The following is a 112,348-nucleotide window of genomic DNA, read 5'->3' on the forward strand; positions in this document are numbered from 1 at the left end:
CGACCTGCCGTTCGTGCCGTGACCACCCGCCCGTACGTGCTGCTCAGCTGCGCGATGTCGATCGACGGCTACATCGACGACGCCAGCGCCGAGCGGCTGCTGCTGTCGAACGACGACGACCTGGACCGGGTCGACGCCACCCGGGCCGGGTGCGACGCGATCCTGGTGGGCGCGGCCACCGTGCGTCGCGACGACCCCCGCCTGCTGGTGCGCAGCGAGCACCGGCGGGCCGAGCGGGCGGCGCGCGGGTTGCCGCCGTCGCCGGTGAAGGTGACAGTCACCGGCAGCGGCGACCTCGATCCGGGGGCGCGGTTCTTCACCACCGGCGACGGGCTCAAGCTGGTGTACTGCCCGAGCGGCGTGGTGGACAAGGCACGCGAGCAGGTGGGCGCGGTGTCGACGGTGGTCGACGCGGGGGATCCGGCCACCCCGGAGGCGGTGGTGGCCGACCTGGCCGGGCGCGGGGTGACGCGCCTGATGGTGGAGGGCGGCGGGTCGATGCACCGCCAGTTCCTGACCGCCGGCCTGGCGGACGAGTTGCACCTGGTGGTGGCGCCGTTCTTCGTGGGGGACGGGCGGGCGCCGCGGTTCGTCGGGGACGGCCGCTTCCCGTGGCACCCGGGGCGCCGGGCCCGGGTGGTCGAGGTGCGCCAGATCGGCGACGTGGTCCTCACCCGCTACGCGCTGTCCGACCGCTGCCCGGCCTGACCGCCCGTCTGATCCGGTCCGCCCTTGTGCAAGCTCACGGTCGTGATTAGTTTGTTGACCATCCATACGAACTAATCCGCTGCGCTTCCCTTCCCGAAGGGGGACCGATGACCGCGCACCACCCCGACCCGGGCTCATCCCGCCGCCGCTTCCTCGGCATGGTCGGCCTCGGCGTGGCCGCCACCGCCACCGGCCCGCTGCTCGCCGGCTGCTCGGAGAAGCCGTCCGGCTCCGGCGCCGCCCAGGACCTCGACGCCGTCTCCGGCCTGCTGCCCACCCGCAAGGACCTGCCCGGGGCCGTCAAGCCCGACATCGTGGGCACCCGCCCGGTGCCCGACGGCTACACCAGCTACCCGGCGAACCTCGTCGACGCCATCACCGACAAGCCCGGCACCAGCGGTAAGCAGGTCACCGCGATGACCCCCGCCTGGGGCCCGGCACCGCCCGGGGTGGCGCAGAGCGCCTACCTCCAGGCGGTCAACGCCGAGCTGGGCACCCCGGTCAACTTCACCATCCAGGACGGCGCCACGTACGCCGACAAGCTCAACGCCATGCTCGGCGCGCGGGACGTGCCCGACCTGTTGTGCGTGCCGGGGTGGGAGGTGGAGAAGATCCCGCGCTTCGCCGAGGCGATCAAGGTGCTCTTCGAGGACCTGACCGACCACCTGAAGGGCGACGCCGCCGCCACGTACCCGATGCTGGCGAGCTTTCCCACCGGGGCCTGGCGGCGCGCGGTCTGGAACGAGCGGATCATGTCCGTGCCCAACCCCACGGACGGGCCGTTCCCCTGGGCGCTGTTCACCCGCAAGGACCTGCTCGACGCGCGCGGCCTGGCCGTGCCGGCGAACCTGGACGACCTGCTCGCCGTGGCCAAGCAGGTCACCGACCCGGCGCGCAAGGTGTGGGCGTTCAACGACGTCTTCGCCATGATCCAGATGTTCCACCGGGTGCCGGGCCACAAGGGCGGATGGCGGGTCAAGTCTGACGGCACCCCCGAGTTCAAGTACGAGACCCCAGAGTTCCGCCGCGCGCTCGAGGTGATGGCCAAGATCTACGCCGACGGCCTGGTCCACCCGGACATCGTGGCCAGCAGGGGCGCGGACGCCAAGCAACTGTTCGCCAAGAGCGGCGCGATCGTGTTCCACCAGGACGGCGTCGGCTTCTGGCAGGGCGCCCAGGCCGAGCACCAGAAGACCAACCCCAAGCTGAACATCCAGCCGGTGCCGATCTTCTCCGCCACCGGCGGCGACCCGCTGGTCTGGGGCGACGACGAGCCGATCTCCTACACGTTCGTCAAGAAGGGGCTCGGCAAGGACCGGGTCCAGGAACTGCTGCGGATCATCAACTGGTGCTCCGCGCCGCTCGGCAGCCAGGAGGCGCAGCTCCGGGACTTCGGCGTCGCGGGCAAGCACCACACCCCGTCGCCGAACGGCCCGGTGAAGACCGACCTGGCGTTCAAGGAGATCGCCAACCAGTACTTCTTCATCAGCGGCCGCAACCCCACCATCGGGCCGTTCCCGGACACCCCGCGCTTCGTGCCGGACGTGCTCGCGTACTCCAACGAGATGGTGAAGCACATGGAACCCAACCCCTGGGCGGGAGTGAAGCTGGAGATGCCGGCCGCGTACAAGGCCAACCAGGTGCCCACCGAGGACAAGTTCACCGACGTGCTGCGGGGTCGCCGTCCGATCGCCGACGTGGACGGCATCGTCGCGGAGTGGAAGGCGAACGGCGGCGAGGAGGCCCGCAAGCTGCTCGCCGACTCGCTGCCCAAGGAGGGCCGGTGAACGAGCCGGCCGTCCTGGCCGGGTCCGAGCGGACCCGGCCGGACGCGCCGGCCCCACCGGGCCGCCCGCCCCGCCGCCGCCCGTCCCGTCGCCGGGTGCCGCTGCGCACCCGGCTGCGCCGGGACTGGCAACTGCTCGCCATGGTGGCGCCCGGCTTCCTCATCCTGCTGATCTTCAGCTACCTGCCGATCGCCGGTAACGTGATCGCCTTCCAGGACTACAACCCCTACCTGGGCGACAACCCGTGGCAGGCGTTCCTGCACAGCGACTGGATCGGCTTCGGGCAGTTCCAGCTCCTGTTCGACGACCCGGCGTTCTGGGACGCGTTCCGCAACACGCTGGCGATCACCGCGTTCCAGCTCGTGTTCTTCTTCCCGCTGCCGATCCTGCTGGCGATCGCGCTGCACAACCTGCTGTCCAGCCGGCTGCGGGGACTGATCCAGACCATCGTCTACCTGCCGCACTTCTTCAGCTGGGTGCTGGTGGTGACGTTCTTCGTGGCGATGCTCGGCGGTGCCGGGCTGCTCGCGCAGAGCATGCGTGAGGCCGGGATGCAGCCGTGGAACGTGATGACCAACCCGGACACGTTCATCGTCCTGGTCACCGTCGAGGCGGTGTGGAAGGACATCGGCTGGGGCACGATCGTCTTCCTGGCCGCGCTGTCCACCATCGACCAGAACCTCTACGAGGCCGCCGCCGCGGACGGCGCCGGCCGGTGGCGGCGGCTGTGGCACATCACGCTGCCCGGCCTGCGGCCGGTGATCGTGCTGCTGCTCATCCTGCGCCTGGGCGACGCGCTCTCGGTCGGCTTCGAGCAGTTCCTGCTGCAACGCGACGCCGTCGGCCGGCAGGCCGCCGAGGTGCTCGACACCTTCGTCTACCACTTCTCCATCGCCACCGGGAACTACGGCTACGGCGCGGCGGCCGGACTGTTCAAGGCCGTCATCGGGCTGGTTCTCATCCTGGCCGCGAACCGGGTGGCGCACATGCTCGGCGAACGAGGGATCTACTCGAAGTCATGACCACGCTCATCCGCCGGGCCGCCGGCGACCGATCCCGCCGGGCGGTGTGGCAGGAACCGCCCACCCCGCTCGGGCAGGGGCTCAAGGCCGTCCTGCTCACCGTGCTGGTGGCGGGCGTGCTGTTCCCGCTCTGGGTGATCCTGGTGACCAGCCTCTCCTCCCGGGAGACCATCGCGCGGGCCGGCGGCCTGGTGGTCGTACCCCGGGGCGTCGACACCTCGGCGTACGAGACCATCTTCGCCGGTGGCGCGGTCACCCGGGCGCTGTGGATCAGCACGCTGGTGACCGTCTTCGGCACCGCCATCGCGTTGACGGTCACCGTGCTCGCCGCGTACGGGCTGTCCCGGCCGGGCTCGCTGGGGCACCGCTGGCTGCTCGCGTACTTCCTGATCCCGTTCCTGGTCTACCCGCCGCTGGTGCCGCGCTACCTGGTGGTCACCGGGCTGGGCCTGAAGGACACCATCTGGGCGCTGGTCCTGCCGCCGGCGATCAGCGTGTTCAATCTGGTCGTGGTGCGCGGGTTCTTCCAGGGCATCCCGTCGGAGCTGCTGGACAGCGCCCGCATCGACGGCGCGAGCGACTTCCGTACGCTCGCGCGCATCGTGCTGCCGCTGTCCCGCGCGGTGATCGCCGTGGTCGGCCTGTTCTACACGGTCAGCTACTGGAACGTCTGGTTCGACGCGCTGCTGTTCATCGACCGCAACGACATGTACCCGATCCAGCGGGTGCTGCAGAGCTACCTGCTGGCCGGGCAGGCCCCGCACACCTCCGGCGCGAGCAGCGGGGTGACCATGCCGCCGACCGAGGCGGTCAAGATGGCGGTGGTGGTGCTGACCGTCGCGCCGATCGTCGCCGTCTATCCGTTCATCCAGCGGCACTTCGTCAAGGGCGTGCTGATCGGCGCGGTGAAGGGCTGACGCGGCGCTTCACCGCGCCGGGCGCGTCAGAGCACCTGGGACAGGAAACGCCGCAGCCGGGGATGCTCCGGCGCCTCGAACACCGCCTCCGGCGGCCCGGCCTCCAGCACCACGCCCGCGTCCATGAACGCCACGGTGTCGGCGACGCTGCGCGCGAAGCCCATCTCGTGCGTCACCACGACCATGGTCATCCCGGCGGCGGCCAGGTCCGCCATCACCGCGAGCACGCCCTTTACCAGCTCCGGGTCCAGCGCGCTGGTCGCCTCGTCGAACAGCATCACCTGCGGGCGCAGCGCGAGCGCCCGCGCGATGGCGACGCGCTGCTGCTGGCCGCCGGAGAGCTGCGCCGGCCGCGCGTCCGCCTTTCCGGCCAGGCCGACCAGGTCGAGCTGGGCGCGGGCGAGCGACACCGCCTCGTCCTCGCTCAGCTTCTTGAGCTTGCGCAACGCCAGCGTGATGTTGCGCAGCACGCTCAGGTGCGGGAACAGGTTGAACTGCTGGAACACCATGCCGATGCGCTGGCGCAGCGCGTCCGGGTCGTCGCGCAGCACGCTGCGCCCGTCCAGCAGCACGTCACCCCGGTCCGGCTCGATCAGCCGGTTGATGGTGCGCAGCAGTGTCGACTTGCCGGAGCCGGACGGGCCGATCACGCAGGCCGCCCGGCCCCGGGCCACGTCCAGGTCCGCGCCGCGCAGCACCCGGTGCGCGCCGAAGGCCAGGTGCACGTCGCGGACGGCCAGGCTGACCGAGGTCGTGGTGGTCATCGCGGGTCCTTTCCGGACGGGGTCAGGCCGGCCGGCTCGTCGTCCGGCTCGGGCTCGGGCGGCGCGGCCGGGCGGCCCTGCCGCAGGCGCCGGTCCAGCCAGTTGACCGCGTGGGTCAGCGGCACGGTCAGCAGCAGGTAGAACAACCCGGCCAGCAGCAGCGCGGACTGGTTGCCGGTGTTCGCCGCGTAGTCCTGCCCGATCCGGAACAACTCCCGCTGGCTGGCCAGCAGGCCGAGGAAGTAGACCAGGCTGGAGTCCTTGATCAGCGAGATGAGCTGGTTGACCCAGGCGGGCAGGACCCGGCGTACGCCCTGCGGGATGATCACCAGGCGCATCGCCTCACCCCAGGAGAAGCCCAGCGCCCGTGCGCCCTCCAACTGGGCGGCCTCCACGCTCAGGATGCCGGCTCGGAAGATCTCGCCGAGGTAGGCCGAGGCGATCAGCGACAGCGCCAGCACGCCCAGCGGATAGGGGTTCGGCCCCCACACCCGCATGCCCAGCGGCGCCAGGCCCACGCCGATGAGCAGGATGGTCGCCGCGGCCGGCAGGCCGCGGAACACGTCGGTGTAGACCCGCGCCGGCCACCGCAACCATCGGGTACGCGAGATGCCAGCGACGGCCAGCAGCATGCCCAGCACCGAACCGAGCAGGGCGGCGGAGACCGCCAGGGTCAGCGTGTTGGGCAGCCCGACGGTGAGCATCTCGGGCAACGCCTCGCGCATCGAGTCCCAGTCGAAGAACGTCTCCCAGAGGGTGCTCAGTGGATCCATGTCCGCTCCGTCCGCCCTGCTCGTGCTCGGTTACCGGGTCAGGAGGCGGCCGTCGGCGACGGCACCGCCACCGACCCGCTGCCCGGCCTGAAGTCGGCCGGGACCGGGCGCCCCGGGTAGTACTCGGCCTGCAGGCGGCTCCACGTGCCGTCGGCGATGACCTCGTCCAGGCCCTTGTTCAGCGCCTCGCGCAGCTTGTCGTCGCCCTTTGCCACCGCGTACGCGGTCGGGGTGGGGCTGAGCTGCTTCGCCGCGATCCTGATCTTGCCGTTGCTGTCGGCGGCGGACTTGTCGCCGATCTCGGCCGGAGCGATCCAGGCGTCCGCGGTGCCGGCCTTGAGCTGGTTGATCGCGCTGTTGTAGTCCGGCACCCGCACCGGGTCGAGGTTCTGCCTGGTGGCGTAGTCGTCCTGCACCGTGCCCTGGACCACCACCACGCGCTTGCCGGCGAGCTGGTCGAAGCCGGTGATCGGGGAGCCGGCCGGCACGTCCAGGCCGAAGTAGCCGAAGTCGTAGCCGTTGCCGAAGTCGACCGTCTTCTTCCGCGCCTCGGTGATCGTGATCGAGGAGCTGCCCACGTCGAACTTGCCGCTGTTGACCTGGGCGAGCAGGGCGGAGAAGTCGGTGCCGACGAACTCCACCTTCAGGCCGATCTTGTCGGCCACGGCGCGCAGCAGTTCGTTGTCGAAGCCGGTGAACTCGCCGTCCTTGAGGAAGACGTTCGGCGGGGCGTCGGTGAGCGTGCCGGCGCGGATCACGCCGGGCTGCAGCAGGCCGTACGGGTTGTCGGCCGCGTCGGTGTCGTCGCCGCCGCAGGCGGTGAGCGCGGTGACGGCGAGCAGAGCCGCCGCGCCGACGGCGGCGGCACGGGTCAGGACGGTACGGAAACGCACGATGTCTCTCCAGAGTGGACGGACGCGCGGCGCGCGTCGACGCCGGCCCGCCGGACGGACGGCCGGGCCGGAGAAGGGTGGATCGGGGAAAGAAGGGGTGGCGTCAGCTCAGCGCGCGCTGCTACAGCCGTCGCTGCACACCCGCATCAGGTCGACGTGGCGGCGCTTGACCAGCGCGAAGCGGGCCGGGCATGCGGCGACGTCGCCGGAGGGGGTGGAGGGTGGTGCGGACATCGGTCTCCCTGGTCTGGTGCTGACCTGGGTGCCAGGCCACGCTTGCACCGGCGGCTGCCGGTGCCTGGTCTTCACCCGGGGCACCCCACCGCGGAGGAGGGTTGCCGGCCAGCGAGCCGGGGCTTGACGCTGGCGCTCATGACCTGCCCAGAAGGCTAGCAGCACCACACTGGCGGCCGTCCAGCCGTTATGACCACCCTCACGCGCGGCGCCTCACCGCCGGGCCGGGACGACCGGCGCGTCCCGGCCGGTGCCGTGCCGCGACGGGCTGCGCTGCTCGTGGTAGTCCTGTTCCACGTTGACGGTCCAGACGTCGTGCTCCGCGCCGTGCGCGATGTTCTCCGCGGTCAGCATCGCGGTGAGCATCGAGTGGTCGGCGTTGTTGTACCGGTGCATGCCGTTGCGGCCCACCGGGTGCACGTTCGGCACGTTGGCGGCCAGCCAGTCCCGGATCACGTCGACGTTGCGCTGGTACCGCTCGTCGTAGACCGGGTACGCCTTCGGCATCCGGACCACGTAGCCGACCTCCACACAGCCGGCTTTGACCAGGCCGAGCCGTTCCAGCTCGCCGGTGGCGAAGGCGATCAGCTCGGCGTCCGGCGTCCGCCACATCTCGTCGCCCTCGAACACGAAGTACTCCAGCCCCAGGCAGGTCCGGCTGTCCTTGACCAGGTACGGCGACCATGAGCCGAAGTTCTGGATCCGGCCCACCCGGGCCGCCGGGTCGTGCACGTAGATCCAGTTGTCCGGGAACGAGAACTCCTCCGGCACCACGAGCGCCACGGTCAGGAAGTCCCGGTACCGCAGGTCGTCGGCGGCGGCCCGCACCTCGGGCGGCGCCTCCGGGCGCATCGCCCGCACCAGCGCCGAGATCGGCATCGAGGAGATCACGTGCGCGGCCGGCTCGGTGCGCTCCCCGCCCGCGTCGGCGACCGTCACGGCGGTGGCCCGCCGCGCGGCCGGATCCCGGTGCACCTCGGTCACCCAGGCGCCGGTGCGTACCGTGCCGCCCCGCCTGGCGACCTCCTCGGCGCAGCGTTCCCACATCATCCCCGGGCCGTGCTTCGGGTACTGGAACTCCTCGATCAGGCTGGTCACGTCCGTGCGGTTGCGCCGGGGCAGCAGCGCGTTGCGCATCGCCGTGGCCAGCGACAGGTTCTTGATCCGCTGGGCGGCCCAGTCGGCCTGCAACTGGTCCGCCGGCATCCCCCAGACCTTCTCCGTGTAGGTCTTGAAGAAGATCGAGTAGAGCCGCCAGCCGAACCGCGCCGACACCCACCCCTCGAAGTGCGACTGGTCCTTCGGCGGGCGCAGCCGGGCCCGGCCGTACGAGCCGAGGCAGCGCACCGCCTCCAGCAGGCCGAGGTTGCGCAGCGCGTTGCCGGCGCTGAGCGGATAGTCGAACAGCGCGCCCCGGTAGTAGATCCGGCTCATCCGCGGCCGGAGCAGGAAGTCCTCGTCCGGCAGGATCTCGTGCCAGAAGTCCTCGACCCGGGACACCTTGGTGAAGAAGCGGTGCCCGCCGATGTCGAAGCGCCACCCGTCGCGCTCCACCGTCCGGCTGATCCCGCCCACCACGTCGTCGGCCTCGTAGACCCGGACCGGCTCGCCGTGCCGCAGCAGCTCGTATGCGGCGGTGAGCCCTGCCGGCCCCGCCCCGATGATCGCGGTCCCGTCACCGCCTCCCATGCCGTCCGCGCCCCCCCGCCGCCAGCCTGCCGATGCGGCAGCGCGCATACCCGCCCCGCCGCGGTCCTCACCTGCCCGGCCCCACCGATCTGCCGCTCGTCCCACCCCTCAACAGCCCGTCCCGCCCTGTCGATCATGAAGTTGACGGTGCGGGGCGTCCGATTTGTCGCCGCCAACCTCATGATCGACGGCGCAGGGGGGAGCCGGGGCGGGTGGTGCCGGTCGGGGCAGACGGGTGTGGGCGGGGCCGGACGGGGAATGCGGGCCGGGTTTCCGGCCGGGCGTTCGGCCGGGGTCGATCGGTGGGAGGACGATGGCGGACGAGCGGCGGGCCGACGCCGACGGCGCGGCCGAGCGTGGCGAGGCGGCTGAGCCCGCGCCCGACCGCACAGCCGAGCACGGCACTGCGGTCGAGCACGGCATGGTCGGGCCCGACCGTGCCGCCGGCCTCGGCGGCGGGGCGCGCTCCGGCCGTACCGGGTGGTCGCGCGGGGCGTCGGTCGTCCGCCGGGTGCCCGAGCCGTGGGGGTTCGTGGCCGCCGTCTTCGTCGGGTCGAAGCTCGTGCTCAGCCTGGTCGGCGTACTGGTGCTCGCCGCGTGGGACGGGGTGCCGGGCACGCCGCCGGCCGACGAGACCGGCATGTGGGAGCAGCAGCGCGCGATCTCGTCGCACCGCTGGTTCTCGCTCTGGTTCGCCTGGGACTCGTTCCTCTACGACCACCTGGCCCGGTTGCCGCTGAACCGGCCGTGGACCGACTTCGGCTTCCCGCTGCTCTACCCGTTCCTGGCCCGGCCGCTCGCGCCGCTGCTCGGCGGGCACACCGCCTGGGCGCTGCTGCTGGTCAGCAACGTGGCGCTGGTGTTCCAGCTCTACTACGCGTACCGGCTGGGGGGCCGGCTGGTCGGCGGCGCGGAACCGGGCGACGGCCGGCGAGCGGTCCGGTACCTGCTGCTCCTGCCGACGGCCTTCCTGTTCCAGGCGGCGCTCACCGAGTCGCTGTTCGTCTGCCTCGCGCTGGCCGCCTTCTGGTACGCCGAGCGAGGCCGCTCGCTGCTCGTCGGAGTGATCGGCTACTTCCTGGCGATGAGCCGCTCGGTCGGCTTCCTCGTGATGGTGCCGCTGGCGCTGGTGCTGCTGCGCGAGCACGGGTGGCGGGCCGGGCCCCGCCGGTGGCCGCGCCTGGTGCGGCAGGGCTGGCCGTTGCTGCTGGTCCCGGCGGGCTGGCTGACGTTCATGGCGTTCTGCCGCTGGCAGGGCGGCGACTGGTTCGCCTACCAGCACGCCCAGGAGACCGGCTGGGGGATCCGGCTGCAGAACCCGATCACGACGGCCACGTCCGCGCTGACCGGCGACAACTCGGCCGACGCCCTGCGGGTCTGGATCGCGGTGGCGATGGTGGCGGTGGCGGTCGTCGGGCTGCGCCGCCGGGCCGACTGGCCGTACCTGGTCTACACGCTCGTCGTGGTGCTGGTGCCGCTGTCGATGGGGCCGCCGGTCTACAAGAGTCTGCTGCGCTACCTGCTCGCCGTCTTCCCCGTCGCGTTCGTGCTGGCCCGCTGGACGCGGCGGCCCGGCCTCGACGGCTGGCTCACCGCCGCGCTGGCGCTGTTGCAAGGCGCGTTGTTCGCGGTCTGGCTCACCTACTGGACCCACCTGATCATCTGACCGCCGCCTGCGTGGCCGTGGGCGCAGTCCTGCGGGACGGCCGGGCGAACCGCAGAATGGGCGGATGAGCGACCGGCGGGTGACACTCGACGACCTCGGCGCCTGGCTGATCAAGGGCAACGCGGACGCGGTGGACCTGGCGGCCCGCTTCGCCGCCGACCCGCACGTCACCGGCTGGTGCGTCCGCCCCGGCTACCGGGTGCGCCTGATGCGCGCCGGCCAGCCGGTGGTGTTCTGGGCCAGCGGCAGCCGGGGCCGGGCGCCGTACGGCGTCTGGGGCGTCGGCCGGATCGCCGCCCCGCCGGAGCCGGGTGCGCCGGGCGAGGCGTGGACCGCGCCGCTGGACCTGACGATCCTGGACGAGCCGCTGCGGGTACGCCGCGACCTGCTGCGCGCCGATCCGCGGCTGGCCGGCGCGGAGGTGCTCCGGCAGCCGCAGGCGGCGAACCCGTCGTACCTGACCGTGGCCCAGTTCGACGCGCTGCGCGGCTACCTGCCCGACGGGGCGCGTGGTCCGAGATTCGTCGGACAGGTCGGCGCACGGGCGGCCGTGGACCCCCGTGCTCCTGCTGGCGCACCGGCGAGCCGGCGAGGCCGGCTGAGTTGCTGATCTCGATCCGGGGATCCGGACGGTTTCGGCTTCCTGGTCGCCGCGGACGCGGAAGACTTTGCCAACGGAGGTGTCAGTCATGGCCGGTTCTTCCCGCGTCGCCCGTAGCGCGCCCGCGTCCCCGGTACGCCGGGCCGCCCAGGTGGTCGGCATCGTCTTCCTGGTGGTGGGCGTGCTGGGGTTCATCCCCGGCATCACCACGAACTACGACACGATGATGTTCGCCGGGCACGAGTCCCGGGCGAAGCTGCTGGGCCTGTTCCAGGTGTCGGTCCTGCACAACATCGTGCACCTGCTCTTCGGCGTCGCCGGGCTGGCGCTGTCCCGGACGGTCTCCGGCGCCCGGGCGTACCTGATCGGCGGCGGCGCCGTCTACCTGGTGCTCTGGCTCTACGGCCTGGTGATCGACCACGACAGCGGCGCCAACTTCGTGCCGCTCAACGGCGCCGACAACTGGCTGCACCTGTTCCTCGGAGTCGGCATGATCGCCCTCGGGGTGGCGCTCACCCGCCGCCCGGCGCGCCGCGCCTGACGGCCGGGCCGGCGCCTCGAAGTGCGACTGGTCCTTCGGCGGGCGCAGCCGGCCCGGCCGTACCAGCCCAGACAGTGCGCCGCCTCGACCAGGCGACTACCGCTGCCCTCTCATAGAATTTCGGGTTACCAGCCAGCTACACGGTGAGAAGTCGTTCGGCGTTGATGCGTCGGGTGGCTTCGCGCTCGGTGGCGTTGTTCCAACGAGTCGCTTGACGGGCCAGACGTATCGCCATGAGTCGAGTCATCGCGACCTTGATCGTGGTTTCTGAGTTGACGGTCAGCCGTTCGTAGTTGAAGCCCGTGACGTCGTCGGTGCGCTTGACGATCTCCACCAGGATGCCGAGTTGCTCTTTCGCCCAGGCCAGCAGGCTGGAGTCGATGCTGTTGGCATAGCCGCCGCCGGCCCACACAAGGGCGATGGTGGTAAACGCCTCGGCCAGCCGTGCGAGGATCCGCCGGCCTCCGGGGCGGTCGTTGACCGACGCGGAGGTGACCATCACGACCAGGATCAGCCCCATCGTGTCGACGATGAGGTGCCGTTTGTGGCCGGTGGTCTTCTTGCCCATGTCGAACGGCGAGACTCGCCGCCTTCGCTCGACTTGATCGACTGGGCGTCCAGCATGGTCGGCATCGTCCGGGCCATCCTCGTCCTGCGCCGCGTCGAGACCAGCCGCTACTCAGGATGAAAAGGGCTGGCGCGCCTTTTCCTGCCGGAGTCGTAACGTGCAGCACTTCGGGCCACCGCCGGCCTTGCGCAGCTCGGACAGGCCGACGTCGATGGTCTGGTAAACCCGCTCGCGCAGCTTGGCAGCGGGATCGGTGGCCTGGGCGACAAAACTGTGGCGGCAAGTTTATCAAGGTTTCGGAAGGCGGTCGCACCATCCGATTCAATTGACTAAGTCGCGCCTTCGGCGAAAGCCACATAGCCATCCGGAAGGGGTGCTTCGAGTAATCGTATCTTCACTCGCTGTCACCGTTGCGGAGGTGTCGAGAGGGTGCCGCCAGGCTTCTCCGCTGATTTATTTTCCGGTTAACCATTCTGTGACCATCGAATGGTGTGATGCAGTGGAATCGATCCCTACGATCGTCTACGACAATCTCGTCAACTGGAGGTGGGACATGAAGGGTCCGCTTGACCTGACCGCTCTGGACATCACTGAGGTGTCCTGGGCGGAGCAGGGCGGGGAGTCGAACAACCTGTACGCCGCCACCCCCACCGGCAGCGTCGAGGTCACCGATGGTGCGATCGACGGTCGGAGCTGTGGTTGCACCTGCGGCGGCTGCAGCTGCGCAGGGCGTCCCAGCCACACGTGGTGCTGCGTCAACTGTCATTGAGCCATTTTCATCCTGCGTAGCGGTCGGCTTCGACGCGGTGCAGGACGAGGATGGCCTGCACGATCGCGGTCGCTCGGCGTGGGCAGCAGCGCAGCTTGACCAGGATTTTCCAGGTCTTGAGGGTGGCGATCGCGCGTTCGCCGCGGGCGCGGATCTTCGCGTGCGCTCGGTTGACGGCCTTCTGCCGGCGTGACAGCTTCGGCCGGAAGCGGCGCCGCTTGAACGGGGTGCGCACGCTGCCGGGGGCGCCTTGATAGCCCTTGTCCGCGAAGGTCATCACGTCGGTGCTGGCCAGGGCGTCGATGATGCCGTGGGTGCGGGCGGCGGTCAGGTCGTGCGTCGAGGCGGGCAGCGCGGCCGAGGCCCAGACGAGACGCCCGGCCGCGTCGGCGATGACCTGCACGTTCACGCCGTGACGCTTGTGTTTTCCGGAGTAGTACGGCTTCTGGTTGGCGACCCGGTCGATCGGGATCAGGGTGCCGTCGAGGATTGCGTAGGCGAGCAGACGGATCCTGGTCATGGCCGTGGCCAGGTCGTCGGCGGTCGCGGCGAGCAGGTCGATGGCCTCGCGGACATAACGCCAGGCGGTCGTGACGCCGATGTCGAATCCGGCGGCCAGGCGGGTGTAGGTGTCGCCGTTGCGCAGGTGGGCCAGGGCGAGCAGGGCTTGCCGGCCGGGGTCGAGGCGTCGCCACCGAGACCGTTGCTGCTGGCGGCGGGTTCGGATGAGGGCGGCGAGGTGGTTCAGGCTGCGGGTGGACAACGGAATCGCGGCAGGGTAAGACAGCACAGCGAGGCTCCCGGTTGGGGCATCTGATCTTGGTCGATTGCTGTCTTACCGGGAGCCTCGTCCTACCTGGATACCGGCCTCCCACACCGCCCGTGACCTGCGCCGTCACGATGAAAATGGCTCACTGATCCGGTGACCGGCGTGTCCGGTGTCGGCAACTGCCGGCACCGGGCACGTGTCGGAGGCGGGATGTCGGCGTCGCCGGCCCCCGCCGTCACGAAACGACCAGTCACGGGAGGAAGTCGGATGGCGACAGGGGTGGACGACGTGATCGAGCTGAGTGTGGTCATACCCACGCACCAGGACGCTCACTGTCTGGAGTTGACGCTGCGCTCGTTGGCGCGGCAGACGCTGAGTCCCGAACGCTTCGAGGTCGTCGTGGTTCGTGACGGCGGCTCCCCAGCAGGGTACGAGGACCTCGCCACCGCTTTCCCCGGGATCAACCTGAACCTGGTGCACGCCACCGAGCAGCGGGGCCGGGCAGCCGCGCGCAACGAGGCGGTCCGACTCAGCCGGGCGCCGCTGCTGCTCTTCCTCGACGCCGACTCCTACACCTCACCACAGCTGTTGGAGCGCCACCTGGCCCACCACGCGATCCCGGGTCGCCCCCCCGTGCTGCTGGGTCGCCGCGACGAGCTGCACCTGGAACACATCGAGACCGTCCTTGACGGCAAAGATTTCCTCGACCTGCCCCGACTGCATATCGAGGGCGGTGGTGACCTGCGATTTCCCGGCGGCGAGCCGATGGGACAGGAATGGCTGCGGGTGGGCTGGCTGTTCAGTTACACCCACAACATCTCGCTTTCCCGGCGCCTTTTCGACCTGGCTGGTGGCTTCAATGAAGCTTTCGGACTGCGTTGGGGGCTGGAGGACATCGAACTGTTCTATCGGGTGCACAAGCAGCTCGGGGTCAACGAGCTGAATTTCGCCTTCGACGAGGAGGCGCGCGTTTTCCATCTGCCGCGTCACCGCCGGATCGAGCGCGACTGGGACGATTTCGCCGCGAACCGCGAACTCATCGTGGAGCAGGTGATCGAGTGGGAGTTCTTCGGCATGATGGAGGTGTACGGGTCAGTCGAGCGGATCCTGCGATACCGCGCCGCGATCACTGACTGCGTACGACAGTCCACCTGCCGGATCGGGCCGGCGGTGCAGCGGCTGGCCGATGCTCTTCCCGGTCCGCGGGTGCTCTGGGTGGGCACCGGCAGCGCGGAGGCCGGCCTACCGGCCGAGGCGATCACGTTCGACTACTCCGCTCCGCCCGGCCCGACCAACTACCACCTGATCGGCATGAACCCGCCGATCGCACCGGGCAGCCTCGACGCGGTGGTCAGCGTGGACTTCTGGCGGTACCTGCGGTGGAGCGACTTCTGCCACTTCGTCAACGTCGCCGGCCGGCTGGCCGCCGAGGTGCACCTGGTGCGCACCGACGATCCCGCGACGGCGTCCCTGCCGCCGGGAGTGGCTGCGCTCGACTACGTACGCCGGGCCTTCGAGACGGCCTTCACCATCGAACTCGCCCGCGTGGACGGGCTCGGTGACGTGCTCACCCTGCATCCCCTGCCGGCTGCCGACGGGTCGGCCCTCGTCGAACCGGCCGGACCGTGACGACCACGCCGCTGATTCAGGCTCGCGGCCTGACCAAGACCTTCCGGATGCCCGACAAACCCCCCGGCCTGGCCGGCTCGCTGCGGCATCTGGTCCGGCCGCGACACCACGAGCGCACCGCCGTCGACGGGGTGGACCTGGACATCGGTCCCGGCGAGGCGGTGGCGTACGTGGGACCCAACGGTGCCGGCAAGTCGACGACGGTGAAGCTGTTGACCGGCATCCTGCATCCGACCTCCGGGGAGGTGCAGGTGTGTGGGGTGGTCCCGCACCGGGACCGGCACGCCAACGCCCGCAACATCGGGGTGCTCTTCGGCCAGCGCAGCCAGCTCTGGTGGGACCTACAGGTGCGGGACTCCCTGGCGCTGCTGCGGGACATCCACCGGATTCCGCAGCGGCGGTACGCGCAGCGGCTGGCCGAGTTCGACGACCTCCTCGGGTTGGGCGAACTGCTGCCGGTGGTGGCGCGGCGGCTGTCGCTGGGGCAGCGGATGCGCGCCGATCTGGCCGCCGCGCTGCTGCACTCGCCCCGGGTGGTCTTCCTGGACGAGCCGACAATCGGACTGGACATCATCGCCCGCCAGACGGTCCGGGACTTCCTGCGGGCCCAGTGCCAGGCCGGCACGGCACTGCTGCTCACCACCCACGACATCGGCGACATCGAGCAGGTGTGCCGCCGCCTGGTCGTCCTCGACGAGGGGCGGGTCATCTTCGACGGTCCGATGGAGTCCGTCCGGCAGATGCTGGCCCGGGACCGGACGCTGCACCTCTGTCTGGACCGGGACTGGCCCGCTGGCCTCGACGTCGGATTGCCGGGCACCAGGGTCGCCGTCGGGGAGTCGCCCCGGCAGCTGTCGATCACGTTCGATCGGGACCGGCTCGGTGCCGGTGAGGTGGTCTCGGTGGTCTCGGCGGTGGTCGAGGTGGTCGACCTGCGCATCGACGAGCCGTCCCTGGAGGACGTGGTGCGTCGTGCGTACGCCGGCGAGCTGTCCCGGACGCCCAGCGCGCCCGGAGCGCCCGGACCGGTCGGAGTGGTCGGACCGCGATGATCGCCTATCTGAGCCTGAGCCGGATGGCCTGGTCCACGGTGCTCGCCTACCGTACCGAGTTCCTGCTGCAACTCGTCGGCAGCGCGGTCCAGGCGGTGGCGCTGTTCGCGGTGTGGCGGGCGCTGTTCGTCGGGGACACGGACGGCAGTCTGGCCGGGCTCTCCTGGGACCAGATGAAGGGATACCTGTTCGTCTCGTTCCTCACCGGAACCATCCTGTCCAGCTTCACCGACGGCCAGCTCGCACTGCGGGTGCTGGACGGCTCGGTGGCGTTGGACCTGGTCCGACCGATCGACTACCAGCTCGCCCGCTTCGCCGAGGCGATCGGTTACCTGCTCGGCGAGCTGATGGTCGTCGTGGTGATGGGCGGCGTCCTGCTGATGGTCTTCGGCGGCGCCCCGCTGCCCGACGCGCCGCAGGCCGCCCTGTTCCTGGTGAGCCTCGCCGCCGTCGTGCCGCTGAAGTTCGCCCTGGTGTACGCGGTCGGGCTGGCCTGCTTCTGGACGGGCAACTTCACCGGTCTCACCCTGTCCCGGATCGCCGTGACGAGCATCCTCTCCGGTGCGCTGGTGCCGATCGCCCTCTACCCGCAGTGGTTGCAGACGATCTGCGTGTTCTCTCCTTTTCCTGGCATCGTCTCCACTCCCGCACTGATCTTCCTCGGCGAGGTCCAGGGCGCCGAGGCGCTCTCCCTGGTCGGGCTGCAACTGCTGTGGATCGTGCTGCTCTGGCTGGCGACCCGGCTGTTGTGGCGGGCTGCCCTGCGCCGGCTGGTGGTGCACGGTGGATGATCGCTTCCGGGCACCGGGAACCCTGGGCCTCTACCGCCGACTGCTCGGCGCCCACCTGCGAGCTGTGCTCGAGTACCGCGCCGACGCACTGCTCACCATCGCCGCCGCGGTGCTCGGCCAACTCGCCGGGCTGGTGTTCGTCGTGACGATCTTCGCCCAGACCCCGGTGCTGATGGGTTGGACCAGGTGGGAGGTGCTCTGCGTCTCCGGGATGGTGATGCTCGCCGAGGGGGTCGGGTCGCTGTTCTGCGAGGGCGCCTGGCAACTGAGCGGCATGGTCAACATGGGTGCGCTGGACTACTTCCTGGTCCGCCCCTATCCGGTGGTGCTCCAGGTGACGGGTTCGGCGGTCGGCGTCAACGGACTGGGCAACGTGGTGATCGGGGTGTCGCTGCTCGGCCTCTCCGCCGGGCGGATCGAGGTGGCCTGGACGCCGTTCACCCTGCTCTGGGCGGGTGTGCTGTTGGTCAGCGGGGTGCTGGTCAAGACCGGAATCAGCCTCGCCACGAACGCCCTGGCCTTCTGGTTGCTCAGCCCGTCGAACTCGGTCGCGGTCAGCGTGCACATGCTCGGTGACCTGGCTCGTTATCCACTCACCGTGTACGGCCCGGGGATGCGATCGCTGTTGACCGTGATCCCGGTGGCCTTCGTCGGCTACTTCCCGGCCGCAGCTCTGCTGGGCAGGGGCGGGCCGGCCGCCGTCGGCGCGTTCAGCCCGCTTGTCGCGCTGGCCGCCGCCGGGGTCGCGTTGGCGCTGTTCAGTCTCGGGCTACGCCGCTACGAAAGCGCAGGCAACTGAGATGACCGGACAGTGGGCACCGCACCCCGACGGCGTTGTGGCGGGCTACCTTGCGGCGGTGGCGGTGCAGTCCCGGGACCTGCCGGCCAACTATCCGTCGCCGCGCGGCAAGCAGTACCCGGACAGCCGCCGGTGGCCGCTGCACTGGCCGGGACCGGGCGCTCCGCCGCTGGGTCGCACCGCCGTCGACCGGCTCAGCGCCCTGCTGCTCGGGTACGCGCCCCGTCGGCTGGAGTTGATCACCGATGCCGCCTTCGCCACGCTGACCGGACAACCCGCCACCGTCACCTCGTACATGCGACTGCTGCCGCTGTGGATCGCCACCCGGTGCGGGGTGCCCTCCGGAGGCGCGTTCTACCCGGCCGAACTGTACGTCGTATGGGGAGGCACGGCCGGGCTGCCGGCGGGGGTGTACCACCACGATCCGGTCCACCACGCGCTGGAACTGATCCGCCCCGGCGACCCGGCCACCGGCTTGGATCTCCTGCTCGGTGACACCGGCCCGCAGCCGCGCCACGCCGTGGTGGTGACCTGCCGGGTCTGGAAGAACGCCGGCAAGTACGGAGCCATCGGCTACGGATTGTCCATGATGGACAGCGGGGTGCTGCTGGGCCAGCTCGCCGGATCACCCTTGGCCAGCCGGGTCCGCCTGCTCCGCCACCCGGCGCCGGTGGACGCCCTGCTCGGGCTCGACGGCGAAATGGAGACCGCGGTGGCGGTCGTCGAGCTGCCGGCGGCTGACCTCGGCGACGCCACGCCACCCGACCTCGGTGACGTCGCCGGGTGCGGTGACGTCACCGCACCCGATCTGTCGGTGCCGGGTGCCGATCCGCTGCCGGCCGGCGTACTGCCGGCTCCGGTGGGCCTGGACGGCGACCGGCGCAACCGGCCTGGAGCCGCCGCCGCCGCCGTCGCCCTGCACCAGGCGATCCGCTCCGGCGCCGATTCCGTACCGCTCGCGGCACCGGAGTCGGGCTGGCCAGCGGTGCCCGGTCGCGAGCCGGCGGAGGGTGGACCCCCGCAGGTGGAGCTGCCGCCGCCGGCGGCGCCGTCCCGGGGGGCCACCGCCCGCCGGGCGTCGGCCACCGACCTCGCACCCGGCCTCACGGTCGGACAACTCGCCGCCATCTGCGCGTACGCGGGCGGCCATCGCCCCGATGGCGCACTGGCCGAGTTGACCGGACACCGGCACCATCCCGCCCTGTGGTGCCTGGTCACCCAGGTCGACGGGCTGGCCCCGGGCGGCTACCGGTACGACCGGGAACGGCACCGGTTGACGCCCGCCGCCCCGGCCACCAGCCCGACCGCGGTCGGCATGCTCAGCGGGGTGAACACCGCGATGAGCATGGCCGGTGCCAGCCTCTTCGTCGTGGCCGAGGGGCAGCCGCCGATCGACCGGCTCGACCCGCTCGCCCTGCGGGACCTGTACCTGCGCACCGGGGTGACCGCCCAACTCGCCGCGCTGGCCGCAGCGACAGTCGGAGCGGCCACCCGGCCGCTGGGCAGCTTCGACACGCAGGCGGCGACCGAGGCGCTGAGGTTACCGCCCGGCGCCGTCCCCCTGCTGCAACTGCTGCTCGGCAGACCGAAACCACGAGCCGGCGCGTTGGTCGTGACGCTCACGGAGGGAAGTGCGGATGCATGACAGCCAGGTCCCGGTACTCACCGGGACACCGGAACCGCCAGAGGTCCTGGCGATGCTCGCCGCGCAGGGGGTGGTGCTGCTCCGCGACGGCGGAAGGCGGCGGGACACCTTCGTGGCACTCGGCGACGCGCTGATGGAGCCCGTGGCGTACGCGGGCGGCTTCCAGCAGGAGCGAGACGTCATCGGCGGCGACCGCACCACCACCTCGGTCACCCGGGGCACCATGGGGATGCCGTTGCACCGCGAGGCCTCCTACGGGCCGGGCTCGCCCGATCTGCTCACCTTCTTCTGCGAGCGGCCGGCCGACGACGGCGGCCGGACCACGCTCTGCGACGGCGTGGCCCTGCTCGACGCGCTACCGGACGAGGTGCGCGTCGAGTTCGAGCAGATGGAGATCGTCTGGGAGAACACGCTGCCCGCCGAGGACTGGCAGCGCACCTTCGACACCGACGACCCGGAGACGGTCCGACTGGCGCTGAGCCAGTGGGAGCCCTACCTGCGGCCGTGGGAGTCGGTCGGCGTGCACACCGCCGGCACCGGGCTGGTCCTCGGCTTCGGCACCCGGTGTACGCCGCCGACCCGCTTCGGCGGCGTACCGGCGTTCTGCAACTCGCTGTTCGTCAGTCGACCGGACGAGGACGAATACCACGACCAGCGGTTGCGGGTGCGTACGGCGGCGGGCGCACCCCTGCCCGCGCGGCTGCTGTCGATCGCGGCGGAGGTGGCGCAGCGGTTGACGGTCGCGGTGCCCTGGCAGGCCGGCGACGTTCTGATCGTCGACAACTCCCGATACCTGCACGGTCGGCAGTCGTTCACCGACACCGGCCGGTCGGTGATGGTCCGGATGGGACACCTGCACCAGAAGGAGGAGGCATGAGGGCGAAGCTCCGCGACGACCTGCTCTACGTGGCGGTCGAGAACGGCGTCTACATGGAGACCGGTCGGGGCAGCACCGAGATCACCGGCGGTTCGGCGTACCAGTTGGTCGCGCAGCTCGCCCCGCATCTGGACGGCAGCCGTACGCTCGACGAGCTGACCGGCGGCCTGCCACCGGCCCAGCAGCGGCTGGTCGCCGACATGGTGGGCATGCTGGTCCGCCGCGGCTTCGCCCGTGATCTGGACGCCGAGTCGCCGCACGGCCTGCTCGACTGGGAACTGGACCGGTACCGGCAGGCGATCTCGTACGCCGAACACGTCGCCGACGCTCCGGTGCACCGCTTCGAGGCCTTCCGCAACGCCCGGGTGCTGCTCGTCGGTGCCGGGGCGCCCCTGCACAGCCTGGTGCAGACCCTGTTCGACCTGGGGCTGCGGGCTGCGACGGTGATGGAGACCGGTGAGGAGCCGGCCGACGACGAGGCGTACCAGCGGATCCTGGACCGCTGCCGGGACGGTGACCCGACGGTGACCCTGACCCGGGTGCCGGACGCCACGGCGGGACCCGAGGCGGCGTTGACTGCGGTGTTCGGTGGATTCGACGCGGTGCTGCACTGCACCGGCCGCGAGCTGGCGGGCCGCGCCGTGGCGGTGACCCGGGCGGCTCGGGCCGCCGGCATCCCCGCCCTGCACGCGGTACCGAACGGCGACTCCGTCTGGGTCGGGCCGAGCAGCGGCGATGTCGCCGCCGGTTGCTGGGAGTGTGGCGTACGCGCCGCCCACGGCACCGGCCCGGCCGGTGCCACGCTCGCCCTGCTGGACCGGCCGGAGCACCGGTCGGAGCAGCTGACCGCACCAATGGCCGCGCTGATCGGCGGGATCCTGGGCTTCGTCCACTTCCGCGCCGCGATTGGCGGACCGGGCGCCGCACCGAACATCATGACCCGCCTCGACCTGGATTCCGGTCAAACCAGCGGGCACCCGCTCGGGGCACACCCGCGCTGCGGCAGCTGCGCCGAACGGACCGCACCGACGCCGCTCGCCGAGCGGGTGGCCACGGTCGCCGGCCGGACGCCGATCGATCGGGACACCTTCGCCACCCGGGTGATGGCCGTGATCGACAGGCGGCTCGGACCGGTCATCGAGGTCGGCACCGGCGAGTATTCCCAACTCTCGGTGAGCTGCCTGACCGCGACTGTCGCCGACCTGACCGGCGCGGGCACCGGCCCCCGGGCCGTCACCGCGGTCGGCGACGACCGTCGGCAGGCACTCGTCCGAGCCACAGTCGCCGGGCTCGAACTGCTAGCGGCCGAGGCTGCCCCGCCTCCGACCGGGTCCGCCACGCCCTCGGCCGATTCCACGCCGTCGCCAACCGACACCTGGTGGGATCCGCTGACCGGAGCCGTGGTGGCGGTGCCCGGCGGGGCGACGTACCCGAAGGTGGTGGCGGGAGGGCTCAGCTGGGCGGAGGCCCAGGGCCGGGCCGCGCTGCGGCTGGCGTACGCCACCGCCGGTGAACCTCCGCTGCCCGCATCGGCCGATGCCGGCGGCGAGTGGAGCCGGGACACCTGGCCGACCGCGGTCCGGCACCTCGCCGACGACATGGCCGTCCTCGGTCACGAACTGCACGCCTGGCGGGACGTCTCCGACGTTCCGACAGTTTTCGTCGGCACCGGTGACCGCTGGCTGTCGCACGCCTGCGCCACCGACGCCGAGACCGCGCTGGAACTGGCCACCCAGACCGCCGCTGCCCTGCTCACCGACCGCGTCCCGACCGGCACCGACATCGGACCGGACGTCGGCACGGACTCCTGGGAGGGCGACCTGGAGACCCTGCTCAAGGGGTTCACCACCGGTGGGCGACGCCTGCTGCTGCGTCCCGTCGACGACCTGCCCGCGCTGCGGGCCGTGCTCCCGTTCATCGTCGAGGCGACCCTCACCGACGGCACCGGAGGAAACCGATGACAAGCACCATCGCGGCGGCCCTGCGTACCCTCGGTGAGGGAGGTGACCTGCACGCGGCGGTGACCGCACAGCTGGACCCGCAGCAGGCGCCGAACCTCGACCTCATCGTGCTCGATCAGCCGGAGACCGACCGGCTGCTCGCCGCCGCGACTGCGGCGCAACAGGCCGGGCGGGACTTCCTCCCCGTCTACCCGACCCCGCGTGGCATCCGGATCGGCCCGTACACCGTCGCCGGTACGCCCGGCTGCCACAGCTGTGTCCAGCGCAGGGAAGGCCGGGCCAGGATCGCCGGCACCTCCTGGCGGTCGGAGCTGTGGAAAGCCCTCTACGCCGACACTGTGCAGCCGCCCTCGCCTGTCCTCGCGCCCCCGGTACGGTCCGTGGTGGCCGCCCTGGTCGCCGACGAGGTGGCCCGTGCGAACGCCGGCACCGGACCTCGGTGCGCCGGCGCGGTGCTGGAGGTCGACACCGCGACTCTGGAGATCAGCCGGCACCGGTTCATCGCCGAGCCGGAGTGCGCCCTCTGCGGCGGCCTGCCCGACGACAGCCCGGCGGCGGGCAGCCTGACCCTGGTCTCCCGACCCAAGCGCCGCCCCGACGACTACCGGGCACGCAGCCTCACCGCCGAGTACGAACAACTGCTCGACCTGATGGTCGACAGCGAGACGGGCCTGATCTCGACGGTCACCGCCCACCACCACCATCCGATGATCCTCGTCGGGGCGCTCGGTGGACCCGTCTGCTGCAGCGAGCTGTCCGGGTACGGCCGGACCTTCAGTTACCCGGCCAGCGTGGCGGTCGCCATCGCCGAGGCGCTGGAACGCTTCGCCGGCACGCTGCCCCGGGCCCGGCGTACCTGCGTCACCGCCTCCTACCGGGAACTGGGGCCGGACCGGGCCGTCGACCCGGTGGCCCTCGGGCTGCCGCCCGCGCCGTCGACCCACCACGCCGTCCGGTACCACCCGGACCTGCCCGTCGAGTGGGTGTACGGTTACTCGTTCCGGCGCGGCGGTCCGGTGCTGGTGCCGGAGACCTTCGCCTACTACGGCGCCCACCAGACCACGTTCGGCGGGGAGAGCTCGAACGGCTGCGCCCTCGGCGGGACGATGGAGGAGGCCATCCTGCACGGCATCTTCGAGATCGCCGAGCGGGACGCCTTCCTGGCCACCTGGTACGCCCGGCTGCCGGTGCCCCGGATCGACCCGATGACGTCCGCCGACCCGATGACCCGACTGCTGGTGCAGTGGCTGGAGCGGACCACCGGCAGCCGGCTGCACGTCTTCGACATCACCATGCCGGAGCAGATCCCCTCGCTGTGGTTGATGCTCGTCGACGAGGAGGGCCGGCCGGGCCAGCCGAAGGCGTTCTGCGGGGCGGGCGCTCACCTCGACCCCGAGCGGGCGCTCTGGGCCGGACTGGTCGAGCTGGCCAGCGTCGCCGACGCGACCAAGGAGGAGGTGGCCGCCGACACCACGGCGCCGAGCATGGTCGCCGACCCGGAACTCGTCGTGCGGATGGAGGACCACATGCTGGTGGCCGCCTCGCCGGAGAGCTGGCACCGGTTCGACTTCCTCTACCAGCGGGACGAGATCCTGTCGATGGAGCAGGCGTTCCCGGTCGCCGACCGCCACCAACCCGCCGACGACCTGCTCGACGACCTGAACCGGGTGGTCGACCGCTACCTCGGCGAGGGCTACGACGTGGTGGTGGTGGACCAGACCGCCGTCGAGCAGGCAGCCGCCGACCTGACCGCCGTCCGGGTGATCGTGCCCGGCTTCCTGCCGATGGTGTTCGGATACCGCAACCGCCGGGCCGACCTGCCCCGGCTGCTCGATCTCCCGGTCCGCCTCGGCCACCGGGACACGCCGCTGGACCCGCAGGAGATCAACCCGTATCCGCACCCGTTCCCGTGATCTGGGTGTCCCTCTGGCTACGCTTGGCACCCGTGCCAGAGGGACACACGATTCATCGCCTGGCGGCCCGGCACGCCGAGCTGTTCGCCGGGGACAAGGTGCTCGCCACCAGCCCGCAGGGCCGGTTGGCCGAGGGAGCCGCGCTGCTCTCCGGCACCGTGTTGGAGCGCACCGAGGCGTACGGCAAGTGTCTGCTGCACCACTACGCCGGTGAGTTGATCCTGCACGTGCACCTCGGGCTGTGCGGCAAAGTTACCGACGGCGGCGGGCCGCCACCGGCGCCGGGTGGGGCAGATCCGGCTGCGGCTAACCACCGACCGGCACTGGCTCGACCTGCGCGGGCCGACCGCCTGCGAACTGCTCACCCCACCCGAGGCGGCAGCGGCTGGCCGGCGCGGAGGTGCTCCGGCAGCCGCAGGCGGCAAACTCGTCCTACCTGACCGTGGCCCAGTTCGAGGCGCTGCGGCGCTACCTGCCCCGCGACGGCGCTACCTGACCGGTCCGCCCGGCGAGCCTGCCCCGAACGACAGGCGGGCCGGTGCGCGTCCGCATGCCGGACCGCCGTGCGTTCGGCCGCCGAGGTGCCGGTCCCGGTGACGAGTCGCCGGTTCAGGCGGCCAGGGTGGCGGTGAGCCGGCGGGCCTCGGCGACCAGCCGGCTGCCGCCGCCCCGGGCCGCCACGTCGGCCAGTCCGGGCACCTCGATCCGGACGCCCGTCGTGGTCGCCGCCTCCGCCGCCAGCGCGAGCAGGTCCGGTGTGCCCCGGGGTGGCGTCGGCGCGGCCAGCAGCGGCGGTAACGCCGCCGCGAGCAGCCGCCAGACGCTCAGCCGGGCGCCCGCCGCCAGCGCGTCGCGCAGCGGCGTGACGGCCCGGGTGAGGATCACCTGCCCCTGCGCTCCGATCTCGCCCAGGTGCCCGCCGACCGCTGGCGCGTCCAGGTCACCGGCGGCGGCCAGGAGCAGCAGCGCGTCGAGCGCGGCGACCCGGTCCGCCTCGTGCCGGGCACACAGCCCGTACGCCATGGCCAGGTCCAGCGCCGGCCCGCCCGCGCCCGTGCACTCGGCAAGGGTCAGCAGGACCGGGCCTTCTCCGCCGAGATCCTCCTGTGCGGCCATGGCCAGCTCGGGGAGGACGTGGGCGGCGACCACGCCCCGGTGCCCGGGCAGGACGGCCGGCCACAGGTCGGCGGTGCCGTAGGTCCGGCTGCCGATCGCCGGGGGCGTCAGGGTGAGCAGGCCGAACCGGTCGTCCACGTCGGCCGACGGGGTGAGCGCGACCAGCCGGCGTCGTTCCGGCAACGAGTCGTAGCTCCAGTCGCGTCCGCGGGACCGTTCCCGCCGGCCCACCGTCACCACCTCCTGCGCCGGCACCGGCACGATCTCGCCGCGCAGCCAGGCCGCCAGTTCGATCCCGGCGGTCGTGCCGAGCGCCTCCGCGCGTGCCGCCAGCGGCTCGTCGACGACTGCCGGCAGGCGCAGGAACGCCTGCCCGCAGTCCCACTGCCAGTACGGCCGGTCGCCGAGTGCGGCCAGCCGCTCGTAGAGCACCGCCGGTTCGATCGCCCCGGTGGCCGAGGTGGGCGCGGACAACAGCCCGGGATCGTCGTGTCCGTCCATCCGCTGCCCGGCCTCGGCCAGGCGCAACCGGTAGAGCCACATCGGCGCGGGACGGCCGGACGTCGCCTGGTCGGACCGGGACGTCGCCAGCACCGACGCCCAGTAGTCCCGGCGACGGGTGGCGTCCCCGATCCCGGCGGCGGCCAGCAGTATCCCGTTCACCTGCGCCGCGGGCATGAACCGGGCCCAGCTCTGGTGGTACTCGGTGACGTGCGCCCGGTGCAGCACCGGGCGCAGCGCCGCACCGACCCGGTCGCGCTCGCGGGTGCCCAGCCGCACCAGGCCGTCCATGACCCGTTCGAGAACCCCTGTCGGCCACTGCCCGCGCAGCGCCGCCGCGACCTCCTCCACCAGCTCGTCCACGTCGTCGATCGGCGGTGGCGCGGCCGCTGCCGGCAGCGGCGGCGGCAGGTCGTCGCGGGCCTCGGCCACCGTGGTGACGGCGACCGGCCGGTGACCGTGGCGCTGCGCCAGCGTCAGCGCGCGTTCACGCAGGCCGGCGTCCGGGTGGTCGGCGGCCACGGCGAGCACCGCGCCGATCGCCGGAGCCTGACCCGGGTGCTGCCGGGCCAGCCGGTCGAGCCAGGACACCTGCGCCCGGACCAACGCCTTCTCCGGCCGGGCCAGCACCGTCCGGGCGGCCTCCCACAGCGCCTCCGGCTCGGCGGCGTCGCCGGCCTCCCGGAGCGTCCGCTGGGCGGTGCGGGCCACCGGCCCGGGACCGTCGGCGAGCAGCCGCAGATAGGCGTTCGACCGCACCGCCACCTCGTCCGGGGTCGGTGCGAGCAGGTCGTGCAGGACCAGGAACGGGCGCAGCGCGCCCGGCCGGTCACCGCGCAGCAGCCGGCCGAGGACGCCGTTGAGCAGGACCGCCCGATCGAGCCGGCCCTCCGCCGCCAGCGCCGCCAGCGCCCGGGGCAGCGCATTCGAGTCCGTGCCCGTGCCGTCGCCGTGGGCCAGTTCGGTACCCACGCCGTCCACCTCGAACAGGCGCGGCAGCAGCGCGTCCAGGAACGGGTCCGCGCGTAGCCGGTCCACGGTCGGCAGGCGCGTCCCGCGCGGGGCCGGCCAGCCCTGCGCGGCGGCCCAGCCACGCACGAAGTCGTCCCCGGTCGGCGGCGGCGCCTTCTCCGCCAGCAGGAGCCCGGCGACGAACCGCCAGCCCACGACCATCCGGTCCCGGGGGAGCCGGTCGGCCAGCTTGTACGCCACGTCGGCCAGCCAGGTCACCCCGCGTTCCCGGGCGACGTCGACCACCGGCGCGGCGTCGACGCCGCTCAGCCAGACCGAGCGGCGGCCGAGCAGCGCGGCCACCTTCGTCGGCGTGCTCAGCGTCCCCACCGCGGCCACCGCCAGCGTCGCCGCCTCGCCCTGCCACCACCAGGCGTCCCGCCTGCGGCGCACGTCGGCGACCAGTTCGTCGCCGAGCGCCCGCCGGGCCGGCTCGTCCAAGCCGGCCAGGGCGGACCGGACCTCCGACATCTTGCCGCTCACCACCGCCTCGACGAAGCCGGTCACGACAGCGCCTCCACCGGCGCCGCGACCATCGACACGGCCAGCGCGTGCCGGCACGGCCCTCGCTGCCCGCGGTGCCGCGCCCACCAGCGGCAGGTGCAGGAGTACGCGCCGTCCGGGTGGCGGCGTACCCGGTAGGTCTCGGCGTCGGTGCGTACCGTCGCGTCCTCGCCGTCGCGCTCGACGGCGCCGCGCTCGACCAGCGCCCGCGCCCCGAGCAGGCGTGGGTTGTCCCGCTCGGCGCGGCCCGCGTCGTAGGGCATCACCCGGTGGAAGTACGCCCCGTCCGCCACGTCGTACCCGACCCGCCCGGCGGTGCCCAGCTGGGCGAGCGCGGCACGCACCCGCTCGTCGGGCAGCGCGGCGGCGTCGGCCAGCGCGGCCACGTCGATCGTCGGATCCCAGTTGAGCAGCGCGCCGACCAGTTCCGCGTCGTCGACCACGTCGTCACCGGCGAGCGCCGCCAGGGCCGCGCCCTCACCGGAGAAACCGCGGTACGGCTCGGGGGAGAGGGTGAGCGACACCCGCAGCGCCCCGGTGTCCAGCTCCCACGTGCTCGGCACGGCGGGGGAGCCGGCCCGCACCGCCGGGCCGTACACCCGCAGCGTGCGCGCGTGCCGCAGCACGCCGCGCAGCGCCGCGAGCCGGCCCGCGCCGGCGAGGCAGACCGCGCCCGGCGCCGGGCGGGAGGTCAGCCGCAGCGTACGCCCGGCGGGCACCGCCCACAGCACGCTGCGGTCGTTCGCGGCGGGCAGCCGGCGCAGGAACGCCGCCGCCTCCGCCGCCGGGATCTCGGCGCGCGGTTCGAAGCCGGAGGTGAGCACGTGCACCTCGGCGAAGCCGCGCAGCCAGCGGCCGGGCAGCGGCACCTTCCGCTCGACCACGGAGCCGTCCATGGTGGAGACCGTCAGGTCGTCCGGGCCCACCGCCACGTGCAGCGGCTCGATGCCGCCCACCCGGGCCAGCGCCTCCCGCAGCTGCGGGTTCACGTCCACGTTCGTGGTGCCGTGGCCGCTGATCTCCCCGTCCAGCCCGGCCGGCAGCACGTCCATCCGCGCGTACACCCCGCAGCAGCCGGAGAACGACTCGAACCGCAGGCGGCCCCGGCTGCCGGTCACCACCGGATCCAGGCTGGCCGGGTTGACCGGCTGGTGGTAGCGGGTGCGGGCCACCTCGGCGACGGCGAGCAGCCCGGCCGCCGCAGCGGCCGGGGCGGTGAGGAACCCGGCGAAGAAGCGCGGGTTGGCCGCCGGGCCGCCGCAGGTCTGCAGATCGAGACCGGTGGCGCGCAGCGCGGACGGCTGGAGGTATCGGTACGTCTGAGCGGCGTTCACGGCGCAGACCGTAGAGGGACCGACCGACAAAAGCGCGACGGTCCTGCTAGCTTCCTCAAATGTTCGCCCACGCCCTCACCGACGACGCCGAGCTGCGTCCACTGTCGCCCTGGCACGCCGACGAGTTCCTGGCCAACCTCGACCGCTGCCGCGACCACATCGCACCCTGGGTCGGCGCGTCCTTCGTCGCCACCGACGCCGAGTCGGCCCGCAAGGTCCTCCAGGCGTACGCCGACCGGTGGGCCCGCGACGACGGGGGCCTCTGGGGCATCTGGCAGCGCGGCACGCTCGTCGGTGGCGTGCTCTTCGTGTCGCTCAGCACCGCCCGCGGGGTGTGCGAGGCGGGCTGCTGGCTCGAACCGGGCGCCGAGGGGCAGGGCCTGGTCACCCGCGCCGCCCGCTTCGTCATCGACTGGGCGGTGCGGGAGCGCGGCATCCACCGGGTCGAGTGGATCACGAAGGCCGGCAACGACCGCAGCATCGCCGTCGCCCGGCGGCTCGGCATGCGCCGCGACGGCGTCCTGCGCGGGGCCGCCGCGACGCCGGAGGGCCGCGCGGACATGGAGGTCTGGTCGGTGCTGGCGCCGGAGTGGACCGCCTGACCGCCGAAACTGTCGTACCCGGACGTGAACATGTGTCCATGGCTGTCCCCGCACTGGCCGACCGGTCCCCCCAGCCGCGCGCCCTGCCGCTGCGCGAGGTCCGCACCCGGCTCACCCAACTCGTCTCTCTGGCCGAGCTGACGGACACCGTCACGCTCGTCACCCGCGACGGCGATCCCCGGCCGGTGGCCGCGATCGTGCCCGCGTCCGCCGCCCGCACCGGCGCCCAGGCACGTGCCGACGCCGAACGCGTCGCCGCGATCAGCGCCGGCTGGGCCCGTCGCCTGGAGGAGCTGCACCGGCAGTCCGCCCGGCGGCACGCCGCCGAGCTGCGGGCGCTGGCCGACGCGCTCGCCGAGGCGTGGGCCGAGCTGGACCGCCGTGCCCCGGCCGGTGACCCGGGGCTGACCCGGCTGCGCGCCGCGCACGCCGACCTGCTGCGCCGCTGACCCGTGGCGTCCCGGCCCGGTCTACGCGGGACGCCACGGGCGTGCGGTCAGCTCCGGCCGCGTTCGGCCCGGTAGCGGCGGATCAGCTCGGCGGTCGACGTGTCCACGTCGGCCAGGTCCGCCTCCGGTCCGGTGAGCTTCGGCGCGAGCTGGTTGGCCATCACCTTGCCCAGCTCCACGCCCCACTGGTCGAAGGCGTTGATGTCCCAGATCGCGGCCTCGGTGAACGTGATGTGCTCGTAGAGCGCGACGAGCTGCCCCAGCGTCGCCGGGGTGAGCTTCGGCGCGAGGATCGACGTGGTCGGGTGGTTGCCCGCCATCACCCGGTGCGCCACCACAGCGGGCGCGGTGCCCTCGGCCTCCACCTGCTCCCGGGTCCGCCCGAACGCCAGCGCGGCGGTCTGGGCGAAGAAGTTCGACATGAACAGGTCGTGCATGTCGCCCAGGTCGTGGTTGGGCCGGCTGAACGCGATGAAGTCCGCCGGGATCAGCCGGGTGCCCTGGTGGATGAGCTGGTAGAAGGCGTGCTGGCCGTTGGTGCCCGGCTCACCCCAGAAGATCTCCCCGGTCGGGTACGTCACCGGCGAGCCGTCGACGCGTGTCGACTTGCCGTTGCTCTCCATGGTGAGCTGCTGCAGGTAGGCGGGGAACCGGTGCAGGTACTGCGAGTAGGGCAGCACCGCGTGGGTCTCCGCGCCGAGGAAGTCGGTGTACCAGACGTTGAGCAGCCCGAGCAGCGCCGGCACGTTGCGCTCCACCGGGGCGGACCGGAAGTGCTCGTCGACCGCGTGGTAGCCGGCCAGCATCTCGCGGAACCGGTCCGGCCCGATCGCCAGCATCACCGACAGGCCGACCGCCGACGGCAGCGAGTAGCGTCCGCCCACCCAGTCCCAGAAGCCGAACATGTTCTCCGGGTCGATGCCGAAGTCCCGGACCCGCTGCTCGTTTGTGCTCACCGCGACGAAGTGCCGGGCGATCGCGTCGTCGTCCGCGTCCAGTCCGGCAAGCAGCCACCGCCGCGCCTGGTCGGCGTTGGCGAGCGTCTCCTGGGTGGAGAACGTCTTGGACACCACCACGAACAGCGTGCTCGCCGGGTCCAGGTCGGCGGTCTTGTCGTGGATGTCGGTCGGGTCGATGTTCGACACGAACCGGCAGCTGATGCCCGCGTCCCGGTACGCCTTGAGCGCCTCGTACGCCATCACCGGCCCGAGGTCGGAGCCGCCGATGCCGATGTTGACCACGGTGGTGATCCGCTCGCCGGTGTGGCCCCGCCACGACCCGGAGCGTACGCGCTGCGCGAACGCCGACATGCGCTCCAGTACGGCGTGCACGTCGGCGACCACGTCCTGGCCGTCCACGGTGAGCGACGCGTCGGCGGGCAGGCGCAGCGCGGTGTGCAGCACCGCGCGGCCCTCGGTGACGTTGATGTGCCGCCCGGCGAACATGGCCGCGATCCGGTCTTCCAGGCCGACCCGGGCGGCGAGCGCGCCGAGCAGCGCGATGGTCTCGTCGGTGACCAGGTTCTTGCTGTAGTCGATGTGCAGGTCGGCGACCTCACCGGTGAGCCGCTCACCCCGCTGCCCGTCGGCGGCGAACAGGTCGCGCAGGTGCGTGCCGCGCATCGCCTCGGCGTGCTTGCGCAGCGCCTGCCATTCGTCGGTGGTGGTGACGTCCACAGCCATCGGGTCGATCTTCTCCTTCACGACGGGCGGTCGGCCGGCCTGCGCCGGCGAACCCCACAAGCCTGCCACCCGGACCGCTCATGCGCGACGCGACCCGGCGGCGATCACCGTGCGGGCGGGACTTTCCGGCCGCCGGCGGCGGACACGCCCGTCGGGACGCCTGCACGACACGCCGATCACAGAATGACATTGGTCGATAGCGGAACGTAGTATCCAGCGTTGCTGCCTGATCGCGCGCCGAGGGGGTGCCATGGCCGGGGTGATCCACCCTCGTCCACCGTCCGACCCGCAGGAGGAGCCGGCGGGGGAGACCACCCTGCCCGAGCTCGTCGATCCGCACTGGATGCACCGGGCCACCGAACTGGCCCACACCGGCTTCTGGTCGGTGGCGCGCCGGTTGCCCGCGCTGATCCGCGAGGCGATCAGTCTCGCCTGGGCGACCAGCCGCCGGGACACCGCCGCCTCGCTGGGCCTCAACGTCGCCGCCGGCGTGCTCACCACGCTGGGCCTGCTCGCCACCACCGGGGTGCTCCACCAACTGTTCGCGGCGGGTCCGACACCGGACCGGATCCGGGCGGCGCTGCCCGCCCTGGCAGTGGCGGCGGCCGCCGTCGCCGGGCGCGGCGCGCTGACCATCGCCGCCGGATGGGCGCAGGCCCGGCTCGTACCGCAGATCAACTTCACAGTGGAGCGGCGGCTGTTCGAGACGACGTCCGCCGTGGAACTGGCGGCCTTCGACGACGCCGGCTTCGCCGAGGAGATGGACCGCGCCCGCGACCGGGGACTGGCCGAGGCGGGCTCCCTGGTCAACGACACGGTCAATCTGGTCACCGGCGTGGTCGGCGTGATCGCCACGGCTACCGCCGTGACGATCATCCACCCACTGCTGCTGCCCTGCCTGGTCGTCGCCGCCGCGCCGGAGGCGGTGACGGCGGTACGGATGGCCCGCCGCCAGCACGTCGACTGGCTCGCCCGCATCACCCGGCGGCGACGCAAGTGGATGCTGGGCGACCTGATGGCCAACCGGCACACCGCGGCCGAGATCCGCGCCTACCAGATGCGCGACTTCCTGCTCTCGGAATACCACCTCATGACGCGCCTGGAGACCCGCGCCGAGCTGCGCCTCGCCCGGGCGCAGACGGTCACCCGGGCGATCGGCCTGTCGATCACGGGCATCGCCACGTTCGGGCTCTACGTGGTGCTGGGCGCGTTGCTGGTGGGTGGTGTGGTGGCGCTCGCGGCGGCGGCCACCGCGCTGCTCGCGCTCCAGTCCGCGCGGACGAGCCTGCGCACGGCGGTCTTCGCCACCAACTCGCTCTACGAGGACGCCCTCTACTACCAGGACTACCGCGACTTCCTGGACCGGGCGACGCGGCGGATCCCGGCGGGCGGGCACCTGCCGGTCGCCGGGTTCGCGCGCATCGACGTCGAGCGGGTCAGCCTGCGCTACCCGGACACCGACACGGCGGCTGTCGACGAGGTGAGTCTGACGGTCCGGCGCGGCGAGGTGATCGCGCTGGTGGGGGAGAACGGCTCCGGCAAGACCACGCTCGCCAAGCTGATCGCCGGCCTCTACCGTCCCACCGGCGGCACGATCCGATGGGACGGCGTGGACGCCGCCGAGCTGGACCCCCGGCAGACCGCCGCCCAGGTCGCGGTCATGAGCCAGGACTGGTGGAAGTTCCCGTTCACCGCCCGGCAGAACATCCGGGCCGGCCGCCACGACCGCGCCGGCGGGCCCGGCCCCAGCGTCGAGACCGCCGCCCGCGACGCCGCGGCGCACGACATGATCAGCGAGCTGCCGTTCGGGTACGACACGCTGCTCGACCGGCAGTTCAAGAACGGGCAGGACCTGTCCGGCGGGCAGTGGCAACGGCTGGTGGCCGCCCGCGGGCTCTACCGCGACGCCCGGCTGCTGATCTGCGACGAGCCGTCCGCCGCGCTGGACGCACGTGCCGAGCACGCCCTCTTCCAGCACCTGCGTCGGCACCCGGACCGGGCCGTCGTGCTGATCACCCACCGGCTCGCCAACGTCCGGCACGCCGACCGGATCCTCGTGATGGACCACGGCCGGCTCGTGCAGTCAGGTGACCACGACACGCTGATGGCCCAGGGTGGGCTCTACCGCGAGCTGTTCGAGTTGCAGGCGGCCGGCTACCTCGCCGGCAGCGCGGAACCCGCCGACGGTTGACCTCCAGCGCACTCGAACTCCTACCGTGGCCGGACCGCGCGCCATCCGGCCGGCGCGGTGCAACCCAGGGAGTTCACATGCGCTATCGCGTCCTCGGCGGCACCGGCATCGAGGTCAGCGTCCACTGCCTCGGCACCATGATGTTCGGCGCGGTCGGCAACCCCGACCACGACGACTGCGCCCGCATCGTCCACGCGGCACTCGACGGCGGGATCAACTTCGTGGACACCGCCGACATGTACTCGGCCGGCGAGTCGGAGGAGATCGTCGGCAAGGCCCTGCGCGGCCGGCGCGACGACGTGGTGCTCGCCACGAAGGTGCACTTCCCGATGGGGGAGGGGCCCAACCGGGGCGGCAACTCGCGACGCTGGATCGTCCGGGCGGTGGAGGACAGCCTGCGCCGGCTGGGCACCGACTGGATCGACCTCTACCAGGTGCACCGTCCCGACCACACCACCGACGTCGAGGAGACGCTCGCCGCGCTCACCGACCTGGTCCGGGCCGGGAAGATCCGCGCGTTCGGCTGCTCGACCTTCCCGGCCGAGGAGATCGTGGAGGCGCACCACGTCGCCGAGCGGCGGGCGCTCGGCCGGTTCCGCACCGAGCAGCCGCCGTACTCGATCCTGGCGCGCGGCGTCGAGGCGTCGGTGCTGCCGGTGTGCCGCCGCTACCGGATGGGCGTGCTGGTGTGGAGCCCGCTGGCCTCCGGGTTCCTGTCCGGCCGGTACCGGCAGGGCCGGCCCGTCGACCTCGGCGCCGGCCGCCCGGCACTGACCCCGGCCCGGTTCGACCCGGCGCTGCCGGGCAACACCGCGAAGTACGCCGCCGTGGAGGAACTGGTCGCGCTCGCCGACGAGGTGGGCTGCACGCTGCCGCAGCTCGCCGTGGCGTTCACCGCCGCGCACCCGGCGGTCACGTCGACCATCATCGGACCGCGCACGATGGACCAGTTGGACGCGTTGCTCGCCGGGGCGGAGCTGACGCTCGACGACGCGGTGCTGGACCGCATCGACGAGATCGTCCCGCCCGGCACGAACCTCTACCAGCCCGACGGCGCCTGGTCCCCGCCCACCCTGACCGACCCGTCCCACCGCCGCCGCCCCCTCCCGGACCGGGCCGCCGCCTGACCCACACGCCCCTCCCGCTCTTCCCTCCGGTCCCGCCCACCCGCCACCCGCCCTTCCGCCCGTCGCGCCTCCGTCCCGACCCTCCGCTCCCCGGCTCGTCGATCATGGAGTTCCTGTCCCGGCAAAGAGCGCGAATCGGGCGCCCAAGGGGCCGGAACCGCAAGATCGACGAGGCGGGGCGGGCGGGGCGAGGGCGAGGGCGAGGGCGGAGTCGGCAGGGAACTGCGTCGACAAGGGACGAGGACGGAATCAGACTGGGCGGGTGGAACATCGGGATCTCGTTCGGGTGAGCAAGCGGCTGTCGCTGGCGTTGCGGCACCGGCCCGACGCGTTCGGGTTGCGGCTCGACCGGGCGGGCTGGGTGCCGGTCGCCGACGTGCTCGCCGGGCTGGTGATCAGCCGCGCCCAACTGGACGCCGTGGTCGCGGGCAACGACAAGCAGCGGTTCGCGGTGGAGCCCGGCCCGGACGGGGCCGACCGCATCCGCGCCAACCAGGGGCACTCCGTCCCGGTCGACCTCGGCCTGACCCCGGCCGCGCCGCCGCCCCGGCTGTTCCACGGCACCGGCGAGGCCGTGCTGGACGCGATCCGGGCGCAGGGGCTGCGCCGTGGCGGGCGGCACCACGTACACCTGTCGCCTGATGTGGCGACGGCCCGGCGCGTCGGCGCGCGCCGGGGCGGCGCGGTGGTGGTGCTGACCGTGGACGCGGCGGCGATGGCAGCGGCCGGGTACCTGTTCTACCGATCGGCCAACGGGGTGTGGCTGACCGACACCGTGCCGCCGCCCTACCTCAGCACCACCTGAGCGGCGGTCAGCAGGCGGTCACCGGGTGGGCCACCACGGCGTCGAACAGGTACGCGAGGTCGTTCGGCGCGGCCCGGTCGGGCTGCCGCGCGCCGGTGCTGTCGGTGGCGCGGGCGCGCAGGACGTGCCGGCCGGTGACCGGCGGGCGCCAGCGCGCGGTCCAGCGCTGCCAGGCGCCACCCCGGTCGGCCTCGACCAGATCGGCCGGGCGCCACCCGTCGCCGGTGTCCACCTCGACGTGCGCGATGGGGCCGTTTCCGGACCAGGAACGGCCGGTCAGCAGCACCTCCGCGCCGGCCGGCACCCGCGCGTCCCAGGCCAGCTCGAACGCGCTGCGCACCGGCTGGGCGGTGAGCACGGTGCCGTCGGTCGGGCGGCCGGGGCCGAACATCCGGTAGAACTGCGTGTTCCACGGCGAGAACAGGGGTGTGGTGGCGACCTCGATCGCGCCCACCCACTTGATCGAGGAGATGCCGACCCAGCCAGGCACCACGACCCGCACCGGGAACCCGTGGTCGGCGGGCAGCGGCTCGCCGTTCATCTCGTACGCCAGCAGCACGTCGTCGAGCGCCTTGGCGACCGGCATCGGACGGCGTACCCGGCCGAGGTTGACCCCGCCGCTGACGTAGTCCGGGTCGAGTCCTTCGGGCATCACGTCGACCGCCTCGTCGCGCAGCCCGGCCAGGCGCAGCACGGTGCCGAGCCGGGCCCCCCGCCATCGGGCCACCCCGACGCTGCCCAGGCCCCACGCCACACCCGGGGCCGGCTCGTCCTGCTGCTCGGCGAAGTAGCGCCGCCCGTTGCCGGCGCACTCCAGCAGGGCCGCGTGCTCCTCGGCGGGCAGCCGGCGCAGCTCGTCCAGGTCGAACTCGACCGCGTTGTCCCGGCTCGGCGCGCCGCGCAGGCCGTCGCCGAACAGCCGCAGCCGCCAGGTGGCCGCGTCCACGTGCGGGGTGACCGTGTGGTTGCGGACGAAGAAACGGTCGATCGGGACCACGTACCCCTGGCCGGCCATCGCCGACCAGTGCATCTCGGCGTTGGTGTCCAGCGGGCGCAGCAGCTCCGGCGGCAGCGGCTTGACGACCGGTGCGCCGGGGTCGACGCCGACCGGCGCGGACGCCACCGCCACCGGCTCGCGTTCCGCGGCGGCGGCGGTCACCGCGGCCATCGCCGCCCCCACCTCCAGCAGCCGCTCGCGGTCGACGCCCGGCCCGTGTGCCTGCCCGGCGAGCCACTGCCGGCTCCGGTCGGCGTCGTGGACGGCTTCGACGGGGGACGGGGACTGACTCACGGCTGACCTCCGGGATAGGCGACGCTGCCTTTCCTATTCAATCAGTAGGACTTCCCGTCGATCCAGCCCAGGTGGGGCGGTGGCTCACGTCGCGCCGATCAGCGTCACCACCCCGGCCGCCACCAGCGCGCCGGCCCAGAGCCGGTCGACGTTGAACCAGGCCCGGCGCAGCACACCGACGCCGAGCACCTCGTACACCAGCATGGCCACGGCCAGCGCGACGCCGAGCATGGCGACGGTGTGCACGGCCGCGGCGAGCAGGCCGGTCAACGCGCCGGACGGCGCGGCGGCCAGGTGCCCGGCGTGCGGACCGGCGCCGGCGGCCGGTTCGGCGAGCAGCACCGGCAGCAGCATCAGGCCCGCGCCGTGCGCCGCCGACATCAGGAACGACCAGGCGGTGAGCTGCGCCGCCGACAGCCGCATCCCGGCCCACCGGAAGTGCCGCTCGGACAGCAGCCGCCACAGCCCGAACCCGACGAGCAGCACCCCGCCGGTGACCGCGACCACTGTGCTCGCCGTCACCGACCGGGTCGCGCTCACCAGCGCGGCGACCACCGCCACCGACGCGAGGTGACCCGCGGCGATCGGCGGCAGCGCCGCCAGCAACGCCGCCCGGCGGCGCTCCTGCAGGCCCCGGGCCACCGCGAACAGCCAGCCCATCGCCGGGTTCAGGCCGTGGAACGCGCCGAGGCCGGCCAGCGCCGCCCAGGTCGCGCCGGTCACGGGAAGCAGTACGAGTCGGACGAGGCGTCGCCGCCCTGCAACCGGGTCTGGTGCACGCGCCGGCCACGGAACTCCTCCCCGCGCGGGAAGAACCGCGGGTCCGGCACGAGGCCGCCGCTCTCCGGGTCGACGTCGAGCTTCGCCACCCAGGCGCCCACCCCGTCGGGGTAGAACTGGTCGTCCCAGGCGCCGTAGAGCGAGTTGCTGACGTAGACGCGGCGGCCGTCGCGGCTGATCTCGACCATCTGCGGTCCGCCCGCCAGCGGCTCGTCGGGGAACGCCGGGTGCGGGGTGCGGTTGACGATGCCGCCGAGGCGCACCGCGCCGACGCGTACCGGGTGGAACGGGTCGCTGACGTCGTAGCGGATCAGCTCGCCGGTGCCCCAGCAGGACACGTGCAGGAACCTGTCGTCGACCGACAGGTCGATGTCGGTGACCAGCGGCGGCACCGCCCCGAACGGCTTGAGCAGGTCCGGCAGGTCGGCCGGGTCGGCCGGCTCGGCCGGGATGTCGATCACCTTGGTCACCGCCCAGGCGTCGCCGTCGCGGTGCCACAGCCAGATCGAGGCGGACAGGTCCTCGACGCTGATCACCACGCCGACGAAGCCGTACGACTTCGTCGGGTCGTGCGCGGGGCGCAGCTCCAGCGGCATCTGGTACTGGTCGCCGAGGTCGACGCGCTGCACGTGCCGGCGCTTCGCCAGGTCCCAGAAGTGGATCGCGTGCCCGTACCTGCGGCCCAGCAGCAGTTCCCCGACGATGCCGTCCTCGATCATCGACGGCGTGCCCCACTCGCTGGTGACCAGCACGTCCTGCGTGTAGTGCCACCAGAAGTCGTACGCCAGGAACTGCGGCCCCCGGTCGGCCTCCCACGCGCCGCGTACCTCGAACGTGGTGTGGTCGAGCACGGCGATGCCGCCCGGCCCCTCCTGCCCGTCCGCGCCGCCGAGCGCGGAGACATAGATGCCGTCCGGCCCGCAGTGCACGGTGTGCGGGCGGGAGTACCCGGCCCGCTTGCCGAGTTCCTCCGCCTCGATCACCTTGACCAGTTCGGGGCGGCGCGGGTCGGGCTTGGTGTCGAGCACGTGGATCCGGGACGAACGCAGCCCCGGCACGATCAGGTAGCGGCGCTCCACGTGCGGGTGCGGCGCGGTCGGGCAGAGCGCGCTGCTGCACGCGTTCCAGCCGAAGTGGTGCAGCTCGTCGCCGGTGTTCGGCAGCTCGGTCCAGCCCACCACCCGGCCGTACGAGTCGGAGTCCGGGTCGGTGTCGAGCACCGCGATGGCGTCGGGGCGCTGCCCGGCGCGGTCGAACGCGGCGACGTACGCGAGCTTCTCGGCCGGCGCGGTGGCGGCGAGCGTCGGGGAGGGGTAGAAGGTCGGGTCCGGGGTCCAGCGGGTCATGGGGTCTCCCTCGCGGTCAGGCGGCGGGTACGCCGAGACGGTCGAGCAGGTGGCGGCGCAGCGCGCCGAGGGCCGGGTCGTCGGGGCCCGGGGCCGGGCCGAGGCGTACCGGCACCTCCTCGGCGATCACGCCGTCGTCGAGGAGCAGGACGCGGTCGGCCAGCAGCAGCGCCTCCTCCACGTCGTGGGTGACGAGCAGCGCGGCGAAGCCGTGCTGGGCGCGCAGCCGTCGCAGCAGTCCCTGCATGCGCAGCCGGGTCAGCGCGTCGAGCGCGCCGAACGGCTCGTCCAGCAGCAGCAGGTCCGGTTCGCGGACCAGCGCGCGGGCCACCGCCACCCGCTGCGCCTGCCCGCCGGACAGCTCGGCCGGCCAGGCGCGACCCCGGTCGGCGAGCCCCACCTCGGCCAGCGCGCGGCCCACGCGCCCGCTCACGTCCGGACCGGTCAGGCCGAGCGCCACGTTGCCGGCCACCCGCTTCCACGGCAGCAGCCGGTGCTCCTGGAACACCACCGCCGCGGTGCCGTGCACCGCGTGCTCGCCGCCCGCGTCACCGTCGAGCCCGGCCAGCACCCGCAGCAGCGTGCTCTTGCCGGATCCGCTGCCGCCGAGCAGCGCCACCGTCTCCCCGGCGGCGATGGCCAGGTCGACCCCGGCCAGCACCGTCGCCGGGCCGAAGGAGCGGGTCACCGCCCGTGCGGTGAGCACCGGCCCGGTCAGGTCGCGCGCAGTCCGCGTCGCCACGCCAGCGTCCTCCTCTCCGCGTACCGGATGAGCAGGTCGGAGGCCAGGCCCAGCAGCGCGTAGACGAGCAGGCCGAGCACGACCACGTCAGTCTGGCTGAACTCGCGCGCCTCCATCATCAGGAATCCGACACCGGTCTGCCCGTTCACCTGCTCGCCGACGACCAGGCTGAGCCAGGCCGCGCCGATGGCCAGCCGCAGCCCGAGGAACAGCGACGGCAGCGCGCCCGGCAGCACCACGTGCCGCAGCCGGGCCGCCGCGCCGAGGCCGCAGGTGCGCGCCGCCTCCACCAGCCGTTCGTCGATGTCGCGGATGCCGGCGTACGTGTTGAAGTAGATCGGGAAGAACGCGCCGAGCGCGACCAGCGTGACCTTCAGCGACTCGCCGATGCCGACCCAGATGATCAGCAGCGGGACAAGGCCCAGGTGCGGCAGCATCCGGGCCATCTGCACCGGCGGGTCGACCAGGTCGTCGCCGAGACGCAGCAGACCGGCCGCCGCGCCGAGCACCAGCGCCAGGCCGGCGCCGATGAGCAGGCCGAGCGCGGCGCGGGTGAGCGAGTCGAGCAGGTGCACGCCGAGCGTGCCGTCCCGGGCCAGCCGCCACCCGGCGGCCAGCACCGCGCTGGGCGCGGGCAGCTTCTCGGGGGCGAGCAGCCCGAACCCCGCGGCGGCCTCCCAGACCAGCACCAGCACGACCGGGCTCACCGCGCGCCGCCACCGCCGCGACGCGCGGGCCCGCGACCGCCGCGGCGTCGCCCGGTCGGGTACGACAGGCGCGGTCGCCTCGGCCAGGGCCGGACCACTCACTGGAACGCCTCGTTGAACCGGCCGTCCACCCGCCCGGCGATGTCGACCGGTCCGGGCACCAGCTTCAGCTCCACGAAGCTGTCCGCGATGGCCTGCAACTCCGCGCCGATCTCCGGGGTGACCGGGGCGAGCGGCTTGGCGCTGCGGGCCAGCGCCCGGGTGGTCACGTCGAGCGGGATCTTCAGCTCCGGGGCGAGGACGGCGGCGCGCTCGGTCGGGTGGGCGATGCCCCAGTCGGTGGTCTGCCGGTACGTGTCCAGGAACGCCCGCACGTCAGCGGTGCGGTTCTTCACCGCGTCCGGCGCGGCCAGCACGTACTCGCGGTTGCCGGCCAGGCCGGTGGCGTCGGCGAGCACCCGCACGCCCGGCTGCTCGGCCAGCGCGAAGTAGGGATCCCAGATGATCCACGCGTCGACCTGCCCGTTGTCGAACGCGGGACGCCCCTCGGCGGGCTTGAGGTACCTGACGTCGATGTCGGCGAGCGTCATCTTGTTCGCCTCCAGCAGCTTCACCAGCAGCCAGTGCACATTGGAGCCCTTGTTCAGCGCGACGGTCTTCCCGCGCAGGTCGGCGAATCCACGATACGGGCTGTCCGCCTTGACCAGCACCGCCTCGCCCTGCGGGATCGGCTCGGACGTGCCGACCACGGAGAACGGGACCTTCCCGGCGGCGGCGAACACCGGCGGCGCCTCGCCGACCTGACCGATGTCGATCGAGCCGGCCTTGAGCGCCTCGGTCAGGGCCGGGCCGCTCTCGAACAGCGACCAGGTGACGTTCTTCGCCTCGCCGCGCGCCTTGACCAGGCTGAGCCCGCCGAAGCGCTGGTAGCCGATCCGCAGGGGGCGGTCGCCGCCGCCGCTGGCGTCGGCCGTCTCGCCGCCGCAGGCCGTCAGTGCCGTCGCGGCGACCAGCGCGAGGGTGGTGAGCAGCGCGGCCACCGGCCGGCGGCGCGATCTGGGGGTACGCATGGCGACTCCTCGGGGAGGTATGGACCCGGCCGTCGGCGGGCGACAGCAACCTACCAACCCGATAGGTTTTATGGGTAGGGTGTCGCAGTGGTCGTCCCACCACTCAGGAGGCGATCCGTCCGACCCCGCACCGGAGGTACACCATGCCGCTCACCTTCCACTGGTTCCTGCCGACCTACGGCGACAGCCGGGACATCGTGGGCGGCGGACACGGCGTACCGGTCGGCACCGCCGGTGGCGCCCGACCGGCCACTGTGGCGTACCTGGGACAGATCGCCCGCACCGCCGAGCAGCTCGGCTTCACCGGCGTGCTCACGCCCACCGGCGCCTGGTGCGAGGACGCCTGGCTGGCCACCGCCATGCTCACCGAGGTGACCGAGCGGCTGAAGTTCCTCGTCGCGTTCCGGCCCGGCCTGCTCTCACCCACCCTGGCCGCGCAGATGGCGTCCACGTTCCAGCGCCTGTCCGGCGGGCGGCTGCTGCTCAACGTGGTCACCGGCGGCGAGTCCACCGAGCAGCGCGGGTACGGCGACTTCCTGGACAAGGACGCCCGGTACGCGCGTACCGACGAGTTCCTGCACGTGGTGCGGGCGTTGTGGCGCGGTGAGACGGTCGACCACGACGGCGCCCACCTGCGGGTCCAGGGCGCCCGGCTCAACCGGCTGCCCGACCCGGTGCCACCCGTCTACTTCGGGGGATCGTCGGGTGCGGCCGGGCCGGTGGCGGTACGCCACAGCGACGTGTACCTGACCTGGGGCGAGCCGCCCGCGCAGGTGGCCGGCAAGCTGGACTGGATCCGCGGGCTCGCCGCCGAGGCCGGTCGCGAGCTGCGGTACGGCATCCGGCTGCACGTGATCAGCCGGGACACCGCCGAGGAGGCGTGGGCGCAGGCCCGCAAGCTGCTCGACGGCATCCCCGAGGCCGACGTGCGCGCGGTGCAGGAAGGGCTGCGGCGCAGCGAGTCCGAGGGGCAGCGGCGGATGCTGGACCTGCACGGCGGCTCCCGCGACGGGCTGGAGGTGTCGCCGAACCTGTGGGCCGGATTCGGGCTGGTCCGCGGCGGGGCGGGCACCGCGCTGGTCGGCAGCCACACCGAGGTCGCCGACCGGATCGCCGAGTACCACGCGCTCGGCCTGGGCGAGTTCATCCTCTCCGGCCACCCGCACCTGGAGGAGGCGTACTGGTTCGGCGAGGGCGTGCTGCCGATCCTGCGGCGGCGCGGGCTGCGGCGGCACCCGGCCGGCGAGCCGGAGACCGAGGCGCCCGCCGCCGTGCCGTTCTCACCCCAGCCGGTCCCGGCCCGCGGCTGACCGCGCCGCTCCCGGCACGCCGGAGCGGCCCCGGTCAGAGTGGGCGTCGACCGGCGAGGAAGTCGGCGAGCACCCGGGTGTGCGTGGAGAAGGCCAGCTCGACCGGATCGGTCAGCACCAGCCACTCGGTGGCCTCCTCGGTCGGCGCCGACGGCGGCAGGTCACCGGCCGACCGCTCGGGCAGCACACCGAAGACCATCATGGTGCCGCCCCCCGGGGCGCCGTGCACCGCGAACAGCCGCGCCTCGCCGGCCTCCGCCAGCAGCCCGGTCTCCTCCCGCAACTCACGCACGAGCGCCTCGGACCACTCCTCGCCGTACTCGATGAAGCCGCCCGGCAGCGCGAGCTGCCCACGCGCCGGTTCGATGTCGCGGCGTACCACCACCACGCCGAGCCCGTCCGGCGTGCGGACCGGCAGCACCGCCACCGCCACCGGCAGGGGATTGCGCCACACCGTCTCGCCGCAGGAGGGACAGACGCGCGGCCATCCGGCGCCCGCCGGGTAGGCGGTGCCGCAGAACGAGCAGTGCGAGTACGCGGTCACGCCGCAGCACGTTACCCGCATCCCGGAGGTGGCGGTCAGGCGTCCCGAAGGGAGCGGCGGACCCGTCCAGCCACGCGTCGATGTCGCGCAGCGGGGCGGGATCCACGGCGTGGAGGCGGCCGACCGGGGCGCCCGTCGCACCCGGGCGCCCCGCGTACCCCAGTGGTCAGCCGCCGAGGCGGGCGGCGACGGCGCGGCGCAGCTCGGGGAGGCGGTCGTGCAGCAGGCCCGGGCACTGCGTGTCGTTGAAGTCCTTGTGCCCGTAGATCTCGCTGGGCGCGATGCCGTACTGCTGGCAGGTGAACGCGCAGAAGGTGACGAGGCTGTTCCAGAGCGCCTGCGGCGGCTGCACGTCCAGGTAGATGCCGTCGTTCTCGATGCCGATGGCTTGGCTGTTCTGCCCGACGCAGTGCGCGCCCTGCACCATGCTCTGGCCGTGCAGCAGCCCGTAGAGGCTGCCGTGCCGGCCCTCGGTCAGGTAGCCGCCCCGGCTGTTCGTGAAGTGCTGCCCGGAGTCGAGCCAGCCGTTGCCGTCCATGTGCAGGTTCTGGATGTCGCGGGAGTTCCGGTACGCCTGGGCCAGGCTGTAGTCGGTGGTGTTCGGGAACGCCGTGTGATGGACGATGATCTTGTTGGGCCGGCTCGACACCACGCTCACCGGCGACGAGGGCGGGCGGGCGCCCCAGGTCGCGCAGTTCGCGATCGTCGGCTGGTCGACCCGGGTGGCGGCGGCCCGCGCGCCGGGACCGGCGCCGATCTGGGTCAGCGCACCGACGCCGGCGGCGGCGCCGAGCAGGACCGCGCCGCGCAGCACGGTCCGGCGGGGAACGGGAACAGGCATCGCAGCCTCCTGGCTGAAGGGGGCGCCGGATCGGCCGGTACGCCGGGCGTGGCGGGACCGGCACTGCCCGCCACGCCCGGTCGGCCGGATCAGCAGGGTCCGTTGCAGGCCAGCACGCGCAGCCGGTCGAGCGAGCCGTTCCAGACGTTCTGGTCACCGGGGAAGACCCCGGAGGAGGACCACTGCCAGAACGAGTACGTGCCCCAGCCGGCCGGCAGCGCGCCGACGCTGCTGGAGTACCGGGCGATCCACAGCGGGTTGTTGGCGGCGAACTGCGAGGTGTTGCCGGTGCAGGTGCTCCACCAGTCGGTGGTGGTGTAGATGGTCGCCCACCGGCCGGTGCGGGCGTAGTACTGGTTGACGAACGAGGCGATCCAGCTGCGCATCGACGCCTGGCTCAGCCCGTAGCAGGTGGCGCCGTACGGGTTGTACTCGATGTCCAGCGCGCCGGGCAGCGTACGGCCGTCCTTCGACCAGCCGCCGCCGTGGTCGACGAAGTAGTTGGCCTGGGTCGCGCCGCTGGTGGTGTCGGGGCGGGCGAAGTGGTACGAGCCGCGGATCATCCCGACGTTGTACGAGCCGTTGTACTGCTGGGCGAAGTACGGGTTGGTGTAGTACGTGCCCTCGGTCGCCTTGACGTAGGCGAACCGGGCGCCGTTCGCCCACGCCCCGGACCAGTTCACGTTGCCCTGGTAGCTGGAGACGTCCATGCCGGGCAGTCCGGCCGGGGCGGCGCCGGCGGGGGCCGCCCCGAACAGGGCCGCGGCGGCCACGGTGGCGGTGGCGAGCAGCGCGGTTCCGGCCGCGCGCAGCGCCGATCGGATGGATCTGTGCATCTGTCCTCCCTGGGGGTTGCCGCGCTCCGGCGGCGGGAGTATGACGAAGGGAACTGTCGTCATTAGGGCATAGGACGGAGAAACTTTTCAATAGAATTCATCGAAGAATCTCACTGGATAGGGTGCTCGGCCGAGCTGGGCGAGCGCCTCGGTGGCGGCGCGCTCGCCGGCGGTCACCGCGCCCTCCCGGCAGCCGATCCACCGGGTCGCGGTCTCGACGCCCGCCCACTTCACCCGGCCCGGCGTGTCGAAACCGGCGTCGCCCGTTCGTGTGGAGGGTGAGGGGACGGCGCGGGGCCGTCCGGCGGTGACGAGGAGAGACCGATGAAGCAGTACCTGATCAGCATGTACCAGCCGGCCGGCCGGGGCCGTCCGGACCCGGAGTTCCTGGCCGGGGTGATGCGCGAGGTCGAGGCCATCGGCCACGAGCTGCGGGAGGCGGGCTGCTGGGTGTTCGGCAACGGCCTGCACGACCCGCAGACCGCCACCGTGCTGCGTCCGGCCGGTGACGAGGTGCTTGTCACCGACGGGCCGTTCGCCGAGGGCAAGGAGTACCTGGGCGGCGTCACCGTCATCCGGGCGTCCGACCTGGACGCCGCGCTGGACTGGGGCCGCCGGTACGCCCTGGCCACCACGCTGCCGATCGAGGTCCGCCCGTTCCAGGGCGAGGGATGACCGCTGTCGAACGGGTCTTCCGGGCCGAGTACGGCCGAGCGGTAGCCGTCCTGGTCCGTCTCCTCGGCGACATCGACCTCGCCGAGGAGGCGGTCCAGGAGGCGTTCGAGATCGCGGTGACGCGCTGGGCCGCCGACGGGCCGCCGCCCAGCCCGGCCGGCTGGATCATCACCACCGCCCGCAACCGGGCGATCGACAGGTTGCGCCGCGAGGCCACCCGCGCCGCCCGGCACGTTGAGGCCGCCCTGATCCACGCCGCCGACCCGCCCGCCGAGGAGGGGCCCGTGCCCGACGACCGTCTGCGCCTGATCTTCACCTGCTGCCACCCGGCGCTCGCCGCTCCCGCCCGGGTGGCGTTGACGCTGCGCCTGCTCGGCGGACTGGGCACCGCCGAGATCGCGCGCGCCTTCCTGGTCCCGGAGTCCACCATGGCCCAGCGCCTGGTCCGGGCCAAGGCGAAGATCCGCGACGCCGGCATCCCGTACCGGGTGCCGCGTGACGCGGACCTGCCCGACCGGCTGCGCGGGGTGCTCGCGGTGGTGTACCTGATCTTCAACGAGGGGCACACGGCCAGCGCGGGGGACCGTCTGGGCCGCGCCGAGCTGGGCGCCGAGGCGATCCGGCTGGGCCGGCTGCTGGTGACGCTCATGCCGGACGAGCCGGAGGCGCTCGGCCTGCTCGCGCTGATGCTGCTCACCGAGGCCCGCCGGGCTGCCCGGACCGGCCCGGACGGCGTGCCGGTGTCGCTGGCCGAGCAGGACCGCGGCCGGTGGGACCGGGAGCTGATCGCCGAGGCTCAGGAGCTGGTCCGCCGCTGCCTGCGCCGGAACCGGCCCGGCCCGTACCAGATCCAGGCCGCGATCGGCGCTGTGCACGCGGACGCGCCCACCGCCGCGGCCACCGACTGGACCCAGATCCTCGCGCTGTACGACCAGTTGACCGCCGTCGCGCCGGGACCGGTGGTGGCGCTCAACCGGGCGGTGGCGCTGGCCGAGGTGCGCGGAGCGGCGGCCGGACTGGCCGCTGTGGAACGTCTGGACCTGGCCGGCTACCACGTGTGGCACGCGATCCGGGCCGACCTGCTGCGCCGGCTGGACCGTCCGGCGCAGGCCCGGGCCGCGTACGACGCGGCGATCGCCGGCACCGGCAACGCGGCGGAGCAGACGTTCCTGCGTCGCGCCCGCGACCGGATGCCGGGATCACCGCACCGACCGTGCACGTAGGAGGCTCGTGACAGGCGAAAAGGCCCCCGTGATCATTGGGGCATTGACGCGGTGGCAGAGAAAAGTACACTCCCGGTGTAATTAGTTTCTGCTCCGTCGACCGGCACGAGGTGACGATGAGCCCACCGGCCACGACCACCGACGATCAGGGCCTGGCGCTGCACCACGTCGGCGTACGCTTCGGCGGCCTGACCGCCCTCGACGACGTCTCGCTGCGGGTGCCGCCCGGCCGGGTCGTCGGCGTGATCGGGCCCAACGGTGCGGGCAAGACCACGCTGTTCAACGTGGTCTGCGGGTTCGTCCGGCCGACCGGCGGATCGCTGACACTGGACGGCCGGCCGTTCCGGCCCCGCCCGCACGCCCTCACCCGGCTCGGCATCGCCCGCACCCTCCAGGGCGTCGGCCTGTTCGCCGGCCTGACCGTGCTGGAGAACGTCGTCGCCGGCGCCAGTCACACCGCCCGCGCCGGGTTCGCCGCCGCGCTGTTCGGCCTGCCGCGCAGCGACCGGGACGAGCGGCGGCTGCGCGCCCGGGCCATGGACCTGCTCGCCGAGCTGGGCATCGAGAAGTACGCCGGCGCCGTGCCGGCCACCCTGCCCTACCCGGTGCGCAAGCGCGTGGCGCTGGCCCGCGCGCTGATCGCCCGGCCCCGGCTGCTGCTGCTCGACGAACCGGCCGGCGGCCTCGGCGCCGACGACGTGGCCGACCTGGCCGACCTGGTCCGCGCGCTGCCCGGACGCGACGACGGCTGCGCCGTGCTGCTCGTCGAGCACCACATGGACCTGGTCATGTCCGTCTGCCACGAGCTGGTGGTGCTCGACTTCGGCAAGGTGATCGCCGCCGGCCCGCCGGAGAGCATCCGCGACGACCCGCGGGTCACCGAGGCGTACCTCGGGGCCGACGTGCCGGCCGAGGGGAGCGCGGCGTGAGCGCGGTGCTGGAGGTGGAGGCGCTCAGCTGCGGCTACGGACCGGTGCCGGTGCTGCGCGACGTCGCGTTCACCGTCCCGGCCGGCACGGTCACCGCCGTGCTCGGCGCCAACGGCGCGGGCAAGACCACGCTGCTGCGTACCCTCTCGGGTCTGCTGCGGCCCACCGGCGGCCGGATCCGGTACGCGGGGGAGGACCTGCGCGGCGTCCGGGTGGAACACCTGGTCCGGCGCGGCCTGGCGCACGTGCCGGAGGGGCGCGGCGTGGTGACCGAGCTGACCGTCGCGGAGAACCTTCGCCTCGGCGGGCTCTGGCGGCGCGACCGGGCCGACGCGCGGCGTGCGCAGGACGAGGTGTACGAGCTGTTCCCCGCCCTGGCCCGCCGCCGCGACCACGCCGGGCACCAGCTCTCCGGCGGGGAACGGCAGATGCTCGCCGTCGGGCGGGCGCTCATCGCCCGGCCCCGGCTGCTGCTGCTCGACGAGCCGTCGCTCGGGCTGGCGCCCAAGGTGACCGCGCAGATCATGGCGCTGCTGCGGCGGCTGCGCGACGAACGAGGGCTCACCGTGCTGCTGGTCGAGCAGAACGTGCGCAGCGCGCTGTCCGTCGCCGACCAGGGCATCGTCATGTCGCTCGGGCGCGTGGTGACGGCCGCGCCGGCCGCCCGGCTGCGCGACGACGACCAGCTCCGGCACGCGTACCTCGGATTCTAGGAAGGGGTCGCGAATGCAGCGGTTCTGGTTCCTCACCTTCGACGGGCTCGCCACCGGCGCGGTCTACGCCGCGTTCGCGCTCGCGCTGGTGCTCATCTGGCGGGCCGCCCGGGTGGTCAACTTCGCCCAGGGCGCGATGGCCGTGGCCACCGCCTACATCGGGTACGCGGTGGTCTCCGCCACCGGCTCGTACTGGCTGGGCCTGGCCGCCGCGATCCTGTCCGGGCTGGCCCTGGGCGCGCTTGTGGAACGGTTGCTGATGCGCTTCGCCGGGCCCGGCGGCCCGCTCAACCAGGTGATCATCGCGCTCGGGCTGGTGCTGGTCATCCAGGCGGTGCTCGGCATGGTCTTCGGCAACGACTACCGGCCCGCCCCGGCGCCGTTCGACACCGACGCGCTCACCATCGGCGGGGTGGCCACGCTGTCCCCGTACGACCTGTGGGTGCTCGGCGCGGCGCTCACGGTGGTGGCGCTGCTCGCGCTGCTGTTCACCCGTACCCCGGTGGGACTGCGGATGCGGGCCGCCGCGTTCGCCCCCGAGGTGTCCCGGCTGCTCGGCGTCAGCGTCGGCCGGATGCTCACGCTCGGCTGGGCGCTGGCAGCCGGGGTCGGCGCGCTGGCCGGGATGCTCGTCGTCCCCACCGGGCTCGGCCTGCACTCGCACGCCATGGACCTGGTCTTCGTGGTCGCGTTCACCGCCGCCGTGGTCGGCGGCCTGGACAGCCCGGTCGGCGCGGTGGTCGGCGGCCTGCTGGTCGGGCTGATCCTGTCCTACGTCACCGGCTACCTGGGACCGGACACCACGCCGCTGGCGGTCCTGGTGCTGCTGCTGTCCGTCCTGCTGGTCCGCCCCGGCGGGCTCTTCTCCGCGGCGAGAGCGAGGCACGTGTGACGACCACCCCCACCAAGATCGCGGCAGCGGCGCCGTCCCCGCTGCGCCGCCTGCTTCCCGGCGCTCCGGCCGGACGCGAGGCGCGCGGCTCCACGCTGCTGCGCCACCTGGCCCTGGCGGTGTTCGCCGGCACGCTCGTCGTGCTGGTCACCAACCAGCTCGCGCCGTACCAGAACCTGCAGGTGGCGCGCGTGTGCGCGTTCCTCTGCGTCACCGCCGGGCACACCGTGCTGGTAGGTCTCAACGGCCAGCTCTCGCTCGGGCACGGCGCGCTGATGGCCACCGGCGCCTACACGGTGGCGCTGACCCTGCGGGCCCTGGACGGGCAGGCCGTGTCCGGCTGGTGGACGCTGCCCGCGGCGCTGCTGGCGGCCGTCGTGCTGACCGCGCTGGGCGGGCTGGTGGTCGGGCTGGCCGCGGCCCGGCTGCGCGGCCCCTACCTGGCCGGTGTGACGCTGGCGGTGGCGACGCTGGTCCCGGCGGTCACCACCATCTTCACCGGCGTGTTCAACGGCGAGCAGGGACTGCCCTTCCCGGCCCAGACGCCACCGGCGGCGCTCGGCGCCTACTTCCAACCGGAGCGCTGGCTGGCCTGGATCGCGCTGGCCGCCGCGCTGCTGACCATGCTGCTGCTGGCCAACCTGGTCCGCAGCCGCTTCGGCCGGTCCCTGCGGGCGGTACGCGACGACGAGGTCGCCGCCCGGCTCGCCGGCATCCCGGTGGCACGTACCCAGGTCCTCGCGTTCGTGGTCAGCGCCGCCTGCGCCGGGCTGGGCGGCGGCGTGTACGCCGTGCTCACCGCCACCGTCGCCCCGGGCAAGTTCCCGCTGGACCTGTCGCTGTTCCTGCTCATGGCCATCGTGATCGGCGGGCTGGGCAGCCTGGCCGGCGCGGTCTGGGGCGCGGTGCTGCTGGTCGCGCTCCAGGATCTGCCCGCCCTGCTCACCGAGCACCTCAACCTGTCCGCCGGGCTGGCCCAGCGACTGGAGGGCAACCTCGCGCTGGCCGTGTTCGGCCTGGTGCTCATCGTCGTCATGCTCGCCGCGCCGGGCGGGATCGCCGGTGGTGTCCGCGCCGCCCGCGCCCGGCTGCGGGGCACCGTACGCCGCCGTTCCGCCCCCCACCGGTCGCCGGACCGCTGACCTCACCGGTTCCACCCACCGTTCGCACCGCCGCCCCGGATTGGAGAACCATGCGCACCACCACCCGCCGCGTTCTCGCGGCCGCCGCAGGGCTTGCCCTGCTCGCCGCGTTGCCTGCCTGCGCCGACGACGAGCAGCAGGCCGCCGAGAACGTCCCCGGTGTCACCGACACCGAGGTCGTCATCGGCACCCACCAACCGCTCACCGGACCGGCCGCCCCCGGCTACTCGAAGATCTCCGCCGCCACGAAGGCGTACTTCGAGCACGTCAACAGCAAGGGCGGGGTACACGGCCGGAAGATCGTCTACAAGGCGGTCGACGACGGCTACAACCCGGCCAACACCGAGAACGTGGTCCGCAAGCTGGTGCTCGACGACAAGGTCTTCGCGCTGCTCGGCGGCCTCGGCACGCCCACCCACACGAACGTGCTGGAGTTCGTCAAGACGCAGAAGGTGCCGGACCTGTTCGTCGCCTCCGGCAGCCGCAACTGGAACCAGCCGGACAAGTACCCGACGACGTTCGGCTGGCAGCCCGACTACACGGTCGAGGGCAAGATCCTGGCCGCCTACGTCAAGCGCGAGTTCCCCGGTGCGAAGGTCTGCCACTTCGGGCAGAACGACGACTTCGGGCGCGACTCGCTGGTCGGCGTGGAACAGGTCCTCGGCCCGGTCGCGGCCAAGCAGACGTACACCACCACCAACCAGCAGGTCGGCCCGGCCATCGGCGCGCTGCGCGCGGCCGGCTGCCAGGTGGTCATCTCGGCGACGATCCCCGGCTTCACCGCGCTCGCCATGGGCCAGGCCGCCGGCCAGGGCTTCAAGGCGCAGTGGGTGGTCTCCAACGTGGGCGCCGACTACACCACGCTGGCCGCCCAGCTCGGCGACAAGAAGGTGATCCTCGAGGGCATGGTGGCCGACAACTACCTGCCCAACGTGGCCGACACCGCTAACCCGTGGATCGCCGAGTTCACCAAGATCCACCAGAAGTACAACGCGGGCAACCCGGTCGACGGCAACGCGATCTACGGCTACTCGATGGCGTACACCTTCGTCCAGGCGATGCTCGCCGCCGGGCCCGATCCCACTAGGGAGAAGCTGGTCGAGGCCGTGCGCAAGGGCGGCTTCCGCGGCCCGGGCCTGGTCCCCTTCCGGTACGCCGACGGCGTGCACGCGGGCTACGGCGGGGTCCGGCTCACCAAGGTGAGCAAGGGCGTGCAGGCGTACTTCGGTCCCGCGTACACCACCGACGACGGTGACGGCGCGGTCACCGAGTTCACCGAGCCGCCGACGAACCCGCCCGCGGACGCGGTGCCGACCGCCTGAGGCGTCCCGCCGGGCGGCCGGGTGCCGGTCGCCCGGCGGCACACACGTAGAGTGGCCGCCGGTATCCGAGCACAGGAGATTCCGTACCCATGATCGAGGTGGAGGCCGACCCGCCGGAGCGGGTGGACGGCCGCGCGGCGCGGGCCGAGCGCACCCGGGCCGCGATCGTGGAGGCGCACCTGGCCCTGATCGACGCCGGTGACCTGCGACCCACCGGGGAGCGGATCGCCGAGCGGGCCGGGGTGTCGCTGCGCACGCTCTGGACCAACTTCAAGGACATGGAGACGCTGTTCGCCGCGACCGGGCGGCGGGTCGGCGAGCGGCAGGCCGCGCTCTGGCAGCCGGTGTCGCCGGACCTGCCGCTGACCGCCCGGATCGCCGCGTTCTGCGACCAGCGAGCCCGGCTGCTGGAGGTGCTGGCGCCCTCGGCCCGCGCGTCGGCGCTGCGGGAGCCGTTCTCCCCGCAGTTGCGGCGCAACCGGGAGGCGGCCGTCGCCCGGGCCCGCCAGGAGATCGAGACGGTGTTCGCCCCGGAGCTGGCGCAGGCCGGGCCGGGACAAGCGCAGTTGCTGGACGCGCTCACCGTGTCCGGCACCTGGTCGGCCTGGTCGATGATGCGCGACTCGCTGGGGCTGGACGTGGACGCCGCCCGCGCCGTGATGGCCCGCACCCTGGGTGCGCTGCTGGTCGACGCGATCGCCGCCGGCCTGCGCTGACCGCACCCGGCCGCCGGCTCAGTCCTCGCGCAGCAGGCGCAGGATCCGGTTCAGTTCGGCCCGGTCGCCCGGTGGGAGCGCGCCGAAGAACCGTTCCGCCTCGGTGGCCCGCGCCTTCCGGATCGCGGTGCCCACCCGCTCGCCCTCGGCGGTCGGTGCGACCAGCGTGGCCCGCCTGTCGCCCGGGTCGGGCCGCCGCTGCACCAGCCCGCGCTCCTGCAGCCCGTCGATCACCTCGGTGGCCGAGCGCGGAGCGATGCGCAGGTGCTCGGCGAGCGCGCCGGGCCGCAGCGCGCCGTGACGCATCAGCACGCCCAGCGCCCGCGCCTGCCCGGGGCTGATCTCCCACGGCTCCAGCGCGCGCTTGGTCTGGTGCCGCAGCCGGCGGGTCACCGCCCAGAACGTCTCGGCCAGGCTCTCGTCGCTGCCGCTCACGGGAATACGGTAACAGGCTTTCGTGTTGTTCCCTCATGTTGAGGTAACCTCAGCATTATCGGTAACCTCAGCATCGTCCCCCATGAGGAGCACCCTTGGATCGCATTCCCGACGGCCGCCGCGACGGCCGAACCGTATCCCCGGCCGAGAAGGCCCAGGCCCGCGACGTGTCCCTGCGCCGGATCGGCGGCCTGTTCACCGCCCACCGCAACCCGCTCGCCACCGTGGTGGCGATCATCGTGGCGTCCTCGACCATCGCGATGGCCACGCCGTTCCTGCTGCGTACCGTGATCGACAGGGCCCTGCCGGAGCGTGACCTGACGCTGCTGGCCTGGCTGGTCGCGGGCATGGTCGCGGTCGCCGCCGTGACCGCCGTGCTCGGCGTCGCGCAGACCTGGATCTCCACCCGCGTCGGCCAGGAGGTCATGCACCGGCTGCGCACCGACGTCTTCACCCACCTCCAGCGGCAGTCGATCGGCTTCTTCGTCCGCACCCGCACGGGCGAGGTCCAGTCGCGCATCACCAACGACATCGGCGGCATGCAGTCGGTGGTCACCTCCACCGCCACCTCGATCGCCGCCAACCTCACCACAGTGGTCGCCACCACCATCGCCATGCTGGCGCTGAGCTGGCGCCTCACGCTCGTCTCGGCGGTCGTGCTGCCGCCCGCGCTCTGGCTCACCCGCCGGGTCGCCCGGCTGCGCCGGGAGATCACCGCCCAGCGCCAGCGCGAACTGGCCGACCTCACCGTGACCATCGAGGAAGGGCTGTCGGTCAGCGGCGTACGGCTGGCCAAGACGCTCGGCACCGGCCCCGCCCTGGTCGACCGGTTCACCGCCTCGTCGGCCCGCCTGGTCGACCTGGAACTGCGCTCGGAGCTGGCCGGACGCTGGCGGATGGCCGCCATGAGCATCGTCTTCGCCGCCATCCCGGCGGTGATCTACCTGGGCGCCGGCCTGCCCGGCACCGCCGGCACGCTCACCATCGGCACGCTCGTCGCGTTCACCGCGCTCCAGGGCAACCTGTTCCGGCCGCTGATGGGCCTGCTCAACGTCGGCGTCACGCTCACCGCGTCGCTGGCGCTGTTCGCCCGCATCTTCGAATACCTCGACCTGCCCGTGGAGGTCGCCGAGCCGGCCCACCCGGTCCCGCTGGACCCGGCCACCGCCCGCGGCCACCTGCGCGTCGAGGACGTCACCTTCAGCTACCCGGGCAGCGACACCGCCGCCCTGGCCGGAGTCAGCCTGGACGTCCCGGCCGGCACCAGCCTCGCCCTGGTGGGGGAGACCGGCTCCGGCAAGAGCACGCTCGCCGCGCTGATCAGCCGGCTGCACGACCCGGACGCCGGCCGCATCACCATCGACGGGATCGACCTGCGCGACCTGCGCCCGGCCGACCTGGCCGCCGTCGTGGGCGTGGTCAGCCAGGAGACGTACCTGCTGCACGGCACCGTGCGGGACAACCTCCGGTACGCCCGCCCGGACGCCACCGACGCCGAGATCGAGGCCGCCGCCCGCGCCGCCCGCATCCACGACCTCGTCACCGCGCTGCCCGACGGGTACGACACCATGGTCGGCTCCCGCGGCCACCGGTTCTCCGGCGGCGAGCAGCAGCGCCTGGCGATCGCCCGGACGCTGCTGCGCGACCCGCGGATCCTGGTGCTGGACGAGGCGACGAGCGCGCTGGACACCGAGACCGAGCGTGCGGTCCAGCGGGCTTTGGACGAGCTGGCCCGGGGACGGACCGTGGTGACCATCGCGCACCGCCTCTCCACGGTTCGCGACGCCGACCGCATCGCCGTGCTCGACCACGGCCGGATCGTCGAGTCCGGCACCCACGACGCGCTGCTGGACCGGCGCGGCCGTTACGCCACCCTGGTCGGCTGAGCGCCGGCAGGCGCGGCACCGCCGCTGCCGGGCCCGCCGGGTCCGCTGTCGGTGCCGGGCCCGCCGGCGCCGATGCCCGACGCCAGGTCCAGGGCGGCCCGGATCGGGTCGCCCGCCCAGCGGCTGGCGAACGCCTCGTGCAGCCGCCACCCGGCCCGGATCAGCGTGCGCTGCCGTTCCAGGTGCGCCGCCGCGCCGTCCGGGTGCACCGCGCAGATCACCCCGGCCGCGTCGGCGTCCGCGCCCACGCAGAGGTCGACGCGCCACCGGCCGACCGGATATCCGGGCCGCACCGCCAGCCCGAGCCGGCGCAGCTCCTCGGCCAGCTCGGCGGTCCAGCCGGTGGCCGGCTCCGCCTGCGGCGCCACGGGTGGCCGGTCCGCGTAGGCCAGGAAGTCGCCCACCAGGCCCTCCGGCGAGCGCAGCGAGGTGACCACCGTCAGTCGCCGCCGGGCCCGGGTGACGAGCACGTTGAACAGGTTCGGCCCGGCTGCGAACCGGTGCCGTGCCGGCGGGTCGCCGTCCACCAGGCCGAGCGAGGCGATCACCACGTCCGCCTCGCTGCCCTGGAACGCGTGCACGGTGCCCGAGCGCAGGCCGAGACGCTCGATCTCGTCGACGTCGTACGCGGCCAGCAGCGCCGCCTCGATCGCGTCCGCCTGCGCGCGGAACGGGGTGACCACCGCGATGCCGCCCGGCGGGGGATCGGCGGCGAGCCGCCGTACGAGATCGAGGACGGCGGCGACCTCGGCCTGGTTGACGCCGTCGACAACGCTCGCCCCGTCGACGGTCAGCACGTCGATGACGTCGGCGCGCTCGTTGCGCGGATGCCGGGTGACCAGTTCCAGCCGGTCGCCGTAGAACCGGCGCGCGGAGAACCCGATCAGGTGCGGCACGGACCGGTGGTGCTCGCCCAGCCAGGTGACCGGGGCGGCGCCGGTGGCCACGTCGAAGGCGCTGGAGCGGCGTACGTCGAGCCGGTCGCCGAAGCGTTCCAGACCGTGCCGGCGCAGGGTGGCGGACACGTCCACGTCGGCCACGAACGACACGAACCGCAGCTGCCGGGGGTCGCCGGCCACCAGCGCCCGCCGGGCCCGGGCGAGCGCCGGAGCGGCCCGCAACTGGTCGATGTGCGCGGCCTCGTCGAGCACCACCAGGTCGAACATCCCCGGCATCGGGGGCAGCAGGTCCTCGACGTCGGCGACCGTGCCCACCCACAGCGGCAGCGCCCGTACCAGCGCCTGGGCGTCCAGCCCGGCGAGCAGTTCGCGGCGGCGGTTCCGTCCGGCCCGCAGCGCGGCGGCCAGGCCACCCGTGGCCCGCCGCGCCGCGTCGCTCCACCGGTGGGCGCTCGTCGCCCGGTGGCGCATCGCCGTGCCGACGGCCTCGGCGAGCGCCGCCTCCGCGGTGGCCAGGGCACGCCAGGAGTCGGCCAGGTCGGTGCCACCGGTGGCGGCCAGCCGCGCCGCCGCCCGTACCGCGCCCGCCGCATCCACCGCGGTCCGCAACCGTTCCAGGGGTACGTCACCGCCGCTGAGCCGGCGCAGCCGTGTCCCGGCCCGCGACCGCCGCCAGCGCCGCCACCAGCCGTCGCCGGGCGCCGTCGTCGCCGCCAGCGCGGCGTGGACCGCGTCCAGGTCGGTGTCCGGGTCGAACAGGCGGGGGAGGTCCCGGCTCAGGGCGGGCAGCAGCGGCTGCCAGTCGGGCAGCGTGGCGGCCCGGCGTTCCTGGTCGAGAGCGGCGGTGATCGCGTCCGACAGGGCCCGCACCCGGTCGTCGGCGGACGCCACGGCGGCCTCGGCGGCCCGCAGCGTGGCGCCGTCCGTCCCGGCGCCCGCGCCGCCGGCCAGGTCGGCGGCGATCGTCTCCCGGCGCTCGGCGTCGCCGAACAGCACCGGCGCCGGGCCGCTGTGCCGGCGCAGCAGTTCACCCAGCACGTCGGCGGCGTGCACCGACTGGGTGGCCACGAGCACCGACCCGCCCCGGTCCACAGCGTCCAGCGCGGCGGCGACCAGGGCGTGGCTCTTGCCGTTGCCCGGTGCGCCCGAGACGACCACGACCGGTTCGACGCGGGTACGCCGCACCACGTCGCGCTGGGCCGGACTCAACGGCAGCGGCGACAGCACCTCCGCCTCGTCGGCCCGGCCGCCGGGGCCGGCGCGCCGTCCGTCGTCCTCGCGCCGTCCGTCGTCCTCGCGCCGTCCGTTGTCGCTGCCCGGGACGGCGCCGTCACCTCGGACGGTGTCGCCGGTCCGGCCGGTGTAGAGGCGGTTCAGCGCCGTGTCCGCCAGCCCGGGCCGGACCGCCCAGGCGAGCAGCGTGTCGCGCAGCCGGCCGCCCAGCACGTCGCGGGTGGTGAAGAGCGCCGCGGCGGCGACGCCGACGAGCGTCTCGTCGTCGATGCGGCGGGGCGGTCGCGCCTGCACCGTCGCGAGCGTCAAGCCGGCGGCCTCGGCGGCGGCGGTGATCCACGCCTTGGTGCCGGGCGCGCCGAGCCAACCGGGACCGGCCAGCCCCGGGGCGGCCTCCAGCCGGCCCGCGAGGTCCCGATCCTCGATCAGCGTGGTCAGTTCCAGGTCCCCGGCCGGCACGATCCGGTAGGTGCGGCTGGTGCGTTCCAGGCGTACCGGCTGGGCCAGTAACGGCACGCGGACCCGCCGGCGGCTGCCGTCGAGGTCGGCGCCGCCGACGACGAAGGCCAGACCCCGGCGCAGGATCCGCTGGTCGCGGTGCAGCGCGTCGAGGGCGGCCAGCCGGTCCAGCCGGGCGTCGCGCGGCGCGCGGTCGGGCCCGGGCAGCCAGATGAGCGGCCGGCCGGCGCCGGAGACGTCGAAGGCCCGCTCGGCGCCGGCCGGGGCCAGGTCGGCGAGCGCGGTGAGGATCTTGGCCGTCTCCATCGCCCGCGATTCTGCCGTACGTGCTCCGGCCCGGCCATCGCCGAACGACGCCGCCGGGCGGCGGTATGTAGGAAACTTTTGCCCAGACATTCATCTCTGTAGCTATTTACCTGACAGGTTGGCGGTCCTAGCATCGATCTACATCGTTGTCGAGAAGAGGAGAGGTCGATGTCCCTGACGTTCACCGCGGCCCGGATGCGCGTGCCCGCAGTGCTCACGGTCGCCGTCGTCGCCGGTGCGATGCTCGGCGTGCAGCCGGCGCAGGCCGCCCGGCCGGGCTTCCGGATGCCGTTCCTGTGCGACCAGACCTGGCAGGGCAACAACTGGAACGGGCACAGCCCGGACCACGCCATCGACTGGAACCACTACGACGCCAACGGCAGCCCCGACGACCTGGGCCGCCGGACGGTCGCCAGCGCCGCCGGCACCGTGCTGGAGTCGTACTACTCCACCACCTCCGGCTACGGGAACACCATCGTCATCGGGCACGGCGACGGCTGGCGCACCCGGTACGCCCACCTCGACTCACGGGCGGTGGCCGCGGGCGACACCGTGAAGCGCGGCGACGTCATCGGGCGGGTCGGCGCGACGTCGGCGAAGTACGACCTCAGCCCGCACCTGCACTACGAGCAGATCCACGACGGCAGCGTCGTGGTGGCGGTCGTGCAGGGCGTCACCTGGTCCGACGGGCTCAAGCGCAACCAGACCAGCACCAACGGCTGCTGACACGCGGCCCGCGCCGGCGGGTCCCGCTCGGCGTCGGCGGCGAAAACCCGATCTGCAAGACGTGATTTGCGGAACGCAAGTGGGTAGAGTGGCGCGGTGCCCAGGGGAGTGCAAGCTCAGGTGCCGGTGCTGTACGTCGCGGACGTCGGCGCGGCCTGCCGGTTCTACGCGTTGTTCGGCTACACCGGGCAGCCCGGCGAGAACGGCCGGACGCGTCTGCGCTGCGGCGACCTGACCCTCCTGCTCGTCGACGCCGCCCCGGCGCCGGCCGCGCTCTACCTGCACGTCGACGACGTCCTCGCGACCGCCGAGCGTCTCGTCGCGGCCGGTCACCCGGTCGAGCCCACTCCCGGCGGGGAGTGCCGCACGGTCGATCCCGACGGCAACACGGTTCTGTTCGTCCGCTCGCAGACCGCTCCGGTCCCGCAGGCCGAACCGGACGGGCGGCCCGCGCCGGTCCGCCGGGCCGCCCGGGTCGCCGCCCGGCGCGACGGCGCTCCCAGGCACTGCCAGATCGGCGGGCCGCGCGGCGAACCTTGCGCCGAGCCGGCCGAGGTCAAGCTCGCCGACTCCTGGGGCGACACGGCGTGGGGCTGCCTGGCCCACGCCGACGAGGCCCTGGTCAACGCACGCGGCGCGTTCCTGGCCACCGAGGACAGCACCGGGCTCGCCGCGTACCTGGCCGCCCGGCAGGCCCGGCCCAGCGCCGCTGTCCCGGCCTGACCGGCCGGGCTCAGACCTCTGGCGGCTCCGGGTCGTCCGGCCGTGGCCGCTGTCCCGGGGCCGCACGCGGCGCGGGCGGGGGAGCAGCGACTCCAACGGGGTGAACGACTCAACGGTCGCGCTGGTCCTGCCGGTCGTGCTCCTCGGCGTACGCGGCGCGGCGGCGGGCCAGGTCGCGCTCGCACTCCAGCGCGATGCGCTGCTCCCAGTACGGCTGGAGCAGCTTGCGCACCCGCTCGTCCAGGTGCACGGTCACGTCCGGCTCACAGGTGAAGGTGACCTGGCCGTGCGCGTACGTCCAGGGCGGCGGGTCGTCGTCGGTGAGGGCGGTGGTCAACGCGGCGTGCAGGTCGCGCGGGCGGTGCGGCGGCACCTCCACCGCGTGCCGGACCGCGAGCCGGCGCAGGCGCTGCGTGGCCTGCCGCTGGAAGTAGTCCACGTACCAGCCGAACAGCTCCGGCCGCGCGGACTCCGACGACCAGGTGTAGGTGGCCCGGACCAGGAACACGTACACCTCGCCCTGTGCCGGCACCACGAGCGGATCCGGGACGCGCCGGTCGACTGTGGGCACCGGCGTCACCGGCTCCTCGGTCCACCAGAGCTGCCGCAGCGTCGGCTGCGCACCGTCCCAGAAGCGCCGGGCCCGTACGCGCGCCGCCTCGCCGAACGCCCGCGCCCGTCCGGCCCGCCGCCGCCGGCTGCTGTCCACCGGCGCGCCGGGCATCGGCCTGCCGCCGGCCGGCTCGGGTCCCTCCGGCACCGCGGTCATCGCACCCCCTCCATGCCGGATCGCAGCACCGGGTCCCGCGGCGTCACGGGACGCGCGGGCCGTCGGGCGAGGGGTGGCCGGACCGCCGTGACGGTCCGCGATCCACGCTAACAACCCCGACCGGTGTACGCGTGCAGCCGCGCGCACGGCGGTTCCGCCCGGCGCTGCGCGCTCCGGCCCGGTGCGGGGCTGGAGGCTGACCGATCGGACGAGCCGTCCCGTAGTCCTATCCGTGGGACTCGGAGCGGGTTCGGTCCCGTTCACGGGACCGACCATCCAGAGTCGATCGGCGCGCCTTGATCCGTGATCGAAGCGCTTCGTAGCGTGAGGCTCCGTGATCCTTCGGGGGAGGACCAGAACGCATGGGTGTTGACGCTCGCCACGCCGCCGGCCGGACCGTGCAGTTCCTGCGGTCCCTCGCCGAGCGGCAGTACGACCGGGTCTGGACCCCGGACTTCCTGCACCTCAGTCCGGACGTGCAGGGCTTCGCCGTGTTCCACCGCGGCGGCCTGGTGCTGGTCTACGGCGCGGTGTCACCGGAGGACCCGGCCCGCTGGGTCTTCCGGATGGCCTGCGTGGCCGGCGCCGACGTGCCCGACATCTCCGGGGCGATGGCCTGGGCGAACATCCGTAACCGGCTGGCCGAGGCCGGGCGCTACTACTGCGTCGTCAAGGCCGACCAGAGCGCCTGCCACGTGGTGTTCGCGCTCGACGTGCGCAGCCCGCTGCTCGACGACGTGACCGCGCCCGACGCGCACGTCGTGCGGGAACTGCTGCACTTCTCGCTGGCGGTGTGCGTACACAACGCCGTGGCGGACTTCCGCGACCTTGTCTCCTACCTGCCGGCGCGGCCGCTGGCGCCGACCGAGATCGACGCCTGGACCCTGTTCGCCGGCACACAGGACTGATCGGACGGCATCGGCTCGCCGGCTCGACGCAGCCCTGCGACCTGGACGAAGATGTCCCGCTTCGCGGTCGCGGTGCCACGACGGTTGAGCACGTAGCCGGTCAGCTCGGCCGTCGACCCGCAGGAGGTCACCGGGCTGCGGGCGCACCGCTACCAGGGGCCGTCGTTCGGCGGGCGGCACTCCCGGGCGTGCATGGTCTGCCAGTCGCGCAGGGCGCGCTTCAGCCTGCCGTTCTCCTGCGCGAGCAGGCGTACCTGCCGGTGCAGGTCGGTCAGCTCGTCGGCGACCAGGGTCTGGAAAGCGCGCACCTGGTCGGGGTCGACGCCGCACCTGCGGGCGTCGAAGGCGTGGGTACGCACCTCGTGCGGGGTCAGCCGGGCCGGTAGGCCGGTCAGGTGGAGCCGGTCGGATCGATGCGGTGTCACTGCGGTCCTTCCAGGAGCAGGGGACAGGTGCGGCGGGTCTGGAAGGGCGGGCCGTCCGCACGCCGGCCGCGGACGACCCGCCCGCTCCGCCCTCGCAGCCCGGATCGGCGGTACGGAGGCGGAGCAGTCCGGAGGGTCGGGACGGGAACGCATACCCGCCCCGACCGGGGGATGAGCCGAACTCGTTGCCACGCGAGGATCGGCCCCGACAACATAACTAGGGAACACAGGGAAGCCAAAGCACGTTGTTTAGCTATCTCGGCTGTGATCGAATCGGGTTGCCACGCGAGGAGTGACATGCCCGAATCAGCCGAATATCTCCGTATCGCTGCCGACGTGATGTCCGACGTCAAGTCAGGGAGGCTCAAGCCGGGTGACCGGCTGCCCTCTGTCGCGCAGACCCGCGCGGACTATGGCGTGAGCTACGGGACCGTGCAGCTGGCCTACGTGCGTCTCGAAGCGCTGCGGGTCATTCGGCGTCAGCAGGGCAAAGGCGTCTTCGTGACCGATCCGAAGACGTGGATGCGCGAGCCGTAACCGGCGTCAGCCCAGCGGGCCCCTCTGGCCGGCGCGGTTCGCCATACTGTCGGTGATGACAGCTGACGTGCGTACCGAAGACGGTTGTCGCCTGTGGGCCGACCAGGTCGGCGCCGGGACGCCGCTGGTGCTCTGTCACGGCGGTCCGGGCCTCTGGGACTACCTCGGCCCGGTCGCCCGGCTGCTCGACGCGCACGCCCGTGTCATCCGGTGGGACCAGCGTGGTTGCGGACGCTCACAGCGGCGCGGTCCGTACTCGGTCGGCCGCTTCGTCGCCGACCTCGACGCGGTGCGCGAACACCTGGCCGGGCCGCGAACGGCGGTGCTGGGCCACTCGTGGGGCGCGCACCTGGCGCTGCGGTACGCGATCGAGCACCCGGAACGGGTCAGTCACCTGATCTACGTCACCGGCACCGGCATCGACGCCGATCGCGGCTGGCATCCGCACTACGAACGCAATCTGCGGCGGCGGCTCGGGCCGCACCTGGACCGGTGGGAGGCGCTTGGCGCAGCAGCCCGCACCCCGGGGGAGGAACGCGAACGGGCGGTCCTGCAGTGGTCGGCCGACTTCGCCGACCCCGAGGCCGCCGTGGCGCACGCCGAGGACATGGCCACGCCATGGCTGGGAATCAACAGCGACTGCAACCGGGCCGTCAACGCCGAGGTCAAGCGGGAACTGCGCACGTCCGAGTTGGCGGCGCGGTGCCGAGCGCTCGACCTGCCGGTGCTGATTATCGACGGCCCCGAGGACATCCGACCCCGCTGGGCCGTCGACTCGCTGGAGAAGGCGCTGCCGAACTGCGAGCGGGTCAGCCTCCCCGGATCCGGTCATCTGCCGTGGGTCGAGAATCCACACGACTTCCGTCGGGCGGTGGCCACCTTCCTCGACGCGACGGTGTGAGCCGACGTCCGAAAGCTGAACGCGGAAGCCATCGGTAGCGGTCTGTCGAGGAGATCGGTACTTACGGGTGCTGCGGTCCCGGCGGCGGGACGGCTAGGGTCTTCGCGTGATCGACCGGAAACTGCTCTTGTCCGACCTGCAGAAGCAGGTCAAGAGGCGGGAAAGGGCCCTGCGGGAGCGGGCCGATTCGGTCGATGAGATGCGCCTCAACCATCGGCTACCGAAGGATGAGCGTGCGCATTCCTGGTCGCTGGCCGCTGAGTTTGTGGCGACGCATCACCACTGCCTGCCAGATCCGGGAGGGACGGTCTTCAACCGTTCAACGGCGTACCCCGTGGAATTGAGCCAGGAGATCGACGATCTGGCGCGGCGGCTCGCCAGGGTGACCCCGGTGGCGGTTGCCGCCTCCGGGGTGCCGACCCGCAAGCGGCTGGATGCCGCCGGCTACGAGTGGCACTGCGTGCGTGGCGTGATGATCGGATTGCAGGAGGAGTTGGACTGGCAGATCTACTCGCTCTACGGGCTGCTCGACGACGACCTGACCGCGCCGGAGAGCGTCCGGCCGCCGATGCAAGCGCTGGGGGAGCGGGCGTTCGAGATCGTGCTCGCACGCAAGATGCGTGACGGGGGCCTGGAGACGCAGTGGTTCGAGCGGCACCGGTCGAAGCCGATCACCGAACTGCCGGCGTACTGGAGGCCTGAGTACCGGGCGATCGTGGAACGTCGGATCGCGGTCATCGAGGGCAACCGCACCATCGGGCTGGTAGAGCGGCCGGAGTACAAGCGGCGGTGGGCCAGCGAGGGCTGGGACGTGATGCAGCACAAGGCGCTGCGGGACTGGCTGCTCGACCGGTGCGAGGCACGGGAACTGTGGTGTCACCACGTCGACGGCCTCGAGCAGCCGCGCCCGCTGACCACCGCTCAGCTCGCCGACGAGCTGCGCCGCGACGCGGACGTGCTCACCGTCGCGGGCATCTACGCCCCCGGCCAGGATCTCGGCCAGGTGATCGCCGACCTGATCGCCGACGAGCACCCAGCTCCTCACCGAGACCACTGACCGCCTGCACTTCAAGCTGCGAACAGGGTGGACAGCTTCGATCTCCACCCTCCCCACCTGTCAGGAGCCGAGAATGGGTAACGAGATTCAGCTGTTCAGCGACGGTGACGGGCTGGCGGTCATCGGAGATCCGACGGCTGTCGAGCGCTTCCTCGTCTCCGAGGGCCTGCCGTCGAAGGACCTCGGGCTGCCTCGGCTCGGGTCTGTCCTCAAGGTCGGGGCGACAGCGGCACAGGCTGGTTCCGAAATCGCCGCCAACTCGGGTCGTTGGGTGCAGCTGACAAAGGAGTCGGCCCATCTCATGCACAAATTCGGTCTGACGCCGACCAAGACCCCAGGTGTCAGCCACGCGATGGTGGGAGATCCAGGCTCGATCCACAAATGGCTCCAGATCGACAAGGCATCGATGGTCGGCAACCCGGCGGTGCTGGCCGGCGCGGCGGGGCTCATGGCGCAGCTCGCGATGCAGCAGAGCATGAAGGAGATCACCGACTATCTCGCCACGATCGACGAGAAGGTCGACGATGTGCTCCGCGCCCAGAAGGACGCGGTGCTGGCCCGGATGATCGGCGTGGGCTTCGTCATCGAGGAGTCCATGACCATCCGCGAGCAGCGGGGTCGGGTCGACGAGGTTACGTGGTCGAAGGTGCAGGGCGCGCCGGCGACGATCGCGGAGACCCAGGCGTACGCGTTGCGTCAGCTCGACGCGCTCGCGGAGAAGCTTGAGCGTAAGGCCGCAATCGGTGATCTCGCCAAGGCGGCCAGGGAGGCGGAGTCCAAGGCGCAGGAGTGGCTCGTCGTCCTGGCCCGCTGCTTCCAACTGCAGGACGCGATCGCCGTGCTCGAACTCGACCGGGTACTGGATGCGTCGCCGGACGAGTTGGACGGGCATCGCGTCGGGCTGAGGAACGCCCGGCAGAACCGGCTCGAACTCGTCTCCCGGTGCACCGAGCGCCTGGTGGCACGCATGGAAGCGGCTGCGGGCAGGGCAAATGCCAAGGTGCTGCTGAACCCGCTGGACTCACCGGCGGTGGTGAAGTCGAGCAACCACGTCTCGACAGCCATCGTCACCTTCCACGGGCGACTCGGTATCGAGGGCGATCGGCAGTCGTCGGAGGCGAGACGGTGGACGGACGCGGCCAAGGAGGCGAGAGACAAGGCGCTCGAGACCGGAGCGGACGGCGTTGATGTCGCCAAGCGCCTCGGCAACGACACCCTCGGTCGGGCCAAATGGGCGACGGGCAAGCTCTCCGGCCGGGTCGGCGGGTGGGCCCTGCGTCGGCGCGGTGACGACGAGTCCGACGAGAAGAGGGACGACGCGTGATCAGAAGGGAGGATGCGGCTGACGCTCGCAACCTGCCCTCACGCATGGCGTCGCGGACAGTTGCCGTCTGCCTACGCGGTAGGCTGCGCCTGTGACTGACCGGCACCCCGCTGTTTCTCCGCAGGCTTGCGGTGGAGAACTTCCGTAGCCTGCGGGCCGTTGAGGTGCATCTCGCCCCGCTCAACGTCTTGGTCGGACCGAACGGGGCGGGTAAGTCGAACCTGCTCGACGTGATCGCCTTTCTCGGCGACGCGACCCGTGGTGACCTGGAACCTGCGCTTGCTCGTCGGGGTGGCTTCTCGCGGGTGCATTTCCGCGGGGACCCCGACGCCAGCAGCCCGGTCCGGATCGAGGTGGAAACGACCACCAGCCCCAGCGGTGAAGCCCAGGACACCTACGCGCTCTCCTTCACCTCCGTCCGTTCGCCCGACAACCCGCGCCAGTCGATGATCCGCCGCCAGGAGGACTGATCGGGAGATGATCCTGCGGTTCCTCGCCTTCCGCTTGACGGATCCCTTTACCTATGCGGAAGATGACTTCGACGCCTTCCTGCGCAAGTCGATGCGCAAGCTCGATCGGTTGGGCGCGACGAAGATCCAGGTGCTGCGTGAGGAGTTCGACAAAGCGTTGAATGCCTCGTACGACATCTTCGGCAACTGGGCTTTCCGAAAAGTCGACCGTAATGGTGGCAGCCGGCGGTTTCCCATCAACAAGGCATTGTTTGAGGCCATCGCGGTCAACCTCGCCGCCCTCAGTCCGCAGGAGATCGCCGTGCTCGCCAAGCGCTATCGACGGGTTGAAAAGCAATTCCTCAGCCTGATGTCGGATGTCGACTTCATGGCGGCCATCTCGCAGGGCACGGGTGATCCGGCGAAGGTGCGGCGAAGGTTCGTCGCCATTCACGAGATGTTCCAGACGGCCGGCGCGTAGTTCATCGCGGAGCATCGTCCCGGACGGGCGCTGGTCGCGGTGACCGGTCCAGCGCCCTGATGATGCCTCGGTCCGATTGCGGGCTGGCCTGACCCATCTCCTCTGATCCGCAGAGAAATCGACGCAGCAACGTTTATGGATGTTCGGCTGGTGTCGGTGCGTCGATCGTCCTGGTCGGATGGCGGAACGGACATCGCCGTTCGACGATGACAGGAGGGACCGTGCGCACACCATCCCGTGCGTTGACGGGGACCACCGCGCTGCTGCTGGCAGCCGGTCTGGTCCTGACCGCCGCAGGCGGCGGCCAGGCGGCACCCCGGGAACAGACCCGTACCCAGGCGCCACCCGACCACCTGCCGGGCGACCGGCACGACAGCAAGGCCACTGACAACCGCAAGGGCCGCGTCGCCGCCACCGAGCGGCAGCGGGACCGCGCCGCCGCGCTCGGTGCGCGCGTGCGCTGGACCGACTTCGGTACGCCGGCCACGCTCACCTCGACCGGCAAGCCCCTGGCCACCGGGCTGCCCGCCGACCCGGCCGCCGCCGCGCGGGCCTACGTGGCCGCCAACCGGGACGTGCTGGGGCTGACCGCCGAGGGCGCCGCCGCGCTGGAACTGCTCACCGTGGCGCCGATGGGTCAGGGCGCGACGGTGCTGTTCCGGCAGCGCTTCGGCGACCTGCCGGCCGCCGTCGACGGCATGCTGTCGATCGGTGTACGTGACGGAGCGGTGTGGCACGTCAGCTCCTCGCTGGCCCGTGACGCCGGTACGCCGGCCCCGGCCACGATCAGCGCCGAGCAGGCCCGCAAGGCCGCCATCGCCGACGCCGGCCGCTCCGACGCGCAGATCGTGCGTACCTCACTGGTCGCGGTGCCCACCGCGGACCGTGGGCCGCGTGCGGCGTGGGAGGTGGTCCTCGGCGCGGACACCACCGGCGCGGACCCGGCGGCCTACTCCACCTACGTGGACGCCCGCGACGGCGCGGTCCTGGTCCGCGAGGATCTGATCGACCACGACGCCGACCACCCCTCGTGGGAGGTCTTCCCGAACTCGCCGCGGGTCGACAGGTCCTCGGCCGACACCCGCAAGCGGTGGTGTGCCGTGCGGGCGCGCGGCTGCGCCGAGGTGGTGGGCGTGCCCGGGCACCCGGCGTGGGACGTGGACCCGGCCACCGGCCAGTCCACCAGCACGACCAAGGGCAACAACGCGATCGCCGTGCAGAACTGGTACAGCAACGACCCGTTCAGCGTCGGCACCGAGACCGCGACGCCGCGCCCGGACCGCAGGTACGCCTACCCGTGGACGAACCAGTGGCAGGAGCAGCGCTGCAACCCTGAGGTGTTCACCTCGCCGCAGGCGAACGACATCGACGCGGCGCGGGCGAACCTGTTCGCCATGCACAACCGGATGCACGACTGGACCTACCACCTCGGGTTCACCGAGGACACCTGGAACATGCAGCAGGACAACCTCGGCCGCGGCGGGCTCGGTAACGACCCCGAGCAGGGCAACGCCCAGGCCGGCGGCGTCAGCGGCGGCCCGCCCACGTTCGCGGCCCGCAACAACGCCAACCAGATCACCCCGCCGGACGGCGTCGCGCCCACCACCAACATGTACCTGTGGCAGCCGATCGCGGGCTCGTTCTACGCGCCCTGCGTCGACGGCGACTTCGACATGTCGGTGATCGCCCACGAGTACGGCCACGCGGTCTCCAACCGCATGATCGCCGGCCCGAGCGCCGGGGTCAGCTCGCCGCAGGGCATGAGCGAGAGCTGGTCGGACCAGCTCGCCATGGAGTACCTGTTCGAGCACGGGTACGCCGCGCCCGGCCGGCGCGGCTTCACCATCGGCGAGTACACCACCGGCGACCCGAACGCGGGCATCCGCAACTACAACATGAGCGACAGCCCGCTCAACTACAGCTCCCTCGACTACGACCTCGCCGGTCTGCAGGTGCACGCCTCCGGCGAGGTGTGGAGCGCCACGAACACCGACATCCGCGCGGCCATGATGCGCCGCTGGGGCAGCGGCACCCCGGCCGTGCAGAAGGCGTGCGCCACCGGCGCCCGCGACGTGACCGCCTGCCCGGGCAACCGCCGCTGGATCCAACTGGTCTTCGACTCCTTCCTGCTGATGTCGGTCAGCCAGGTCAGCATGGTCGACGCCCGGGACGCGATGCTCGCCGCCGACCGGATCCGCTTCGGCGGGGCCAACCAGGACCTGCTCTGGAACGCGTTCGCCGGGCGCGGCCTCGGGGAGGCGGCGGCCAGCGTCGGCCACACCGACGCCGACCCCACGCCGGGCTTCACCTCGCCGTACGCGCGTGAGGGCGCCCTGCGGTTCCTGCCGGTCGGCGAGCGCGGGCCGGTCGCCGGGGCGCAGCTGTTCGTCGGGCGCTACCAGGCGCGGGCCGTGCCGGTGGCGGACACCGACGCGGCCACCCCGCTCACCGACCGGGTGGAGCTCGTGCCCGGCACGTACGAGTTCGTGGTGCGGGCACCCGGCCACGGCCACACCCGGATCGGTCCGGTGACGGTCAAGGCGGGCCAGAACCGCACGCTGGCGGTGAACCTGCGCCCCAATCTGGCCTCGGCCGCCGCGGGCGCGACGGTCACCGGTGACGGGCTCAACCTGGAGCGGATCGCCGACGACGACGAGGCCACCAACTGGGCCGCGCTCGGCGCGCCGGTCGCCGGCCGGCAGGTCACCGTCGACCTGGCCGGCGGCGTCCAGCGGGTACGGCGGGTGCAGGTGAGCGCCATGCTGCGCCCCCCGGTCACCGGTGACGCGGACGCCGGCACGCAGAGCCGGTACTCCGCGGTTCGGCAGTTCCGGGTCCTGGCGTGCACCGCGACCGGGCCGGTGACCTGCGCCGAGGCGGCGGACTTCCGCCCGGTCTACACCAGCCGGCCGGACGCGTTCCCGGCTGTGGCGCCGCGTCCCCGGGCGCCCGAGCTGATCATGCGGTCGTTCGACATCCCGCGTACCACTGCCACGCATCTGCGCGTCGAGGTGCTGACCAACCAGTGCACGGGCGCGCCGGACTACGCCGGTGAGCAGGACGACGACCCGCAGGCGGCGACCGACTGCGCCACCGCCAGCCCGCAGGCGCAGAACGTGCGGATCGCCGAGTTCCAGGCGTTCCCGCGCTGATCCACCCGGCGGGTGCGGACGGGCGGCCCGGTCGCCCGTCCGCATCCGTCATCGCGTGTCCACAGTCGACTCGCCGGCGTCGTCGCCGGATCGGGCCTGTACGGCGGGCGGGATCCCCGACAGACTGAGCGGCAGCCGGTCATCAATGCCGGTCGATGCGCAGTCGTCTCGTTCAAGGAGGATCCCTTGACCCCGTTCCGCGCCGCCGTCGCCCGCGTACGCCGCGCCCTCGCCGCGTCCGCCCTGGTCACCGCCGTGGCCGCCGCCGCGCTCGTCGCGCCGTCCACGGTTTCCACCCGTCTCGCCGAGCCCGCCGCGGCCGCCGTGTACGGCTCCTGCACGCAGTCCCGCTGCGCCGACGCGCGCACCGCGCGGTCCGGCTGGTCGGCCAGGAGCTTCCCGAGCAGCCGCGGCTGGTACTCGTGGAGCGGCGGCCAGTGCAACTTCGCCGGTGGCCGGTTCTACAACTACGAGGGACAGTTGCCCACCGGCGCCACCTACTACGAGTACGACGTCTACCCGCGCGCCTGCAACGCCTCCCGGGACGCGTACCGGATCGTGGTCAACAAGAGCACCGGGGCGACCTGGTTCTCACCCGACCACTACGCCAACTTCTACCGGCTCTGAGCAGCCTCGGCGCGGCCGGCAACTCCCCGTCCGGCGGCCGCCGGGAAAGGACGGATCCATGGGCGCGGCGTCCGTGCAGGCACCGGCCTGGCTCGTGTACGACGGCACGTCGCCCGAGCCGGCCGGCACCGCGACCGTGCCGGGTCCGGTCGGTGAGCCGCTACCAGGCGGTGGGCCGCTGCCGGACGGCGTGGCGGTCTCCGGCACGGCCAGCCGCACCCGGGCCGGGCTGCACGAGACGCTGGCCGGGGCGCTGGCGCTGCCCGGCTGGTACGGCCGCAACTGGGACGCCCTCGCCGACGCGCTCGCCGACCGCCTCGACGCCGGTCCGCTGACAGTGGTCGTCGGCGACGCGGCGGACCTGCTGGCCGACGAGCCGCCCGCCCAGCTCGGCACGATGCTCGACGTGCTCGGCGCGGTTGCCGCCGGTGGCCACGAGACGCTGCGGGTGGTGCTGCGCGACCACCCCGACCGGCTACGCGCCCTGCGTGACCGCGTCGACGCGGTGCTCAGCGGTCGGGTCGGCACCCCGCCCCCCGCCGGCTGAGCCCACCACCGTGGGGCGTCAGGTGGGCTGGTCGAGGATGGCGCTGAAGCGTTCCTCGGCCAGGTCGAGCTGGGCGAGGATGTGCTGCTTGACCGGTGCCGACAGCGGCGTGTCCGGGCGGGCGACCAGGTCCCGGAAGACTGGCACCAGTGGGCGGTACTTGGTGGCGGCGCGGGCCACCTTCGGCCCGACCGTGTGGATCACGCCCACGCCGTTGTCGGTGAAGTCGGACACCTTGATCACCCGGGCCCAGGGCTCCCGTTCCAGGCTCGCCGCCACGTGCTCCCGGTACTGCTCGTCGCGGTCCCGTCCCGGGTCGTACGCCGGGTTGGTGACCGCCGCGACCAGCCGGGCGACCCGTGCGCCGAACCGGTCCGACAGCGCGGCGAGCGCCGCCGGGGTCACGTCGGCGTACGTGCCGGGGTCGAGCCCGGCCAGCTCGGCGGGGTGGTCCTCGACCGCGTCGTGCAGCAGCCCGGCGACGATCACGTCCACGTCCCGCACCTGGTAGTGGTGCATCAGCCGGATCGCCACCCGCAGCAGGTGGTTGAGGTACGGCTCGCGTACCCGCCGGTCGTCGCGGTGCAGGTCGGCGGCCAGGTCGAGCGCCTCGGTCAGCCGGTCGCGGGCGGCCTCGTCGAACGCCTCGATCTCCAGCCGGAACCGGGCCAGCAGGCCGGGCTCACCGTGGATCTCGGTGATCGCGTGCATTGGCATGGTGGCGAGGTACGCGGGGAACTCCATGCGTCCCTTATAGCTGATCTTCGCTAGATCCGGTGCCCGCCTGGCCGCTCACGTCGCCGGTGAGGCGCTTGACCAGGCGTACGCAGGTGCCCTCCGGCGTGCCGACGATGGTGGCCTCGTCCATCACCCGCGCCATGATCAGCCGCCCGCGGCCCCGGTCGCCGGTGTCGTCGCCGTCGGCCGGCCGCCAGCCGCCCTGGTCGCGTATCTCGATCTCCAGCCGGTCGCCGCGCAGCTCGGCCCGCAGCGTGGTGATGCCCTCCGGGGCGAAGCGGTAGCCGTGCTCGATGGCGTTGGCGCACGCCTCGCCGGTGGCGATGAGCACCGTGTCGACGTCCCAGGCGCCGACGCCATGGGCGTGCAGCCAGCCGCGCAGCCGTCCCCGGATGCCGGCGAGCCGGGCCGGGTCGGCCGGCAGGTCGATGGTGAGGACCGGGCCGAGGTCGCCGGATGTCCCACCCGTCACGTCCGGCCCTCCGTCCCGTGCCCGTCCCCGGGCCTGGGCACCCACTCGCGCTGTCACCGCCTGATTCTCACCCTGTTGTCCCCGGTCGCCGCCGGTTCATTCCCCCGGCGGCGATGTCCGTCAGACATGATCATCGCGCATCCGGGCGGGCACGTCAGCCGGTGGCCCGGCAGAGGGCTCGGGCGCAGGTCAGAGCGGCAGCTTCCCGGCACCCGCCCAGGCGTCGACGACGAGCGGGACCAGCGGAGCCGGCAGTGGCCGGGCGGCGCGCAGCGTGGGCGTCCACCCGGCGTCGCCGCCGAGGTCCGGGTCGTGGGCGGCGTTGTACGCGGCGATCAGGTCCACCGGCCGGGCCGGGCGGCCGGCCTGCCGGACCCAGGTGCCCCGCTCGGTGAGCGCGGTGCCGCCCCAGTCGTGGAGCAGGTCGGCCGGGGTGGCGCCGCCGGTCAGCGTGAAGAAGTTGTTCTCCGCGTACAGCGCGGACTGCACGCCGAGGCCGAGGGCGTACGCGAACCCGGGGCCGCCGAGCCGGTAGTGGTTGTTGTGCACGTCGACCTGGCCGAACCGTACCCGGGGCAGTCGTTGCAGCGTGCCGTCGAACAGGTTGTGCCGCACCGTGACGTTGAGCCGGCCCACGTCCGGGCCGACGGTGTTCGAGGAGCCGATCAGCATGACCTTGTCCCGGCCGGTGAAGCGGTTCCAGGACACGGTGACCAGGCTGGCGGTGTGCGTGACGTCCACCGAGCCGTCGTGCACCTGGTAGGGCCGCCCGAAGTAGACGGGCTGGTCGCTGTCCGGGTTGTCGCCGTCGGTGAACGTGTTGTGGTCGATCCAGACGTGCTCGCTGCGCCGTACCGAGATCTGGTCGTACTGGGAGTTCCAGTTGCCGGTGTCGCCGTCGGTGGGGGACCAGGCCGGGAAGCAGTCCCGGGCGTCGGCGAACTCGATGTTGCGGACCATCACGTTGTCCGCGCGGTCGATCATCAGCGTCAGGCCGGCGAGCCGGGCGCCGCGCAGCCCGATGATCGTGGTGTTCGGCCCGACGTTGATCTGGGTCTGCCGGGTCTGGTTGGCCACGGACCGCGCCCGGGCGGCTTCCAGCGGCCCGCTCGGGTTCGTCCGGCCCCAGGTCGCCGGGTCGTACGCGGCCAGGTAGGCGGGCAGCGAGTACTCCGGGTCGGCCAGGTCGGCGCAGTCCAGCGGCGTGCCGTCCGGGCCCTCGAAACCGTCGACGGCACCGGCCACGTACACGATCTTTCCGGTGGCGTCGGCGGCGTTCGTGGCGTTGTCGCCGCCGAGCGCGGCGACCAGCTCGGACCGGGTACGCACGACGTGTACCCGGTCCGGCGCGGCGGCCGACCCGCCGGTGGTGCCGGCGCCGGCGGCGGCCCAGCCGTCGTTCGCGGCGAGGGCCTGGCGGCCGATCAGGCCGGCGGCCCGGGACGGCTCACCGGGCGCGGCCGGCGCGGGCGCGGCGGTAGTGAGGACGAGCGCGGCGGCCAGCGCCGCGACGACTGCGGTTCGGGTGCGCATGACTCGCTCCGTTCTCCTTGAGGGACATTCACCGCACCGGCAGGTCCACCACGTACGGCGGGACCGCCCACGGGACGCCTGCCTCGGACGGCAGCGCGCCGGACTCGGCGGCGGCCCGCAGCACCGCGCCGATGCCCCGCACCATCCGCACCCGGTGCGGGCCGTCGCCGGACACGCGCACCAGGTCCCCGCCGAGCAGCGTGGGAACGGGTGCGTCCCGCAGCGCGTCCAGCACCGCGGTGAACGGCTCGGTACGCGCCACCGGCGCGATCAGCGGTGTGCCGTCCGCGCGGTGGTCGAGCAGGTTCGCCAGCAGCCCCCGACGGCCGGGCACCAACCGTGGGGCGTCGTCGCCGGGTAGGCACAGCCGGTCGGTCGGGTACTCCAGCACGGCCCGCCCCCGTTCCCCGGTGACCAGCACCTCCCCGGCGACGTGTTCCTCGGCGGCGAGGGTGAGCGCGGCCAGCACCGGCGGCCCGGCGTGCGGGGTCAGCCGCAGCACCGTGGTGTCGTCCACCTCGATCGGGCGGACCCGGTAGCGCTCCACCTCGATCCGGGCCGGGCGTACGGGTGCGCCGGTGACCGACGCGGCGACGGCGAGGCACTGCATCAGCGCGTGCGCGAGCGGGTTGGCCAGCGCGCCGTCCAGCGCCGGACGGCCGTCCAGCGACCGCCGTCCGGCCCAGGGGGAGCGGGCGTAGTAGGCGTCCGGGCGGTGCCAGGCGGCGAGCGTGGCGATGCCGGTGACCGGGCCGAGCCGCCCGAGTGTGCCGGTCAGCTCGGTGAGCGCGGCCGAGCCGAGCGCCTGGAAGTTGACCTGCACGGCCCGGCCGGAAGCGGCGGCGGCTTCGGCGAGCGTCACGTGTTCGGCGAGGTCGAGCACCGGCGGCTTCTCCAGCAGCAGGTCCGCCCCGGCGGCGAGCACGTCGAGCGCGATCGGCAGGTGGGTGTGCGGCGGCGTGCAGACCACCACCACGTCCGGCCCGGACGCGGCGAGCATGGCCCGGTGATCGGTGAACACGCCGGCCTCCGGTGGGACCGGCGCGTCCGGTTCGGCCTCCAGCGGGCGCACGTCGACCAGCGCGACCAGCCGCGCCCGCCCGGCGGCGTGCAGCTCCGCGATGGTCCGGCGGTGCCAGCGGCCGTGCCCGTTCGACCCGACCAGCGCCACCCGGGGCGGCGCGTCGCCGGTCACCGGGCGTCCGCCAGTGTGGCCCGCACACCGTGCCGTTCCAGGGCGGTGAGCCAGCCGGTCACGTCGGCGCGGACCTCGTCGTCGGCGGCCAGGTCGGCCGGGAACACCTCGCGCAGCGCGAAGACCGCGTCCACCACCCCGGCCGGGGTGTGCGCCCCGGCCGCGAGGGCGGCACGCAGCCGGTCGGCGAGCGGGTCGTCCAGCGGCAGCGGGCGGCCGTCGTCGGCGTACCCGAGGAGGAACCGCAGCCAGGCGGCCACCACGAGCGCGCTCCACCGCGCGGACCGGCCGGCCGCGCGCAGGTCGGCGATGGTGTGCAGCACCCGCTGCGGCAGTTTCTGCGAGCCGTCCATGGCGACCTGCGTCGTCCGGTACCGGATCGCCGGGTTGGCGAAGCGGGCGAGCACCTGCTCGCCGTAGGCGCTCACGTCGACGTCGGGTGGCGGGGTGAAGCTGGGCGCGATCTCCTCGGCGACCAGCCGCCGCAGCACCGCCTCCAGGTGCGGCAGCGCCAGCGCCTCGGCCACCGTCTCCGCGCCGGCCAGCGCCCCCAGGTACGCGGTGGCCGAGTGCACGCCGTTGAGCGCCCGCAGTTTCAGCCGCTCCCACGGGCCGGCGTCGCCGGTGAGGATCGCGCCGGACCGTTCCCAGGCCGGGCGTCCGCCCGGGAAGTCGTCCTCGATCACCCACTGCGACCACGGTTCGGCGGCGATCGCCGCCAGGTCGGTCACGCCCAGCGCCCGCCGCGCGGTGTCCCGGGTCTCTTCGGTGCTGGCCGGCACGATCCGGTCGACCATGGTGCCGGGGCAGGTCACCGCCGTCAGCACCCGTTCGGCGCTCGCGTCCGGCACCCGGGCCAGCGCGAGGCACTGCTCCACCAGGCCGCGCAGTCGGCGCCCGTTGGCGGGCAGGTTGTCGCAGCAGACCAGCGCGATCGGCCCGGCGTCGGCGGCGGCGCGGGCGAGCAGCCCGCGCACCAGCAGGCCCGGCACGGTACGCGGAGGACGGTCGCTGGTCAGGTCGGCGGTCAGGTCCGCGTCCACTGTCAGCGCGGCGGTCACCGGGTCCATCCGGTACGCCTTCTCGGTCACCGTCAGCGTGACCACCCGGATCGCCGGGTCGGCGAGCAGGCCGACCACCGCCTCCGGGTCGCTCGCGGCGTGCCGTACCCCGGCGAGCGCGCCGACCACCCGGGTGGCCGCGCCCTCGGCGGCGAGCGTGGTGACGCTGAACAGGCAGTCCTGCGCGGCCAAGGCCTCGACCACGTCGGCGCTGCGCGGCGCGACGCCGATGATGCCCCAGTCGCCGCCGGCCGCGCCGACCGCCGCCTCGGTGTGCACCGCCTGGTGGGCGCGGTGGAACGCGCCGACGCCGAGGTGGACGATGCCGGCCGGCACGGTGCCGGGGCGCAGCAACGGCCGGGACTCCGGCGGCAGGCGGCGCAGCGTGGCCAGGCCGAGCCGGTCCGTGGTCAGCGCCATGCCGGCCCGTCCGGGAAGCGGAACTGCGCGATCGACTCCTGGCGCATGGTGGCGCTGTAGCCGGGCACGGTGGGCAGCAGGTAGCGACCGTCCCGGGTGCGGACCGGGTCGGTGAAGTGCTCGTGCAGGTGGTCGACGTACTCGACCATGCGGCCGTCCAGGCTCGTGCCGACCCGCAGGTGGTCGAAGACCGCGAGGTGCTGCACGTACTCGCACAGGCCGACCCCTCCGGCGTGCGGGCAGACCGGCACGCCGAACTTCGCGGCCAGCAGCAGTTCGGCGAGCACCTCGTCCACGCCGCCGACGCGGCAGGCGTCGATCTGCATCACGCCGATCGCCTCGGCCTGGAGCAGCTGCTTGAAGATGACCTTGTTGGCGGCGACCTCGCCGGTGGCGACCCGGCAGCGTCCGCCGGTCAGGTCGGTCACCGCGCGGGCGATCCGGGCGTGCCCGAGCACGTCGTCGGCGTGCGTGGGCTCCTCGATCCAATACGGGTCGACCTCGGCGAGGACCCCCATCGCGGCGATCGCCTCGTCCACGTCCCACACCTGGTTGGCGTCCATCATCAGCAGCGCGTCCGGGCCGATCTCCTCCCGGATGATCCGGGCCCGCCGCAGGTCGTCCTCGATCCGCCCGCCGACCTTCATCTTCATCGCGCGCCACCCCTGCGCGTACGCGTCGCGGGTCAGCGCGCGCACCCGCTCGTCCGGGTAGCCGAGCCAGCCGACCGACGTGGTGTACGAGGGGAACCCGTCGCGTTCCAGCGCGGCGAGCCGGTCGCCGAGCCCGTCGCGTCCCTTGTCCAGGATGGCCGCCGCCTCGTCGGGAGTGAGCGCGTCGGTGATGTGGTGGAAGTCGACTGTCGCCACCAGCTCGTCGGTGGGCGCCTCGGCGAGGAAGCGCCACATCGGCTTGCCGGCCAGCTTGGCGCGCAGGTCCCAGACCGCGTTGACGAGCGCGCCGGTGGCCATGTGGATCACCCCCTTCTCCGGCCCGAGCCAGCGCAGTTGCACGTCGGCGGTCAGCGAGCGCCAGAACGCGACAGGTTCGGCGGCGATCTCGGCGACGGTGCGTCCCCGCACGTGGTGGGCGAGCGCGCGGACCGCCGCGCAGGTGATCTCGTTGCCCCGCCCGTTGGTGAACGTGAACCCGGTGCCGGTCGGGCCGCCGTCGGTGGTCAGCTCCACGTACGTGGCCGAGTAGTCGCCCCGGTTGATCGCGTCCGAGCCGTCGCCGCTGGCGGCGGTGGGGAAGCGTACGTCGTGCACCTCGACGTCGACGATCGTGGTCATGCGGACCCGCCTCCGAACTTGAAGACCTGCTTGGGCAGCCGGTACGCCAGGTCGACGATGGTCTCGGCGGCCTCGTCCTCGCCGAGGCGGTGCTCGGCGACCAGGCGGGCCAGGAAACCGGCGTCGACCCGGCGGGCCACGTCGTGGCGTACCGGGATGGAACAGAACGCGCGGGTGTCGTCGACGAACCCGGCGGTGTTGTAGAAGCCCGCCGTCTCGGTGACCGCCTCCCGGAACCGGCGCAGCACCTCGGGGGAGTCCAGGAACCACCAGGGCGCGCCGAGGCGCAGCGCCGCGTACCCGCCCGCGAGCGGCGCGAGCTCCCTGGTGAACGTGTCCTCGTCGAGCGTGTAGAGCACCACGGTGAGCCGCGGGTCGTTGCCGTGCGCGTCGAGCAGCGGCGCGAGGCCGTGCACGTACTCGGTGGCCTGCGGCACGTCGCCGCCGACGTCGCGGCCGTGCCGGGCGTGCAGCCAGCGGTTGTGGTTGCGCACCGCGCCCGGGTGCAACTGCATGACCAGGCCGTCGTCGAGCGACATCCGGGCGAACTCCAGCAGCATGTGTGCCCGGAACGCCTCGGCGTCGGCGGCGTCGGCCAGGCCGCGCCGCCCCTTGTCGTACAGCGCCGCGGCCTGCGCGGGGCCGAGATCGAGGGTACGGGCGGTGGGGTGCCCGTGGTCGGACGACGTGGCGCCGGCGGCGGCGAACGCCTCCCGCCGTGCCCGCAGCGCGGCCAGATAGCCGGCGTACGTGCCGGTGTCCTCGCCGGAGACCTCGGCGAGCCGGTCCACGTTCGCCGACCAGGTGCCGAACTCCATGTCCACCACGTCGTCCGGGCGGAACGTGGTGACCACCCGGCCGCCCGGCCCGCCCCAGCCGTCGGCGGCGAGCTTGGCGTGCCGGCCCAGGTCGTCGAGCGGCGACTCGGTGGTGGCGAGCACCTCGATGCCGAAGCGCTCGAACAGCGCCCGGGGCCGGAAGCCGGGCTCGGCCAGCCGGGCGGCGAGCGCGTCGTAGACGGCGTCGGCGGTGGCCGGGCCCAGCGGCGTGTCGATGCCGAACACGTTCCGGAACGTCTGCTCCAGCCACAGCCGCGACGGGGTGCCGCGGAACAGGTGCCAGTGCGCGGCGAAGCGCCGCCAGATGGTCCTCCCGTCGGTCTCCACCGGGCTGCCGTCGACACTGGGCACACCCAGGTCGGCCGGGGGTACGCCCTGGCTGAGCAGCATCCGGGTCAGGTAGTGGTCGGGCACGATCAGCAGCCGGGCCGGGTCGGGGAACGGCTGGTCCTCGGCCAGCAGCCCGGGGTCGACGTGCCCGTGCGGGGAGATGATCGGCTGCTCGGCGGCGTGCGCGTACAGCTCGCGGGCCAGGGCGCGCAGGCCGGGCTCGGCGGGCAGCAGCAGGTCGCCGCGGGAGATGATCGGCACAGCGAGGGCTCCTCGGTCAGGGCAGGGTGAGCAGGTCGGCGACCCGGACGGGTGCGCCGGTCTCCAGCGAGCGGTTGGCGGCCAGGCCGGTGAGCAGCGCCAACGCGCCGTCGCGGGCGGTGGCGGCCCGGCCGAGCGGGTCGGGTTCGCCGCCGAGCAGCACCCGGGTCATCCGGGCGTCCGCGCCGCCGTGCCCGCGCCGGGTCCAGCCCTCGACCGGGATCTCCACCGGCGGCGCCCAGAACGGTCGCAGCGTGAGCCGGGCCGCGCCCTGTTCCACGGTGGCCTCGTCGCCGTGCAGCGCCGCGCCCTTGAGCGCCCCGGCCACGGACGGGCTGACGTGGTCGCTCTCGGTCACCTCCAGTTCGAGGCGGCCCCGGCTGCCGTTGACCATCACCCGGTAGCCCTCCCAGGGGGCGTACGCGGTGAGGTGGTAGGTCATCGTCGCGCCGGTGTCGTAGCGGGCCAGCACCGCCATGTCGTCCTCGATGGTCACGCCGGGGGCGAAGACGTTGCGGTCGCGCTGGTAGCCGTCCTCGGCCTCGGCGTCGAGGTACAGCTCGCGCAGCCGCTGGTGGTCGGCCAGGCGCAACGCGAACGGGTCGCCGTCGGCGGCGGGGGAGCCGTGCGCCCGGTCGTAGTCGCGGGCGTAGCCGTGCCGGCGGCCGTCCGCGCCGTAGAAGAACAACCGGCCGTACGCGTGCACCTCGACCGGGCGGGCGTCCAGCCACCAGTTGACCAGGTCGAAGTGGTGCCCGGACTTGTGCACGAGCAGGCCGCCGGAGACGGACTTGTCGCGGTGCCAGCGGCGGAAGTAGTCGGCGCCGTGGCGCACGTCGAGCAGCCACTCGAAGTGCACCGAACCGATCTCGCCGACCGCGCCGTCGGCGAGCAGCCGCCGGAACTGCTCGTGCAGCGGGTTGTAGCGGTAGTTGAATGCGACTGTCACGCGCCGGCCGGTCTCGGCCACCGCGTCCAGGATGCGGCGGCACCGGTCGGCGTCGACTGTCATCGGTTTCTCCACGACCACGTCGCAGCCGGCCCGCAGCGCCGCCGTCACGTACTCGTCGTGGGTGGCGTCCACGCTGGTCACCAGCACCACGTCGACCCGTTCCTCGGCCAGCATGGCGGCGAAGTCGCGGGCGGCGTACGTGGGCACCGGCGGCCGGCCCAGCTCGGCCAGCCAGCGGTTGTGCGCGTCCATCCTCCTCTGGTTGACGTCGGCGAGCGCGACCAGTTCGGCGGTGTCGGCGTGGTCGAGGGCCAGGGCGCGGACGAACATCTCGGCGCGTGCCCCGGCACCCACCAGGGCGTGGCGGACCCGTTCCCGGGCCGGTGGTGACATGTCGTCGGCCTCCCCGGCAGTCGGCTGCAAAGGTTTGCAGCCGAAGAAACCATGACGATGGATGCGTCGTCAACGGTTCCCGGCCAAGCCGTCCCATCCATCCACATTGGTGTGGTTTCACGCGCTCACTGGGACCACCGGCGCAATCGACCCGCAACAATGGACCGTTGACACGGACGCAACCGTTTGCATTAATGGGCGGCACCCGTGACCCCCACCACATCGGACGAGGGAGCCCGCCGTGCCAGCCACCATCCGGGACGTCGCCCGCGCCTCCGGTGTGCACATCTCCACCGTGTCCCGGACGTTCTCGGCCCCGCACCTGGTCAACCCGGAGACCCGGGTCCGGGTGCTGGCCTGTGCGGAGGATCTCGGCTACCGGCCCAACCGGGCCGCCCGGGCCCTCATCACCGGCCGTACGCACAACATCGGCCTGATCGTGGCCGACATCGCCAACCCGTTCTTCCCGCCGCTGATCAAGGCGGCGGAGGGGCAGGCCCGGCACCGCGACTACCACGTGTTCGTGGCCGACACCAACGAGGATCCGGTCGCCGAGGAGGACCTGGTCCACGCCCTGGCCAAGCAGGTCGACGGCGTGCTGCTGTGCAGCCCTCGGATGAGCAACAGCCTGATCGAGCAGGTCAGCCGCGAGGTCCCGGTGGTGGTGATAAACCGTCAGGTCGCCGGCCTGCCCTGCGTGATGATGGACGTCGGGCAGGGCGCCCGGGCCGCGATCGAGCACCTGCTCGGGCTCGGCCACCGCCGGATCGCGCTGCTCGGCGGCCCGCGCGGCTCCTGGACCGCCCGGGAGATGCGCCGCGCCGCGACCGCCGCCGCCCGGGGCGGGGGAGCGGAGCTGACAGTCCTCGGACCCAACCAGCCCACCGAGACCGGCGGCGGCGCCCTGGCCGAACAGGTACGCCGCAGCGGCGTCACCGCCGTGCTCGCCTACAACGACCTGATGGCGATCGGCCTGATCGAAGGGCTGGACGCGCTCGGGTCGCGGGTGCCGCACGACGTGAGCGTCGTCGGCGTCGACGACATCGCGCTGAGCCGGCTCACCCGACCCAAGTTGACGACGGTGGCCACGCCGACCGCGGTCGCCGGCCGGACGGCCGTCGACATGCTGCTGCAACTGGACTCCGACGCGCCGCGCGGCGCCCGGGGCCGGGGCGCGGCGACCGGCGACCGTCGCACCACCGCACAGGTAATGCTCCAGACCGAACTGGTCGTCCGCGACTCGACCGGGCCCGTCCCCGCGCCCGGCCGGGACGGCACCGGAGCCTGACCAGGTGGCCCGGGCCCGCACAGCACTGCGGACCCGGGCGGCCCGTGGACGGTCGCCGGTGACGTCGTCGCCTCCCACATCCGAGGAGTGAGCGCAGATGCACCCCGCAACGTCCCCCACCGCCGGCGCACCCGCCGGGCGGGATCACCGTACCCCCCTGACCCGACGCCGACTCGTCCGCGGCCTGGCCGCCGTCGCGCTCGCCGTGCCGCTCGCCCTGGGCGCGGCGGGCTGCGGCGACGACTCCGCCGGCGGCGACGGCGGCCCGGTCAAACTCTCCGTCTTCTGGTGGGGCGGTGAGGCCCGGGCGAAGCTGACCGAGGACGCCCTGGCCCTCTACACCAAGAAGCACCCCGATGTGACGTTCGAGAAGACCTGGCAGGCCAACCAGGGCTACTTCGACAAGCTCGCCACGCTGACCGCCGGCGGCAACCCGCCCGACCTGTTCCAGATCGACGACAACTACCTGGCCGAGTACGCCGGCCGCAGCACGACGCTCGACCTGGGCAGCTATCGCGACTCCGGCAAGCTCGACGTGTCGAAGTTCCCGAAGAGCCTGCTGGAGTACGGCGTGGTCGACGGCAAGCTCGCCGGGGTCGCCGCCGGGGAGAACACCCAGGGCCTGGTCTACAACAAGACCCTGCTGACGAAGAACGGGCTGCCCGAGCCGACCACCGGGATGAGCTGGGAGGAGCACATCGCCTGGGCCGAGCAGGTGGCGAAGAAGACGAAGGTGCCCGGCACCCAGGATCCGAGCGCCGACTACAAGGCGCTCTGGGTGTGGCTGCGCCAGCAGGGCAAGGATCTGTACAAGGGCAAGGAGCTCGGCTTCACCGTCGAGGACGTGACGAAGTGGTTCGAGCTGTGGAAGGGCGCGCGGGACCGGGGCGCCACCCCGACGCCGGACGTCATCCACGAGGGCAACGCCACCGACATCACCAAGCAGCTCGTGGTCACCGGCAAGGCGGCCACCTCCTGGGTCTGGGCCAATCAGATGCCGGACCTGAAGAAGAACACCAAGGACGAGCTCGGTGTGGTCGCGTACCCGGGTGACCCGAGCGCGCAGTGGGCGCGGGCGTCGATGTACTGGTCGGTGTTCAAGGGCAGCAAGCACCGCGACGTCGCCATCGACGTGATCAACTTCTTGGCCAACGACCCGGAGGCGGTCGCCCTGCTCGGCACCGACCGGGGTCTGCCCTCGAACATGGACCTGCGGGCGAAGGTCAGCGAGACCGCCACCGACCCGGCCATGAAGCAGTCCATCCAGGTCGAGGCCGAGCTGGCGCAGAAGTTCGGCGCCTCGCCCCAGGTGCCGATCAAGGGGCACAGCAAGGTCAAGTCCGAGCTGACCAAGGCCGCCGAGAACGCCCAGTACGGCCGCGCCACCCCGGCTCAGGCGGCGGAGCAGTTCGTCACCGCCTGCAAGTCCGCGATCGCCTGACCCCAGGAAAGGACCGGTCCCGTGGCTCTCACCACGGCGCCCGGCCGGACCCCGCGCACCGGACCGGCCGGCCCCCGCCCCACGCGGCGTCGGGCCGGCCGGGCCCGGCTCGGCGAGGGCCTGGCGGGGTACGTCTTCCTCTCGCCCTGGCTCATCGGACTGATGGGCGTCACGGCGATCCCCATGTTGCTCTCGCTCTGGCTGAGCTTCACCGACTACGACATCCTCACGCCGCTGTCCGAGGTGCGGTGGGTGGGGCTGGCCAACTACGAGCGGATGTTCACCGCCGACCCGTCGTACTGGCACGCGGTCCGGGTCACGCTGACGTTCGCGCTGGTCGCGGTGCCGCTGAAGCTGGCCGCCGCGCTCGGTGTGGCGCTGCTGCTCAACCGCGCCTGGCGCGGCGTCGGGTTGTTCCGCAGCCTGTTCTACCTGCCGTCGTTGCTGGGCGGCAGCGTCGCGCTCGCCATCGTCTGGGTGAACATGTTCAACCGGGACGGCGCCTTCAACTCGTTCCTCGCCCTGTTCGGCGTCGAAGGGCTGCCCTGGGTCAACGACCCGGACTGGGCGCTGGAGACGCTGATGGTGCTGGCGATCTGGCAGTTCGGCGCGCCCATGGTGATCTTCCTGGCCGGGCTCAAGCAGGTGCCCACCGAGCTGTACGAGGCGGCGGCGGTGGACGGCGCCGGGGCGTGGCGGCGCTTCCGCGCGGTCACGCTGCCCATGCTCTCCCCGGTGATCTTCTTCAACCTGGTGCTGGAGACCATCAATGGCTTCCAGGGCTTCACCGCCGCGTTCGTGCTCAGCAACGGCACCGGCGGCCCTGTCGACTCCACGCTGATGTACACGCTGAAGCTCTACATCTCCGGCTTCACCGACCTGGAGATGGGCTACGCGTCGGCGATGGCGTGGGTGTTCCTGGTGGCGATCGGCGTGGTCACCGCCGTCTTCTTCAGCACCGGCCGGTTCTGGGTGCACTACTCGGACGGAGATGACGCGTGAGCGCGAGGAGTGAGCCGGTCCTGCGAGCCCCGCAGTCGCGAACAAAGGAGGCGCTGTGACGGCGCTCGCCACGGCCCGCCGCCGCCCGGGCAGCGGCCGGAACGTCCTGCGGCTCGTAGTGCTCGTCGCGATCGTCGCGGTGGTGCTCTACCCGCTGTTCTGGATGCTCGGCACCTCGGTCAAGTCGCAGGCCGAGATCGCCAACAACGTCGGTCTGCTACCCGAACGGTTCACCCCCGGCAACTACCTCGACGGCTGGGCCAACTTCGACATCAGCTTCGGCCGGTTCTTCCTCAACAGCGCTGTGGTCAGCGTGCTCACCGTCGTCGGCAACGCGCTGTCCTGCCTGCTCGCCGCGTACGCCCTGGGCCGGCTGCGGTTCCGGCTGCGCAAGCTGTGGTTCACCGTCATGGTCGGCACGCTGCTGCTGCCCGGGCACGTGCTGATCGTGCCGCAGTACATCCTGTTCCGCAGCCTCGGCCTGGTCGGCGGCGACTGGCCGTACCTGCCGCTGCTGGTGCCGCAGTTCCTGGCCACCGAGGCGTTCTTCGTCTTCCTCATGGTCCAGTTCATGCGCGGCATCCCGCGTGAGCTGGACGAGGCGGCCACCATCGACGGCGCGTCCCCGTACGGCGTCTTCCGGCACGTCATCCTGCCGCTGAGCCGCCCGGCGCTGGTCACCACGGCGATCTTCTCGTTCATCTGGACCTGGAACGACTTCTTCCGGCAGTTGGTGTTCCTGTCCAGCCTGGAGGACTACACGGTCCCGGTGGCGCTGACCCTGTTCATCGACTCGACCAGCCAGAGCGCTGTCGGCCCGATGTTCGCCATGTCGGTGCTGTCCCTGCTGCCGGTGTTCCTGTTCTTCCTGGCCTTCCAGCGGATGCTCGTCGAGGGCATCAACACCAGCGGGCTGAAGGGATGACCGCCGTGCCCGCCGCCATCGACACCGTGCCCGCCGACCCCGACACCGTGCCCGTCGAACCCGACACCGGGCCGGCCCACGCCGGCTGGCGGGACACGCTGCGCGAGGCGACCGACCTGGCGTTGCTCGGCTTCGCCGTGGCGCTCACCGCGCTGCCGGTGCTCACGCTCGCCCCGGCGCTCGCCACCGCCGCCGCCGCGCTGCACGACAGGTCGGTCACCGGCGCCTGGCCCGACGCGCGGACCAGCCTCACCCGGTTCGGCCGCGCGCTGCCGGCCGGGGTTGCGGCCGGCGCCGTCGCCCTCGCCGCCGCCGGGCTGGTCGCCGCCGACCTGGTCGCGCTCGCCACCGGCCGGGTGCCCGGCGGCGGGCCCGCGCTGACGCTCACCGCCGTCGTGGTGGCGGCCCTGCTCGGGTACGCGGGGCTGGTCACCGTCGCGGTCGGCCGCACCGGCAGCCGGGGCTGGCGGGCGGCAGCACGCCGGGTGGCGCGCGCCTGCCCGGAGCGCCCCGGCGTGTGGGCCGCCGCCTCCGGCGTCTGCGCGTTGGCAGTTCTGCTGGGCGTGCTGGTCACGCCGGTCGCGGTGCCGATCCTCGGCGGGTACGCCCTCGCCGCGCTGCACGCGCTGGACGCCCGCCGCCCGGTCGCCGCGCCGGAGCCGTCGTGACCGCCGCCGCCGGGTCCTTCGAGGCCGAGGCCGAGCAGTGCTTGATCGTCGGCGGCGCCGAGGTGGCCCGGTACGTGGTCCGGCCCGACCTGGACCCGCGCCACGGGCCCCGGCCCTACCTGCACCCGGTGCGTACCCGGGCCGGCGCCCCGGTCACCGACGCGCTCCCGGCCGACCACGTCTGGCACCTCGGCGCCTCACTGGCCGTGCAGGACGTGGACGGCGCCAACCTGTGGGGCGGCCGGACGTACGTCCGCGGCACCGGCTACACCTGGCGCGACGACCACGGCGTCATCGCGCACACCGGCTGGCGGGAGCGGACCGCCGACCGGCTCGACCACGACCTCGAATGGCGTGACCGGCACGGCCGGGTGCTGCTGCGCGAGCACCGGCGGATCATCGCCGCACCGGCCGGGGAGGACGCCTGGTGGCTGGACCTGTCCGCCACGCTCACCTCCGCCACCGGCGCTGACGTGCACCTGGGCAGCCCGGCCACGAACGGCCGCCCGGGCGGGGCCGGGTACGGCGGCTTCTTCTGGCGGGCGGCGGCCGACGGGGAACCGCTGGTGCGCACCGCCGAGGCGGAAGGCGAGGAGACGGTGAACGGGTCGGCCGCGCCCTGGCTGGCGTTGTCCGCCTCAGCGCCCGGCGGTGGCGCGTACACGCTGGTGTTCACCGGTCTGGGGCCGGGCGACAGGTGGTTCGTGCGCACCGCGATGTACCCGGGCGTCTGCGTCGCGTACGCGTTCGACAGTCCGGCCGTGGTCGCCGCCGGACGGCCCCGGCACAACCGGCACCGGGTGCTCGTCGCCGACGGCCACCTCGACCCGGCCGACGTGCCGGCCCGGGTGGACGCGGCGGTCGCCCGGTGAGCGAGCCGCTCGGTTCCGGCGCCGCTGTCGCGGGCCGAGGCCGCGCCCGGGGCGGGCCGGAGGTGGTCTGCGTGGGCGAGACCATGGTGATGCTCGCCCCGGCCGACGGCGGGCGGCTGGAGCACGCCACGCGGCTGACTGTCGGCGTGGGTGGCGCGGAGTCCAACGTGGCGGCCGGGCTGGCCCGTCTCGGGCACCGCGCTGCCTGGGTCAGCCGGGTCGGCGACGACCCGTTCGGCCGGCGGGTGGTGGCCGAGGTCGCCGCCGCGGGCGTGGACGTCTCCCTGGTCACCGTCGACCCGGACGCGCCGACCGGGCTCTATCTGAAGGACCCGGGGCCGGGCGGCACCCGCGTGCACTACCACCGGGCCGGATCGGCCGCGAGCCGCCTCGGCCCGGCCGACCTCGGGCGTTCCGGGCCGGCCGGTGTGCGCCTGCTGCACCTGTCCGGGATCACCGCCGCGCTCTCCGGCACCTGCCGTGACCTGCTCGTGTCCGCGCTGGACGGGCGGACGCTGCCCGGCGCCCGGGTCAGCTTCGACGTGAACCACCGCCCGGCGCTCTGGCCCGCCGGCCGGGCCGGCCCGGCCCTGCGCGACCTGGCCGGCCGCGCCGACGTGGTGCTGGTCGGGCTGGACGAGGCGGCCGTGCTCTGGTCGGCGGACGATCCGGCCGCCGTCCGCGACCTGCTGCCCGGCCCGGAACTGGTGGTGGTCAAGGACGGTCCGGTCGGCGCGACGGCGCTGCCGCGTACCGGGCCGGCGGTGTTCGTGCCGGCGCTGCCGGTGGACGTGGTGGAGCCGGTCGGTGCCGGGGACGCGTTCGCCGCCGGGTTCCTCTCCGGGCTGCTGCGCGGCCTCGACCTGCGAGCCTGTCTGCGGCTGGGGCACCTGACCGCCGCGCCGGTGCTGGCCGTGGCGGGCGACACCGCGCCGCCGCCGGACCCGGAGACGATCGCGCGTGCGCTGGCGCTGTCGGAGACGATGTGGACCGCGCAGGTCAGCGGAGGGAGCGGGAGATGAGCGGGCACGACTTCGAGGCTCTGTTCGGCGACGCGCGGGTGATGGTGATCCTGCGCGACCTGCCGCCGCAGGAGACGGTCCGGCTGGCGGAACTGGCGTGGGATCTCGGCATCGCCGTGGTCGAGGTGCCCATCCGTACCCCGGAAGCGGTGCCGGCGCTGCGCGCTGCCGTGACAGCGGGACGGCGGCGGGACCGGATCGTCGGCGCGGGCACCGTGCGCACCCCGGCGCAGGTCGGTCAGGCGGTGGCCGCCGGGGCGGCGTTCACGGTGGCGCCGGGCCTGGACCTGGCGGTGGCCGACGCGGCGGCCGGTCTCGGCGTGCCGCACCTGCCCGGCGTGGCCACCCCGACCGAGGCTCTGCGGGCACTCGACCACGGCCTGGTGTGGCTCAAGGCGTTCCCGGCGGTCAGCCTCGGCCCGGCGTGGTTCCGCGCGGTCGCCGGCCCGCTGCCGGAGGCCCGGTTCGTGGCCACCGGCGGTGTCGACGCCGGCAACGCGGGTGACTTCCTCGCCGCCGGGGCGCGCGTGGTGGCGGTCGGGTCGGCGCTCACCGATCCGGCGCAACTGCCGCGCCTGGCCACGCTCGCGACCGGCGGCGCCGTCACCTGACCGTCGCGTGGCGGGTCCGGTGGCACGACGGCCGTATCGTCGTAGCCGACACCAGGATCCGGCGGCCGAGGAGAACCTGATCCGTGCTCTTGCCAGGCATGCCGACGGCGTGCCGCTGTCCGGCCCTCTGTCCCGGCGGTTGCTGCTGCGTGGCCTACTGGCCGACGTACTGGTCGGTGCACAGCCGCAGCAGGAAGAAGGACGTCGCGGTCGATGTCATCAACTTCATGCTCAACGATCCCGAAGCGGTCGCCCTGCTGGGCACCGACCGGGGCCTGCCGCCCAACGCCGACCTGCGCGCCAAGCTCAGCGAGACGGTCACCGACCCGGCCCTGAAGCGGTCCATCCGGTTCGAGTCGGAGCTGGCGAAGACGTTCGGCGACGGCCCGCGACCCCGCTGGACGGACACCGCACTGTGAAGTCCGAGCTGGTCAAGGCCGCCGAGAACGCCCAGTCCGGCCGGGCCACCCCGGCCCGGGCGGCGCAACAGTTCGTCGCCGCCGCCTCGGCCGCGATCGCCTGACCGGACGCGCGGTCACCGGACCGTACGGCCGGACGTGGTGGCGGCGGTCCGGACCGCCTTGACGATCGCCGGAATCGACCCGATCAGCAGCACCAGCGCCCAGATCAACGCCACCACGGCGAACACCACGGCGCCCAGGTCGTCGAGGATGCTGACCAGGATCACCGGCACCAGGCCGTGCAGGAACTGCAGCACCACAGTGCACAGCAGTGTGGTCAGCGCCAGCAGCACCAGCCCTTTGTTGCGCAGGAACCGGGGCTCGGCGGCGAGCAGCAGCGCGGCCCAGACCAGTTTGAGCAGCAACGCCAGCCCGAGCAGCACTGCCGCGTCGTCGACCGGGAAGAACCCCCAGACCGCGAGGTACGCCAGCGTGCCGAACGGCGGCGCCAGGAACAGCGAGACCATCACTGTCAGCTCGACGAACGCGACGATCAGCAGGACCAGCGACACCAGCAGCAGCACGATCGAGAAGACGAGCGTGGCCACGCCCTGCACCCGGCCCTGGACCCGGTCCGGCAGCACCAGGCTCAGGCAGAACAGCCCTGTCGTCCACAGCGCCACCACGTCGATCAGCGCCAGGTAGCCGATGCCCCGCCCGGACGGCTCGGACACCGCGCCGACGTCGCCCAGCTCCACGCCGAGCTGCCCGGCGCTGCCCCGCAGCGCGCCGCTCGCGTCGCCGCCGCCGGTCAGCGCCGCCGCGCCCAACTCCACGCCCACCACCAGCGCCACCGCGAACAGCGCCAGCAGCAGGAACGGCTTGCGCAACTCACCCATTCCGCGTCTCCGTCCCGGTCAGGACCGGGCCAGCGTGACCGAACATCCGCCACCTCCCGGACACCGCAGGAGCACCTCGGTCTCCCGGTCCACGGCCACCTTCGCCACCGCCGGGCCGTCCGCGTCGGGGGCGACCTCGTCGGTGACTGTGACGTCCGCGTCGCCGGGTGCGGGGGCGGTCACCTCGAACGGTGTCGTACCGCGCAGCACCAGCGTGCGCAGCGCTCCCGGGTCGGCCACCCGCAGCCGGCACGCCGTGCCGAAGGCGAGCGTCACCCCGTCGGCGGTGGTGGCCGGATCGGCGGCCGGCGGCAGGCACGTCACCGCCACCGTCGCCGGGTCCACCGTCCCGGTCCCGCGTCCCAGCCGGGCCAGCGCCCCCGGCCCGCCCGCCGGGTCACCCGGGTCGTCGCGGCGCCCGGCCACCGCCACCACGTACAGCGCCACCAGCAGCACGGCCACCGCCACCAGCAGCACCTTCTGCTTGGTGCTCATGGCCGGACGACGGGCGTGAAGCGGATCTCGTCCACCCCGGCGAAGTACCTGTCGGTGCCCTGCGTCTTGCTCACCGCCACCAGCATCAGCGTGTGCGGCCCGCGGGTCAGCGCCACGGTGCCCACGTCCACCTCGTCGGTGCGGACCACGGTCGGGCTGAACCCGAAGAACGTGTCGCCGACCTGCCGGCCGTCGATCAGCCAGATCGTGTTCGCGTAGTCGAACGAAATGGTGCGCACCGTGGAGAACCGCCACGTGCCGTCGGACGGCACGTCCACCCGCACCGTCACCCGGTCACCGACCGCCCGGCCCAGGAAGAACAGCTGCGCGCCGCCGGACCACTCCACGTCGCAGCAGTTCTCCTGCGCCACCACCTCCGCCTTCACGGCGCCGGTGGACTGCACCGCCGCGCCGGAGACGAGCGTCTCCGCCTCCACCGCGACCGCACCGGCCTGCGGGGGCACCGGGGTGTCCGGTCCGCGGGTCACCAACCAGGCCACCACCCCGGCCACGACCAGCACCAGCGCCGCGGCGGCCGCGATCCACGGCCACGGCGCGCGCTTCGGGGGTACGACGGCCCGCACGTCGTACGTGACCCGGCCGCTGGATCGGGAACTCTCCTCCGGTGCGGTGTTCGCCGAGTACGCGAACCCGGTCATGTCGTAGCGCCGGGGCGGCGTGCCCGGCGGCACGGTGAGCCGGACCAGGAACGACACCGAGCCCTGCCCGGGCACCACCCGCTGCGGCTCGGCCACCGTGAACCAGGCCCGCTGGCTGCCCTCCCCGGGCGCGACGTCGAAGACGACGGTGTCCGGCGCGGTGCCCGGGTTCGACACGGTGAACGTCAGCTCACCGGCGTTGCGGGCGTCCAGTGTGAACTGTTCGGCGGCGGCGACGACTGTCCATTCGGTGGTCATGACGGCTCCTCGGGCGACTCGTGGGGCAGGGGTGCGGGGACGTGTGCCCGGCCGACCGCGCGCACCGTCGCCACCCCGGCGGCGGGCTCGGCGGCGTCCGGCGTGGGGTCGGGCGGGACGGGTTCGGGCGGTCCTGCGGCCGCCGGGCCGGTTCCGTCCGGCGCCGGGTCGAGGCGCGTGTCGGCCGGGGTGGCGACGACCTCGACGGTGACCGCCGCCGGTTTCTCCGCCTCGACGATGCGGGTGACCAGCGCGAGCCGGTCGGCGGCGGCCGGTGGCACCCGCACCACCAGGTGGAACGGCCGCTCGGGCGGCTCGTCCAGCACGAACCCGGTCACGCCGGTGGCCAGCTCCAGCGCGGTCCGCATGCCGTACGGGGTGCCGCGCCAGCGGGCCAGCAGCGCGCCGTGCGCGACCAGGTCCCGCAGCCGGCCCACCGGCAACGGCAGCGGAGCGTCGGCGCGGGGCGCGGCGACCACGTGGTCCATCGCCACCCAGCGGGTCAGGTACGCGACGAACCCGTCCGGCGTCCGGTACGGCCCGAACAGCGCGTCGACGTCGGCGAGCACCGCCTCGTCCGGCGCGTGCAGCGCCTCCATCACGTCCAGCAGCGCGCCCAGCACGCTGCCCGGCCCGGCGGCCCGCTGGTACGCGGCGGGCAGCAGCCGCTCAATCGCCGCTCGGCGCATCCTGCCGCACCACCTCGATGTCGTGCTCGCCGGAGCAGAGCAGCCAGGTGCCGGGGACGGTGACCACATCGGCGGTGGCCTGGTTGGCGCTCGCCGTCCAGTCCGCGCCGTCGCCGCTGCGGAACACGCCGCGCTCGCCGCCGGCCAGCACGAGCCGGCCAGTGCCGGACGTGCCGGTGGGCGCGGTGGCGGCGATGGCGTCGACCGGGACGAACCGGGTCCGGTCCCGCAGCGGCAGGCCGCAGTTGACCATCACCGGCGACCACTGCGGCTGCCCGGCGAGCGTGTCCAGCCGGACCACGCCGCCGCTCTGCGTCGCGGCGAGCGCGAGCGGGCCGCTGAACGCCAGGTCCCGGCAGGTGCCGCCGATCCAGCCGGACGCCATCGACTGCCACTTCACGTCGGACTCGAACAGCCGGGTGCGGTGGCAGCCCTGGCCGGGCTTCTTCGGGTCCGGCTCGCCCGCGCCGCACCACAGCAACGTGGCCGGGCCGTCGTACTGCACGGCGAGGACCCGGTTGTCCACGTTGGCGAGGCCGACGTGGGCGAACGTGCCGGGCCGTCCCGCAGCGGTGGACAGGTACACCCCGAATCCGGCCTGCGCGGCCACCGCCACGCCGGGTGCGCCGCGTTCCGAGACGAACGAGCGCACCGCGTAGAAGCCCCGATCCGCGTCGGCCGGGTCGACGAGGATCTGCAACGGCACCGCGCCCGGTAGCAGCGGCACCTCGTACAGCCCGGTGTCGGTGGCCAGCAGCAACGCGCCGGTGCCGTCCCGGTCGATCCAGGCCAGGTCGCGGACGCCGGAGTCGAGGTCGGTCAGCAGCGTCCACGTCTCGCCCAGGTCGGTGCTCAGCCGGACCCGGGAGCCGCCGGCGTCGCGGGTGGTCACCACCGCCACCGAACCGGCCCGGGGGACGACGCCGGGGCGTACCGGGGCGGGCGCGGGAACCACCCGGACCACGGTCTCGCCGTCGAACCGGCCGGCCGGCTCCCAGCCCGCACCGGCGTTCGTGGAGCGGAACAGCACCGGCCCGCCGCCCGCGTACCAGGTGTCGGCCTGGTACTGGTCCACCGCCACGGTCCGCACCTGCGCGTCGGGCGCCTCGTCGACCACGAACCGCACCGACTCGACGTAGCGCACGCCCGGCTCGGCGTGCTCCAGCATCCGGTACACGTTCGAGGCGCGCAGCGGCTCCCCGAACGCCCACCCGGCCGGGTTCAGCGGCGTGGGCAGCGGGCTGAGCGTCTGGTGCAGCCGGTCGTGGATGCGACGGCGCACGGCGTCCACGTCCTCCTCGCGACGGACCACCACCCGGGCCTGGATGGACACCGCCTTGTAGCGGGCCCAGCCCGCCCGAACCGCCGTACCGAGGGCGCGGCGGCGTTCCAGGTCCGCCTCGACCCGCCGCCGGGCCTCCTCCACCGCGTGCTCACGCAGCACCGCCACCGGCAGCCGCCCGCCGGGACGGGCCGCCTCCGGCACGTACGGCACCAGCACCACCTCGACCTCGCCGGGCCGGGCGAAGCTGTAGACGGCGGCCCGGGTGAACGCCCGCGCCCGCGCCACCGCCCCGGAGCCGGTGGCCAGGATCTCGAAGTCCCGGGCGGTCACCGCGCGTTGCTGGGCGAAGAACTCGTACGGCCCGCGCGCCAGCACCGACTCCAGCGACTCCAGTTCCCGGCCGCCGGTGGCGGGCTCCGGGTTGTCCACGGTCACCCCGGGCAGCGGGTCGCGCAGGCTGGTCAGCACGCCCGCCGCCACGTTGCCGGCCGGCCCGCCGCCGCAGCGGTACCACAGCCGCACCTGCCGCCCGGCCGGCGGCGCCGCCGCCACCGTGGTCACCCCGGCCGACCCCTCGACGGCCGGGGCGCCCTCGTCCGGGCGCAGGTCCAGCGCCGGGGCGAACGTGACCACCCCGGAGGCCCGGTCCACCAGGTAGACCTTCGCCTGCGCGCCGACGCCGGCGAAGCTGTCCACCGGCCGCCAGATCTCGTACGTGCGCCCCTCGTGCTCGCGGGCCGCCGCGCCCAACTCGACCGAACCGGCCGGCACCTCCACCCCGAGCAGCAGGTCGAGCGCCTCGGTGGTCCGCGTCAGCGGCGCGTGGGCGGCCCGGAACACCTGACCGGGCTGCCCGGTGCCGGTGCCCAGCAGCTCCGCCTCGACCGGCTCGCAGTGGTGCACCCGTACCGTCGTGGTGGTCTCCCCGGCGGGTAGCACCGCCGGTTCGGTGGTCACGAAGACGACCGGCCGGCTGTCGGCGCCGCGGGCCGCGGCGACGCGGGTGCCGGCCGGCACCCGCACCGGGCCGTGGTCCGGGCCGGTGCGGGTCAGGCGCACGTCCGCCCAGGCCGCCGCAGGTGGGTGCCGGGTGACGCCGAGCAGGTTCAGGAACGCGACGTACGCCTTCTCCGGCAACTGGTTCAGCCGGTAGATCATCACCTCGGTCAGGTAGGCGAACGCCTCCAGCAGCGCCATGCCCGGATCGTGCGCGGACAGGTCGGTCCAGTCCGGGCAGGACCGGGCGATGCGTTCCCGCGCCTCGGTGACCAGGTCGAGGAAGGCGCGGTCGTCCAGGTGCGGCACCGGCAGCGTCATGGCGTGCCCTCCTCGTCTGCGGTCTCCTCGTCGGCGGGCAGCAGGTCGACGGAGAACACCAGGTGGCCGGGGGAGAGGCTGGCCCGGATCCGGTAGTCCAGCCGGATCACCAGCCGCCACGGGTCGTCCGGGTCGGGACCGGCGTCCACGTCCAGCACCTCCACCCGGGGTTCCCAGCGCCGGATCGCCTGCCGCACGTAGTGGATCGCCAGCCCGGCGGTGGTGTCGTCGTTCGGCGCGAAGATCAGCCGGTGCAGCCGCGACCCGTACCCGGGACGCATCAGCCGTTCCCCGGGCGTGGTGGACAGCAGCAGGTACAGCGCCTGGCGTACCGTCTCGTCGCCGTCGGTCATGGCGAGCCCGCCGGCGGCGGTGAGCGCGAGACCACCGGCGCGGCCGGCGTCGAAGCCGGCGCCGACGAAGCGGAACGCCCTCACGCGTCCGCCCCCAGGAATCCCTGCCGCACGTCGCGGACCTGGTGGTGCACGGTGCCCGGCGGGGTGCCGTCGGTGAGCCCGTCCAGGTGCGACAGCACCACCGGCTGCCGGTCCACCCGCACCCACGTGCTGTAACCCACAGTGACGGTCAGCGTGTGCAGGCACGGCTTGACCGTCGGGCCGTAGTTGGGGCAGGCGGTGATGTCGCGCCCCTCCGGGTCGGGCCGCACCAGCACCGGCACACCCCGGACGGTGACCCAGTCCTGGGACGGGTGGTTGCGCACCCGCCCGTCGTGCCCGCAGGTGATCAGCGAGTCGCGGTGGATCCAGCGCATCAGCCACCTCCGGCGGAACGGGCGAGGGTACGGGCCTGCGCGGCAGCGGTCTCGGCGTCCTCGGCCGCCGGGGCGTGCAGGAAGTCCACGGTCCGGCCGCGCACCACGACGGCCCGGCCGGGCGCGGAGAGCACCAGGTCACCGGCCGCGTGCACGGTGGTCAGCTCGGGGCGCAGCTCGACGAAGCTGCCCGCGTCGGTGGCCAGCCGCAGCGTCCGCCCGTCGTCGTCGATCACGATCGACTGCCCGGTGCCGGTCCGCATCGACCAGCGGCGCGAGCGCCCGGACACGATCCCGGTGTCGTACGGCTCGACCGCGCCGAACAGCGAACCGAGCACCACGCCCGAGGCCGGCTCGCCGCCGGGCAGCGCCACCAGCACGGTGTCGTCCGGGTCGGGAAGCGCGACGATCCCCTTGCCCCGGCCCGCGCCCGGGCAGAGCACCGCGAGCCAGCCGGCGTCGAGGTCGCCGTACGCGGGGAGCGCCACCCGGGCCCGGCCCAGCCCGTCCGGGTCGTCGACGTCGGTGACGGTGCCGAGCGTGACGGTCGCCGCCGGTGGCGCGGCCGTCGGTGGCGGGCCGGGTGGCACGGTGGAGAACCGGCTCAGGTGCCCGTCCGCGTCCACCGTGTGCACCACTTCGGTGAGCACGTACACCCCGGCGACCGGCTCCGGCACACCGGCGAGGGTGATCCGCCGCCCGGGCCGCAACGCCGGGTCGCCCTCGGCCGTGCCCTCGGCGGTGACCAGCGCCGCCACCCGGGCGTCCAGTCCGGCCTGGGCCAGCGCGGCCAGCTCGTCGTCGCTGCGGCCGGGCTGGTCGACGGCCGTGCGGACGCCGTCCGCGCCGACGTCGCAGGGGTCCGGGCGCAGCGGGATACGCCGGCCGCTGCGCGCCTCGTCGGCCCGCTGGCCCAGCGGCTCGGCGCGTTGCGGATGCCAGCCCAGTACGGCGCACTCCGCGCCCGCCCGGTCCAGGTTCTCGGTGACCCGCAGCGCGTGCACGGTCTCGCCGAGCGTCAGCGACAGCGGCTCCCCGTACCCGTCCAGCGTGAACAGCCGTACCCGGTCGCCGTCCACGCTCAGGTGCAGCCCGGCCCGGCCGGCCACCTCGCACAGCAGGTCAAGGTCGGTGTGCCGGTGCTGGAGCAGCCGGTCCAGGCGCGGCCCGTCGTCCTCGGCCGCCACGCTCAACCCGAGCCCGGCGCACAGCTCGGCGGCCAGCTCGGTGGCGGTCACCGACTCGAACACGCGCAGCTCCTGCCGCTTGCGCAGCCGGTGCAGCGGGTCGTACGCCCGGATCCGGGCCAGCGCGGCGCCGTCACCGGCGTACTCCCGCTCGACCGCTGTGACCTCGCCGGTGAACAGCGCCTCCGCCTGCCCGTCGAGGCGCACGCCGACGGTGGCGCCGGGGCGTACCGGCGGGTCGAACGGGCCCGCGCCGGGGGCGGCGGTGAGCGTCAGCTCGCACTGCGCCGGCCGGTCCAGCCGCGCGGCGACGCGGATGCCGCGCAGCCGGGACGGGTCGGCCAGCGGCCGGCCGTCGATGGTCACGAGGGCGGCCCGGCTCACGGTGTGCCTCCCGTCGTGGCGGCGTCGGGCGGGACGATGACGGCGCCGGCCGGGGGTACCGCGAGTGCGGTGCCGGCCGGCACCGTGAGCGGGTCGGTGATCCGGTTGTGCTCGGCGAGCAGCCGCCAGCGCAGCGGCGAACCCAGCGCGTCGTGGGCGAGCAGGTCGAAACGCACCCCGGACCAGCCCGGCTCGGCCGCCCCGTCGGCGGCGGCGACCACCGCCGACCCGGGCGCGACAGCGGGTGTGCTCGCCGCGGCCAGTTCCTCCTCGAACCCGGCGCGCGCCGCCTCCGCGCCCTCCGCGACCCGGACCAGCTTCAGCCGCAGCCACGACCGCCGGGGCGTACCGGTGAGCGTGAACGCGTCGAAGCGTTCCGCGATCGCGGTGATCACGCCCGGGACGTTCCAGGTCTTGCCCCAGACCAGGCGGACCAGCGGCGGGCGCAGCCAGCCGTGTTCGACAGTGGAGTTCTCGGCCAGCAACCACAGCGGCCGGGTCAGCGCGCGCACGTCTTCGGGCCGGGCCGGGGACTCCACGAAGTCCACGTCGAAGAGCAGGTCCAGCACCAGTTCGGTACGCCCGCCGCCGGTGAAGACCAGCGGGTCGTCGGCCAGCCCGGCGCCGGTGAGCGCCCCGTCGGGCCCGCCGCGCGGGCGTACCCCGGCCAGCCGGGTCACCCGCACGGTCTCGGGGTTGAGCAGGCAGTCGACCCGGGTGCCGGACTCGTCCACGAGGAAGGCGACGCGCTCCATCAGTCACCCGCCTGTTCCCGGTCCAGCCGCGCCGTGTCACGCCACGGCGTGGCCCGCTCGGGAAGCCATGCCGGTTCGGCCGGGAGCGCCGGCCACGGGTCCGCATGTGTTCCGCGGTCGTTCTGGCCCGCGCCGGCCGCCACCGGGTCCGTCGTCCGGGCCGGGCCGGTGTCGTCCGGCAGGGCCGGCCACGGGCTGGCCCGCCCGGGTCGCTGCCACAGTCGCGCCCGGAACTCGCCGTCGCGCGCCGGGTCGTGCCCGTTCGGGTACGGCGAGCCGGCCGCCCGCCCCGGGTAGTGGCCGCCGGTCCGGTCCTGACCGGTTCCGTGGCCGCCGGCGCGTGTGGCCGGTGCCGGCCGCGTGGCCGGTGACGCGGCCGCGAAGACGAGCGGGAGCACGTCTCCCGGGCTGAGCCGCCGGTCCACCCCGGTGGCCACGGCCAGGTGCCGTTCACGGCCGGGAGGCGCCAGATCCCGGAGTACGCCCACCCGGTCCTCGCCGGATTCGGGCCCCCGCTCGGGCGGTGACGGCCGGCCCGATCCGGTGGACGTCACGCCGCCCTGTGGTCCGGGGGATGTCAGGCGGCCCTGCGGTCCGGTCCTGCCACGACTGTCGGTCGGGCCTGCGGGCCCTGCCGTGCCGGTGCCTGTGGACCTGATGGCGTCGAAGGCATCGGTGCTGCTGACGCCGACGGGGCCCGGCACCGTGGATGCTGTGGCCCAGGTGCGGCCCCGGCTGCCGCTGGTGCTTGTGCCCTCCGCGGCAACGACGGTGCCCGTGGTGCCGTGCGGCAGGGCGCTGCCGGTGCTGCCGGTGCTGCCGGGGGTGCTCCGTGGCCCCGCTGTCCTCGCGACGCTCGCCGTTATCGCCGGATCCGGTTCGCCGGCCGGACCGCTTGACGTCCCGCACCGGCACGCGGGAGTGCCCGCGAGCGCCTGCGCGTCACCCGGCCGCGCGGCCGTGCCCGAGCGGCCGTCCACAGTCGGCGTGGAGGTCGGCGTCCCACCCGTCTCCCTCCCCGGGCCGATCCCCGCGTACCCCGCCCCGGTCCGAGACACTGCCGCCCCACGTGCGCCATCTCCCGCCGCCCCGGCACTCCCACCTTCCGAGATCCCCGTCCCGCCTTCCAGGAGCTGCGAAAGATCGTGGTCGGCGGACGGGCGACCTGGGGAGTTGGGGCGGGAGGCGGCACGTCGGGTGAGCAACCGAGCCTTCCAGGACCGCCACAGGCCGCCCCGACGTCGATCCGGGGCGGCGGGCGGCTGATCGGTGGGGAGTGGGGGAAGGCCGCGCAGCAGGCCGGGCGCGTGTGCCGCCACCAACCGCAGCCAGTGCTCGGGCGGTTGGCCGGGCGGGCGAGGCGCGTCCTCCGGCGAGCGCGGCCCGTTCCCCGGCCAGTGCGGCGAGTTCGGCGAGCCCGGCGAGCCCGGCAAGCCCGGCAAGCCTGGTGAGTCCGGTGCGGACAGGCGATCGGCGGCAGCCCGCAGGGCACGGGCCAGCCGGTCACGCGGACGCCGGGGCGGCGGCACCGCCGGCCTCCAGTTCCAGGCCCTCGTACGCCAGCGTCAGCGCCTCGATGGCGATCTCCTGCGACAGGGTGTTCAGGTGCGCGCCCCGCCACCGGGTCGGCCACGCGTTGATCATGTTCCAGCGCAGCACCTCGGCGGTGCCGGCCGGGTCCAGCAGCACCACCGACACGTTGCGCCGGTTGACAGTGCCCTTCGCCGCCGCGTTCACCCAGTCCCACAGCTCGCGCGAGCTGGTCAGGCCGAAGTGGAGGGTGACCGGGGCGTACTCGACCTGGCCGGGCACGGCCCGGATCCGCTCGTTGCCCGCCTCCCGGTACGACAGCGCCGGTATCGCCACCTCGAAGCCGCTGACCTCGGTGAAGTGCCCGTTGGTGATGCCGTTGATGAGCAGCTTGAAGTGGTACGCCCGGTACGGGTCGACCGGTGCGCCCGGCTGCGGCGTGGCAGTGGTGGGCATGTCAGCCTCCGATCGTCTCGGTCTCGGTGCCGCCGGCCCACTGGCTCAGCTTGAACACCACGAACTCCGCGGGCTTGACCACCGCGATGCCGATGTGGGCCACCACCATGCCGGCGTCGCGGACGTCGGCCGGGTTGGTCTCCTCGTCGCACTTGACGAAGAACGCCTCCTCGGGCGTACGGCCGAGCAGCGCGCCGTCACGCCACACCCGGGTCAGGAACGCCCCGATGTCGCGGCGGATCGAGCGCCACAGCGTGAAGTCGTTCGGCTCGAACACCATCCACCGGGTGCCGTCGGCGATGGCCCGCTCGATGGAGATGGACAGCCGCCGCACGTTCAGGTAGCGCCACTCGCTCGCCTCGGCGGCGAGCGTGCGGGCGCCCCAGAGCCGGATGCCCTCTCCGGCGAAGAAGCGGATCACGTTGACGCCCTTGGGGTTGAGCACGTCGTGCTCCGGCCGGGTGACCCGGTACGCGAGGTCGACGGCGCCGCGTACCGGCTCGTTCGCGGGCGCCTTGTGCACGCCGCGTAGCGCGTCGGTGCGGGCCCAGATGCCGGCGACGTGCCCGCTCGGCGGGGTGAGCACCAGTTCGCCGCTGAGCGGGTCGCGGACGCGGATCCACGGGAAGTAGTAAGTGGCGTAATCCGACTGCCGGGGACGGTCGCCGCCGGTGCCGGGCGGTTCGTCGTCGGCGTCGCCCGGCGTACCCTCGGCGGGTTTGTCGGCCGACGAGGCCGACCCGGACGACGCGGGCTTGGCCGGCTTGCCGGGCGTGGCGACGCGGGTGAGCCGGGAGACGTCGGTGACCTCCGGCGGCGGGTCGCAGATCGCCACCATGGTGCGCAGCCGCTCGGCCATGCTGATCAGGGCCTCGTGCGAGACCGGGTCGTGGTAGCCGGGCGCGGCCAGGATGGAGATCTCGTCGATGGCCTCCAGCAGTTGCAGGCCGCCGCGCCGCCCGCCGGTGCCGGTAAGCTGCCCGCCCTCGCCGACGTTCACCACCCAGCAGCGGGTGCCGCCGTTGTCCAGGAAGCCGAACACGGCGCGGGCCAGCGGGGTGCTCCCCAGATGCTCGCCGTCGGCGTACAGCCGCAGGAACTCGGTCCAGCTGTTGACCGCCAGCGCCTCGCCGACGTGGGCGCCGGGGTCGGGCGCGACCCCGACGAACGCGGCGGTGCTCATGCCGACCGGTCCGATCGGGCGGGCCCCGCTGGGCACCTCCTCGACGTAGATGCCGGGGGAGAAGTAGGTGGGCATCGGTCCTCCTCGGACGTCAGTCGGGGGCGCGGACGACGATCAGGCCGTCGCCGGCCGGGTCGAGCTCGGCGGTGTGGACGCGTCCCGCGCCGGTGAGCCGGAGCCGCACCGGGGCGTCCGGCGCGTCGGGGTCCTGCGGCACGCCGGCCAGCCGGAACCGGCCGGCGACGTCGGTCTCGGTGGCCTGGGCGGCGCCCACCAGCTCCACCCGGACGGCGGCGAGCGGCTGGTCCCCTGGCCCGACCACCCGCCCGTGCAGCGTGCGCATGCCGAGCTGCCGCAGCCGCAGCGGCTGCCGTACCGGCGGTGCGACCGGGACCGGCCGCTCCACCCGGGCCGGCGCGTCCAGCAGCAGCGCGGGCCGGGGCGCGACGCCGAGCGCCCGCCACAGCGCCGGATCGCCGGCGGCCAGCACGAGCTCCGGCGTGCCCGCCGTGGTGGCGGCGGCGAGAACCCGGTCCAGCGCGGCCAGCGCCGCCGGCCCGCCGCCGGAGACCAGCAGGCGGACCACGAACCGGTACGGCTCGCGGGTCGCGCCGCCGGTCGCGGTCTGCCGGGCCGGCCGCAGCTCCAGCGGCCAGAGGGTGAGGCCGCCGCCGGGGTCGTCGCGTGGCGGACCGACGGGTACGGGTTGACCCGCCGCCCCGGCCAGCCACTCCGCGACGTCCGCGACAGCCGCCTCGATCGCGCCGGTCATCGCGGTGGCGTCCCCTGGATGCGGTACGCGATGGCCTCGTTCCACACGTGCGGGTAGACGCCGATCTCGAAGTAGCGGGTGAACCGGTTGATCGGGGCGTTCGTGTGGTCGTGCCAGAGCAGCCACACCGGGACGACGGTGAACAGCACGTAGTTGAGCGCCACCAGCGGCAGGTAGAACGGGCCGAGGAGCCGGGCCTGGAAGACGTGCACGTCCTCGTGCCGCTGGATGCCGGGGCTGGACCCGGCGCACACCGTGCCGATGGTGGTGGCGTACCGGGGGGAGACGCCCTCGACGACGTTGACCCGGCCGCTGCCGGCCGAGACGATCCGGTCGAGCTGGTGGCCGAAGACCAGGTGCAGCGCCAGGTAGAGCGCCCCGGCGAACGTGTTGAGCAGGCTCCAGGTGTGGTCGACCACGAAGAGGAAGATCCCCTTCGGACCGGCGCCGTACGTGCCGGTGGAGGCGGACGCCCAGCCGAACGGTGCGCCGACGAGCAGTCCGACGACCGCGCCGACCAGCAGGCCGACGGTGCCGGCGGCGAGTTGCCCGAGCAGGGCGCCGAAGACGACCTGGACGGCGGCGCTGAGGATGCCGAAGATCATGGGGTCACCTCTCTCAGACCCAGGAGCGGACGTAGCGGGGCTCGCGGCCCTGGGCGAGCTGGGTCGGCGACGCCTGCGTCGCCTGCCGGTTGCCAGGGGGGAGCTGGTTGACGCCGAGCGCGGCCGAGAAGATCACCAGACCGTTGAAGAACGCGATGATCCACTTTTCCGGGCCGGCGTCGGTGGCGAACGCGGCGGTCAGGTAGGACAGCAGGAGTGCGAAGCCCAGCGCGATCCACTTGCGCGCCTTGTCGCCGCTCGGGCCGATCAGCCCGCCGATGACGTTGCTGGCGAGCAGGGTGGCGGCGCTGGCGCCGGTGAGGCTGCCCAGGGCGGCCCAGGTGAAGAGATCGTTCACGGCGATCCCCCTCTTTCCGTGGTGCGGTGGTGCGGTCGGGGTGGGATGGTGCGGCGGCATCCGGGTGCTGGACCCAGGTTCCGCCCGGTGTGCTCGTTTTCCGCCGGCGCGGGCGCCGTCGGTGGTCGGGGGGTCCGGCCGGGCTCAGGCCGGCGGACCGGCGGGTGGTGCGGGTGCGGGTGGGGTGCCGGTGCCCGCCGGGGCCGGGCCGGTGGCTGCCGTCGCGGTGGGGGCGGCCGCCGGATCGGGGACGCCGCGGGTGCGCCGCCGTCGCCGCAGCAGCACGAGCACCACGGCGGCGACCAGCACCAGGACGGCCACCGCGACGGCTAGCGGCAGCCAGGGGAGGGAACCGTCGCCGGTCACCACGGTGGCCGGGCTGGTGGCGGAGGGTGGCGACGCCTGGGCGACGGCGCGCAACTCGGCCGGCTTGGGCTGGTTGGCGGCCACCTTCCAGGTGACCGAACGCCCGGTGACGGTGCCGTTGGTGTCGAGCACCCGGCCGGGGAACGTCACCGAGATCTCGAACGCCATCAAGGTCGTGAACGCCGGTCGTAGACGCGGATCCTGTCGTCCGATCTTCCCGCCGTACTTCTTCGGGTCCAGGGGCAGCGAGAAACGATACAGATCGCCATCCCGCGTGAAATTCACGTCTTCGCCCGTGAACTGCGCCAGTGGCGTTTTCCGGTACGTGATCTGAATGCCGTACGAGGTGTCGCTCTCGTACGGGGTCTCCGCTCCGGGCGGAAGTGAGGGAAATTTCGGTCGCAATTCCGCGAAGGCCAGCGCGAGGTCCGGGTTGCGCTGCTGGAGCACCGACTTCGGCGCGGTGAGCAGCAGCTGGCCGGACACCGTGTCGTCGTCGTTCACGGTCAGCCCGAGGTTGAGCTGCGTGTAACCGCTCAATGTCGCCACGAGGGCGAGACACGCCGCGAGGCGGAATGCCCGGCTGCGGCGGAGTCTCGTATTCATGCGCTCAGTGTGAGCTGACGCCGACCGTCGGGCAGTCCGTGATCGGTCGCGGTTCTGTCGCCGATCTTACCGGCCACCTCTCCCATTCGGACGACCTCGAAAACGCGAGCGATCGATATTCTGAAGGATTGTCGAGGCGCCGATCCGCCGGGGTTCCCGGTGACGGCCCGGGCGGCGGTCGGATGGTCACCGCGCCGAGGGCTCCTCCCGAACGATCCGGAAGACCGGGATGCCGGCGGCGACCCGGGTGAAGTCGGCGAGCGGGGCGTGCCGGTCCACCGGCGCGTGCGGGCGCGCGCCGGGAGCGAGCGCGAGGTGTCGGCGCAGGATCGGCGGCCGCTGCGCCACCGGCACGTCGACCAGCCGGACCGACTCGCGGCGGCGACGGCGCAGCACCGCCCGCCCGTCCGCGGCGCGCACGTTCGCCACCCAGTTGGCCCGCTCGCCCAGCATCGACACGACGTACCGCTCGCCGTCGTGATCGGCGACCACTATCGGCACCGATATGGTCCGGCCGGTGCGGCGTCCCGGCACCTCCAGGGTCACCCAGTGCCGCGGCGCGAGGCCGGCGCCGTACTGCCATGCCGACAGCGCGTTCATCATCCGGGCCAGCCGGTTCGGCCGGCGGCCCCGGTACATCCACGTCATGACTCCGCCCACCGGAACCCCTCCTTCTCCCCGTATCCATTCGGGCTCCCGTATCCATTGACGGGCGGGCGGGCGGCGTCGGCCAGGGCCGACCGGCCCGTACGCGTCCACCGCGGCGTGAACCACCGCGTGTCCGGCCACCGGCCGGTGCTCCAGGACACGCTGGCGGCGACGGTCGCCTGGATGATCGCCACCCGGCTGGCCGGGCACCGACCGCTGCTCAGGCGCTGTCGCGGGTGACGAGCGTCGACGGGAACGCGGTGCTCGGGGCGACCGGCGAGCGGGTCAGCACGGCAGTGGCCGCCGAGGCGGCGATCCGGTCGACCGGGTGGGTGGCCGTGGTCAGCCGCGGGCTGCTGACCGCCGCGTACGGCAGGTCGTCGAACCCGGCCACCGCCACGTCGTGCGGCACCCGCACACCGCGCCCGCGCAGCGCGGCGATCACGCCGAAGGCGGTGGCGTCGCTGGCCGCGTACACCGCGTCGGCGTCCGGCCAGCGGCGCAGCGCCTCCAGCGCGGCCCGGCCGCCCCGTGCCGCGGTGAAGTCGCCGGTGACCAGCCGCTCCGGCGACCCCGACTCCCGCATCAGCTCCCGGTACGTGGTGACCGAGCGCTCGGCGCAGCTCAGCCAGCGCGGCCCGGTGACCATGACGATGCGGCGGCGGCCGGTGGCGTACAGGTGACGCAGCACCTCGCCCGCGCCACCGGCGTTGTCGACGTCGAACGACGGCACCGTCGCCGAGCCCTGACCGATCGAGACGATCCGGCCGCGAAGCCTCGGCGGTACCGCGTCCAGCGCCGCCTGGACGGTGTTGACCAGGATCACCCCGCAGACCCCCCGGTCCGCGCCGAGCCGGGCCAGCCCGGACGGGTCGGCCAGCGGCAGCCACTCCAGCGCCACGCCGATACCGTGCGGCGCGCACACCCGCGACGCCGCGCTCACCACCCGGTGCACGTACGGGTCGTCCAGGACCGTGTCGTCGCGGCCGACCACCGCCACCACGAGGCGTACCCCGACGCCGCGCACCAGCGCCCGGGCCGCGAGGTCCGGCACGTAGCCGAGGCGCTCGGCGGCGGCCAGCACCCGGGCGCGGGCGTCCGCCGAGGCGAACCCGTAGCCACCGAGCACCCGGGAGGCGGTGGCGCGGGACACCCCGGCGTCGCGGGCCACGTCTTCGAGCGTGGCGGGGCGTGCGGTCGAGGTAGCCATGTCCGCATCATGCCTGCTCCGGCGCGGATGGGCTAAGCCATAACGGCGCTTGTGGTGGAAGCGCTCTCAGGTGTGCGATCGTCGTCGGGACCAGACGGGGGAAGGGACCACCGCACCGTGAGCAGCACCATCGACGCACCGGCCGGGAAGCGGCCACCGGCGCCCCGGGCGGTGCTCACCGCCCGCAACGGCGTCGCCGTCGTCTTCGCCCTCAACGGGCTGGCGGTGGCGAGCTGGTTCTCCCGGGTCCCGGCGGCCCAGGACGCGCTCGACCTCAACCCGGGCCGGCTCGGCCTGCTGCTGCTCTGCGCGTCGGCGGGCTCGCTGCTGGCCATGCCGACCGCCGGCCTGGTCACCCAGCGACTCGGGCCGGCGCGCACGGTGGCCGTCTCGGTGGTGCTCGTCGCGCTCGGCCTGACCGGGGCCGGTCTCGCCGCCAGCCTGGCCGGATCGGTCGTCGGCGTCGGGTTCGGGCTCGCCGCGTTCGGTTTCGGCTCCGGCCTGTGCGACGTGGCCATGAACGTCGAGGGCGCCGCCGTGGAGAAGCGCCTCGGCTACACCATCCTGCCCCGGTTCCACGCCGCGTGGAGCCTCGGCTCGGTGGCCGGGGCCGGGCTCGGCGCCGGCGCCGCGCACTTCGGCGTACCCGTCGGGGTGCACCTGCCGGTCCTGTCCGTGCTGATCCTGGGTGGCACGCTGCTCGGCGCCCGGGCCTTCCTCGCGGCCACGGCCGAGGCGGCCGGGGCCGGGGAGCCCGCGGCCCGGCGGCAGGCGCTGCTGGCCGCCTGGCGCGAGCCCCGCACCCTGCTGATCGGGCTGCTCGTGCTGGTCATGGCGTTCACCGAGGGCAGCGCCAACGACTGGCTCGCGGTGGCCTTCGTCGACGGCTACGGGGTCGACGAGGCGGTCGGCGCCGCGGTGTTCGGCGTGTTCGTGGTGGGCATGACGCTCGGCCGCACCGTCGGCACCGTCGCCATCGACAGGTGGGGACGGGTGCCGGTGCTGTTCACCACCATCGCGATGGCGTCCGCCGGCGCGGCGCTCGCCGTGCTGGCCGGGAACGGCCCCCTCGCCGTGGTCGGCGTGGCGCTGTGGGGCCTCGGCGCGTCGCTCGGCTTCCCGGTCGGGATGAGCGCCGTCGCCGACGACGAGGACAAGGCCCCGGCCCGGGTGAGCGTGGTCGCGGTGATCGGCTACACCGCCTTCCTGGCCGGCCCGCCGCTGCTCGGCTTCCTCGGCGACCACTTCGGCGTGCTGTCCGCGCTCGGCGTGGTGCCGCTGCTCCTGCTGCCCACGCTCGCGCTGGTGCCGGTGCTGCGGGAGCGTCCCGCCGCGCCGGACGCGGCGGCCGGCACGCCGGGAGTCGGCACGCCGGGCGTGAAGGCGGGCTGAGCCGGCCCAGCCGACTCCCACCGCGCTCCCAGCCGCCTGCCAGGCGGGCGTGCTGCACTGGAGCGAACGCCGAGGAGAGGAGGCGGGCATGGGCTGGTTCAGCCGCCGGGCCGCCGACCCGACGACGCCCACGAAACTCGACCGCGAGGCGAACAAGGAGGACCTCGCGCAGTTGGAGGCGTTCGTCACCAGCCGCAGCGGGGTCGAGTTCTACCTGGAACCGGAGACCACAGCCACCGACACGACAGTGGTCGCCATCGCGCACGACGGCGAGTGGATCCGCCGCCGTACCGGCTCCCCCCGGGTCGCCGCCAAGATCGCCCAGAAGCACGCGCTGCCGCTGTACGAGGCGGCCCGTACCGGCTATCCGGAGCGGATGCGGGCGTGGAACCGGGCGCACCCGGAACGCCGGGCCCGCTGACGGTCCGACCGGCTCGCCGGGCGGTCAGCCGGTCAGCGCGGTGACCACCGCGTAGCCGAGGAACGCCGCACCGAGCCCGGCGGCCACACTGAGCGCCACATTCGCGTACGCGAGACGGCGCTTCCCCGTGCGGGCCAGGCGCAGCGTCTCGTAGCTGAGCGTGGACCAGGTGGTCAGCGCCCCGCAGAAGCCGGTGCCGACGAGCGCTGTCACGCCCGGGTCGACGGGCGCCGCGAGCAGGCCGCCGAGCAGCAGCGACCCGGCCACGTTCACGGTCAGCGTGCCCCACGGGAACGGCGAGCCGTGCCGGGCCTGCACCGCCCGGTCGGTGAGATAGCGCAGCGGGGCGCCGATCGCCGCGCCGACCGCGATCAGCAGGACGGTCATCGGCGCGCACCGGTCCGCGTGGCCAGCAGCCGGGCGGTCACCGTGTCCCCGGTCGCGACCGCCGCCAGCGCGCCGAGCACCGTCACGGCCAGGTAGGCGCCCGCCGTACCGGCCGCGCCGTCGGTCAGCAGGCGCTGCGCGTCGACCGCGTACGCGGAGAACGTGGTGAACCCGCCGAGCGCACCGACGCCGAGGAACGGCCGGGTCAGCGGATGGGCCGGGCGGGCGGCGAGCACCGCCATCAGCACGCCGATGAGCAGGCAGCCGGTGACGTTGACGGCGAACGTGGCCCACGGGAAGCCGCCGGGCGAGTGCGGCACGGCGGCCTGGGCGCCGGCCCGGGCCAGCGCGCCGAGCACGCCACCGGCGGCGATCACGCCGAGGACCACCGCCGGGTGCGCGGACAGTTCCGCGCGGTCCGCCGGTACGCGCAGGTCGACGTCCGGGTCGACGCGGGGATCCGACACGCCACCTCCCACCGCCGCCCGCGAGCATAATCCCCCCCCCGTCCTCCCGCCCGGGCTCTCCGCGATCTTGCGGTTTCCGCCCCGACACAGTGCGCGAAGGGGACACCCGAGGGGCGGCAGGTGCACGATCGCGGGGGAGAGGGCGGGGCGGGGGCGGCGGGCGTACGGTGGGCGCAGCGCCCGGGGCGGCGGTGTCGGGCGACCCTGTGCCAGGAGGTCACCGTGCAGGAAAGCACCCCTCGTCTGGAGGAGCTGGATCCCGTCGAGCGGATCGGCGTCGACGAGCTGCGCGCGTTGCAACTGGACCGGCTGCGGCACTCGCTGCGCCACGCGTACGACAACGTGCCGCACTACCGGCGCGCGTTCGACGCCCTCGGCGCGCACCCGGACGAGCTGCGCGACCTGGCCGGCCTGGCCCGCTTCCCGTTCACCGCGAAGGCGGAGCTGCGGGAGAACTACCCGTACGGCATGTTCGCGGTCCCGCGCGAGCGGATCGCCCGGCTGCACGCCTCCTCCGGCACCACCGGGCGCCGGACCGACGACATGATGATCGTCCGGGGGGTGAACGTCTTCCCGACCCAGATCGAGGAGCTGATCCTGCGTACCCCGGCGCTGTCGCCGCACTTCCAGTGCGTGCTCGACCGGCGAGGGCGGCTCGACACGCTCACCGTCCACGTGGAGCGGCGCGCGGGCGCCGCCGCCGACGAGGCCGAGCGGGCCGGCGCCATGCTGGTCGAGCAGGTCAAGAACACGATCGGGGTGTCGGTGGCGGTACGGGTGATCGAACCGGACGGGGTGGAACGCTCGATGGGCAAGATGCGCCGCATCGTCGACCAGCGGCGGGAGGCCTGAGATGGCCGGCCGTACCGCGGCGCACGACATGTTCGACGCCGACGTGGCGTCCAAGGGGCTCGGCATCGAACTCGTGTCTGCCGGCGACGGCGCGGCGGTGGCCCGGATGCGGGTCACCGCGGCGATGCTCAACGGGCACGCGATCGGGCACGGCGGCTTCGTGTTCCTGCTCGCCGACACCGCGTTCGCGCTGGCCTGCAACAGCCACGGCCCGGCGACAGTGGCGGCCGGTGGCGAGATCAGCTTCCTGCGCCCGGTGCGCGAGGGCGACCTGCTGGAGGCGTACGCCACCGAACGGGTCCGGCACGGCCGCAGCGGCATCTACGACGTGACGGTACGGCGCGGCGACGAGGTGGTGGCCGAGTTCCGGGGACGCAGCCGCACCATCGCCCGCGACTGACCCGGACCGACCGGCCGCGCGGTGACGTCCAGGCCGGAGTGGCCCCGTGCCCGCTCCGACCCGGACGTCACGCTCATGCGGCCAGCCCGAGCGGGCGCCCGCCGGGCTCGGTCCTTCGCCGGTTCCCGCCCGACCGTCCGGGCGGTCCGGTCCGCTGCTCCGGCCACGCCGTGACCGCCGGTGACGGGCCGGGCCATCGCCCGGGCGTGACGTCGGATCGCGGGACGTTCCGCCACCCGGTCCGCCCCGCGGCACGCGGGAGGATCCCTGTCGTGGGTCCGGCGCGCACCGGCTGCGCGGGCACCGCCCGAAGCGGACCGTCCCGGTCCGGGCGTCCGGAGCCGGCCCGCCCGGGTGCCGGACGGAGCGCGTCGGCCCGGTCCAGCCGGTTCGGCGGGACGGGCGCCGGTCGGGCCCCTCCACCCGACCGGCGCGACCGTCCCGCCCCGAGCGGGCAGACGGCCCGCTCGTCGGCGCCCCTGGACGGGACGCCGGTTCCCGCTCCCGGCACGCGGCCGGCAGCGGAGTCCTCCGTGTCGCGCAGGCGGCGGGCGAAGTCCGCCCGTACCGCCCGGGACAGCCGCAGCGCGGCCACCCGCGCCACCAGCCCGTCGACCGCCCAGCCGCCCACCGCGACCGGGTGGACCAGTCCGGCCGCGGCCAGCGCCCGCAGCACCGGCTCGGCCCGGCCGGCGGGCCAGCCGAGCATCGCCTCCACCACCGCGGCCCCGACCGGGCCACCGCGGGCGATCCCGGCCAGCAGCACCGCTCGGTGCGTACCGTCGAGCCGGTCCAGCCGGGCGTCCACCAGGCGGCGCGCGGCGGCCGGCACGCCACCGGGCTCGCCGGCCGGGTCCGCGCCCGCGTACGCGGACGCGACCGCCGGATTGCCGCCGACCAGCGGAACCAGCCGCGCGGCGAGCGCGGCCGGCCGGCCGGCCCGGTCGAGCAGGTGCCGCAGCAGCCGCCCGGTGTCCACCGGCCCCAGCGGCTCCAGCGGGATCCGCCGCGTCGGGGCGGGCAGCGGGTCGGCCGCCCCGACGCCGCTGGTGGTGACCACCGCCAGCGGCAGTCCGCGCTCACCCGCCGCCACGTAGAGCTGGTGCAGGAACCGGCGCAGCGCCGGCGCGGCCCGGTCCAGGTCGTCCAGCGCGACCAGCATCGGCGCGTCGGCGGCCAGGCCGAGCAGCGTCTCGCGGCAGGCCACGACGGCGCGGGCCGCCACCGTGTCGTCGTCCGGCGCGGCCAGGAACGCGGCGAGAAGGCCGCCCGGCTCCGCGACCGCGTCGTCCGGCCGGGGACGGACCAGGTCGGCCAGGGGCGCCAGTTCCCCGCACGGGTACGGCGGGCAGGACGTCACCCGCCGGAGCACCGGCACTCCGTCCACGCTCGACACGGCACGGGTCACCTCGTGCAGCAGCCGGCTGCGGCCGCTGCCCGGCGGTCCGACCAGGGAGATCCACCGGGGACGCCGCTCGCGCAGTGCCCGGGCCACCTCCTCGACAGCGCTCGCCAGCTCGCGGCGGCGGCCCACCAGCGGGTCGCGGTGCCGGGGCGTCCTGCTCCCGGCCGGCCCGGTCACCCGCCACACGTCCAGCGGAAGCGCCTTGCCGGCGAGCGTCAGCGTGGCGAGTGGACGCTGCTCGACCAGGCCGGCCACGGCGCTCCGGGTGACCGGGCAGAGCACGACCCCGCCGGGCGGCGCGTGCTCCTGCAGGCGGGCCGCCGTGGTGATCACCGCGCCGCTCGCCGCACCGTGGCCGCCGTCGCGGACCTCGGCCAGGTCCAGCAGCACCTCGCCGGTCGCCACGCCGACCCGCACGCGCAGCCGGACGCCGGCCGGACGCCGGCGCGCCAGCGCGGCCTGGATGTCCAGTCCGGCCCGCACCGCCCGGTACGCGTCGAGACCGTCCGAATCGGACGCGCCGAACAACGCCATCACCGCGTCGCCGACGTACTTCTCCACCACGCCCCGCCAGCGGCGCAGCACCGAGGCCACGGTGCCGAAGTAGGCGCGCTGCAACGCCCGGACGTCCTCCGGGTCGAGCCGCTCGACCAGCCGGGTCGAGCCCACGATGTCGACGAAGAGGACGGTCACGACACGTCGTTCCTCGGGCACCGGCCGGCATGCCGCCATGACGGCTTCCCGACTCCACGCGGGCATGGTGATCGACATCGCACCACCCTTTCCCGATTCCGGTACCTGACGACCTCCGCAGACTTCCACCACCGGGTTCTCGGGGGATCTGTAGGACGACGTATGTCGGGCACCCGCAACCATTAGTCGTGTAGTCGACGCGAGAGGTACCAGTCCGGCCCCAAGGCCGTAGAACGGCGCGGAAGCGGTGACTAGGCTGCGTCCCATGGCCGGCGACCTGGACACCGCACCGCTCGTCGGCCGTACCGGGACCATGGCGACGCTGCGGTCGGCGCTGCACGACGACCTGGGGCCCGGGCAGACCGGCGCGGTGTTCCTCACCGGCGAGAGCGGGGTGGGCAAGACCCGCCTGCTGACCGAGGTCGCTGAGCAGCTCCGGCAGACCGGGGCGGTGGTGCTCAGCGGCGCCTGCCTCGACATCGGAGACGCCTCGCCGCTGCACCCGGTACGGCAGGCGCTGCGCCGGCTCGACGCCGAGCAGGCCGAGGCGCGCACCACAGCGGCGATCCGCGCGGTGTTGCAGGTCTTCGACGAGGAGACCCCCGGCCCGGACGGCGCCGGGGCGCTCCTGGAACGCGTCGCCCAGGGCCTGCACCTGGTGGCCGGCGGACGGCCGCTGGTGCTCGTCCTCGACGATCTGCAGTGGGTCGACCGCAGCACCCGGCAGCTCATCCTCTACCTGCTGGCCGGGCTGGGCGACCTCCAGCTGTCGGTGCTGGCCGCGATCCGGGCCGAGTCGCTGCGCGGCGCGCATCCGCTGCGCCGGGTGCTCACCGAGCTGCGCCGGCTGCGGTCGGTGCGGGTGATCGACCTGCTGCCGCTGGACCGGTCCGCCACCGACGAGCTGGCCGCCGCGGTGGTCGGCGAACCGCTGCCGCCGGAGGCCGCCGACCAGCTCTGGCAGCGCAGCGGCGGCAATCCGTTCGTGGTGGAGGAGCTGGCCCGCGACCGGCGCGACGGCCGCGACGGCCTCTCCGACACGCTGCGCGAGGTCTTCCTCGACCGGGTCGACGCGCTGCCCCAGTCTGCGCACGCGGTGGTGCACGCGGTGGCGGTCGGCGTCGAGCCGGTCGGGCACTGGCTGCTGGCCCAGGTGGTGCGGCTGCCCGAGGAGGAGCTGCTCGACGCGGTCCGGGAGGCGGTCGCGCACCGGCTGCTGGTCGGCGCCGACGACGGCTACCGGCTGCGGCACCGGCTGGTCGCCGAGGTCCTGGCCCACGAGCTGCTACCCGCCGAGCGGGCCGCGCTGCACCGCCGCTACGCCGAAGCCCTCACGGCCGTGCCGGCCGAGCTGCACCAGGCCCGGCTGGCGCACCACTGGCGGCACGCCGGCGAGCCGGCCCGGGCGCTGCCCGCCGCGATGGCCGCGGCCCGCGAGGCGGAACGACTGCACGGGTACGCCGAGGCGCACCGCCACTGGTCGGCCGCGCTGACCCTGGCCACCGAGCCGGCGGCGGTCACGCCCGACGGGGTGCTGCCGGAGCCGGTCGCCGTGGACCGGGCCGAGC

General features: G+C 73.6%; 110 protein-coding genes, 1 pseudogene and 1 riboswitch (2 of these 112 only partly in view). Of the genes and pseudogenes, 59 read left to right on the forward strand and 52 right to left on the reverse strand.

Going from position 1 to position 112,348, the window contains the following annotated elements; genetic code table 11:
- The 5 genes from ribA to ACFYO8_RS01795 form a co-directional block, all read left to right on the forward strand.
- A protein-coding gene (gene ribA / locus ACFYO8_RS01775; RefSeq protein ID WP_354863933.1) for a GTP cyclohydrolase II crosses the window boundary here: on the forward strand, positions 1–22 show its 3' portion. Its footprint begins 608 nt before the window's first position; only the last 22 of its 630 coding nucleotides appear in the window; its start codon lies beyond the left edge, outside the window; it ends in the stop codon at positions 20–22.
- Entirely contained in the window at positions 19–708 is a 690-nt protein-coding gene (locus tag ACFYO8_RS01780; RefSeq protein WP_354863931.1) for a RibD family protein, read from the forward strand. Before ribA ends, ACFYO8_RS01780 begins: the two co-directional genes overlap by 4 nt.
- A gap of 107 nt (positions 709–815) precedes the next feature.
- The gene (locus tag ACFYO8_RS01785) at positions 816–2,495 is read left to right on the forward strand and encodes an extracellular solute-binding protein (protein ID WP_354863929.1); all 1,680 of its coding nucleotides are present in this window, start codon (positions 816–818) and stop codon (positions 2,493–2,495) included.
- A complete protein-coding gene (locus ACFYO8_RS01790; protein ID WP_354863927.1) occupies positions 2,492–3,517 on the forward strand; it encodes an ABC transporter permease subunit in 1,026 nt (341 codons plus the stop codon). The genes ACFYO8_RS01785 and ACFYO8_RS01790 overlap by 4 nt, the downstream gene beginning before the upstream one ends.
- A complete protein-coding gene (locus tag ACFYO8_RS01795; protein WP_354863925.1) occupies positions 3,514–4,434 on the forward strand; it encodes a carbohydrate ABC transporter permease in 921 nt (306 codons plus the stop codon). The genes ACFYO8_RS01790 and ACFYO8_RS01795 overlap by 4 nt, the downstream gene beginning before the upstream one ends.
- Before the next feature lie 26 nt (positions 4,435–4,460).
- Here ACFYO8_RS01795 and ACFYO8_RS01800 read toward each other — a convergent pair whose 3' ends face one another.
- The 5 genes from ACFYO8_RS01800 to ACFYO8_RS01820 all read right to left on the reverse strand — a co-directional run bounded on the left by ACFYO8_RS01800 (position 4,461) and on the right by ACFYO8_RS01820 (position 8,787).
- Positions 4,461–5,198: an amino acid ABC transporter ATP-binding protein gene (locus ACFYO8_RS01800; protein WP_354863923.1), complete on the reverse strand. Its 738-nt coding sequence runs from the start codon at positions 5,196–5,198 to the stop codon at positions 4,461–4,463.
- Positions 5,195–5,971: an amino acid ABC transporter permease gene (locus ACFYO8_RS01805; protein WP_354863921.1), complete on the reverse strand. Its 777-nt coding sequence runs from the start codon at positions 5,969–5,971 to the stop codon at positions 5,195–5,197. The genes ACFYO8_RS01800 and ACFYO8_RS01805 overlap by 4 nt, the downstream gene beginning before the upstream one ends.
- Positions 5,972–6,009: 38 nt before the next feature.
- On the reverse strand, positions 6,010–6,864 hold the full coding sequence (locus tag ACFYO8_RS01810) for an ABC transporter substrate-binding protein (RefSeq protein ID WP_354863919.1): 855 nt from the start codon (positions 6,862–6,864) through the stop codon (positions 6,010–6,012).
- Between the two features lie 108 nt (positions 6,865–6,972).
- On the reverse strand, positions 6,973–7,098 hold the full coding sequence (locus ACFYO8_RS01815; RefSeq protein ID WP_354863917.1) for a hypothetical protein: 126 nt from the start codon (positions 7,096–7,098) through the stop codon (positions 6,973–6,975).
- Positions 7,099–7,131: 33 nt separating this feature from the next.
- Positions 7,132–7,242: riboswitch (SAM riboswitch) on the reverse strand.
- Positions 7,243–7,311: 69 nt separating this feature from the next.
- Entirely contained in the window at positions 7,312–8,787 is a 1,476-nt protein-coding gene (locus tag ACFYO8_RS01820) for an NAD(P)/FAD-dependent oxidoreductase (RefSeq protein ID WP_354863916.1), read from the reverse strand.
- Between the two features lie 313 nt (positions 8,788–9,100).
- Between ACFYO8_RS01820 and ACFYO8_RS01825 the strand changes: the two genes are divergently transcribed.
- The 3 genes from ACFYO8_RS01825 to ACFYO8_RS01835 all read left to right on the forward strand — a co-directional run bounded on the left by ACFYO8_RS01825 (position 9,101) and on the right by ACFYO8_RS01835 (position 11,595).
- Positions 9,101–10,453: a hypothetical protein gene (locus ACFYO8_RS01825; protein ID WP_387188579.1), complete on the forward strand. Its 1,353-nt coding sequence runs from the start codon at positions 9,101–9,103 to the stop codon at positions 10,451–10,453.
- 64 nt (positions 10,454–10,517) lie between these two features.
- Positions 10,518–11,063, forward strand: a complete 546-nt coding sequence (locus ACFYO8_RS01830; RefSeq protein WP_355047407.1) for a hypothetical protein — start codon at positions 10,518–10,520, stop codon at positions 11,061–11,063.
- 79 nt (positions 11,064–11,142) lie between these two features.
- A complete protein-coding gene (locus tag ACFYO8_RS01835; protein ID WP_354863910.1) occupies positions 11,143–11,595 on the forward strand; it encodes a DUF4383 domain-containing protein in 453 nt (150 codons plus the stop codon).
- Between the two features lie 136 nt (positions 11,596–11,731).
- Here ACFYO8_RS01835 and ACFYO8_RS01840 read toward each other — a convergent pair whose 3' ends face one another.
- Positions 11,732–12,163, reverse strand: a complete 432-nt coding sequence (locus ACFYO8_RS01840) for a transposase (protein ID WP_354863908.1) — start codon at positions 12,161–12,163, stop codon at positions 11,732–11,734.
- A 499-nt stretch (positions 12,164–12,662) separates the two neighbouring features.
- Here ACFYO8_RS01840 and ACFYO8_RS01845 point away from each other — a divergent pair, with 499 nt between their 5' ends.
- Positions 12,663–12,932 (forward strand): hypothetical protein, encoded by a 270-nt coding sequence (locus tag ACFYO8_RS01845; RefSeq protein WP_387256640.1) that lies wholly within the window; start codon positions 12,663–12,665, stop codon positions 12,930–12,932.
- A gap of 7 nt (positions 12,933–12,939) precedes the next feature.
- Here the strand turns inward: ACFYO8_RS01845 and ACFYO8_RS01850 are convergent, their stop codons facing one another.
- A complete protein-coding gene (locus ACFYO8_RS01850) occupies positions 12,940–13,722 on the reverse strand; it encodes an IS5/IS1182 family transposase (protein WP_013283918.1) in 783 nt (260 codons plus the stop codon).
- A 246-nt stretch (positions 13,723–13,968) separates the two neighbouring features.
- Between ACFYO8_RS01850 and ACFYO8_RS01855 the strand changes: the two genes are divergently transcribed.
- The 9 genes and pseudogenes from ACFYO8_RS01855 to ACFYO8_RS01895 all read left to right on the forward strand — a co-directional run.
- A complete protein-coding gene (locus tag ACFYO8_RS01855; protein ID WP_387256642.1) occupies positions 13,969–15,330 on the forward strand; it encodes a glycosyltransferase family 2 protein in 1,362 nt (453 codons plus the stop codon).
- Positions 15,331–15,377: 47 nt separating this feature from the next.
- On the forward strand, positions 15,378–16,382 hold the full coding sequence (locus ACFYO8_RS01860; protein WP_354863902.1) for an ATP-binding cassette domain-containing protein: 1,005 nt from the start codon (positions 15,378–15,380) through the stop codon (positions 16,380–16,382).
- Positions 16,379–17,173: an ABC-2 family transporter protein gene (locus ACFYO8_RS01865; protein ID WP_354863900.1), complete on the forward strand. Its 795-nt coding sequence runs from the start codon at positions 16,379–16,381 to the stop codon at positions 17,171–17,173. Before ACFYO8_RS01860 ends, ACFYO8_RS01865 begins: the two co-directional genes overlap by 4 nt.
- On the forward strand, positions 17,166–17,972 hold the full coding sequence (locus ACFYO8_RS01870) for an ABC-2 family transporter protein (protein ID WP_355047562.1): 807 nt from the start codon (positions 17,166–17,168) through the stop codon (positions 17,970–17,972). Before ACFYO8_RS01865 ends, ACFYO8_RS01870 begins: the two co-directional genes overlap by 8 nt.
- A gap of 58 nt (positions 17,973–18,030) precedes the next feature.
- Positions 18,031–19,617, forward strand: a complete 1,587-nt coding sequence (locus tag ACFYO8_RS01875) for a hypothetical protein (protein WP_357708030.1) — start codon at positions 18,031–18,033, stop codon at positions 19,615–19,617.
- Positions 19,610–20,494, forward strand: coding sequence for a TauD/TfdA family dioxygenase (locus ACFYO8_RS01880; RefSeq protein WP_354863894.1), 885 nt, complete (start codon positions 19,610–19,612; stop codon positions 20,492–20,494). The genes ACFYO8_RS01875 and ACFYO8_RS01880 overlap by 8 nt, the downstream gene beginning before the upstream one ends.
- Positions 20,491–22,455 (forward strand): TOMM precursor leader peptide-binding protein, encoded by a 1,965-nt coding sequence (locus ACFYO8_RS01885; protein WP_354863892.1) that lies wholly within the window; start codon positions 20,491–20,493, stop codon positions 22,453–22,455. The genes ACFYO8_RS01880 and ACFYO8_RS01885 overlap by 4 nt, the downstream gene beginning before the upstream one ends.
- Positions 22,452–24,368, forward strand: a complete 1,917-nt coding sequence (locus tag ACFYO8_RS01890) for a TOMM precursor leader peptide-binding protein (protein ID WP_354863890.1) — start codon at positions 22,452–22,454, stop codon at positions 24,366–24,368. Before ACFYO8_RS01885 ends, ACFYO8_RS01890 begins: the two co-directional genes overlap by 4 nt.
- Positions 24,369–24,400: 32 nt before the next feature.
- Positions 24,401–24,773 (forward strand): annotated as a pseudogene (locus ACFYO8_RS01895) (DNA-formamidopyrimidine glycosylase family protein); the annotation flags it as partial.
- A 204-nt stretch (positions 24,774–24,977) separates the two neighbouring features.
- On the opposite strand, the gene ACFYO8_RS01900 reads toward ACFYO8_RS01895, so the two are convergent.
- Positions 24,978–27,503 (reverse strand): hypothetical protein, encoded by a 2,526-nt coding sequence (locus ACFYO8_RS01900; RefSeq protein ID WP_354863888.1) that lies wholly within the window; start codon positions 27,501–27,503, stop codon positions 24,978–24,980.
- On the reverse strand, positions 27,500–28,834 hold the full coding sequence (locus ACFYO8_RS01905; protein WP_387256645.1) for an SWIM zinc finger family protein: 1,335 nt from the start codon (positions 28,832–28,834) through the stop codon (positions 27,500–27,502). Before ACFYO8_RS01905 ends, ACFYO8_RS01900 begins: the two co-directional genes overlap by 4 nt.
- A 59-nt stretch (positions 28,835–28,893) precedes the next feature.
- On the opposite strand from ACFYO8_RS01905, the gene ACFYO8_RS01910 reads away from it, so the two are divergent.
- On the forward strand, positions 28,894–29,436 hold the full coding sequence (locus tag ACFYO8_RS01910) for a GNAT family protein (protein WP_354863884.1): 543 nt from the start codon (positions 28,894–28,896) through the stop codon (positions 29,434–29,436).
- 38 nt (positions 29,437–29,474) lie between these two features.
- Entirely contained in the window at positions 29,475–29,885 is a 411-nt protein-coding gene (locus ACFYO8_RS01915) for a type II toxin-antitoxin system Phd/YefM family antitoxin (RefSeq protein ID WP_354863882.1), read from the forward strand.
- Positions 29,886–29,932: 47 nt separating this feature from the next.
- Here ACFYO8_RS01915 and pgi read toward each other — a convergent pair whose 3' ends face one another.
- On the reverse strand, positions 29,933–31,567 hold the full coding sequence (gene pgi, locus ACFYO8_RS01920) for a glucose-6-phosphate isomerase (RefSeq protein ID WP_354863880.1): 1,635 nt from the start codon (positions 31,565–31,567) through the stop codon (positions 29,933–29,935).
- 250 nt (positions 31,568–31,817) lie between these two features.
- Here pgi and ACFYO8_RS01925 point away from each other — a divergent pair, with 250 nt between their 5' ends.
- The 3 genes from ACFYO8_RS01925 (at position 31,818) to ACFYO8_RS01935 (ending at position 35,690) form a co-directional block, all read left to right on the forward strand.
- The gene (locus tag ACFYO8_RS01925; protein WP_354863878.1) at positions 31,818–33,758 is read left to right on the forward strand and encodes an ABC transporter ATP-binding protein; all 1,941 of its coding nucleotides are present in this window, start codon (positions 31,818–31,820) and stop codon (positions 33,756–33,758) included.
- Between the two features lie 77 nt (positions 33,759–33,835).
- Positions 33,836–34,885: an aldo/keto reductase gene (locus ACFYO8_RS01930; RefSeq protein WP_354863876.1), complete on the forward strand. Its 1,050-nt coding sequence runs from the start codon at positions 33,836–33,838 to the stop codon at positions 34,883–34,885.
- Between the two features lie 262 nt (positions 34,886–35,147).
- Positions 35,148–35,690, forward strand: a complete 543-nt coding sequence (locus tag ACFYO8_RS01935; RefSeq protein ID WP_354863874.1) for an RNA 2'-phosphotransferase — start codon at positions 35,148–35,150, stop codon at positions 35,688–35,690.
- Between the two features lie 7 nt (positions 35,691–35,697).
- Here ACFYO8_RS01935 and ACFYO8_RS01940 read toward each other — a convergent pair whose 3' ends face one another.
- The 6 genes from ACFYO8_RS01940 to ACFYO8_RS01965 all read right to left on the reverse strand — a co-directional run bounded on the left by ACFYO8_RS01940 (position 35,698) and on the right by ACFYO8_RS01965 (position 41,626).
- Entirely contained in the window at positions 35,698–36,981 is a 1,284-nt protein-coding gene (locus ACFYO8_RS01940) for a sulfite oxidase (RefSeq protein WP_354863872.1), read from the reverse strand.
- An 84-nt stretch (positions 36,982–37,065) separates the two neighbouring features.
- Positions 37,066–37,704 (reverse strand): hypothetical protein, encoded by a 639-nt coding sequence (locus ACFYO8_RS01945; protein ID WP_354863870.1) that lies wholly within the window; start codon positions 37,702–37,704, stop codon positions 37,066–37,068.
- A complete protein-coding gene (locus tag ACFYO8_RS01950; protein WP_355096334.1) occupies positions 37,701–39,107 on the reverse strand; it encodes a selenium-binding family protein in 1,407 nt (468 codons plus the stop codon). The genes ACFYO8_RS01945 and ACFYO8_RS01950 overlap by 4 nt, the downstream gene beginning before the upstream one ends.
- Positions 39,108–39,123: 16 nt before the next feature.
- The gene (locus ACFYO8_RS01955) at positions 39,124–39,849 is read right to left on the reverse strand and encodes an ABC transporter ATP-binding protein (RefSeq protein WP_354863866.1); all 726 of its coding nucleotides are present in this window, start codon (positions 39,847–39,849) and stop codon (positions 39,124–39,126) included.
- Positions 39,822–40,658, reverse strand: a complete 837-nt coding sequence (locus ACFYO8_RS01960) for an ABC transporter permease (protein ID WP_354863864.1) — start codon at positions 40,656–40,658, stop codon at positions 39,822–39,824. The genes ACFYO8_RS01955 and ACFYO8_RS01960 overlap by 28 nt, the downstream gene beginning before the upstream one ends.
- Positions 40,655–41,626: a sulfonate ABC transporter substrate-binding protein gene (locus ACFYO8_RS01965; RefSeq protein WP_354863862.1), complete on the reverse strand. Its 972-nt coding sequence runs from the start codon at positions 41,624–41,626 to the stop codon at positions 40,655–40,657. The genes ACFYO8_RS01960 and ACFYO8_RS01965 overlap by 4 nt, the downstream gene beginning before the upstream one ends.
- Before the next feature lie 143 nt (positions 41,627–41,769).
- Here ACFYO8_RS01965 and ACFYO8_RS01970 point away from each other — a divergent pair, with 143 nt between their 5' ends.
- On the forward strand, positions 41,770–42,936 hold the full coding sequence (locus tag ACFYO8_RS01970; protein WP_355014839.1) for an LLM class flavin-dependent oxidoreductase: 1,167 nt from the start codon (positions 41,770–41,772) through the stop codon (positions 42,934–42,936).
- Between the two features lie 34 nt (positions 42,937–42,970).
- Here the strand turns inward: ACFYO8_RS01970 and ACFYO8_RS01975 are convergent, their stop codons facing one another.
- The 3 genes from ACFYO8_RS01975 to ACFYO8_RS01985 all read right to left on the reverse strand — a co-directional run bounded on the left by ACFYO8_RS01975 (position 42,971) and on the right by ACFYO8_RS01985 (position 45,157).
- The gene (locus ACFYO8_RS01975) at positions 42,971–43,480 is read right to left on the reverse strand and encodes an NUDIX domain-containing protein (protein ID WP_354863858.1); all 510 of its coding nucleotides are present in this window, start codon (positions 43,478–43,480) and stop codon (positions 42,971–42,973) included.
- Between the two features lie 166 nt (positions 43,481–43,646).
- A complete protein-coding gene (locus ACFYO8_RS01980; RefSeq protein ID WP_354863856.1) occupies positions 43,647–44,321 on the reverse strand; it encodes a peptidoglycan recognition family protein in 675 nt (224 codons plus the stop codon).
- An 89-nt stretch (positions 44,322–44,410) separates the two neighbouring features.
- Entirely contained in the window at positions 44,411–45,157 is a 747-nt protein-coding gene (locus ACFYO8_RS01985) for a lysozyme (RefSeq protein ID WP_354863854.1), read from the reverse strand.
- 324 nt (positions 45,158–45,481) lie between these two features.
- Between ACFYO8_RS01985 and ACFYO8_RS01990 the strand changes: the two genes are divergently transcribed.
- The 8 genes from ACFYO8_RS01990 to ACFYO8_RS02025 all read left to right on the forward strand — a co-directional run bounded on the left by ACFYO8_RS01990 (position 45,482) and on the right by ACFYO8_RS02025 (position 52,769).
- Positions 45,482–45,832 (forward strand): YciI family protein, encoded by a 351-nt coding sequence (locus tag ACFYO8_RS01990; RefSeq protein ID WP_354863853.1) that lies wholly within the window; start codon positions 45,482–45,484, stop codon positions 45,830–45,832.
- Positions 45,829–47,055, forward strand: coding sequence for a sigma-70 family RNA polymerase sigma factor (locus tag ACFYO8_RS01995; RefSeq protein ID WP_355014838.1), 1,227 nt, complete (start codon positions 45,829–45,831; stop codon positions 47,053–47,055). The genes ACFYO8_RS01990 and ACFYO8_RS01995 overlap by 4 nt, the downstream gene beginning before the upstream one ends.
- A gap of 116 nt (positions 47,056–47,171) precedes the next feature.
- Positions 47,172–47,984 (forward strand): ABC transporter ATP-binding protein, encoded by an 813-nt coding sequence (locus ACFYO8_RS02000; RefSeq protein WP_355014837.1) that lies wholly within the window; start codon positions 47,172–47,174, stop codon positions 47,982–47,984.
- A complete protein-coding gene (locus tag ACFYO8_RS02005) occupies positions 47,981–48,697 on the forward strand; it encodes an ABC transporter ATP-binding protein (RefSeq protein ID WP_354863847.1) in 717 nt (238 codons plus the stop codon). The genes ACFYO8_RS02000 and ACFYO8_RS02005 overlap by 4 nt, the downstream gene beginning before the upstream one ends.
- Before the next feature lie 13 nt (positions 48,698–48,710).
- Positions 48,711–49,589: a branched-chain amino acid ABC transporter permease gene (locus ACFYO8_RS02010; protein ID WP_354863845.1), complete on the forward strand. Its 879-nt coding sequence runs from the start codon at positions 48,711–48,713 to the stop codon at positions 49,587–49,589.
- Entirely contained in the window at positions 49,586–50,731 is a 1,146-nt protein-coding gene (locus ACFYO8_RS02015; RefSeq protein WP_354863843.1) for a branched-chain amino acid ABC transporter permease, read from the forward strand. Before ACFYO8_RS02010 ends, ACFYO8_RS02015 begins: the two co-directional genes overlap by 4 nt.
- A 50-nt stretch (positions 50,732–50,781) precedes the next feature.
- Positions 50,782–52,053: an ABC transporter substrate-binding protein gene (locus ACFYO8_RS02020; RefSeq protein WP_355047419.1), complete on the forward strand. Its 1,272-nt coding sequence runs from the start codon at positions 50,782–50,784 to the stop codon at positions 52,051–52,053.
- Between the two features lie 89 nt (positions 52,054–52,142).
- Complete coding sequence (locus tag ACFYO8_RS02025; RefSeq protein WP_354863839.1) at positions 52,143–52,769, forward strand: TetR/AcrR family transcriptional regulator; 627 nt, start codon at positions 52,143–52,145, stop codon at positions 52,767–52,769.
- Positions 52,770–52,787: 18 nt separating this feature from the next.
- Here ACFYO8_RS02025 and ACFYO8_RS02030 read toward each other — a convergent pair whose 3' ends face one another.
- The gene (locus ACFYO8_RS02030) at positions 52,788–53,204 is read right to left on the reverse strand and encodes a MarR family transcriptional regulator (RefSeq protein WP_354863837.1); all 417 of its coding nucleotides are present in this window, start codon (positions 53,202–53,204) and stop codon (positions 52,788–52,790) included.
- A gap of 104 nt (positions 53,205–53,308) precedes the next feature.
- Here ACFYO8_RS02030 and ACFYO8_RS02035 point away from each other — a divergent pair, with 104 nt between their 5' ends.
- Entirely contained in the window at positions 53,309–55,090 is a 1,782-nt protein-coding gene (locus ACFYO8_RS02035) for an ABC transporter ATP-binding protein (protein ID WP_387188744.1), read from the forward strand.
- On the opposite strand, the gene ACFYO8_RS02040 is transcribed toward ACFYO8_RS02035, so the two are convergent.
- Positions 55,069–57,987, reverse strand: a complete 2,919-nt coding sequence (locus ACFYO8_RS02040) for an AAA domain-containing protein (RefSeq protein ID WP_387188558.1) — start codon at positions 57,985–57,987, stop codon at positions 55,069–55,071. The two genes, ACFYO8_RS02035 and ACFYO8_RS02040, sit on opposite strands and share 22 nt — an antisense overlap.
- A gap of 168 nt (positions 57,988–58,155) precedes the next feature.
- On the opposite strand from ACFYO8_RS02040, the gene ACFYO8_RS02045 reads away from it, so the two are divergent.
- Together ACFYO8_RS02045 and ACFYO8_RS02050 are read left to right on the forward strand one after the other, a co-directional pair.
- Positions 58,156–58,713 (forward strand): M23 family metallopeptidase, encoded by a 558-nt coding sequence (locus ACFYO8_RS02045; RefSeq protein WP_354863831.1) that lies wholly within the window; start codon positions 58,156–58,158, stop codon positions 58,711–58,713.
- A gap of 96 nt (positions 58,714–58,809) precedes the next feature.
- Positions 58,810–59,436, forward strand: a complete 627-nt coding sequence (locus tag ACFYO8_RS02050) for a VOC family protein (RefSeq protein ID WP_354863829.1) — start codon at positions 58,810–58,812, stop codon at positions 59,434–59,436.
- Between the two features lie 109 nt (positions 59,437–59,545).
- Here the strand turns inward: ACFYO8_RS02050 and ACFYO8_RS02055 are convergent, their stop codons facing one another.
- Complete coding sequence (locus tag ACFYO8_RS02055) at positions 59,546–60,205, reverse strand: hypothetical protein (protein ID WP_354863827.1); 660 nt, start codon at positions 60,203–60,205, stop codon at positions 59,546–59,548.
- A gap of 362 nt (positions 60,206–60,567) precedes the next feature.
- Between ACFYO8_RS02055 and ACFYO8_RS02060 the strand changes: the two genes are divergently transcribed.
- The gene (locus ACFYO8_RS02060) at positions 60,568–61,113 is read left to right on the forward strand and encodes a hypothetical protein (RefSeq protein WP_354863826.1); all 546 of its coding nucleotides are present in this window, start codon (positions 60,568–60,570) and stop codon (positions 61,111–61,113) included.
- A 149-nt stretch (positions 61,114–61,262) separates the two neighbouring features.
- On the opposite strand, the gene ACFYO8_RS02065 is transcribed toward ACFYO8_RS02060, so the two are convergent.
- Positions 61,263–61,538 carry a cell division protein DivIVA gene (locus ACFYO8_RS02065; protein WP_354863824.1) on the reverse strand — a complete coding sequence of 92 codons (276 nt, stop codon included), beginning with the start codon at positions 61,536–61,538 and terminating at the stop codon, positions 61,263–61,265.
- A gap of 297 nt (positions 61,539–61,835) precedes the next feature.
- Between ACFYO8_RS02065 and ACFYO8_RS02070 the strand changes: the two genes are divergently transcribed.
- From ACFYO8_RS02070 to ACFYO8_RS02110, 9 genes are all read left to right on the forward strand, one after another.
- The gene (locus tag ACFYO8_RS02070; protein WP_071094702.1) at positions 61,836–62,075 is read left to right on the forward strand and encodes a winged helix-turn-helix domain-containing protein; all 240 of its coding nucleotides are present in this window, start codon (positions 61,836–61,838) and stop codon (positions 62,073–62,075) included.
- Between the two features lie 55 nt (positions 62,076–62,130).
- Positions 62,131–62,976 carry an alpha/beta hydrolase gene (locus ACFYO8_RS02075; protein ID WP_354863821.1) on the forward strand — a complete coding sequence of 282 codons (846 nt, stop codon included), beginning with the start codon at positions 62,131–62,133 and terminating at the stop codon, positions 62,974–62,976.
- Positions 62,977–63,082: 106 nt separating this feature from the next.
- Entirely contained in the window at positions 63,083–64,033 is a 951-nt protein-coding gene (locus tag ACFYO8_RS02080; RefSeq protein ID WP_354863819.1) for a DUF7008 domain-containing protein, read from the forward strand.
- A 73-nt stretch (positions 64,034–64,106) separates the two neighbouring features.
- The gene (locus tag ACFYO8_RS02085) at positions 64,107–65,357 is read left to right on the forward strand and encodes a hypothetical protein (protein WP_354863817.1); all 1,251 of its coding nucleotides are present in this window, start codon (positions 64,107–64,109) and stop codon (positions 65,355–65,357) included.
- 110 nt (positions 65,358–65,467) lie between these two features.
- Positions 65,468–65,827, forward strand: coding sequence for an AAA family ATPase (locus tag ACFYO8_RS02090; RefSeq protein WP_387256777.1), 360 nt, complete (start codon positions 65,468–65,470; stop codon positions 65,825–65,827).
- A 7-nt stretch (positions 65,828–65,834) separates the two neighbouring features.
- Entirely contained in the window at positions 65,835–66,287 is a 453-nt protein-coding gene (locus ACFYO8_RS02095) for a hypothetical protein (RefSeq protein WP_354863815.1), read from the forward strand.
- A gap of 242 nt (positions 66,288–66,529) precedes the next feature.
- Complete coding sequence (locus ACFYO8_RS02100) at positions 66,530–69,439, forward strand: M36 family metallopeptidase (protein ID WP_387256651.1); 2,910 nt, start codon at positions 66,530–66,532, stop codon at positions 69,437–69,439.
- Between the two features lie 186 nt (positions 69,440–69,625).
- Complete coding sequence (locus ACFYO8_RS02105; RefSeq protein WP_387256653.1) at positions 69,626–70,066, forward strand: ribonuclease domain-containing protein; 441 nt, start codon at positions 69,626–69,628, stop codon at positions 70,064–70,066.
- A gap of 58 nt (positions 70,067–70,124) precedes the next feature.
- Positions 70,125–70,613 carry a barstar family protein gene (locus tag ACFYO8_RS02110; RefSeq protein ID WP_355047362.1) on the forward strand — a complete coding sequence of 163 codons (489 nt, stop codon included), beginning with the start codon at positions 70,125–70,127 and terminating at the stop codon, positions 70,611–70,613.
- Between the two features lie 18 nt (positions 70,614–70,631).
- Here the strand turns inward: ACFYO8_RS02110 and ACFYO8_RS02115 are convergent, their stop codons facing one another.
- From ACFYO8_RS02115 to ACFYO8_RS02150, 8 genes are all read right to left on the reverse strand, one after another.
- Positions 70,632–71,357: an HD domain-containing protein gene (locus ACFYO8_RS02115; RefSeq protein ID WP_355047361.1), complete on the reverse strand. Its 726-nt coding sequence runs from the start codon at positions 71,355–71,357 to the stop codon at positions 70,632–70,634.
- 7 nt (positions 71,358–71,364) lie between these two features.
- A complete protein-coding gene (locus ACFYO8_RS02120; RefSeq protein ID WP_355047360.1) occupies positions 71,365–71,823 on the reverse strand; it encodes an ATP-binding protein in 459 nt (152 codons plus the stop codon).
- Positions 71,824–72,012: 189 nt separating this feature from the next.
- Positions 72,013–73,356, reverse strand: a complete 1,344-nt coding sequence (locus ACFYO8_RS02125; RefSeq protein ID WP_355047359.1) for a pectate lyase — start codon at positions 73,354–73,356, stop codon at positions 72,013–72,015.
- A 28-nt stretch (positions 73,357–73,384) separates the two neighbouring features.
- Entirely contained in the window at positions 73,385–74,551 is a 1,167-nt protein-coding gene (locus tag ACFYO8_RS02130; RefSeq protein WP_354863801.1) for a Gfo/Idh/MocA family oxidoreductase, read from the reverse strand.
- Entirely contained in the window at positions 74,548–76,032 is a 1,485-nt protein-coding gene (locus ACFYO8_RS02135; protein WP_354863799.1) for a mannitol dehydrogenase family protein, read from the reverse strand. The genes ACFYO8_RS02130 and ACFYO8_RS02135 overlap by 4 nt, the downstream gene beginning before the upstream one ends.
- Positions 76,023–77,324 (reverse strand): enolase C-terminal domain-like protein, encoded by a 1,302-nt coding sequence (locus tag ACFYO8_RS02140; RefSeq protein ID WP_387256656.1) that lies wholly within the window; start codon positions 77,322–77,324, stop codon positions 76,023–76,025. The genes ACFYO8_RS02135 and ACFYO8_RS02140 overlap by 10 nt, the downstream gene beginning before the upstream one ends.
- Positions 77,321–78,754 carry a glucuronate isomerase gene (gene uxaC / locus ACFYO8_RS02145; protein ID WP_354863795.1) on the reverse strand — a complete coding sequence of 478 codons (1,434 nt, stop codon included), beginning with the start codon at positions 78,752–78,754 and terminating at the stop codon, positions 77,321–77,323. Before uxaC ends, ACFYO8_RS02140 begins: the two co-directional genes overlap by 4 nt.
- A 16-nt stretch (positions 78,755–78,770) precedes the next feature.
- Positions 78,771–80,099, reverse strand: a complete 1,329-nt coding sequence (locus ACFYO8_RS02150) for a Gfo/Idh/MocA family oxidoreductase (protein WP_354863793.1) — start codon at positions 80,097–80,099, stop codon at positions 78,771–78,773.
- A 241-nt stretch (positions 80,100–80,340) separates the two neighbouring features.
- Between ACFYO8_RS02150 and ACFYO8_RS02155 the strand changes: the two genes are divergently transcribed.
- The 9 genes from ACFYO8_RS02155 (at position 80,341) to ACFYO8_RS02195 (ending at position 88,347) form a co-directional block, all read left to right on the forward strand.
- Positions 80,341–81,387 (forward strand): LacI family DNA-binding transcriptional regulator, encoded by a 1,047-nt coding sequence (locus ACFYO8_RS02155; RefSeq protein WP_354863791.1) that lies wholly within the window; start codon positions 80,341–80,343, stop codon positions 81,385–81,387.
- 97 nt (positions 81,388–81,484) lie between these two features.
- Positions 81,485–82,828, forward strand: coding sequence for an ABC transporter substrate-binding protein (locus ACFYO8_RS02160; protein WP_387256658.1), 1,344 nt, complete (start codon positions 81,485–81,487; stop codon positions 82,826–82,828).
- Between the two features lie 21 nt (positions 82,829–82,849).
- Positions 82,850–83,830: a sugar ABC transporter permease gene (locus tag ACFYO8_RS02165; protein WP_354863787.1), complete on the forward strand. Its 981-nt coding sequence runs from the start codon at positions 82,850–82,852 to the stop codon at positions 83,828–83,830.
- Between the two features lie 55 nt (positions 83,831–83,885).
- Complete coding sequence (locus ACFYO8_RS02170; RefSeq protein ID WP_387256660.1) at positions 83,886–84,755, forward strand: carbohydrate ABC transporter permease; 870 nt, start codon at positions 83,886–83,888, stop codon at positions 84,753–84,755.
- Positions 84,752–85,423: a hypothetical protein gene (locus ACFYO8_RS02175; RefSeq protein WP_387256662.1), complete on the forward strand. Its 672-nt coding sequence runs from the start codon at positions 84,752–84,754 to the stop codon at positions 85,421–85,423. The genes ACFYO8_RS02170 and ACFYO8_RS02175 overlap by 4 nt, the downstream gene beginning before the upstream one ends.
- Positions 85,420–86,295 carry a PmoA family protein gene (locus tag ACFYO8_RS02180; protein ID WP_354863781.1) on the forward strand — a complete coding sequence of 292 codons (876 nt, stop codon included), beginning with the start codon at positions 85,420–85,422 and terminating at the stop codon, positions 86,293–86,295. Before ACFYO8_RS02175 ends, ACFYO8_RS02180 begins: the two co-directional genes overlap by 4 nt.
- Positions 86,292–87,317: a sugar kinase gene (locus ACFYO8_RS02185; protein ID WP_354863779.1), complete on the forward strand. Its 1,026-nt coding sequence runs from the start codon at positions 86,292–86,294 to the stop codon at positions 87,315–87,317. Before ACFYO8_RS02180 ends, ACFYO8_RS02185 begins: the two co-directional genes overlap by 4 nt.
- A complete protein-coding gene (locus tag ACFYO8_RS02190; protein ID WP_354863777.1) occupies positions 87,314–87,928 on the forward strand; it encodes a bifunctional 4-hydroxy-2-oxoglutarate aldolase/2-dehydro-3-deoxy-phosphogluconate aldolase in 615 nt (204 codons plus the stop codon). The genes ACFYO8_RS02185 and ACFYO8_RS02190 overlap by 4 nt, the downstream gene beginning before the upstream one ends.
- Before the next feature lie 149 nt (positions 87,929–88,077).
- Positions 88,078–88,347 (forward strand): hypothetical protein, encoded by a 270-nt coding sequence (locus tag ACFYO8_RS02195; RefSeq protein ID WP_387256664.1) that lies wholly within the window; start codon positions 88,078–88,080, stop codon positions 88,345–88,347.
- Positions 88,348–88,463: 116 nt separating this feature from the next.
- Here the strand turns inward: ACFYO8_RS02195 and ACFYO8_RS02200 are convergent, their stop codons facing one another.
- From ACFYO8_RS02200 to ACFYO8_RS02285, 18 genes are all read right to left on the reverse strand, one after another.
- On the reverse strand, positions 88,464–89,228 hold the full coding sequence (locus ACFYO8_RS02200) for a hypothetical protein (RefSeq protein WP_387256666.1): 765 nt from the start codon (positions 89,226–89,228) through the stop codon (positions 88,464–88,466).
- 18 nt (positions 89,229–89,246) lie between these two features.
- Positions 89,247–89,723, reverse strand: a complete 477-nt coding sequence (locus tag ACFYO8_RS02205; protein WP_354863773.1) for a hypothetical protein — start codon at positions 89,721–89,723, stop codon at positions 89,247–89,249.
- Positions 89,720–90,640, reverse strand: a complete 921-nt coding sequence (locus ACFYO8_RS02210; protein WP_387256668.1) for a hypothetical protein — start codon at positions 90,638–90,640, stop codon at positions 89,720–89,722. Before ACFYO8_RS02210 ends, ACFYO8_RS02205 begins: the two co-directional genes overlap by 4 nt.
- Entirely contained in the window at positions 90,637–91,329 is a 693-nt protein-coding gene (locus tag ACFYO8_RS02215; protein WP_387256670.1) for a phage tail protein, read from the reverse strand. The genes ACFYO8_RS02210 and ACFYO8_RS02215 overlap by 4 nt, the downstream gene beginning before the upstream one ends.
- Positions 91,310–93,931: a putative baseplate assembly protein gene (locus ACFYO8_RS02220; protein ID WP_354863767.1), complete on the reverse strand. Its 2,622-nt coding sequence runs from the start codon at positions 93,929–93,931 to the stop codon at positions 91,310–91,312. Before ACFYO8_RS02220 ends, ACFYO8_RS02215 begins: the two co-directional genes overlap by 20 nt.
- Positions 93,928–94,368, reverse strand: coding sequence for a GPW/gp25 family protein (locus ACFYO8_RS02225; protein WP_354863765.1), 441 nt, complete (start codon positions 94,366–94,368; stop codon positions 93,928–93,930). Before ACFYO8_RS02225 ends, ACFYO8_RS02220 begins: the two co-directional genes overlap by 4 nt.
- The gene (locus ACFYO8_RS02230; protein WP_354863763.1) at positions 94,365–94,703 is read right to left on the reverse strand and encodes a hypothetical protein; all 339 of its coding nucleotides are present in this window, start codon (positions 94,701–94,703) and stop codon (positions 94,365–94,367) included. Before ACFYO8_RS02230 ends, ACFYO8_RS02225 begins: the two co-directional genes overlap by 4 nt.
- The gene (locus ACFYO8_RS02235) at positions 94,703–96,274 is read right to left on the reverse strand and encodes a phage baseplate assembly protein V (protein ID WP_354863761.1); all 1,572 of its coding nucleotides are present in this window, start codon (positions 96,272–96,274) and stop codon (positions 94,703–94,705) included. Before ACFYO8_RS02235 ends, ACFYO8_RS02230 begins: the two co-directional genes overlap by 1 nt.
- The gene (locus ACFYO8_RS02240) at positions 96,271–97,029 is read right to left on the reverse strand and encodes a hypothetical protein (RefSeq protein WP_354863759.1); all 759 of its coding nucleotides are present in this window, start codon (positions 97,027–97,029) and stop codon (positions 96,271–96,273) included. The genes ACFYO8_RS02235 and ACFYO8_RS02240 overlap by 4 nt, the downstream gene beginning before the upstream one ends.
- Entirely contained in the window at positions 97,029–97,517 is a 489-nt protein-coding gene (locus ACFYO8_RS02245; RefSeq protein WP_354863757.1) for a hypothetical protein, read from the reverse strand. Before ACFYO8_RS02245 ends, ACFYO8_RS02240 begins: the two co-directional genes overlap by 1 nt.
- Before the next feature lie 1,015 nt (positions 97,518–98,532).
- Positions 98,533–99,015 (reverse strand): phage tail protein, encoded by a 483-nt coding sequence (locus ACFYO8_RS02250; protein WP_260028717.1) that lies wholly within the window; start codon positions 99,013–99,015, stop codon positions 98,533–98,535.
- A 1-nt stretch (position 99,016) separates the two neighbouring features.
- On the reverse strand, positions 99,017–100,273 hold the full coding sequence (locus ACFYO8_RS02255) for a phage tail sheath subtilisin-like domain-containing protein (RefSeq protein ID WP_354863755.1): 1,257 nt from the start codon (positions 100,271–100,273) through the stop codon (positions 99,017–99,019).
- Between the two features lie 16 nt (positions 100,274–100,289).
- Positions 100,290–100,970, reverse strand: coding sequence for a carboxypeptidase-like regulatory domain-containing protein (locus ACFYO8_RS02260; protein ID WP_354863753.1), 681 nt, complete (start codon positions 100,968–100,970; stop codon positions 100,290–100,292).
- Complete coding sequence (locus tag ACFYO8_RS02265) at positions 100,967–101,575, reverse strand: glycine zipper family protein (protein ID WP_354863751.1); 609 nt, start codon at positions 101,573–101,575, stop codon at positions 100,967–100,969. Before ACFYO8_RS02265 ends, ACFYO8_RS02260 begins: the two co-directional genes overlap by 4 nt.
- Before the next feature lie 13 nt (positions 101,576–101,588).
- On the reverse strand, positions 101,589–101,933 hold the full coding sequence (locus ACFYO8_RS02270; protein WP_355047356.1) for a hypothetical protein: 345 nt from the start codon (positions 101,931–101,933) through the stop codon (positions 101,589–101,591).
- Positions 101,934–102,077: 144 nt separating this feature from the next.
- Positions 102,078–102,905: an LppM family (lipo)protein gene (locus ACFYO8_RS02275; protein ID WP_354863745.1), complete on the reverse strand. Its 828-nt coding sequence runs from the start codon at positions 102,903–102,905 to the stop codon at positions 102,078–102,080.
- 186 nt (positions 102,906–103,091) lie between these two features.
- On the reverse strand, positions 103,092–103,565 hold the full coding sequence (locus ACFYO8_RS02280) for a nitroreductase/quinone reductase family protein (RefSeq protein WP_354863743.1): 474 nt from the start codon (positions 103,563–103,565) through the stop codon (positions 103,092–103,094).
- Positions 103,566–103,773: 208 nt separating this feature from the next.
- Positions 103,774–104,763 carry a LacI family DNA-binding transcriptional regulator gene (locus tag ACFYO8_RS02285; RefSeq protein ID WP_387256673.1) on the reverse strand — a complete coding sequence of 330 codons (990 nt, stop codon included), beginning with the start codon at positions 104,761–104,763 and terminating at the stop codon, positions 103,774–103,776.
- Between the two features lie 117 nt (positions 104,764–104,880).
- Here ACFYO8_RS02285 and ACFYO8_RS02290 point away from each other — a divergent pair, with 117 nt between their 5' ends.
- Together ACFYO8_RS02290 and ACFYO8_RS02295 are read left to right on the forward strand one after the other, a co-directional pair.
- Positions 104,881–106,155, forward strand: coding sequence for an MFS transporter (locus tag ACFYO8_RS02290; protein ID WP_355047354.1), 1,275 nt, complete (start codon positions 104,881–104,883; stop codon positions 106,153–106,155).
- Between the two features lie 88 nt (positions 106,156–106,243).
- A complete protein-coding gene (locus tag ACFYO8_RS02295; RefSeq protein WP_354863737.1) occupies positions 106,244–106,576 on the forward strand; it encodes a hypothetical protein in 333 nt (110 codons plus the stop codon).
- Between the two features lie 24 nt (positions 106,577–106,600).
- On the opposite strand, the gene ACFYO8_RS02300 is transcribed toward ACFYO8_RS02295, so the two are convergent.
- Positions 106,601–106,963 (reverse strand): fluoride efflux transporter FluC, encoded by a 363-nt coding sequence (locus ACFYO8_RS02300; protein WP_387188540.1) that lies wholly within the window; start codon positions 106,961–106,963, stop codon positions 106,601–106,603.
- Complete coding sequence (locus ACFYO8_RS02305) at positions 106,960–107,442, reverse strand: CrcB family protein (protein ID WP_387188538.1); 483 nt, start codon at positions 107,440–107,442, stop codon at positions 106,960–106,962. Before ACFYO8_RS02305 ends, ACFYO8_RS02300 begins: the two co-directional genes overlap by 4 nt.
- Before the next feature lie 210 nt (positions 107,443–107,652).
- Here ACFYO8_RS02305 and ACFYO8_RS02310 point away from each other — a divergent pair, with 210 nt between their 5' ends.
- Together ACFYO8_RS02310 and paaI are read left to right on the forward strand one after the other, a co-directional pair.
- The gene (locus ACFYO8_RS02310) at positions 107,653–108,282 is read left to right on the forward strand and encodes a hypothetical protein (protein ID WP_387256676.1); all 630 of its coding nucleotides are present in this window, start codon (positions 107,653–107,655) and stop codon (positions 108,280–108,282) included.
- Position 108,283: 1 nt separating this feature from the next.
- Positions 108,284–108,682 carry a hydroxyphenylacetyl-CoA thioesterase PaaI gene (gene paaI, locus ACFYO8_RS02315; RefSeq protein WP_354863729.1) on the forward strand — a complete coding sequence of 133 codons (399 nt, stop codon included), beginning with the start codon at positions 108,284–108,286 and terminating at the stop codon, positions 108,680–108,682.
- A 73-nt stretch (positions 108,683–108,755) separates the two neighbouring features.
- Here the strand turns inward: paaI and ACFYO8_RS02320 are convergent, their stop codons facing one another.
- The gene (locus ACFYO8_RS02320; protein WP_387256678.1) at positions 108,756–110,858 is read right to left on the reverse strand and encodes an AAA family ATPase; all 2,103 of its coding nucleotides are present in this window, start codon (positions 110,856–110,858) and stop codon (positions 108,756–108,758) included.
- Between the two features lie 187 nt (positions 110,859–111,045).
- On the opposite strand from ACFYO8_RS02320, the gene ACFYO8_RS02325 reads away from it, so the two are divergent.
- Positions 111,046–112,348 carry the beginning of a helix-turn-helix transcriptional regulator gene (locus ACFYO8_RS02325; RefSeq protein WP_387256680.1) on the forward strand. The gene runs 1,637 nt beyond the window's last position, so 1,303 of the gene's 2,940 nt are visible here — the first part of the coding sequence; it begins with the start codon at positions 111,046–111,048; the stop codon falls past the right edge of the window.

It is taken from the genome of Micromonospora sp. NPDC005257 (genome assembly GCF_042872445.1).
Taxonomy (GTDB): Bacteria; Actinomycetota; Actinomycetes; order Mycobacteriales; family Micromonosporaceae; genus Micromonospora.

Excerpts from the sequence above, each read along its gene's own strand:
- ACFYO8_RS02190 (WP_354863777.1), top strand. The coding sequence starts at position 87,314 with ATGAGCGGGCACGACTTCGAGGCTCTGTTCGGCGACGCGCGGGTGATG.
- ACFYO8_RS02135 (WP_354863799.1), bottom strand. The coding sequence starts at position 76,032 with ATGGCGCTGACCACGGACCGGCTCGGCCTGGCCACGCTGCGCCGCCTG.
- ACFYO8_RS01785 (WP_354863929.1), top strand. The coding sequence starts at position 816 with ATGACCGCGCACCACCCCGACCCGGGCTCATCCCGCCGCCGCTTCCTC.
- ACFYO8_RS01830 (WP_355047407.1), top strand. The coding sequence starts at position 10,518 with ATGAGCGACCGGCGGGTGACACTCGACGACCTCGGCGCCTGGCTGATC.
- ACFYO8_RS02320 (WP_387256678.1), bottom strand. The coding sequence starts at position 110,858 with ATGTCGATCACCATGCCCGCGTGGAGTCGGGAAGCCGTCATGGCGGCA.
- paaI (WP_354863729.1), top strand. The coding sequence starts at position 108,284 with ATGGCCGGCCGTACCGCGGCGCACGACATGTTCGACGCCGACGTGGCG.
- ACFYO8_RS02125 (WP_355047359.1), bottom strand. The coding sequence starts at position 73,356 with ATGCGCACCCGAACCGCAGTCGTCGCGGCGCTGGCCGCCGCGCTCGTC.
- ACFYO8_RS01995 (WP_355014838.1), top strand. The coding sequence starts at position 45,829 with ATGACCGCTGTCGAACGGGTCTTCCGGGCCGAGTACGGCCGAGCGGTA.
- ACFYO8_RS02075 (WP_354863821.1), top strand. The coding sequence starts at position 62,131 with ATGACAGCTGACGTGCGTACCGAAGACGGTTGTCGCCTGTGGGCCGAC.
- ACFYO8_RS02055 (WP_354863827.1), bottom strand. The coding sequence starts at position 60,205 with ATGACCGCGGTGCCGGAGGGACCCGAGCCGGCCGGCGGCAGGCCGATG.
- ACFYO8_RS01930 (WP_354863876.1), top strand. The coding sequence starts at position 33,836 with ATGCGCTATCGCGTCCTCGGCGGCACCGGCATCGAGGTCAGCGTCCAC.
- ACFYO8_RS01925 (WP_354863878.1), top strand. The coding sequence starts at position 31,818 with ATGGCCGGGGTGATCCACCCTCGTCCACCGTCCGACCCGCAGGAGGAG.
- ACFYO8_RS02255 (WP_354863755.1), bottom strand. The coding sequence starts at position 100,273 with ATGCCCACCTACTTCTCCCCCGGCATCTACGTCGAGGAGGTGCCCAGC.
- ACFYO8_RS02010 (WP_354863845.1), top strand. The coding sequence starts at position 48,711 with ATGCAGCGGTTCTGGTTCCTCACCTTCGACGGGCTCGCCACCGGCGCG.
- ACFYO8_RS02020 (WP_355047419.1), top strand. The coding sequence starts at position 50,782 with ATGCGCACCACCACCCGCCGCGTTCTCGCGGCCGCCGCAGGGCTTGCC.
- ACFYO8_RS02220 (WP_354863767.1), bottom strand. The coding sequence starts at position 93,931 with ATGACGCTGCCGGTGCCGCACCTGGACGACCGCGCCTTCCTCGACCTG.
- ACFYO8_RS02175 (WP_387256662.1), top strand. The coding sequence starts at position 84,752 with ATGACCGCCGTGCCCGCCGCCATCGACACCGTGCCCGCCGACCCCGAC.
- ACFYO8_RS02275 (WP_354863745.1), bottom strand. The coding sequence starts at position 102,905 with ATGAATACGAGACTCCGCCGCAGCCGGGCATTCCGCCTCGCGGCGTGT.
- ACFYO8_RS02085 (WP_354863817.1), top strand. The coding sequence starts at position 64,107 with ATGGGTAACGAGATTCAGCTGTTCAGCGACGGTGACGGGCTGGCGGTC.
- ACFYO8_RS02000 (WP_355014837.1), top strand. The coding sequence starts at position 47,172 with ATGAGCCCACCGGCCACGACCACCGACGATCAGGGCCTGGCGCTGCAC.
- ACFYO8_RS01985 (WP_354863854.1), bottom strand. The coding sequence starts at position 45,157 with ATGCACAGATCCATCCGATCGGCGCTGCGCGCGGCCGGAACCGCGCTG.
- ACFYO8_RS01795 (WP_354863925.1), top strand. The coding sequence starts at position 3,514 with ATGACCACGCTCATCCGCCGGGCCGCCGGCGACCGATCCCGCCGGGCG.
- ACFYO8_RS01880 (WP_354863894.1), top strand. The coding sequence starts at position 19,610 with ATGCATGACAGCCAGGTCCCGGTACTCACCGGGACACCGGAACCGCCA.
- ACFYO8_RS02045 (WP_354863831.1), top strand. The coding sequence starts at position 58,156 with ATGTCCCTGACGTTCACCGCGGCCCGGATGCGCGTGCCCGCAGTGCTC.
- ACFYO8_RS02285 (WP_387256673.1), bottom strand. The coding sequence starts at position 104,763 with ATGGCTACCTCGACCGCACGCCCCGCCACGCTCGAAGACGTGGCCCGC.
- ACFYO8_RS02295 (WP_354863737.1), top strand. The coding sequence starts at position 106,244 with ATGGGCTGGTTCAGCCGCCGGGCCGCCGACCCGACGACGCCCACGAAA.
- ACFYO8_RS01865 (WP_354863900.1), top strand. The coding sequence starts at position 16,379 with ATGATCGCCTATCTGAGCCTGAGCCGGATGGCCTGGTCCACGGTGCTC.
- ACFYO8_RS01910 (WP_354863884.1), top strand. The coding sequence starts at position 28,894 with ATGTTCGCCCACGCCCTCACCGACGACGCCGAGCTGCGTCCACTGTCG.
- ACFYO8_RS01980 (WP_354863856.1), bottom strand. The coding sequence starts at position 44,321 with ATGCCTGTTCCCGTTCCCCGCCGGACCGTGCTGCGCGGCGCGGTCCTG.
- ACFYO8_RS02240 (WP_354863759.1), bottom strand. The coding sequence starts at position 97,029 with ATGGAGCGCGTCGCCTTCCTCGTGGACGAGTCCGGCACCCGGGTCGAC.
- ACFYO8_RS02250 (WP_260028717.1), bottom strand. The coding sequence starts at position 99,015 with ATGCCCACCACTGCCACGCCGCAGCCGGGCGCACCGGTCGACCCGTAC.
- ACFYO8_RS01855 (WP_387256642.1), top strand. The coding sequence starts at position 13,969 with ATGGCGACAGGGGTGGACGACGTGATCGAGCTGAGTGTGGTCATACCC.
- ACFYO8_RS02140 (WP_387256656.1), bottom strand. The coding sequence starts at position 77,324 with ATGACCACGATCGTCGACGTCGAGGTGCACGACGTACGCTTCCCCACC.
- ACFYO8_RS01835 (WP_354863910.1), top strand. The coding sequence starts at position 11,143 with ATGGCCGGTTCTTCCCGCGTCGCCCGTAGCGCGCCCGCGTCCCCGGTA.
- ACFYO8_RS02115 (WP_355047361.1), bottom strand. The coding sequence starts at position 71,357 with ATGGAGTTCCCCGCGTACCTCGCCACCATGCCAATGCACGCGATCACC.
- ACFYO8_RS01885 (WP_354863892.1), top strand. The coding sequence starts at position 20,491 with ATGAGGGCGAAGCTCCGCGACGACCTGCTCTACGTGGCGGTCGAGAAC.
- ACFYO8_RS01840 (WP_354863908.1), bottom strand. The coding sequence starts at position 12,163 with ATGGGCAAGAAGACCACCGGCCACAAACGGCACCTCATCGTCGACACG.
- ACFYO8_RS01890 (WP_354863890.1), top strand. The coding sequence starts at position 22,452 with ATGACAAGCACCATCGCGGCGGCCCTGCGTACCCTCGGTGAGGGAGGT.
- ACFYO8_RS01965 (WP_354863862.1), bottom strand. The coding sequence starts at position 41,626 with ATGCGTACCCCCAGATCGCGCCGCCGGCCGGTGGCCGCGCTGCTCACC.
- ACFYO8_RS02265 (WP_354863751.1), bottom strand. The coding sequence starts at position 101,575 with ATGATCTTCGGCATCCTCAGCGCCGCCGTCCAGGTCGTCTTCGGCGCC.
- ACFYO8_RS01860 (WP_354863902.1), top strand. The coding sequence starts at position 15,378 with ATGCCCGACAAACCCCCCGGCCTGGCCGGCTCGCTGCGGCATCTGGTC.
- ACFYO8_RS01915 (WP_354863882.1), top strand. The coding sequence starts at position 29,475 with ATGGCTGTCCCCGCACTGGCCGACCGGTCCCCCCAGCCGCGCGCCCTG.
- ACFYO8_RS01950 (WP_355096334.1), bottom strand. The coding sequence starts at position 39,107 with ATGACCCGCTGGACCCCGGACCCGACCTTCTACCCCTCCCCGACGCTC.
- ACFYO8_RS02205 (WP_354863773.1), bottom strand. The coding sequence starts at position 89,723 with ATGAGCACCAAGCAGAAGGTGCTGCTGGTGGCGGTGGCCGTGCTGCTG.
- ACFYO8_RS02215 (WP_387256670.1), bottom strand. The coding sequence starts at position 91,329 with ATGCGCCGAGCGGCGATTGAGCGGCTGCTGCCCGCCGCGTACCAGCGG.
- ACFYO8_RS01990 (WP_354863853.1), top strand. The coding sequence starts at position 45,482 with ATGAAGCAGTACCTGATCAGCATGTACCAGCCGGCCGGCCGGGGCCGT.
- ACFYO8_RS02200 (WP_387256666.1), bottom strand. The coding sequence starts at position 89,228 with ATGGGTGAGTTGCGCAAGCCGTTCCTGCTGCTGGCGCTGTTCGCGGTG.
- ACFYO8_RS02300 (WP_387188540.1), bottom strand. The coding sequence starts at position 106,963 with ATGACCGTCCTGCTGATCGCGGTCGGCGCGGCGATCGGCGCCCCGCTG.
- ACFYO8_RS02230 (WP_354863763.1), bottom strand. The coding sequence starts at position 94,703 with ATGCGCTGGATCCACCGCGACTCGCTGATCACCTGCGGGCACGACGGG.
- ACFYO8_RS01825 (WP_387188579.1), top strand. The coding sequence starts at position 9,101 with ATGGCGGACGAGCGGCGGGCCGACGCCGACGGCGCGGCCGAGCGTGGC.
- ACFYO8_RS01805 (WP_354863921.1), bottom strand. The coding sequence starts at position 5,971 with ATGGATCCACTGAGCACCCTCTGGGAGACGTTCTTCGACTGGGACTCG.
- ACFYO8_RS02150 (WP_354863793.1), bottom strand. The coding sequence starts at position 80,099 with ATGTCACCACCGGCCCGGGAACGGGTCCGCCACGCCCTGGTGGGTGCC.
- ACFYO8_RS01815 (WP_354863917.1), bottom strand. The coding sequence starts at position 7,098 with ATGTCCGCACCACCCTCCACCCCCTCCGGCGACGTCGCCGCATGCCCG.
- ACFYO8_RS02040 (WP_387188558.1), bottom strand. The coding sequence starts at position 57,987 with ATGGAGACGGCCAAGATCCTCACCGCGCTCGCCGACCTGGCCCCGGCC.
- ACFYO8_RS01820 (WP_354863916.1), bottom strand. The coding sequence starts at position 8,787 with ATGGGAGGCGGTGACGGGACCGCGATCATCGGGGCGGGGCCGGCAGGG.
- ACFYO8_RS02260 (WP_354863753.1), bottom strand. The coding sequence starts at position 100,970 with ATGACCGGCGCGATCGAGGCGGCTGTCGCGGACGTCGCGGAGTGGCTG.
- pgi (WP_354863880.1), bottom strand. The coding sequence starts at position 31,567 with ATGGCTGTGGACGTCACCACCACCGACGAATGGCAGGCGCTGCGCAAG.
- ACFYO8_RS02070 (WP_071094702.1), top strand. The coding sequence starts at position 61,836 with ATGCCCGAATCAGCCGAATATCTCCGTATCGCTGCCGACGTGATGTCC.
- ACFYO8_RS02095 (WP_354863815.1), top strand. The coding sequence starts at position 65,835 with ATGATCCTGCGGTTCCTCGCCTTCCGCTTGACGGATCCCTTTACCTAT.
- ACFYO8_RS02110 (WP_355047362.1), top strand. The coding sequence starts at position 70,125 with ATGGGCGCGGCGTCCGTGCAGGCACCGGCCTGGCTCGTGTACGACGGC.
- ACFYO8_RS02160 (WP_387256658.1), top strand. The coding sequence starts at position 81,485 with ATGCACCCCGCAACGTCCCCCACCGCCGGCGCACCCGCCGGGCGGGAT.
- ACFYO8_RS01800 (WP_354863923.1), bottom strand. The coding sequence starts at position 5,198 with ATGACCACCACGACCTCGGTCAGCCTGGCCGTCCGCGACGTGCACCTG.
- ACFYO8_RS02060 (WP_354863826.1), top strand. The coding sequence starts at position 60,568 with ATGGGTGTTGACGCTCGCCACGCCGCCGGCCGGACCGTGCAGTTCCTG.
- ACFYO8_RS02210 (WP_387256668.1), bottom strand. The coding sequence starts at position 90,640 with ATGACCACCGAATGGACAGTCGTCGCCGCCGCCGAACAGTTCACACTG.
- ACFYO8_RS01970 (WP_355014839.1), top strand. The coding sequence starts at position 41,770 with ATGCCGCTCACCTTCCACTGGTTCCTGCCGACCTACGGCGACAGCCGG.
- ACFYO8_RS02025 (WP_354863839.1), top strand. The coding sequence starts at position 52,143 with ATGATCGAGGTGGAGGCCGACCCGCCGGAGCGGGTGGACGGCCGCGCG.